A 108,229-nucleotide genomic window follows, 5' to 3' on the forward strand; every position below is an offset into this window, starting at 1 on the left:
TCTAACAACAAATAGACGCTATAACGGTTTTGAGTACGAAAACCAGACCGACAATTACACCCAAACCCATCATCACCTGCACTACAACTATTTTGCAACTGAACGCACGACCTTTAATATGGCTTTGCATTATACGCGCGGTGCCGGATATTACGAAGAGCTCAAAAAAAACCAGTCGTTTAGCGGATATGGCTTTGCACCTATCGAAATCGGCGGCACCACAATTGACCACACTGACCTCGTCCGTCGTCGTTGGCTGGACAACTACTTTTACGGAACGGTATTTTCAGTCACGCATAAGCTCAACGAAAAACATGACTTTATTTTTGGTGGAGGAGCCAATCAGTACCGCGGTGACCACTACGGCGAAGTGATCTGGGCGCAATATACTTCCAACAGCGAGCTGGGCGATAAGTACTACCTTAATGATGCAGAAAAAAACGACATCAATTTCTATAGTAAATGGAACGCCAAATTTGGGGCGATGCGCCTGTATACCGATTTACAATATCGCTTTGTCGACTATACATTCGAAGGATATAACCATAACCTGGAACTGGCAGATGTAAATGTAAAGCATCATTTCTTCAATCCGAAAATAGGGGCTACCTATATATTCTCACCAGCAGCAAATGTGTATGCTTCTTATGCCTTTGGTAACAAAGAACCTGTCCGTGATGACTACGTTGAATCGTCGCCAAATGCACGTCCAAAACCTGAACGCATGCACAATATCGAAGCTGGTTATCGGTTGAGACGGGAATCATTGAATATAGGTGCTAATGTATATGGTATGTTTTATAAAGATCAGCTGATTGCCAGTGGACATATAAACGATGTGGGCGCCGTTATACGGGAAAACGTGCCCGACAGCTACCGCATCGGGGTGGAGCTAGACGCGGCATGGCAAATATCGGAGCAGTTCAAATGGCAGGCAACAGCTGCCCTAAGCGAGAACAAAATCAAAAATTACACGAAATACTTCGATGTCATGGACGAAGACGGAAATTACCTAGATGCACCACAGGTAGAGCAACATTATCACTCCACCAACATCTCTCTTTCACCATCGGTCATCCTATCGAATGCCCTCTCCTATTCGCCGATACACGCATTGGAATTCGCCCTTACCAGCAAATACGTATCCAGACAATATCTGGACAACACGCAGTCGAAGCAACGGAGCGTAGATCCTTTCTTTGTAAACAACCTGCGCATGCGCTACAGCTTCTCTTTACTGGGTATCAGAAACATCGATGCAAACCTCGCCGTCAATAATATTCTCAACGAAAAATATGTGTCGCACGGTTATACATATGGGGGCATTACGCCTACCGGAGAACATATCGACTACAACTTCTACTTTCCACAAGCTGAAACAAATTTCCTATTTGGTTTGAATATCCGATTCTAAGAACGTAGTGGCAAAAGTTTTTTGCCACTATTGTTTTTATTTTTATTTTGCAACATGCGAGCAGTTATACAACGGGTTACACAGGCATCGTGTACGGTAGATAGCGTATGTACAGGAGAGATTAAGCAAGGATTACTGGTGTTGTTAGGTGTGGAAGAAGATGACACAGAAAAAGAAGCGGAATGGTTGGCTCAAAAATTGGTCAATCTTCGTATTTTTTCTGATGACGCCGGTTTGATGAACAAATCTGTTCAAGACATAAGAGGCAATATCCTTCTGATATCTCAATTTACGTTAATCGCGCAGACCAAGAAAGGTAATCGTCCTTCTTTCATCCGCGCAGCAAAACCCAATAAGGCGGAGCCGTTATATCAGGGTATGGCCGAACGTTTATCGACACTATTGGAAAAACAGGTACAGTTGGGCGTTTTTGGAGCCGATATGAAAATCGACCTGCGTAACGACGGTCCGGTAACGATCATCTTGGACACAAAGGAATAAAGGCTCCACGAACAACAATCCCAGAAGGGCTCATCTTTAGATAACCGAGCTCACGACTCATCGACGATAAATAGTTACAAAAAAAGTATGACAATCAAAGAAGCACAAGAAATCGTAGATAAATGGATTAACGACACGGGAGTGCGTTATTTTAACGAGTTAACAAATACCGCCATGCTGATGGAAGAAGTAGGCGAAGTAGCTCGAATTATGGCTCGGCAATATGGCGAACAATCGTTTAAAAAATCGGATAAGGAAGTCAACCTAGCGGATGAGATGGCCGATGTATTATTCGTACTTATCTGTCTTGCTAATCAAACAGGCATAGACCTTACTGATGCATTCCAAAAGAACTTGGAGAAGAAATCCATTCGCGATGCAGACAGGCATAAGAATAACGAGAAATTACTGTAACGTTAACTCGATTTCGGCAAATACAGGTAAATGATCGGAGGCATACATTTCGGAGACTGTTTTATAAGTCTTCCAGTTGAATTTTGTCTGTTTTCCAACCATAATATAATCGATTTCATTTTTTGCCCCGGTATTTGGATGCGTAGGACCATTGGTTGTTGTATTTCGGACAAACTGTGTCTCCAAAATTTTAATAGTCTCGTCAGTAGGCTTCGCATTGAGATCTCCTACAAGAATTAAAGGGTTTTCTATTCTCGCGCCTAAATCTTTTATGTAGTTTGCTTGCACCACTTTATTTTTTGCTTTTAAATCCAAATGCGTGTTGGCAAAAGAAAGCACTTTACCGTTGGGTAATTCTACATCGACAATGGCTAACGATCTATTTTCACTTTTTTCTACCATCGGCAAATCATAACGTTTATTACCAACAATCTTATGTTTCGTGAGGATTAATGTGCCATATTCGCCTTTTTCTAAATCGATACCTTTGGAGAAGAAATAGTGCATTCCTGTTAAATCTGCCAACTCCTTCGCTTGATCTACCATTTGCGAACGTGAGACACGGACATCTACTTCTTGTATACCTACAACATCAGCATCAGCGGTCTTAATAACTTCCGCTATGCGGGGCAAATCAATCTTATTCGGATGTCCCGGCGGATTACCATGATGTATGTTATAAGTTAATATGCGAACGGACTGTGCATGAAGCGCGACGAAAAAAACACAAAATATAATGCTTGAGAAAAATGTTTTCATGGTGTCTAAGTTAGGCAAAAAAACATTTTTAATCTATATTTACTTACGATAAACTGTTTTGTCTCCATGAAGTCACTGTCTGCTATCTTTTTTATCACCTTATTTTTAGTAAGTTCTTATACTAAAGCACAAGAAAAAACTGAAGTAGTTGCTAACCAAGAATTTAGCCATGCAGCAGTAGTCACCGCGCACCCCCGGGCTTCTCAGATTGGCATAGATATACTAAAAAAAGGAGGCAACGCGGTTGATGCTGCAGTTGCCGTACAATTTGCACTCGCTGTGGTTTATCCGAATGCGGGAAATATCGGTGGTGGTGGTTTTATGGTATACCGTGATAAGGATGGCCATGCTACGTCGCTCGACTTCCGTGAAAAAGCACCGGAGAAGGCACATCGTGATATGTACCTAGATGAAAAAGGAATACCCATTACAGATCTCAGCCTTTATGGTCAACTTGCTGCCGGTGTACCGGGTTCGGTAGCGGGTATGGAAGAGGCGCATAAAAAATACGGTAGCATGCCATGGAAAGAGCTTATCCAACCAGCTATTGATCTTGCTGAAAATGGATTTTCTATCACCACCCGACAAGCAGGAGAATTCAACAGTTATCAACAACGATTTAAGGAGTTTAACCCCAATGGTGCCGCCATTATTCGTAACGAAGAATGGGAGCCCGGGGATCTATTTGTACAGACACAGCTTGCAAATACATTAAAGCGAATTGCAGAAAAGGGACGAGATGGCTTTTATAAAGGAGAAACAGCTGATTTCATTATTGCCGAAATGAAACGAGGCAATGGCATTATAACCCATGCTGATTTAGCGAACTATAATGCCGTTTGGAGGGAACCCATTATAGGAGCTTATAAAAATTACAAGATTATTTCCATGCTCCCTCCTTCCAGTGGTGGCATTGCCCTGCTCGCATTATTACAATCGGTAGAACAATACCCCTTACTTGCCTGGGGTTTTCAATCTGATAGCACAGTAAGGGCAATGGTAGAGGCCGAGCGGCGCATATATGCTGATAGAGCATCCTATCTTGGTGATCCTGATTTTTACGATGTACCGGTACGGTACTTAATCGATAAAAAATTTAACCAAGATCGGATGGCAAAAGTAAATCTGGATAAAGCAACACCGAGCTCCGAAATAGGCGCTGCATCCTTTCCCGGCTATGAACCGGAAGAGACCACCCACTTTAGCATTGTTGACAAGGATGGGAATGCTGTTTCATTGACGACCACCATTAACGGGTCTTATGGCGCTTATGTATGGGTAGATGGTGCGGGGTTTCTACTAAATAATGAAATGGATGACTTTTCTGTAAAACCGGGAACGCCTAATTTGTATGGTCTACTGGGAGGTAAAGCAAACGACATAGCACCACAGAAAAGGATGCTGAGCGCCATGACACCTACCATTGTGGAACAGAATGGACAGCTAAAGATGGTTATTGGAACGCCGGGCGGATCGACTATCATTACATCCGTATTCCAGGGCATTCTTAACGTTCTGGAATTTGGCATGAATGCACAGCAATCTGTAAATGCGCCTCGTTTTCATCACCAATGGAGGCCCGACCGCATTGATGTGGAAGAAAAGGCAATCGCTGAATCCATCCGGAAAAGTTTGGAAAGCGACGGTTATACACTCTATCCACGACAATCGATAGGCCGTATGGAGAATATCGTTGTCCTTCCTAACGGGAAATTACAAACGGGCGCGGATCCACGTGGAGATGATGTTGCTGCGGGGTATTGATATGACGTCTCTAATCCAGATATTTTGGATTAATCTGTTTATTTGCTTTTGCGCCAAGCTGCTTTAGATTTTCTACTTTCTTAATCACATTTCCGGTACCAGCTGACAGTTTTCGCATAGCTTCTTGATGTTTTTCGGACGCGCGTTGCAAATGGGTTTCTAATTGTTGCATATCGTTCAAAAACCCTACAAACTTGTCATATAGTAAACCTGCTTCTTTCGCTATTTCTAATACATTGCGGTTTTGGCGCTCCTGTACCCACACACTTGCAATCGTCCGCAGTGTTGCCAACAACGTTGATGGTCCTACAATAACCACCCGTCTATCCCAAGCATTGGAAAAAAGATCCGGTTTTTCCTTAATGGCGACACTCAAAGCAGATTCTATTGGCATAAACAACAAAACAAAATCCGGAGAATGGATACCATAGAGATCCTGATAATTTTTTGCCGATAATTGGCGGATATGCGATTCGATAGACTGTACATGTTGACGTAAGTACTGAACTTGTTCTACTTCGTCTTCCTCATTCACCCACCGTTCGTATGCCGTTAAGGATACTTTAGAATCAATAACCAGATGTTTATCATCCGGCAGTAAGACAATGGCATCTGGAATTTTCCGACTATTATCTTCGTCAAAAATAGCTTGCAATCTATATTCTTGATCTTTTATCAAACCCGAACGCTCCAGTACCCGCTCCAAAATAATTTCGCCCCAATAGCCTTGTTTTTTGCTATCACCTTTCAGTGCCCTGGTCAAATTATTCGCTTCGTTTTTAATCAGCATACTCTGCTGCATAAGCTGTTCCACGACGCCTTTCAATACATTACGTTCCGCGGCTTCTTGCTGGTATGTTCGCTCTACTTTTTCCTCAAACGTTTTGATTTTCTCCTTTAACGGTGTAAGTATCTGATCTAAGTGCTGTTGATTGACTGCCGTAAATTTCTGGGTCTTTTCTTCGAGAATCGCATTCGCCATGTGCTGAAATTCCAAATGAAATTGCTTGCGCAATTGCTGCATTTCCTCCTGTTGGGCCTGGTATTTCTCTTGTTGGGCCTGCAAATATGCATTCGTACTTTCGAGCGTGCGTTCTACAGCTGTTCGTTCGCGTTGCTCGGATGCTAGTGCCTGCTCGATCAACTCTTTTCCTTGCTGTAACATCCGCTCTCTTTCCTGTACTTTGGTTAGTTCTATTATAGCGGTGTTCTTTTCCTTTTCGGCTTGCTGCAACGCATTTCTCGGTACTTTTTGGGTCTGTATCCAAAGTAGCCCTATGATGATACCGATCAAAATTATAATGATGCAAATTGATAATGTATCCATAAATCCGTTCCTACTGCAGTTTTTGATGGGTTCTCCACCAAAGATCAGGCATATCCCCGCCTACCGCTTGCTGATAATCTTCATACCGGCATGGTACCCAGTAATAGCGTTCGTTGACCGACCTCGACCCAAAATATGGCACTTGCATCCACCAACGATCGGACTTCTTACTTTTGACAAAAACCAGTTCATAATCATCGTTTTCTAGTGTAGTACGATAAATAATATAAGACGATTTAGGGATAACCGGCGTATCGTTTTTGCGGCTATAAAATCCGTCAATAAAACACCATATCATCTGCGCTACCAGACTGCCGGTATGCCCCATAGGATCGAAAGTAGGATTATATTCATAAAAGCCGATCGACGAACACTTATCTGACATCCCCGCATAACGTGCCAGTTGACAAGCTTCATCTCCATACAGCCCATTTGGATTTGCATTAGCGTTACCGGGTGCTTCCGAAGCTCGTATGGCACTTATATCAAAACTAACCATATCTGCCGCACGAATCAGTGGTTCTGCTTGATCAAGCTTGCCCGCCATCATTCCAATACGCATGGTACTAAAAAACAACTTATCATACATATTGATGGACTCCTTGCTTACTAAATAGGTTTGATAGGCGAGGTTACTTAAATTAAACAGGTAATCCGGTTGATGCAGTATAATATGATTGAGATACGTATTGGAGTTTAGCGGTGTGTTCTCTACATGATCTTGGTCCAAATCAAATCGAGCATCAATAACAGCCACTTCGACACGTTGCTCCAATCCCTCATAGCCGGTATATTGGGCATAGGTAAGATCCTGCCCGCCTCCTATAATGACGGGCAATATGTCCTGTTTCACCAATTCTTCCACCACCGTTTTCAACGCGATATAAGTATCCTGTATCGTTGCGCCAGCTTGAATATTCCCTAAATCAGCAATACGTACATCATAATCGCCTTGATAGAGATTGTAGAAATATTTTCGTATAGCATTTGGCGACTTCTTCGCGCCCCCGTTGTTAACAGAAGCCCGTTCCTCTTCAACTCCCACTAAGGCTATATGTGGCTTTTTTTCGGGATCTTCTAGATCAGGGAAAGATAACTCATAAGCTTGTATAATTTTTCCAAATTGCGAGTTATAAAAATCGGTTCCAGAACAAAAATCCTGTAATACGATAGGTGTAAAGAAATCAGTTAAAGACATATAAACAAAGTAAAAGGTTAGAAATTAAAAGTCAAAAGTGAAAGTTTCCACAAATTGTGTAAAGAATAAAAAATACCCGTTTCTTATACTTGCAAACCCGTTACCAATAGGTTATCTTTGGGCGAAGCAATTTCAACTACAATTCGGCATAGGTGATATTAGTAACAGGAGGAACAGGTTTTTTGGGATCCACATTGATTAAGTTTCTAATCAACGAAGGGAATGCTGTTCTGGCAATCAAGCGCGAACAATCGGAAATTCCCGAAATATTACGTTCTTCTTCTTTAGTAGAATGGTTGCATGCTGATATCACAGATTATTTTGCTTTGGCAGATGCGTTTAGTGGGATAACACATGTATATCATTGCGCTGCGAAAATATCCTACCAAAAAGAGGACTGGGCAGATATGTTGCATACTAACATCGAAGGCACGAAACACATCGTCAATCTTTGTTTGGAGCATAATGCCCGCTTAATACATGTAAGCTCCATTGCTGCTTTAGGCTCGCCAAAATTTGGCGAATTGATTTCTGAACAGAGCAAATGGGATGATGGTGCAGACCACGCCAAATATGCACGTTCCAAATATGAGAGCGAGATGGAGGTATGGCGTGGTATCATGGAGGGATTGGACGCTGTTATTGTCAATCCATCTGTTATTATGGGTGTAGGGCCCGGCAAAAAAGCTTCTGGCGCTATCTTTAACTTAGTTCATAAAGGAATCAAGGTTTATCCTCCGGGAACGGTAGGAATTGTAGATGTAGAAGATGTTGCTAAAATTATGATATTGTTAATGGATAATGGTGATATCAAAGGCGAACGTTTTGTCCTTAATAGTGAGAATCTTACCAATAAAAACTTATTGGAACGTATTGCTAAGTTATTAGACAAGCCAGCCCCAAGGATTAAGGCCAGACCTTTTATGCTTAGCATCGCATGGAGGGCAGCCAAAATGATCGCCTTTTTCAAAGGAGGTCGCCCGGCATTAACACGTGAAACTGCTAAAGCCTCGGCTTCTTATCTGGCCTATTCGAATAAGAAAGTGACCGACACTACGGGATACCGCTTTAAGCCCGTTGATTTAACTTTGAAAGAAATGAGTATTGATTTTAAAACTTATAAATGAAGAATTATTACATCATCGATTTCGACAGCACGTTCACGCAAGTCGAAGCTTTAGATGAATTAGCAAGAATATCCTTAGAAAACCATCCTGACAGGGACCAAATTTATCAACAGATAGAAGACTATACCAATCTCGCTATGGAAGGAAAGATTTCCTTTCGAGAGAGTTTAACGGGGCGTGTCCAACTTTTGAATGCGAATAAAAGCCATTTGGATAAACTAGTAACCCATCTGAAAAAAAAGGTTTCCCGATCGTTTGGTCGAAATAAAGAATTTTTCAAAAAACATCAAGACACGGCATTGATTGTGTCGGGTGGATTCAAGGAATTCATTACGCCGGTCGTAACACCATACTATATCCAGAAAGAAAACATTTATGCCAATACATTCAAGTTTGATAAAGAGGGCAATATTATTGGATATGATGAAAACAATCCACTTTCGGATGAAGGTGGTAAAGTTAAACTGCTAAACGAACTCAAATTGGACGGCAGGATATTCGGCATTGGGGATGGTTATTCGGATTTCCAGCTAAAGGAATCGGGGCTGATTGAAAAGTTCTTCGCGTTTACAGAAAACATTTCCCGCAAAAGTGTGACGGACAAAGCAGATCACATTACGCCTAGCTTCGATGAGTTCTTATATGTGAACGATCTCCCACGTGCTATTTCTTATCCTAAAAACCGTATTCTGTGTCTTATAGTGGGCGACGTTCCAGAAATTGCTGTCCATATTTTAAAAAGGGACGGCTTCTCTGTTCGGGTAAAAGATACCTTCGAAGACAAATACACCAAAGATATAGGTTTACTTTTGTTAGCTGACGGTATACGTATTGATGACGAACAGCTTTCCCAAGCTGACAAACTAAAAACTATCGGGTATCTGGGTGATATAAAAGGGTATGTAAACAAAAATATCTGCACGGAAAAAGGCATTGTTGTCTTCGACGATAAAAAGTATAAAAAGCGCAATGCAGAGTTTATTCCGAAACGTATGGCCGACTTCATTAACAATGGAGATACCTATATGAGCCGAAACTTTCCGAACTTGATATTGCCTCGGCTTACGCAAGCGCATCGTCTGTTGCATATTCACAAAAATGTGCCGGGTATCATGGCACAGATAAACAATGTATATGCCGAAAATGACATCAATATCATTTCACAATTTCTAATGACAAAAGGAGAAATTGGCTACGCGGTTACGGATATTCACATCGCATATGATAGAAATGTTTTAAAGCAATTAAAACAGATCGACAACACGATAAAATTTAGGATACTGTATAAATAGTGATGGGCGGCAGCCCTCACCTACTAAATGGTATGGCTGAATATGGCGTTATCACCATATCAAGAGGTACATCCAAGGGGTCTACATCATCAATTTTTTCGACGGGTTCAAAGAGCGATACACCGATTTTTTGGCAATCGGATCGACATTTCGCTAAAAAACGATCGTAAAACCCTTTACCGTATCCGATTCTATTTCCTGCTTTGTCTACGACCAATAAAGGTACTAATACAACATCCAATAATGTTTCGGCTACCGTTTCTCCGTCAACCGGTTCTACAATTCCCCAAACGTTTTCTTCTAACACTACATTATCCGCCAGCAGAAAATGTTTCATGGAACGGTCTTTCAGTTCGGAACGACTAACAACAATATGTATATCGGGATAATATATCCGGGTATTTGTTATAAACGACCACATATCAGGCTCGTTTTGCCCCACTATGGGTAAAAACGTATGGACGTAATGATTTCCGTTCCAATCAAATTGTAAAAGCTGATTCAATATACCGGCATTGAACAAACTGATTTGTGCTTCCGATAGAAGGGAACGCTTTCGTTTATAATTTCTCCGTAATTCCGCCTTTGTCATGCTCGATTATAAAAAAACGGCCTTGCGCCTGAGAGGCTAACAAGACCGTATAATCAACCTAAACCTAATATTCTTTATTTTACACGTTCGATATAATCTCCGGTACGTGTATCCACTTTCACCTTATCTCCCTGATTGATAAACAACGGTACACGAATCTCAACCCCTGTTTCCACTGTCGCATTTTTCAAAGCATTTGTTGATGTATCACCTTTTACTGCCGGTTCCGTGTATGTTATCTCTAATTCTACCGATGCCGGTAGGCTTGCCATAATAGGTTCTTCACTTTCAAACGCGACCAACACATTCATGCCCTCTTTCAAAAATCGCGCTGCATCACCGAACAATGATTTTGGAATATTGAATTGATCGTAGGTGTTGTTATCCATAACGACGAAAAAATCCGCGTCATCATACAAATATTGATAATCGTTCGTTTCTACACGGGCAATCTCCACTTCTTCGTCTGTTCTAAAGCGGTATTCTACCAATTTGCCTGTACGCACATTACGCATTCTCGCTTGATAAAATGCACGTAAATTTCCAGGTGTACGGTGGATGTATTCTTCTACAGTAACTAGCTCTCCATTGAAACGAAGTATATTTCCTGATTTTACTTCAGATGCTTTTGACATAACAATCTATTTGAGTTTAGTGTAACAAAAGTACGAATTATCCGCTTCTTATAAAAACGATAATTTCTCCTGCTTATAAGAAACTATATTTATTTGTTCATCACAAAAAGCATATTCTTTCTCCTGGTTTGAAGCTATAACTAATATCCGATCGGCTTTGATGGTACGTTCTATCAATGATAGGTACCAATCCTCTCCAGCGATATCTAGATTACTCATAGGTTCATCAAGCAGTACTATATTACTAGCTGAACAGCAGGCTAATGCCATCTTAACACGTTGTTTCATTCCTGACGAGAAAAAACGAATTTCTTTATCTAGGGCTTTTTTTAAATGCAACGTCTTAACAACTTCTTCGAAATCAAATCCGGACAAGTAGGATTTGAACTTGAAATGAAATGTAATCAGCTCCCGCAGTGTAAACTCTTCAATCAACTCCATGTATGGAGCCGCCATTGTTAATTGTTGATAAACATTTTCCGAAAGGACAGATTGGGCACGTATATTTTCGTAGGTGATTTTTCCTTCACTCGGTGCAAGACTTCCGCAAATTACTTTTAATAACGTCGATTTTCCAGATCCATTTGGGCCTAGTACCGCATATTTTTTGCCGAATGAAAAGGTATAATCTATATGGCGAAAAATCCATTCTCTATTATACCGTCTACCTAAATTTTGTAAAGTTATACTCAATAAGTGCTTTTTTAAAGTGTAGAGATTCTTCCCTGATTAAAACCCTTGATTACACCTCGATTGGAATTACGGACAAAAGAAAGTATTTCGTCCCGCAATTCTGTAGGTGTGAATTCCGCTTCGACTAAATCCAGTGCTTTGGTCAGGTTACGGTGCTGTACAAATAATACACGATAAATATCCTGTATTTCTGTAATTTCTTCTGTGCTAAACCCTCTGCGACGTAGCCCGACGGAATTAATTCCTGCATAAGCAATAGGTTCTCTCGCCGCTTTTATAAATGGTGGCACATCTTTCCTCACCAACGTACCGCCTGTTACAAAGGCATGCGACCCGATTTTACAGAATTGATGTACTGCAACCATCCCTGCAAGGACAACATAGTCTCCAACAGTAATATGTCCCGCCAGTGTACTGGAATTAGAGAAAATACAGTTATCTCCTACTAAGCAATCGTGGGCAATATGGCTGTACGCTTGAATAAGACAATTTTTCCCGATAACCGTTTTGTATCGGTCCTTCGTGCCTCGGTTGATCGTCACACATTCCCGAATCGTTGTATTGTCTCCAATCTCGGCAGTGGTGATCTCACCTTCGAATTTTAAATCCTGTGGCTCGCCCGCGATAACAGATCCTGGAAAAATACGGCAGTTCTTTCCAATGCGGGCTCCACTCATGATGGTAACATTGGACCCAATCCAAGTTCCTTCTCCAATTTCTACATCCCGATGAATGGTGGAGAACGGTTCTACTACCACGTTTTGTGCTATTTTAGCTTCGGGATGTATGTATGATAACGGTTGTATCATGCTAATTACCTTTTACTTTTACAATTTGAGCCATAAGCTCCGCTTCACTCACTACCTTGTCGCCTACCAAGCCTACCCCCTTCATTCTGGCAATTCCGCGACGAATGGGTTCTAGCAACTCACAACTGAAAATAATCGTATCACCGGGAGTCACTTGATTCTTAAAACGAGCATTTTCGATTTTTAGGAACAGTGTAAGCCAATTTTCTGGATCAGGAACTGTATTTAGCACTAAAATACCTCCTGTCTGTGCCATGGCTTCGATCTGCAACACTCCTGGGAATACTGGAGCTTCCGGGAAATGCCCCATAAAAATATCTTCATTCATCGTAACGTTTTTTAACCCCACGACATGTGTTTCGGACAACTCTAAAATTTTATCGACCATCAACATCGGTTGACGATGCGGTAATATCTTCATGATCTGCACCGTATCGTAAACCGGTGTCATATTCGGATCGTAAACCTTTAAGTTCTTACGATTCTTATCTTTCTTGATTTGTGCTTTTATTTTCTTTGCGAAAGCAGCATTAGCAGCATGCCCCGGACGGGCTGCCATAATATGTCCTTTCAATGGACGTCCGACTAACGCAAGGTCACCGATCATATCTAACAATTTATGTCGTGCAGGCTCATTTTGGTAACGCAATTGGATATTATCCAAAATTCCTTCGCTAGCAACTTCTACCGATTTGTTAAATAAACCGGATAATTTATCCAACTCTTCCTTACTTACCTCTTTATCCACAATAACGATAGCGTTGGACAGATCTCCTCCTTTGATTAAATTATGGTTAACCAAACTTTCTAATTCATGCAGAAAGCAGAATGTCCGTGAGCCAGAAATTTCATTCCTAAATTCCGTAATACTACTAATCGAGGCATGTTGGCTCCCTAGTACTGGAGAATTAAAATCAATCATACAAGTTAAGCGATAGCCATCCAGCGGCATCGCGATGATTTCTACTTTCCTATCTTTCTCGACATAAACAATATTATCTCGGATTTCGTAGTAGTCTCTATCCGCTTCCTGATCTATAAAACCCGCTTCTACTATCTTTTCTACAAAAATCCTGGAACTACCATCTAATATGGGAACTTCCGGACCATCTATTTCAATTAGAACGTTATCGACCTGAAGTCCAACCAAAGCGGCCATCAAGTGTTCGATGGTGCTGATCGATGCCCCATTTTGGGAAATGGTTGTGCCACGCGATGTATCAGATACATTATCTGCGTCCACGGCGACGATCGGCTTTCCTTCCAGATCTACTCTTTTAAATTTATACCAATGAAATTCCGGTGCAGGTTTAATCGTTACATTCACAGCTTTACCTGTATGCAATCCTATTCCTGAAATGGATATTTCAGATTGTATCGTCCTCTGTTTTACATTCATATCTAACATTCTATTTAGGAAATTTAACGAGTTTCGCTATCGAGTTCTTTGAGACGGGCTTCCAGTTCAGCAACACGTTGTTCCAGAGCCGGTAATTTGCTATAAATTACATGCGAGCGCAAGTTACTGTTATAGGGCATTGCAGGAGTGCCGCCCCATTTTTTATTTTCCTGGTCGATAGACCTATTAACGCCCGATTGGGCTTGAATCTGTGATCCCGTTGCTACCTGAATGTGGCCTACTACTCCCACTTGTCCGCCTAAGACTACATTGTCCCCAATCTTTGTACTTCCCGAAATACCTGTTTGCGCAGCCGCTACGGTATTGGCACCTATTTCGACATTGTGGGCTATTTGTATGAGGTTATCTAATTTCACTCCTTTTCGAATAGTAGTAGAACCAAGCGTAGCACGATCGATTACCGTATTAGCGCCTATCTCCACATTATCTTCGATAACTACATTCCCAATCTGAGGCACTTTACTATAACTGCCATCCTTTTGCGGAGCAAAACCAAATCCATCACTACCTATTATTACGCCACTGTGAAGTACAACGTTATCGCCAATCTTACTATCGTGATAAATCCTAACGCCTGGATAAACCACGGTATTATCTCCGATAGTAACACCATCTCCAATATACACCTGTGGGTATATTTTCACACGATTGCCAATGACAACATCTCGTCCAATATAGGAAAAAGCACCTAAATATAGATCTTGTCCTATATTTGCCGATTCATGGACATAGGAAGGTTCTTCGATTCCGCTCCGTTCATTACGTAATTGATCGTAAATACGCAAAAGCTCTGAAAAAGCGGAGTAGGCGTCTTTTACGCGAATTAAACTAACACTAACGGGTTTAGTCAACTGCAGGTCCTGATTAACGATAACTGCGGATGCTTTCGTTTCATAAAGGAAATGTTCGTATTTAGGATTGGATAGAAAAGCCAATGCACCTTCTTCACCTTCTTCAATCTTAGCCAATTGATTCACAAGGACATCGGAATCGCCTTCAACGTATCCGTTTAATAATGTTGCTATTTGATTTGCAGTAAATTGCATCTTACAAATGTATACTTTTTCTTATTATTTTTTTTTAGAAATTATTCCCCTCATCCAAAGGATGTCCTATTTCTTTTGGATAGGAGATGGCAAACTTAACCACACGTTTTGCCAATGCTTCTAAATTTGAAACATCAGAGGCTTCCGTAATGTCCTGAACACAACCTCTGTTATTGATAATTTTAATATTATTGTGCTGTATGTCATAGGCGCTGTTTTGAATGACTTGTACATACACGAAATAGTCCACTTCGTTTTCTTCCAAATCAAAATAAGCTTTCACTTTTTCCCGTACTAAATCTATTTCCGTTTTCAGAAACGGCGTATTTCTAAGTTCTGTGCGCGGGAGGTCTCTGTTCGTTAGTTTTCGACAAAGTGTACTCAATATTTCGTCTTCCTCATATACCCACTCTTTCAAAGCCGACATAATATCAGTATCATCTAAACGGGTAAACCAGTCTAAATGGCGAGCATCCTCCAAAAAATTACGGTGATTAATCTTATTTGTTAAAAAATGGCTTAAAGCCGTTGTCGCAAATAAAGTACTATCTTGTGCCGCCAATTCTTTAGCACGATACAAAATCTTAATCAACATCTGTTCCGCGCCGATGACCGTTTTATGTAAATAAACTTGCCAATACATAAGTCGTCGGGCAATCAAGAACTTTTCGACAGAATAGATACCCTTTGCTTCCACGACCAACTGGCCCTGTTCCACATTAAGCATCGTAATGATACGGTCAAAGGAAATAACGCCCTCTGATACACCTGTAAAAAAACTATCTCTGTTGAGGTAATCCATACGGTCCATGTCCAGTTGACTAGAAACTAGCTGATGAAAAAACTTTCTGGGATACTGATCATTGAAAATCGTAATCGCTAAAGACAGCCTGCCATCAAACTCTTCATTCAATTTATCCATTAATAAAGACGAAAGCATTTCATGGGATACGCCCTCAATAAGCGTATGTTCTAATGAATGTGAAAAAGGTCCGTGGCCAATATCGTGCAACAATATCGTAATCAAAACAGCTTCTTCCTCTTGGGCACTGATGGATACATTTTTATTACGAAGCGTGTCAATTGCCAACGACATGAGATGCATAGCACCAATGACGTGTTGGAAACGCGTGTGAAGGGCCCCTGGATACACCAAATGCGTCATGCTTACCTGTTTGATAAAACGCAATCTTTGTAAATACGGGTGTTGAATAAGGTCGAAAATAAAAGCCGACGGAATAGTGACAAATCCGTATACTGGGTCATTAATTATCTTTTTCTTATTCAACTTTACGCTATGATGTTAATTATTATCTTTAAATTTCCTCTATCAAAGTATTTAATGGCAGAGGAGAGCTAGAATAATTCATTTTTAAATGCTTATATAATTATATTGCATATAAAAATGAATTTATCTATGTTTGATACGCAACGAGGATAAGCTCTTTCTACTTCGACATAGCAGTTCATCTCTCTTTCTTTTCCGTTGGTGCTTAAGCGCTTTCGGATGTCTAAATTAAGCGCAAAGATAAGGAGAATGAAGTTAATTAATGTTAAAAATAAATGATACAGAAGATACATATACTGTGGGCTGACGATGAAATTGAATTTTTGAGGCCTCATATTCTATTATTGGAAGAGAAGGGGTATCGGGTTAAAACTGTCAATAACGGTAACGACGCAGTGGATGCTTTTCAAAACGAACCTTTTGATCTAGTTTTTCTCGATGAGAATATGCCCGGTAAAACCGGATTGGAGACACTCGCTATTTTGAAAACTATCAACCCAACTATTCCTACTGTATTGGTAACAAAGAATGAAGAGGAACATTTGATGGAAGATGCAATTGGTTCCAAGATTGATGACTATCTGATAAAACCCGTCAATCCCAAACAAATCCTTTTGACGATAAAAAAGTTCACTGAAAATAAACGTTTGGTCAGTGAAAAAACCTCCATGGCTTATCAGCAAGAGTTCCGGAACCTCGGAATGACCATTAATGACGATTTGGATTATAAGCAGTGGATTGAGGCTTACCGCAAACTGATCTATTGGGAACTTTCATTGCAAAAGTTAGAGGACGCTGGTATGCATGAGATTCTAACGATGCAAAAGGCAGATGCCAACACAATTTTCTCTAAGTTTATCGAAAAGAATTACTTGAATTGGATACAAAACAAGGAAGAAGGGCCGATTCAATCACATCAATTATTTAAGAATAAAGTATTTCCCCAACTAGACAAGGAACGGCCTACTTTTTTTTTCTTGATCGATAACTTACGTTACGACCAGTGGAAAGTAATCAATGAAATCATAACAGATTATTACAGATTGGAGGAGGAAGACGCCTACTATAGTATTTTGCCTACGGCTACCCAGTATGCAAGAAATGCTATCTTCAGTGGGTTAACACCTTTGGAAATGGAAAAAAGATTCCCAGATCTTTGGCAAAATGATGATGATGAGGGTGGAAAAAACGTATACGAAGATAAATTTTTAGCCGATCAGATCAGCCGCATCTATCGTCGGGACTTAAAACATTCGTATCATAAAATAATTACATTAAGCCAAGGTAGAGAGGTTGTTGAATCACTGAACAACCTCATGCAAAACGATCTAAATGTCTTGGTTTACAACTTTGTCGATATGCTTTCGCACGCAAGAACAGATATGGCGATGATCCGGGAATTGGCAAATGATGAACGGGCCTACCGTTCGTTAACGCTATCCTGGTTTGAGCATTCTCCATTATTAGATGCTTTAAAATGGCTTGCACAGCGAAATGTGCGTATTATCATTACAACCGACCACGGCACGATACGGGTAAAGAAACCAAGTAAGATTATTGGTGACAGAAACACAAATACGAACTTACGATACAAACAGGGAAGAAATTTGAATTATAAAAACAAAGAAGTGTTTGTGATTAAAAATCCGCATGATGCACAACTTCCGAAGCTTCATGTAAGCTCTGCGTTTGTGTTTGCCAGGGATGATTATTTCTTCGTTTATCCGAACAACTACAATCAATTTGTCAACTATTACAACGAAACTTTTCAACACGGAGGGATTTCATTGGAAGAGATGATTATTCCGTATGCAGTTTATATACCTAAATAATACTTTTGAATTACTATCATGAACATCACGGTAAACAATCTTCAAGAATTAGATGCTGCTGCAAAGCAAATACTATCTCGTTTTCCAAATGATAGGATTTTTTTGCTTTATGGTGACATGGGTGCGGGGAAGACAACACTGGTTAGCTCGTTGTGTAAGGCTTTGGGTGTATCTGATAGTACCAGTAGTCCCACATTCTCCATTGTTAACGAATATAGTTCTCCCCAGGGTGCCATATATCATTTTGATTTCTATCGTTTAAAGTATGAAGAAGAAGCACTAGATATGGGTTATGAGGAATATTTTTACACAGATGCCTATTGTTTTGTAGAATGGCCGGAAAAGATTCCCAATCTTCTTCCGGAAGAATCCCGGCAAATCACACTTACCGCTTCTTCACCAAACAGCAGAAGCATTGTTGTAAAATAATTTTTCTTCTTCATGCAACCTTTCTACATTTATCGTCGTCTTTTTAACAAAGACTAATCTGAAATTGGATAAGATGAATTTAGATACCTTATGGAATGCCTGTCTAACGGGAAACCGCAAAGCACAATTTCAATTGTATCAAACCTTATCCGGTCGAATGTTTAGTGTGTGTTTACGATATGCACAAAATGAATCAGAAGCAGAGGAAATCCTCCAAGCAGGGTTCATCAAAGTGTTCACAAAAGGACAGTTGTTTGACAACAAGGGCTCATTAGAAGGGTGGATTCGCAAAATCATGGTCAACACAGCGATTGAACTACATCGGAATAAGAGCAGACATTATTTTGAGCCGCTTACGCAGGATTACCCAATGGCAGATAGTCGCTCGGGGAGCGATGAAAACTTGCGGTATAAAGATTTGTTGGCAATGATAACAGCGCTCCCTTTGGGTTATCGAACGGTCTTTAACTTATATGTGATTGAGGGCTACTCACACAAGGAGATTTCAGCTATGCTCTCCATTAGTGAGAGTAATTCCAAATCACAGCTGTCCAGGGCAAGACAGTGGCTTAAAGAGAAATTGATGAAAATTGAAAATATCGGGTTATGAACGATAAAGAACTAGACGAATTATTCAAGGAGCAACTGAGCAATCATACCGCGCGCCCAAGGGAGGATATCTGGCATCAGATAGAAGGGCAACTGGAGCAAGAAAAGGTCATTCCTGTCAAAAAAGTTAGTTGGGTAGGTTATGCTGCAATGGCTATTGGGTGTCTTGGCTTGATCGCATTATTATATATTATTATGCAGTCTACACCTGCAGGTGATATACCAACCATTGCACAAAACGAAGTATCGACAACGCCGACAAATACGGCGCAAGAATCCTCCATACCAGTTCAACCTGTTGATCCTGTAATAAAAGGGCATACGGAGCAACCAGAACAAGAGGTAACGAAGATACAAGCGTCTGTGCAGAGTGCTTCCAGGCTCAAACAAAAAAATCCCGTTAGCAAACCGGAAGAACGCCATCTGGAACTCGTGGAGCTCAAACCTGCCGGTGTTTCACCATCCCTTACAGCCGGTCTTAATATAGATGACAAAGCACCGCAGGAGTATGCTGTCAGTGTGCCACCTATCGCTCCACTAATTGATAGTCCGGAAACAGAAGAAAGTATGCTTGCTTCTAATCGAAAACCGGCCGAAGGTATAGTGCCCGGTATCTTGAACAAAATATCAGATGCGTTAAACCCTACTGATAACACAACCATTCAATTCAGTAAAGATGAAGAAGGGTTTCTTCGTCTCGATATAGTCAATAGTTTAGTGAAAAACCGTAGTAAAAAAAGAAGATAATCTATTATGAAAAAAAACTTATTATTTACAGGATTAGTCGGTATAGCGTTACTTTTCTCCGTACAACATTCTTTTGCCCAAGAAGACGAAAGCGATGATACGCTCACCAGAAAAATCGATCTCGAGCCAACTTTAGGAAAAAAAGATTATGACGACCATGGCAACATAATCAAATATCCTCGTGTATTTGGCGGCCTTACCTTTACCCGGATAGATTGGGGTTTTTCACGTCTTATGGACGACGGTAGCTTTACATTAGGAGAAGAAAATCAATTTTTGAAATACAAGAAAGCATCTAATTTTGGATTTGATATTGCCCAATTCGGTGTTCGCTTCAACGATGCTTTCAAAATGTATGTATCTGCAGGCTTCGAATGGAATTACCTTCGGTTAAAAAATGATATTATTCTAGACACGGAAGCAATCCCATTGGCTTATAGTCTGTCTGATATTACCTATAAAAAGAACATATTTACCTCTACCTATCTTCGCACACCATTAAGTTTTGAATGGCGGGGACCCAGAAATCATCATGGCCACCGACCCAAAATTGCCTTTGGTGCCATGACGGGTATTCTGCTCAAAGGAACACAGCGATTCAAAAGTGAAGAACATGGCAAACAAAAGTTCAAGGATAACTATAATTTGGCAAGCTTTCAATATGGCGCATTCGCAAGGATAGGTTTTGGATCATTGGGTGTTTTCGCTAAATATTATATGAATGATATGTTCGAAAATAGCCCTAATCAAGAGAACTTAAATAATTTGACTTTTGGATTGACGTTAGGGTTTTAATACTTTTGTGCCACACAAGGTTCAAGATTCTCTATGGCGCAACAAACCTCTTCTTGTCAATATATCCCGAATGACCAACAAAAGGTAGGGCTGCCTCTTATTTATGGCGAAAACCTTTCGCACGCTTTTCAGGCGAAGCGGGAAGTTATTGCAGTCAATAAGGTTGATTTTGGTATACGTGAGGGAAAGATTACAGCGATCATCGGAGAATCAGGAAGTGGTAAAAGCACATTATTAAAACTTATCTACGGCCTATTAGAACCTTCATCGGGAGAAGTTCGCTACCGCGGGTGGTTGGTTCCCACACGTAAAGATAAACTTATTCCTGGGCACGATGCTATGAAGTTAGTATCACAGGGGTTTGATGATCTAAATCTGTATGCAAAAGTTTGGGATAATGTCGCTTCTCAATTACCTAACACCAATCTTTCGCTGAAAGAGTCCAAGACACGTGAAACGTTAAATAGGCTAAAGATTCTTCATCTTGACCAACAACGGGTAGCTGATTTGAGTGGTGGGGAAAAGCAACGAGTGGCTATTGCACGTGCTTTAGTAAACGAGCCGGAGGTACTCCTCATGGATGAACCGTTTAACCAAGTAGATGCAGCGTTTCGAGATGCGTTGCAACAAGACATTCGGCAAATCGTAGAAGACACTGGCCTTACGATACTTTTGGTTTCCCATGATCCCACGGAGGTTCTTGCCCTGTCCGACGAACTAATTGTCATGAAAAACGCAAAGATAATTGAGCAGGGTTCTCCTACAAAGCTTTATTACGAACCGACCCACAGTTACACAGCACAGCTGCTTGCAAAAAGTAATATCTTATCTTCGAGCCAAGCTGCTCTCATAGACATTTCATCGAACCATACGATTGGAATCCACCAAGAAGATGTGTCCTTCGAAGAAAATCCGCAAGGGACATTTCATGTGAAAGACATACGTTTTCGTGGGTTTTATAAGGAATTGATATTGAGCAACGGGCAGCTTACTTTGCATGCTATTTTATACCCGTTGTCCAAGATTGCCATTGGCAGTAAAGTAAATATTAGTATTACAAAATATATTACATTCGGTTAAGGCTACCTATTCTGCTTCTAATGTGGTTTCGATGAGTTTAATTAATTCAGAAAACTCTTTTTCTTTGTAACCTACAGATTGGTAAATAATTTTTCCTTCTTTATCAATCAATATATTTCTAGGGATATAAGAATTAGCAAATAAGCTGAAGACGTTCCTTTTTAAATCAGGATATATAGGAAAAGTATAACCTGTCTTTTTAATAAATGGATCCAACTTATCCCAGCCTTCTTCCCTCGCAAGCACCATTACTGCAAAATCATCGCGTGTCTTCCAATTATCCCATATCTCTTTTTGAAGGTGAGGTAACTCTTCCCGACAAGATGGGCACCAAGTAGCAAACAAATTCAACAATACGACCTTGCCCCGGAGGGATTGAATGTCTATGGAATTTCCTTCTCTATCTTGAACAGTAAACGATGGCACTTCGTCATTTAAAGACACTTTCCATTCTTGAGATCGAGCGGTTGAAAGCGTGACCCCCAACAATAACATCAATATAACTTTCTTCATTTCAAATCTTTTAACCACGTAAACATGACTTCTGACCATTTTCTAGCGTCGGTTTTGTTATGTAGGCCAAAACCGTGCCCACCCGTATTGTAAATAAACATATCATTGATTACCCCCGCCCTGTCCAACGCTTCTTTGTAACGTAATGCATTGGCAACAGGTACTGCTTTATCATCTTCGGCATGTACCAAAAAGGTAGGTGGAGTTTTCGTAGATACCTGCTTCTCCAAAGAGAAATATAATAGATCATCCGAATGAGGTTGCTCACCTATCAAGTTTTTCTTCGACCCCTTGTGTGTAATCTCATCATCCATCGAAATAACAGGATAGACCAATACTGAAAAATCAGGTGCTAAATCAATAGCATGCTCATTCTCAATTTTCACGTCATCAAAATGATTTGATAATGATGATGCTAAGTGACCTCCTGCTGAAAACCCTATTACGCCAATCTTATCGAAGTCATAATGCTCTCTAATATATTGCATACCACGTTGCGCATCCTGTAGAGGCCCTATCTTCCGTATTTCCATATACTCATCTTTAGGCAAGCGATAATACAGTACAAAAGCACTATAACCCTCCTGATTAAACGCCTTGGCTATTTCATGCCCTTCGTGATTAATGGCCACATGGGAGTATCCCCCTCCCGGGATCACCAATACAGCCTGTTTGGCGCTAGGCAACTCATATTTATACAAAACGGGGATGTTTTCCTCTCCCAAACCTTCCGCAGATTTCGTCGCATTGGGGATTTCGGTATATAGTGCAACTTTTTCTTGTGCAAGCGTATAATAATTTAATAACACCACAAATAGTATAGAATAAATAAATTTCATTTTTTTATTGATTAGCTACGATAATTAAATCCAGGTCTTTTGATGGCAAGTTAAACTTTTCCGCCATGTCTTTATTCGTTAACATTCCTTGATAAAGATAAATTGCACTACGAATGCATTTATCAGACCATATCATATTGTTCATGCCTCCACATTCTCCGATTTGTAGAAGCAGGGGTGTCATAATATTCGTAAGGGCGTAGGTCGCAGTACGTGCCACACGCGATGCAATATTGGGAACACAATAGTGTATTACATCATATTTTCTGAATACCGGTTTGTCATGCGTAGTCACCTCAGATGTTTCAAAACATCCGCCCTGATCGATACTCACATCGATAAGCACAGAATTCGGTTTCATCTTAGAAACAGTATCTTCCGAGATGATACAAGGAGAACGACCATTCGTTGCTCTCACGGCGCCGATGACGACATCACAAGACCGAACCGCCTTATTTAATACAATGGGTTGTATCACGGAAGTAAAAATACGGCTGCCCACATTATTCTGTAGTCTGCGTAATCGGTATACAGAGCTATCAAAGACTTTAACCTGAGCGCCGAGCGCAATTGCGGCACGGGCCGCGTATTCGCCTACCGTACCCGCTCCAATGATGACCATTTCCGTAGGCGGAACCCCTGTAATACCTCCTAACATCAACCCCTTTCCATCAAAAATATTGCTAAGATATTCTGCTGCGATAAGTACGGAAGTTGCACCTACGATTTCACTCATGGCACGCACAACCGTTAAATGTCCTCCTTCATCTTGTAAATATTCATAAGAAACAGCCGTGATTTGTTTTCGCATTAACGCCTGTAATACGGGCAAATTCATTAACGAAGGCTGATGGGAAGATAGCAAAACCTGTTTATTTTTCATCATGCTCACCTCTTCCAAGGTCGGACTTGCTATTTTGATGACAATATCACATTGAAACACCTCCTGTTTATCGTGGCTAATCCTCGCACCCTGTTCGCTATAATGTGTATCTAAAAAGTTTGAGGCTTCGCCAGCTCCTGACTCCACGATTACCTCATGACCGTATTCAATGAGCAATGCAACGGACAACGGTGTTAGGGGGATCCGCTTTTCCTGAAATGATATTTCTTTCGGCACACCTATTTTTAATGCGTGCCGACTTTTGCCCACACTTGCCATTGCTTCTTTCGGTTGAAATATCGCCTTATGGGCAATTTTTGACATATCGTTCATGCTACAATCATATCTATTTTTAAACTAGTGAATTTAAAGATTATTCTTGATATTTTGGGAATAAGATTCATAAATCCACTTTTTTTCATATTTTTACATCCTATGTAAAAAATTGTTAATGCAAAAGTTTCCTGTTTTTAATCAGATTGGTATTGTTCCTAGATGGACCATTTTTATTTTTGACTTAACCATTGCCGCTATTGCTTTTGTATTCGCTTACGGCTTGTTTCATTCGTTCAATATACAAGCGTATGCGCAACCACGCTTTGCCATCGAATTGATCTATTGTTTGGGAATCACCTCTTTTTCTTTCCTGATTTTCAAACTCTATTCCGGCATTGTACGTTATACCAGCGCCGTTGACTCCATCCGAATTTTATCTACATTACTTTTTAACGTTATTATTCTCTTCGCCGTTAAATTGATTATGATTGCGAGCAACGTTCCGACCCTCATCGCTACAAACGTCATCATTGTATATAGTTTGTTTGCTTTTACGGGTCTAACCACATATAGGACACTTATTAAAATATTTTTTCAATACAATAAAACTAAAGCTTCCGATAAAAAAAATGTTGTTGTGTATGGTGCTGGTGATTTAGGTATAGCGGTCAAGCGTACGTTTGACCATGATCTCAAATCCAATAAATATATCGTTGCTTATCTCGATGACGATGAGACAAAAATCGGCAAATATATTGATGGTATTAAAATTTTCAGCTCAACGGATCTTGGCGGTCTGATCAATAGATTGGCTATCGATGAATTGATTTTTGCTTCCCATAGAATCAGTACAGAAAAAAAGAACCAAGTCATTGATATATGTCTGGAGCAAAAGATAAACGTACTTACCCTCCCTCCTGTGAGTGAAATTATCAACGGTACGGTATCGCCAACGCAGATTACAAAAGTAAAAATCGAAGATTTATTAGAACGCGCTCCAATAAAACTGAAAAACGATTCCCTTCTAGAACAATTGAGGGGAAAACGTATTCTGGTGACAGGTGCAGCAGGCTCTATCGGCAGCGAAATTGCGAAACAACTAGGGCATTTCGAACCGCAACTTATCATCTTATGTGATCAAGCAGAGTCTCCCCTACATAATTTACACCTAGACTTGCAGGATCGATTTAAAGGACAGGCTTATCAAGCTTTCATCGCAGATGTAAAAAACGAAGAACGGATGCGAACATTGTTTGAGACATTTAAGCCTCAATATGTTTATCACGCAGCAGCTTACAAGCACGTACCTATGATGGAAAACCATCCCATCGAAGGAGTGCGAACGAATGTGCTGGGCACGTGTACTTTAGCGAACCTGGCAGTTGAATTTGACGTATTGAAGTTTGTTTTCGTTTCCACAGATAAAGCTGTCAATCCTACTAATGTCATGGGAGCAACCAAACGTATTGCCGAAATGTACGTGCAATCCATGAACAACAATTTAGCAGAAAACCACCCAGATACAACAACCCGATTCATAACAACACGTTTCGGAAATGTCTTAGGATCAAACGGTTCTGTTATCCCCCGCTTCCGAGAGCAAATAGAAAAAGGTGGCCCCCTTACGGTTACTCACCCTGAGATCACACGTTATTTTATGACTATTCCCGAAGCTTGTCAGCTGGTTATCGAAGCGGGATGTATGGGTAATGGAGGAGAGATATTCGTATTTGACATGGGAAAATCAGTCAAAATTGTTGATCTAGCAGAAAAAATGATCAAGCTTTCGGGCTTCATTCCTTATCAGGATATTGACATTAAGTTTACTGGTCTACGTCCGGGAGAAAAATTGTTCGAGGAATTGCTCAACGATCTTGAAAACACGCTACCTACCCATCACCAAAAAATTATGATTGCAAAGGTTAGAGAAAATAATTTTTCTCTAGTCAACGAACAAATCAACCGTCTTTTTGAAAAGGTTAAAACAAACAATAATATAGAGGTTGTTCGCCAGATGAAAACTATCGTACCTGAATTTAAAAGCCAGAACTCCATATATGAGCAATTGGATGGAGGAGTTACGTCCGCTACCAGTGGATAGAAGACAAAAACACCTTACTGAAAGCCATCCTTTAGATATAAAGGTTAGTATTGATGCATACTATTGTCGATAAAAGACAGTAAAATACTACAGAAAACTTGTAATAAAATTTTAAAAGTGTAATTTTGCGTTCCATATTTATTATACGATAATAACAAATGTCAAATAAAAACGTAAATCAAACTGAGCCTAAAAAATCATCAGGTTCTTTTTTTCAAGATAATCAAAAAAGCATCACCTTCATCGTTGGTGGCATTGTCCTTTTGATTTTGCTATATTTAGGCTATCAGCGGCTATACCTCGCCCCTCGTGCAGAGAAAGCAGCCAACCAACTATATAAAGCAGAGGAATATGCTGCGATAGACTCTCTGCAGGCTAAAGCCATTGAAGGTGATGGGTCTTTTTTAGGCTTTAAAGAGATTGCTGAAGAATATTCTAACACGAAATCTGCTAATATTGCAAACGCTTACTTGGGAGGGCTGTACCTTCGTCAAGGAAATTTTCAAGAATCTATAAAATACCTTCAAAAATATTCGGATACTGGAAGCGATATTTTAGACCCCTTGGTTACTGGACTAATTGGGGATGCCTACTCAGAGTCTAAGGATTATAAAAGTGCTGCCAATCACTATAAAAAAGCGGCACAAAAAAGTAAAAACACATATACAACACCTTTATTCCTCAAAAAATTGGGTTTGGTATATGAAGCTTTGGAAGACTTCAAAAATGCGGAACAGACTTATCAATCTATTAAATCCGACTACCCAAATAGTCCTGAAGCGAACATGATAGATGGTCTAATAGCGCGCGTCCAGGCCAAACAACAATAAAAAGGAGCTCGTTAGGATATACAGGCTGCTTATTTTTTGTAAGCAGCCTTTTTTATTTATCTTTGCCCTCATGTCTAGTAGCATGAAGAATTTGTCAGACTTCTCACATATTGAAGTTGGCAACGCGAAGGATTTGAAATTCGCAATCGTTGTTTCCCAATGGAATGCTCAAGTTACAGGAGCCTTATTAGATGGTGCTTTGCATGGTTTACAGAAACATGGTGCTGCGGAAGATGATATCGACATTATCCAAGTTCCCGGCAGTTATGAATTAATCTCTGGAGCTGATATGGCACTTCGCAACTCATCATTTGATGCCATAATCTGTCTGGGCTGCGTCATTCAAGGCGAAACACGACATTTCGATTTTATATGTGACGCCGTTGGCAATGGTCTCGCTAATGTGGCTATCAAACACAATAAACCAGTTATTTTTGGTGTATTAACCACTGATAACCTGGAGCAGGCTTTGGATCGAGCAGGAGGGAAACATGGCAACAAGGGAGAAGAAGCCGCCGTTACAGCAATCCAAATGGCGCTTATCAGTACAAGATATTAGTGATTGTCGCTTCATCTTAAAAATAGGAGTCAACTATGAGAACATTCCTAACAGCAATTGTTATCGGTATCCTTTCCTGTTCTTATTTAACTATATGCGGACAGGAGGAACAGGAAGCAAGTAAAATATTATTAAGAGGAATCGGTGGAAAGGACAAGTGGGATAGCACAAACTATATTCTCTTTACGGCCAACGGGAATGAAACCAAATATTTTCAAAATGGTCGAAAGTTCCTTATCAATATGAAATCGGGACAGGCACGCTTCGAAGGAAAGTCAGATGATGGAAGTAACGTCGTGTCGCTATTCAACTTTAAGACCGGCAAACCATCTAAGTTTTTTATCAATGGTAATGAGATAAAACAGATGGACTCTGAAATAAACGAGCTCTTTACAAAAATTAACGAGCAGTTTAAAAAAGATATTACTTTTCTTTTTCTGCCTGCTTTAATTGAACAGCCCGAAACAAAAACAGGGAAAGTATCTTCCAAGATCTTCAATGCAGAAAAACTGCAGTCACTCCCCTTTCAGTTAAAAGGAGGATTGTCTGGCGAGGTATTGTTTAACAGTGAAACGGGATGGATAAAGCAGTTTGTCGATAAAGAGGGCCAAATCTATCTTGTAAACGGCTATAAAGACATCGGTGGAGGGCTATTTCTTCCTACTACTTTTCGAAATCTTAAAAACGACAAAAGAAGCCTTTTATTCTCTACTGTAGCTGCATTTACGGAAATGGAAGAATCGAGATTTTCTACATTATAGTTACTCTATTCGCTTGATAACAGGCATTCCTTGTCCTGTCCAAAAAATAATCTTCATATCATCAGTACTATTTTTTTAAGCTTTTTTTATTTTTATTTTGTACAATAGATAATCATTTCTATATTTGCACACCGAAACAGAAAAAAGGCCCGTTCGTCTAGGGGTTAGGACGCAAGATTTTCATTCTTGAAACAGGGGTTCGATTCCCCTACGGGCTACTAAACAGGACAGATGAATTTACTTTCGTTTGTCCTGTTCTTTTTTTGCATAAAGGTTGTTTTTTCTTATATTTCCGAATAGTTGAACCCCAAATTAAAAAACGGTGGTGTAAGAAGGCTAAGACGATTGTTCCATTGGGTTTCTAATGATAGAACTATTATGATAAAATTTATCCGTTTCTTTGACCTCCATCGCGGGGAAGACAAGAAAGAAACAGTGTTACAGAGTGTTGTTAACAATATCTCCTTCCGAGGTGCAAATGCTTGGATCCTTGCTTGCGCCATTGTAATTGCGTCGATTGGATTGAATGTAAATTCTACCGCAGTAATCATCGGTGCTATGTTAATTTCGCCATTAATGGGTCCGATAGTAGGCGCAGGATTTGCGTTGGGAACGTTTGACTTTCCACTCTTAAAACAATCAATCAAAAACTTACTTATAGCAACAGCTATTAGTCTTGTTGTGTCTTTTCTTTATTTTACGTTAAGTCCTTTCAAAGAAGCACAGTCAGAACTCTTAGCACGTATCTCTCCGAATATCTACGATGTACTCATCGCATTTTTTGGTGGGCTTGTTGGTGTCATTGCCATTACACGAGTAGACAAAGGAAACCCCATACCAGGGGTAGCTATCGCTACCGCTTTAATGCCACCGCTTTGCACGGCAGGTTATGGTCTGGCTATGGGTAATATTAGTTATTTCGCCGGAGCATTATATCTTTATATTATCAATTGTGTTTTCATCTGTTTAGCCACCTTTGCGATCGTTAAGTACCTCCGTTACCCCAAAGCACATTACGTCGACAAGCAACGGGAGAAACGCATTACCCAAACCATAACAATTATTACGCTCGTTCTAGTTATCCCAAGCTTTTACTTTGCCTATATTATGCTACAGCAGCGGAAATATACCAACAAAGTTGAACTCTTTATTCAGCAGGAACTGACCGAAAAAGGCTATACGGTCATTTATGAACGGCTCGTTCAGAATCGTTCCCCAAAAATATTAGAGTTGGCTTTTCTGGCAAAGAAATTCAGTAATCAGGAAATCGAGATACTGTCACAAGCGATGAAATCCCTTGGTATCGAAAATACCAAACTGGTTATACGTCAAGATAGTTTGGACGTACGAACAAGTATATTAGATGAAATTAATCAACGAAATATATCCGTCAATGAGAAGGATCTCACTATCCGTGCGCTGAATAATAAACTGGCGAAATATGAATTGGACAATCACCAATTCCAAAGCGACCTATCTATTCTCTTTCCTGACATAGAAGATTATAGCATCGGTGTTCAAAGCCGGTACGTCCAAACTGATAGTATATCAAAACATATCGCTTTTATATACGCCCCAAAAGAGACTTTAACTGAAGAACAGATAAATAAATTGAAGCAATGGGTACACAACCAGTTTCCTCGAGACAGTATAGATTTTATACAAAGATAGATAACCCGGGAAAATGATCGGGTCCAGAATAAACTGGAATCACTTGTCAATGCCATCAAGGCTTTGTATTTTTGGTAAAATAGGTGGTACGATAGTCGTGCATCGCTCTCAAATATAAAAGAATCAGATATGAATCAGACCGTTTTGGTATCCACAGACTTCTCGAACAACTCCCTGATCGCCGCACGTTATGGCATAGAATTAGCTCGTGAGATGCAGAAACATGTCCACATTTTCCATGCCTATCGTCCGTTTATCTCTGCTTTCCAAAGTCCTTTGGCCAATGAGGCAGACGAGCAGCGAGCAAAGATCGAGGCTGAAAAGGGACTGTTTGAGTTTATGGATAAGCTGGGGGAATATCCAGATATAAAGATATTTTCAAGCATTGCCAAAAGTGGTCTTATAGAGGGCATTAACCATTGTATAGAGAAAGAAAACGTTAGTTTGGTCGTTATGGGGGCACATGGGGCGTCGGGTACCCGAAAGGATCTGCTGGGCAATAATACCTACGATGTTGCCAAGGACCTGTCCCGTCCTTTATTGATCGTTCCAGAACATACGAACTCTTTTAAATTGGAAAATGCCGTCTTTTTCACTGACTACCAGCAGGGCGATATTAAGACCCTCACGCATTTTAACGCCCTGTTTGGCGATATTAGCCTCTCCTGCACTCTTGTGCATATCCTTGAAGGAAAAAACGCGCCGAAGGATGATGACCTGCGAAGCCTGGAACAGTGGAAAGCGTCCTTGGAAAAACAAACTCCGGTGAAGAATCTGTCTACGGAAATTACACAGGCCCCGGAAAACGTGGAGGCTATTAACGGGATTTTAGATCGTTTTAAAGCAGATATGACCTTAATTACCCTTATCGACTCTCGTAGTTTTTTCAAAAAATTGGTACACAAAAGTTTGGCGAGGGCTATTGTTCTCAATCCCCATACGCCTGTTCTGCTTACTTCTGAAGATACCGAGTAGCTACGACGATGTAAATAAATGTTTCAAGTACGTAGAAAAGAACATCTCATATATGGTCTCCCATCCGCCTTCATTTTTAATGATCTGCTTTTTTGCTTTTTGGCGTATAGGGATCCGGATCCAAAGGTCGGTCTGTAGGATCGTTAGGCATATCATTCAATTGCTCTGCCTGTGGATCTACACCAGCTTCTCCATCGCCATCTTTAGTACGCTCTGTCTTCTCAACGACAGATCCGAGTTCTTGATAAGTGTCTCCCTCCTTCTTTTTCTTTTTTTCGCCCAGACCTATCTTTTCGTTTTCCACTTTTGTAGCCATAGCTATTTTATTTATAAAGTTTTTACTGAATCTCCTTTTATAGAAGGAGACGAGGCGTCAGATTGTAATTTTATTTGAAGTGACTTCGCCTGCTCCAAATGGCTTTTGAGCGAGGGCACCTTTTCCGCAGCCCAATTTCTAAATTCTTGATCATTTAAATTGCTAGCCGCATTTTCAAACAACGCAATAGCATTTTCGTGTGTTTTTATAGCGACATCTTTGAACGCATTATCAAAATCTGTTCCCGAAAGCACAGACAATGATTTCAATATCGAAGCTTGATGTTCGTCCATACCGTCCGGCACAACTAACTTTTTAGTCACTGCAGCTTGCTGCAATTCCTTCAGCACCTTTGTGTGGTCATTTATCAACATCCGACCATATTGCTTAATCTCTTCATTTTCTGATTGCTTTACAGCCTGTGTTCCCAATGCTATTTCGAATTGGTTCGAACTAACTGCTTTCGTTAAAAAATCTTGATCTTTATTAGTTTCCTGTGCAAATATATCAGGCAAAAAAAGAATAACCGCACCCAGCACGGCTGAACAAAATTTGAGATAACCTTTCATACTTTAATTATTTTAATATTAAAATTACGACCGTTCTACTTGAACCAGAACGGCCTTTTGCCTCTAGACCTAATCATGTCCTTGCGTTTTTACAATCTTATTGTAAATACCAAAAAGTAAAAAAGGAGCTACCCATTGTCCGACAAACAAAGCGGCATGCTTATGTCCCATGCATTTTAATGTAGCTGATGCTGCCATCGCCGTGAGGGCAACACATAAATATACCTTTGATGGAACTTGTGCTGTTTTGTTTTCAATTTCCTTGGTCATTTCTCCTTCCTTCGCATTGACGTTTTTCTCTAAATTTTCCATGTTGTTCTTTTTTAATTAAACCATCTATTTTCTTCATTTCTATTCTCTATTGTTGCCCAAGCATTCTTTATTGTGCGAACTTCAAGATTACAAGATATGTCTTTCATAAGTAAAAGGATTATACTTAAAAATAGTTGGCTAAAAGTAAAATTAGGGTATTTCACTCCGCTCTAATACGTATCTCACACTTACATTCGTATTTATTTCGTTTTTAGAGATATATTATAGAAACAATCCCTTCAAACAGATTGTTTCATAAATACTTCAGGTGAAAAACAAAACATGGAACAAAAAATAAATTCGATGAAAACAATTATCATTACAACCGATTTTTCGAAAACGGCATCAAACGCCGCTCGATATGCCACAAAAATGGCGGAAGCAACGGGCGTGAACCACATTATACTTTATCATGCCTATGACAATTTAACTGTCGTCACAGATCTTCCAATGACAGATATAGCCCCTCCCCCGGTGAAGGAACAAAGTTTAGCTAATTTGGAAACGGTAAAGGCAGAACTGGAACAGATTCTTGGAGGAAATAATAGGATAAGCATCCATTTGGTAACAAATAACGTTCCTCTACTGCGTGGAATCGAAGAGATTGCGGAAGAATACCAAGCAGACTTAGTGGTGGCAGGTACAACGGGGAGAAGCAATCTAGAACAAGTGTTAATCGGCAGCAATACGTCTAATCTCGCTTCATCCTTGAAACTCCCGCTATTGATCATTCCAGCAGATGCTAATTACGAACCTATCCACAAGATTGTTTTCGCCTGCGATCTGAGAAAAGTGTCACATAGCACGCCTATAGCTGAAATTAGCCTGTGGTTAGAAAGATTAGGGGCAAAATTATTGGTATTAAATGTTACGTCGGAAGGAAAACATACAACATCCGAAACGGTTACCGAGCTACATAACATGCATTCTTTGTTGGATGGCTTCCATCCAGAGTATCATTATACAACAAGTGATGATATTGCCGAAGAAATAGAAGATTTTGCAGAGGATCATGATGCAGGATTAATTATTACCATCCCAAGATCTCATGACTTCTTCGAACGATTATTTCGCAAAAGTGTAAGTAAGCAACTGATCAAAAAATCGGATATTCCTCTTTTACTTCTTAAAGAAAAAGAGGAATAGAAATCCGATATCTGTAAATGGGTCTTTACACAAAAAGACCAAGGGTATTTATTCTGTTTTTCGGGTATTTATCACTGCAACTATATTAAACAGAAGAGGTTCAATTAGCACATTAGTACAAGAAAATATAATGGAATCGAGCTCTCATCAAAACTTAAAAAAATTAATAAGATGAAAACACAAAACCTTTTTGCTATGAAAGGACGAGGTCCTATAGTAGCTTTCGCATTAGTAGATCCAACATCTGATCCGGCCACTCCAAATCGTGGAGGCGAGGAAAATATACCAGATGAAGAAAATCTCCCAGATGATGGGGAGCGCGTTGAAAATCTACCTCCAGAACAACCGGATGTAGACCCGCTTGAACGAGAGGAACCGGAGTTGGACGAGATAGATGAAAACCAACCTAATGAGCAACCAGATATCGATCCCCTTGAAGCGCCCAATCCTGATATCGACGAGATCAATCCTGATGCAGAACCCGAAATTAATGAGCTTTCAACACCTGAGCCCTATATCGATCGTGATCCCACAGTCGAGCCAGGAACGAACCCGATGGGGAGAAATCATTCACAGTTCATCTAAAAACAAAGAGAAATAAAATGACGGGACAACATCTTCGAGGTTATGACGATCGGCATACCAGAGGATTGATGATTATCTTATCGATAAAATGAATCTCCTTTTGCAAATGCCTTTCGTAGCATAAGGTTAGCACGCTAGTCAGAGTCCTTTTAGCTCGAAGACACTTTGACGCCTCGGGCATCCATATCCTGCTTAAAGGATTCTAAAAATCTGCTCCGAAAGCGTTCAATATAACGAACATGTTGAATGCCTACCTGAATACCGAGCTGATAGTTATCTGCTGTAATGTCTTTTGTATATATTTTAATCGGAATAGATCGGTCTATCTCTTCAAAGCTTGCAAGCTTTATTTTCAATTCTTTCTTGATCTCTTCAACTGGAATAGTAATATCTATCGTCAATTTTAAATTTACACGAATATCCGCCTCTCTAAACGTCCAATTGACTAATCTTCCCGAAAGCAGATCACCATTTGGTATAATTACGCGGGCTCCTTCATCAGTCAGTAATGTACTGGAACGAATCCCGATCTCCCTCACCTGTCCTTTTTTATCCGCTAATTCCACATAGTCTCCAATCTTGAAAGGTTTTTCGAAAACCAGAATAATACCCGACACGAAATTATTGATGACATTCTGTAAACCCAATCCTATTCCAACACTCAACGCACCAATAATGACTGTTAGTTTATCCATTCCAAGTCCCAGTATGCTAATACCGATCAAAAAGCCGATGACAACGATAAGCAATCTGAATAAAGGGAATAATGTCATCTTTCGCACCTGCAATTCGTCTCTAGGCGTTGTATCGTCTAGTAAGTTTTTCAAGCTTTTCTGAAACCAATTTGCTAACCAAATAACCGCGACCGCCAGCAAAAGATTACCATAGGCGAATGTTATGCCTCCAACTCTATGTTCTTTCATGAGTAAACGATCCAGCAACGCACTCGCTTCCCGAACGAGGTGAAAATTGTTCAACAATACTAACACAATCAGCAAGACGGAGCAAAAACGGAATAAACGTTCAAAGCTCGACAACATCTGCTTCACATCAAAACGACGAAACATCGCTTCAGGCTTAGCTCTTTCATATTGCTTTTCAATATCGTGAAGCAACATTTCGCGTACCGCACGTAACGAGATAACTTGCAACAATCCAATGCCCGCCGCCAAACTCCACATACGTGAAAAGCTAACATACCCCATTGCGTTTAGCACAATGGCAAAAAAATGCCCTAATATAATCAGCCAACGAGCATATCGGTGAATATATCCTATCGGGTTATCGACATCTGTCCGGCGTCCGATAGACCAAACTAAAGCAATATTGAAGACGTTAGCCGATATCGCTAAAGCCTTCGTCCACCATAGTGTGGATAAAAAGAGATTTGTAGTTATCAGTATGGTGTAGGAAATGAAAATTAGCCCTAGTACCTTACGTTTAAATGTCGAAAGCTCTTTATATAAGATAATATAAAGAAAAATAAAAACAAGAAAATAGCTACTTTCGAGAATAAGCACCGGTATAGAAAAGGAAGCAAAGGGCAACAAGACTAAAAAGAAAATAGCAGCTTTTAAAAACGGAATCCATAACGGATCGTTCTGATATAAACGAAATTCCTCGTTACCCTGTTCTGTTTTGCGCCCCAATTTATACATCCAATAAAAATAAAGTAAGCTTATTAGAATTAAAAAGAGCCGACTACTCCAGGCAGGATAATCGAAAAAACCCGAAGAGGAACCGTCCTTTCCTAAATTGGCTTGCGCCGTCCGCACCATATGGTATCGGACAGGGCGCATCTGAACGATGCTAGAATCGACATCAGCTCCCGCTATTTCTGCTTGTTGACGTCCAAACCATCTTTCCAAATAAACCACATCGCCAATCAGCCTTTCATAACCCCGAATTAGCTGCGGCAATGTGTCTGTCAAATCTTTCGTTATTTTTTCGACGGAATCCGTTCCAAGCAGTTCTTCCACATTCAAGCTGTCTCCTTTCGCCAAACTGTCTTCTTCGATCTGTGTCTGGGTAGGTGCCGACAACCATGTGGTTCGAGCTGTTTTAATATCATAGATATATTGTGAAATCTGTTTCTTTCTCGTGCCTAGAAAAATCAAAGTGCTATCTATCTTCGTGGAATCGAGCGTACCTCGTCCAAAAAAAAGGCTTTTTTTAATACTATCTATACTAGTTGAAATCGTATCCTGAGCCCGTTTCCAGTGTTGCACTTGAGCTTGTCGCTCTTTCCACGTGACCTGTTGGAAGTAAAAAAGTGAATCTTGGGACTGAACAACAGGGTGAATAGTACTGTACAGCAATAATACCAAAAGCCGTAGTAGCCATGGTAGCAACTTTTTATTGTTCTCTATTGCCGTCATAATCATAGAACACCGTAGGAAGCTCAAACGTTTCGAAGCAAGGTCGCTACTTTATTTTCCAATTCATCCAAATCAAACGGCTTCGCGAGATATGCCTCGGCTCCTGCCTGTTCTGCAAGAGAACTTACATCGTTGTTTGCTGAACAATAAATCACTGGAATATGCTTAAAAGCAGGCTCACTTTTTAATATTTGTGTCGCCTTTACTCCACCAATATTCGGGATCCAATTATCCATAATAATCATGTCTGGATTTACTTCTTTGACTCGTTCCAAAATATTATGAGAGGTTTCAGAAATTTCTACGTGGTATCCCGAAGCTTCGAGGACAATCGTAAAAACGTCCAAAATATTGGTATCATCATCAAATACAAGTATTGTTTTGTTCTTCATAGTGTTATAAAAGTTAATAGTTCGTACTTAACTGATTGATAAAGGAAGCCATTTCCTCCGGTTTTAAAATCGCATCTGCCTGCAAATTTAGTAGAGCATGTTGAGGCATATAGGCTATTTCAGCTGTATCAGGATCCTGGACAAGCACTGTACCCCGTTGTTGGGCTATACAACGGAGACCTTCCAAGCCATCTGTATTAGCACCTGATAGCAACAGGGCAACAGTATGCTCCATAAATGTTAGAGCAGCAGACTGGAAAGTGACATCAATAGAAGGTCTGGAGTAATTGACTTTCTCCGAACAGTCCAAAGATACCATCTGTTTATCCTCAAATAGCAGATGATAATCTGCAGGCACCAAATAAATATAACTTGCTTTCAGCGTCATTTTATCATAGGCTTCTTCCACCGGTAGCCGGCTACGAAATCCTAGTAGTCCCTCTAATATACTTTCGGGATGTGCCTTACGATGAACCACCACCACGATTGGAAAAGAAAGATGATCGTTAAGGTGAGGGAACACTTCCAAAAGAACGCTGATGCTTCCTGCGGAACCACCTATCAATAAAATCTCCGTTTTGTTCCTATTTCCCATGTATGCTAGGATGTTTTTTTCCAAATTCTATCCTCATTCCATTGTTTATATCGATGTTCTACCTCGGAAAACCGCAGTGTTTCTTTGGCTCCCAACGCTAAAAAGCCAAGAGGCTGAAGGCTATCGTCAAAAAGCTTAAACACTTTGTTTTGAAGGTCTTTGTCAAAATAAATGAGAACGTTTCTGCACAAAATAAGCTGAAATTCATTAAACGAAGAATCCGAAACTAAATTATGGGTAGAAAATATCATTTTACTACTCAACTCAGAATGGAATTTTGCGACGTCATACATTGAAACATAATAAGAAGAAAAATCCCTTTTTCCATCAGATAAAATATAGTTTCTGGAATACTGTTTCATATGATTCAACGGAAAGATACCTTTAGACGCCTTTTCGAGTACACTCGGATTAATATCCGTAGCATAAATCAACGTTTTATCAAATAGATTTGTTTCCTTTAACAATATTGCCAACGAATAAGCTTCTTCACCTGTTGAACAACCTGCAACCCAGATACGAATAAACGGATATGTTCCTAAAATGGGTAAAATATGATGTCGTAATGAGGCATAAAAGTGAGGGTCTCGGAACATTTCGGTCACGTTAACCGTTATTTCTTCAATAAAACGTGACAAATAATCCTTATCGTGGATAAGCTTATACCTTAGTTCGGCAAAACTCGCGAACTTATCAAGCATGCAGATTCTATTGAGGCGACGCTTTAACGATGCCTTACTGTATTGCGTAAAGTCGTAACCATATAAATGAGAAATATCCTTTAATAACATTTCCATATCATCGTTTCTCACGATATCCAGCTCAGTCATCTATAACAGTTTCTCAATAACCTTCATTAACCTATCTACATCAATTGGCTTCGCGATATAATCATCCGCCCCAGCCGCTAAGCATTTCTCTTTATCGCCGCTCATCGCATTCGCCGTGACAGCGACAATGGGAACACTTCCATATATATCCGAACTCCGAATTTTTTTTATCGCTTCGTATCCATCCATTTCGGGCATCATCATATCCAACAAAACCAAGCCTATTTCTGGGTTGGACTGCAAAAGTTGCAAACCGTCCATGGCACTTTGAGTGGAGACAAATTTAAATTTTCTGGCTTTTAACGTTAATTGCAAAGCGAAAATGTTCCGATTATCATCATCTATGAGCAAGATTACTTTTTGCGTCTTCATCGTCATATTTATTTCCAATGTCAGTTCTCATACAACCATACTCTTAATAGCGATAATAACTGGTCTTTATCGACCGGTTTGGAAATATAATCCGATGCCCCCGCTTTAATACATTTTTCACGATCGCCCGTCATCGCTTTAGCTGTTACGGCGATGATCGGCAATTTAGAATAATCACGTATCTCCCTAATTTGCCTAATTGTTTCGTAACCATCCATTTCAGGCATCATCATGTCCATTAGGATAACCGATATCTGGGGATGTCTTTCCAATTGTTGCAACGCTTCTTTTCCATCTATCGCCGAAATTACGCGCATCTGATAATGCTCCAACGTCTTCGTTAGCGAAAAAATATTTCGTACATCGTCATCCGCAATCAATACCGTTTTGCCATTTAACACGTCATTAAGAGACCCCAGCTTGCTGGTCTTTCTTTTCTCCGGCTCCAAATTACTCTCTTCTACCAAATGGAGAAATAATCCCACTTCATCCAAAATACGTTGGAAAGAATGCGCTGTTTTTATAACAATCGAATGGGCATACTGTTTTATTTTCAACTCTTCTGCCTGTGATAAATTTTTCCCGGTGAAAATAATGATTGGCAAGTTTTCCAGTCCTTCTTTTCGCTTAATCGCTTCTAAAGTTTCATATCCCGTATCGTCGGGCACCCCCATATCCAAAATGACACAGTTAACATTATCAGACATTAGCGCCCGAATACTGTCTTCCACGTTGTCTTTAATTTCCGATACAATGTTAAAATTGCTGAGGAAATAGGATAATGCTGTCGCGTGTTTTGGATTTTCTTCGACAATCAATACCTTTTTAGGATTCTGGGTAAGCGCATCTTCTATTTTCTGGAACATTTGTCCGATCTGCTCTATAGCAATAGGTTTATTTATAAAGTCGATGGCTCCTTTAGATAAGCTTTCCCGCTTCACTTCCAACGACGACATAATGTGTACAGGAATGTGTCTGGTTTTTGGATTACTCTTGACTTCATCCATCACCTGCCACCCATCTTTCACCGGTAACTGTATATCTAATAAGATCGCCAGCGGATGATATTTCTCTGCTGCCTCTGTTGCCCAATCTCCCCGCACAATGATGATGCCTTTATATCCATTTTGATGTGCATATTTAAGCAGCGCCTTAGCAAAAGCAGTATCATCTTCAACAATAAGGATCACTTTATCCCCTGATTTGATATCATGTCGATCGTCATCAACCTCTTCGGGAATATTCGAGATCGCTAACGAGGACACTTTATCAGAAACTAATGCGGTCATCTCTCCCACCTCGTGAATAATGTTCTCTACAAGGGCGTCAGCTGTAGCTACCAATGGTTCAGACACTTTTACTTTTCGAACAGGAATCGTCAGACAGAACGCGCTGCCCTCGCCTAGCGCACTGCTTACTGTAATTTCGCCCCCTAGTAGTCGCGCGATTTCCCTGCTGATCGAAAGCCCCAATCCTGTTCCTCCAAACTTGCGTCGTGTGGAACCGTCTGCTTGTTGGAAAGCTTCAAATATAATCTTTTGATTTTCGGAACTGATTCCGATTCCTGTATCTTTCACGACAAACTGTATATAATCTGGATTGTCCTGTTGTAAAGATATCGATAACGCCACGTAACCTTTTGGTGTGAATTTAATAGCGTTGGAGAGTAGATTACGGAGTACCTGCTCAATCCGTAGTCGATCTGTTTCCACATAGCTCGGTAGCTCTTCGTCTAGCTCAACCATTAATTCAAGTCCTTTCTCATCCACGATCGGCAAAAACAAATTCAAAAGGTCGTTCCTTAAATCCGTCAATGCCACATGCTCGTATTCGACTTCCATCTTTCCGGCTTCTATTTTTGATAGATCCAGGATTTCGTCGATAAGACTCAATAGACTGGAACCAGAGCTCTGTATAACTTTAGCCGATTCTATTTGGTCTTCTGTTAGGTTGTCATCGGCATTTTCGACCATTAATCGAGATAACAACAAAATAGAATTTAGTGGCGTTCGAAGTTCGTGCGACATATTCGCAAGAAACTCGGATTTATATTTTGTGCTCAGGGCAAGCTCTTCCGCTTTCTTTTGGATCTCTAAATTTCGTTCGGCAATAAGCTGGTTCTTTTCCTCCAATAACTTCGAACGTTCTTCCAGTTCTTGATTGGATTGCATCAGCTCTTCCTGCTGGACACGCAACTCTTCCTCAGAAGCTTGTAATTTCTGCGTCTGGGCCTCCAACTCCGTATTAAGGTTTTCTAACTCCGCGTGTTGCGTTTGCAGTTCCTCTGCCTGCGCCTGCGTTTCTTCCAATAACGTCTGAACCTGCTTTCTTCCTTTAGCCGCCAATATTTCTAATGTAATATTGCGACAAGCTTCTTGATAAAACTCCGTATCAAGTTTTTCAAAGGGTAGTGCGCTCCCCAGCTCGATTACTCCAAAACACTGCCCCTTCACTATCAAAGGCAGCCAAAGTAGATGATTTACTTTTATTTTGCCTGACGAAAAACTAACAACGTAGTCTTTTTCATCCACATTTTCCAGGACTTTCATTCGTTTATCTTTGAATACCTGCCCCACAGTTCCTTCGCCGGGATGGTACTCTTTTTTCATATGGTCTTCTAAACCATAAGAACCTGATAGCGACAACAATCCCTTATCCCATATATAAACAGCCCCATTTAAGCATTCCGTATAAGATACCAACAGCTCCAATGCATCGTTGGCAACTGTTTCTTCCGTCTTATTACCCGTCAAAATGTCGTTTATCCTAGCTAACCCACTTTGTCTCCATTCATTATCATTGAGCTTTCCAAACGATTCTTCTAGTGCAGCCGCCATACCATTGAGAGAAGACGCAATATAACCTAGCGTATCCTTTTGAGCGTCATCTAGCCTAACGGAATAATCCCCACCTGAAATTTGTTGTGCCATATGGTGGATAATATCCAAACGGTGTGTCGTATCTGCATCTTTCTCACGAAGCAATTCTTGCATTTTTTCTCTTCTCCGAAATTCATTTCTAATTTGCAGATAAAACAATATCGTAATGATGAGGGAAGCGAAAGCTGCAAAAATGATAAAAAAAGAAGTCAATCCTGAATTTCTTTGCATTCTAGCGCTCTGGGAATCGAGCTTACCAGCTTCTTCCAACACAAAGCGGCTAATAATATTTCTGCAGCTATCCATATACAATCTACCGCGTTCCAATTGCTCAACTGTAATAGACCCGCCCCCTTTTTTTAACTCAACAAGTTCATCTAAGAGATCCAGCCTCGTCGTTACCAAGGTTTCTATACTGTCTATACGTCGTGCTTGTTCTGGTATATCTTTAGCCAATTGACGGGTTGCAGATAACGATGATGGCAAAGAATTCCGGCTTTCATAATAAGGCTCTAAAAACTTTACTTCTCCTGTTAAAAGATATCCGCGTTGCCCCGTTTCCACATTCTGTAAATTAATCAAAATCTGATTAACCGAGTCGATCGTCCGCTGTGTTTTGATAACCTTGCTGCGGTTGTTCATCTGCGTTTTTATACTGATGTAGGAAGCAGATGAACTCAGCAACAACACAAACAACGAAAATCCAAATCCAACTTGTAATTTCCGGATGAGTTTCTTGGGCATATTGATTTAATTAAATGGTATAGTAAAATAAAAGGTGGTTCCTTGGCTTGACGAATTCTCTATCCCATACGTCCCATTATGTTGCTTAATAATTTCCGCACAGATATACAAACCAATTCCCAGCCCTTGAAATTTTACAGATGATTCTTCCACGCGATAGAATTTCGTAAAGATATTATTTTTTTTATGTTCTGGGATACCAATACCAAAATCTTGGACGGCTATATAGAGCTGATCCCCGTCAGCAGCAGTATGTACAACTACCTTATCACTATCGGGAGAGTATTTTATGGCATTCGTCAGGAAATTAATAAGCACTTGTTCAATACGAAAAGCGTCACCATTCACTTCTTCTGTAATTGTCTCTCCTCTTCGTTCGATTTCAACTTGCACATGGCTATGTGTATAATAAATGGTTTCAATAGCGTTTTCTATCAATTTCTCCATATCAAACGGTTTTTTATTCACCTTTAGTTTCCCGTTTTCAATTTTGGAAATATCCAATAGATCAGCGATAAGACTGTCTAATTTGTTGATCTGATTTTGTGTCCTGCCTATATAGGTTGCAAATTTGCTCTCCTTTTGAACGTCCGGCATACGTTCTAACAACTGGATGTAAGCCTTAATACTCGTCAACGGAGTTTTGAGTTCGTGGCTTGCAATACTCAGAAATTCATCTTTTTTTCTTTCTTCTTCCTTTTGTTCGTGTATATCCGTAAATGTTCCCACCCAACTTCGTACACCTGTTTTATCTTTAACAGGAATAATACGTAAAAGATGAAAACAAAAGAGTTTCGATTTCAGTTCTTTGATACGCACTTCTAGTTCCAATGGCTGGCTCCGTTCAATACAGCGCTGCCATACTTTTTTTATACAAGTGTCGTCTGGGTGCACTTCAGGAAATGTCTCGGGACAACGAGAAAATTTGTACCATCTTTTGTTAACGAAAGTAATCCGTCCTCTCCGGTCAGCCGTGAAAGCAATTTGCGGCAGGCTTTCAAGCGTAGTATGGAGGTGCTCCACCTTATCCTTCAGCTCTTGTTGTGCCTTCTTTCTCGTTTCTATCTCGGATTCCAATATTTTTTGAGCCTCATTTAGTGCTAACGTCTGTTCATATAATCGATAGAACGTTTTTACTTTCAACATTAAAATATCGGGATCCACCGGTTTGGTAATGTAATCTATCCCGCCTGAAGCATAACCTTTGGCAATAAATTTCTTGTCTGTATTGACAGCGGACAAAAATATAATAGGTACTTCTTTGGTCTTACTATAGCCAGATAATGTTTCTGCTACTTCGAAACCATCGATGCCGGGCATTTGCACATCCAGAATGACCAGCGCGTAGTCATTTTTTAAGACTTTTTTTAGAGCCTCTTCGCCCGAAAGAGCGGAGTCAACCTCGAAACCCTTAGATTTTAAGAGTTTTTCTAATGAATATATGTTTTCTATCTGGTCGTCAACTATTAAAATCATGCATTCCTTTTTAAGGGTATACGAATTAAATATTATGCGAATGAGACAAAAATCAATCCAAAAAACGAATTGACTGCCTTCTCCAAAAGGAGAAAACAGATAAGAATTTGCATAGATTGTTCTCCCAAATAAAAGATCGAAGAATAACGCATCTACATCACATTCCGTAAAACAAAATACGCAAAAATAATAGCTGCTAAAACTTTAATGGCATATTCACCAAATAGGATTTTTCGCCATTTCAATAAATGTTCATTTGGGTCTTTCACAAACCGGTAGCCAAAGCCGAAAGTAAGATAGGGAATAAAAGGCAAAAGCAAAGCATTGTGGTGTAGTGCTTCCCGAAAATCCCCATGTAATATTGCATGAACTGCGCGTTGGGAGCCACACCCTGGGCAGTCGAATCCTGTTAATGCCTTAAACGGGCATTGCGGAAACCAGCTATGTGCAACAGGGTCATAAGTATAATAAACATAGGTTGCTACCCCCATCACTACCACACCGGTTCCTAAAAGCACCCAACGATACTTTCTCCAAATCATGTTAAAAATCTCCGGACATCATTGCCCCAAACATTGCGAAACCAAAGATAATGAAATAAAGCACCCATAGACCAATACAAACGCCGACATTAATCCACATCCATTTTTTTGCATTCGCAGAATCTTCTTCAGCACCCGATACATCTCCAGCGTAGAATTTCTTTTCGACACGTGATGCATAAATAATCGACGGGATTCCTAACGGCCAACAACAAAAAATGGTCGTAAGAATCGTTTCCAACAAATAGGTTTTTGGCGGCTGTTCCATACGCTGGTTGTAAGGTGAAGCGGGTGTATTCGGAAATTGAGGAGGAGTTTGTGATGATCCTGTGAAGTAAGGCTGCGAACCTGTTGACAGAATGCTGCTCAACTCCGGAACACTCTTAGCAAGCACCCAATTAGGCATTCCTTCTGCCCATACATAGGTATCGGCAGTAATACCTTTGGTTTTTAGTTCTTCTATTGAGAAGGGACCGAATGTATTCGTTCCGTCCGTATAATGATATTTTTGCATAATTTTTTGATTATAAATGATAAACCTAAATAAAATGCTTTGCATTCACGAATACCAAAATAAAAAATTATCATGAGTAATTTATTTTTATATGCAATATAATCGCGTCGTATATATAAAAAGGCTTCAGAAAATTTTCCGAAGCCTTTTATTTCTATTATGGAATAGGAAGTTTCCTATTTTACATCATGCCCGGCATACCGCCGCCCATTGGAGGAGCACCAGCACCTGCTGCTGCATTTTCTTCAGGCTCATCAGCCAATACACATTCTGTCGTTAATAGCATAGATGCAACAGAAGCCGCATTTTCCAAAGCTACACGAGAAACTTTAGTCGGATCGATAACACCCGCACCGATTAAGTTTTCGTACACATCTGTACGTGCATTATAACCGAAGTCAGCTGTACCTTCTTTTACTTTTTGAACAACTACTGCACCTTCGATACCTGCGTTGTTACAGATTTGGCGAAGAGGTTCTTCAATAGCGCGTTTAATGATATCGATACCGATTGTTTCATCTTCGTTAGCACCTTTAAGATCCGCCAATGCCTCTGTAGCACGGATGAAAGCCACTCCACCACCAGCAACGATACCTTCTTCTACCGCTGCACGAGTAGCGTGCAATGCATCATCTACACGATCTTTCTTCTCTTTCATCTCTACTTCTGTGGTTGCTCCGACATAAAGTACCGCTACGCCACCAGACAATTTCGCTAGACGCTCTTGTAATTTCTCACGATCGTAGTCAGAAGTTGTTGTTTCGATTTGTGAACGGATTTGCGCAACACGAGCTTTGATATCATCTGCATTTCCTGAACCGTTAATCACAGTTGTATTATCCTTGTCAACAACTACTTTTTCTGCTTGACCTAGGTAAGAAAGTTCTGCATTCTCTAATTTGTAGCCTCTTTCTTCAGAGATAACCGTACCACCAGTTAAGATAGCGATATCTTCCAACATCGCTTTACGACGGTCACCAAAACCTGGCGCTTTAACCGCTGCCACTTTCAGTGAACCACGGATTTTGTTTACGACCAATGTCGCTAATGCTTCGCCGTCTAAGTCTTCCGCAATAATTAACAATGGTTTGCCTGTCTGTACCTGTTTTTCCAAGATAGGCAACAATTCTTTCATATTGCTGATTTTCTTATCGTAAATCAAGATATACGGACTTTCCAACTCTGCTTCCATTTTGTCAGAGTTAGTGACGAAATATGGAGACAAATAACCACGATCGAATTGCATACCTTCTACTGTTTTTACCTCAGTTTCTGTACCTTTTGCTTCTTCTACTGTGATAACACCGTCGTTTCCAACCTTCTCCATAGCCTCAGCAATCAAAGCACCAATTACTTCGTCATTGTTTGCAGAAATTGTAGCAACTTGTTTAATTTTATTATTATCAGCTCCAACCTCTTTTGATTGCGATTGCAAGTTAGCTACAACAGCAGCAACCGCTTTATCGATACCACGTTTCAAATCCATTGGGTTAGCACCCGCTGCTACGGATTTCAAACCTGGAGCAACAATAGCTTGTGCAAGTACAGTTGCCGTCGTCGTACCATCACCAGCCTGATCTGCAGTTTTAGAGGCAACCTCTTTCACCATTTGTGCACCCATGTTTTCCAAAGCATCTTTCAATTCGATTTCTTTGGCTACTGTTACACCATCTTTAGTAATTGCAGGAGAACCAAATTTTTTCTCGATAATTACATTACGTCCCTTGGGGCCCAAAGTTACTTTTACTGCATTTGCCAAGGTGTCCACACCTTTTTTCAGTGCGTCGCGCGCTTCTACGTTATATCTTACTTGTTTTGCCATTTTTTAATTACTCTTTAGTAGTTAGTACAAAGTATTTAGATTTTTCTAACTCCTTTTTTTTAATATTGATTTTACCTTTGACTTATAAAACCGCGTAAATGTCAGATTCACGCATGATTAAATACTCTTTACCTTCGTAAGTGATCTCCGTACCTGCATATTTGCCATATAAAACTTTATCGCCCACTTTAACAGTTAACGGCTCTTCTGGTTTACCCGTTCCTACCGCAACGATAGTACCTTGAGAAGGCTTCTCTTTTGCTGTGTCTGGAATGTAGATCCCTGATGCTGTTTTTTCTTCTGCGGGAGCTGCCTCTACGACAACTCTGTCTCCGATAGGTTTAATACTTAATGCCATAGTAATCTAGTTTATTTTTTATTTGATGTTTGATGTTAAATTCTCTCTTCTTCCCTATCACCAACTATGCCAAACGAAGAAACGAGGAAATTGTTGCCATTTTTTCTCTTACCCGTGTCATCCTGTCATATTAAACGAGACAGTATTTCAAAAAAAGACCTTGCAGGCAATCTGCAAGGTCTTCCAATATCTATGAACCTAGTCTTAGTTTGCGCTATCAGCAGGTGCTGTAGATGCAGGTGTTTCCGTCACAGGTTTTGTTTCCTGTTGTGTTGGATTCGGATTAAGGTTTAAAGGAGAAGTCTGTGCCGGAGCATCAATCTGATCCCCCAAACCACCTGCTCTTCCTCCAGTTGATGGCCCTAAAATATTCATAGCTAAACAGAATACCATCAACGCTATTGCCAAGCCCCATGTTCCTTTTTCCAAGAAATCACCTGTACGTTGTACGCCCATCAGATTAGAGCTACCTGCGAATCCTGATGCCAAGCCCCCCCCTTTAGGGTTTTGAATCAATACGATAAATCCCAATAAAGCACTTGCCAATATGATCAGGACAATTAAGAATGTTTGCATTATTTTATTTCGTTAATATAGTTTTTCTTCCAATTCCTTAATTCGGGTCGCAAAATACGATTTTTTTTCTGGAAATCTCAAAATTAATTTTTTATAGACCTCTATCGCCTTCACGTACATCGCTTGATCCGCGTATATACTAGCGAGCGTTTCTGTCACTAAGTCAAATTGTTCCTCCGAGCTCTTTCTTGCTTTATTTTCTACATTTAGATTTTCCGGTTGCGGAGGCTGTATCTGCGGTTCTTCTCGAATAAAGCGTTCGATTACTTCTGTTACCTTACTTGGTCCATTGGAGGCCGATTTGCGCTGTTTCACCTCATCGCTAAGCTTATCTTCCGGGTTCTGCAAATGGATAATATGCTCCCGAATTTGCTGATCTAGGATAACGCGATCCAATTCCGCAGGGTCAAACGATGATTTATTTACTACTGGAAGCTTCGGACTTGCAAATGGCTGATACGTGTCGGCATGCTCCAATCGGGTCTTATGTAACCACCAACGGAAGCTGTAAGGCATTAGCTCATCATTATATAGGCTAATGTTTTCTTCTTTTCTTGCATCTTCAGCTCGATCTCCTTCTTCAGCAACTTGCTCTTCTAGTTGCTCAAAATGTATATCCTTAGCATGAACAGCAAAATAATCTCCTCCACCTATGCCCTCTTGAACCAATGTTTCTAAGACATCTTTATCTTCGTCTTCATTGGCGATGGTTTGTGCATCGTCTTGCAGCTCATCCGATCGTTTGTTCCTTTCTTCCCTTAAGCTCTCTTCTATAGGATATTTTTCCATTTCTTCCGACGATGCCGCTATATCTTCAAAGGGCACATAATCATCATCCTCCACCTCTACGACGGGAATTTCTTCGACCGGCAATAGAACATATTCCGCTAGCCAATTGGCATTATTTGCTAACATAATTGCCCGTTTTGACAAATGCCCTGTTTGTTCCCCTTTCAAAAATCCACGTCTTTCAAAGGCAAAATGCAACGGTTGTGAATAGGGATATCGAGCTAGCAATTGCTCAAAATCAGTCAAGGGAATATCCTTTGGATTGACCAAAGCTTGGTGATATAAATGTGTAAATGACGATCCTTGATTTCCCATAATATTCTACCAGTTAGCAAACGCTCTATTGTAAATATCTTCCGTCAGTAAATTAATAATTTCTTTCGTCAAGTTTTCTTCTTGGTTTTGTATCAAACCAGAAAATTCTCTAAATTGTGAAAAAGATTGTTCAAAATTGCTCTCTCCCGTGTCATCTAAACGATTTGTGTATTTTACCTTAACCGTAATTGTTAATCGGTTCAAGGCAGCACGGTCTGTATTTGCTTCTACCGCTGCGGGAGCAATATCGTACCCTGTAATAACACCTTCAAACATGGCATCAGCTTCCCCGTTAACTTGGCTTAATCTCGATTGATTTCGAATACGCTCTTTTAGTCCTTCGGTAAAGTTCTGTCCTAGCGTTTGGTAAACCATCGGCGCAATATTCTCAAAATAGGCCACATGTACTGTTTTCATATTTTCCGGAATAGATCCTCCAGTAAAACCGTATTTCACCCCACAACCGTTAATTAGGAGACATACCGCAATTGCTAATGAAGGAAATATAAACACATTCCGCTTTCTCATAGTATTCATCAATCTAAATTTAAATCCTTGATTTTTCTATACAATGTACGTTCGGAAATCCCCAATTCACGAGCCGCTGCCTTACGTTTACCTTTATGCTTCTTCAACGCCTTCTTAATCAAATCTGATTCTTTCTCGACCAAAGAAAGAGACTCCTCTATTTCCTCTGCTTCTTGGTCATCATACGACATGTATTCATTACCTTTTGAGCCTTGATTAGGATTGTGAATGGTTAGAGTCGGATGTATTCCCTCTTCTCCTAAATAGCCGGCAGAAGGCTTTACTTCATTATATAACTGATTAATATAAGGTGAATTTTGTTCATAGGTATGCGGATTTACGCCTTCTTTAAGGAGCTCTACCACTAATTTTTTCAAATCTACCATATCCTTTTTCATATCGAAAAGAACCTTATATAATAAATCTCGCTCTGAAAAATCTTCTTTTCCGGCATCTTTTACAAAGACAGGCAACGATGATACGGGCTGCTCTATGGGTAAGTATTTAGATAGTATAGGAGAATCGACAACACGTTCCTTTTCCAACACAGCAATTTGCTCGGCAATATTTTTTAACTGTCGCACATTTCCTGGCCAGCTATAATTCATAAGCGTTTCCTGCGCATCCGGTGTTAATTGAACCCCAGGGGATCTGTATTTATCAGAAAAATCAACGATGAATTTTCGAAAGAGCAGATTGATATCCTCTTTACGTTCCCGCAGAGAAGGAATTCGCAAAGGAACAGTATTCAAACGATAATACAAGTCTTCTCTAAATTTACCCTTCTTTACAGCTTCATACACATCGACGTTCGTCGCGGCAACCACCCTTACATTGGTTTTTTGAACTTTTGAAGAACCTACACGAATGTACTCGCCGGTCTCCAATACCCGTAGCAACCTGGCTTGTGTACCTAAAGGAAGCTCCCCTACTTCGTCCAAAAAAATAGTCCCACCATCCACGACTTCAAAATATCCTTTTCGTGCCTCGTGTGCGCCGGTAAACGAACCCTTTTCGTGACCAAATAATTCAGAGTCTATCGTTCCTTCCGGAATTGCACCACAGTTTACAGCGATAAAAGGCCCGTGTTTTCTAGCACTTAATTGGTGGATAATATGCGAAAAAACCTCTTTACCAGATCCACTTTCGCCCTGTATTAAAACCGATATATCTGTCGGTGCCACCTGCCAAGCGACATCAATTGCTCGATTTAACAATGGCGAATTACCAATAATTCCAAATCTATTTTTAATATCTTGAATATCCATTTTTGTTCGTGAATCGTAATGTGTAGTACCCGATGTGTTTATATTCTTAGTCCACAATTTTGCCGATCAACGTTGCTGACGTACAACGTTCAGCCAACACATGGACATATTCCCCTGGTTTGAAGCGCTTATCAACAGGAAAAACAACCATCGTATTTTGGTCGTTCCGCCCGCAATAATCATGATCTGAACGTTTTGAAAACCCTTCGATAAGTACTTTTTGCACGTTACCTACAAAACTTTGCAAACGGTAGAGACTATGCTCTTGTTGCTTATTCACTACTTCAGTTAAACGTCTTTTCTTCACCTCTTCTAGTACATCATCTTCATAACGTTTTGCAGCCAATGTACCTGGTCGCTCCGAATATGCAAACATATAGGCAAAATCGTACTTTACGTAATCCATCATAGAAAGCGTTTCTTGATGTTCTTCTTCTGTTTCGGTACAGAATCCCGTAATCACATCAGTAGATATACCACAAGTTGGAATAATACGACGGATAGCATTAACCCTATCCATATACCATTCCCGGTCGTATGTTCGGTTCATCAATTCTAATACCCGTGAGCTTCCCGATTGCACTGGCAGGTGTATGTATTTACAAATGTTTTCGTACCGAGACATGGTATACAATACCTCATCGGTAATGTCTTTCGGATGAGAAGTGGAAAAACGCACACGAAGTTCCGGACTTACTTCGGCAACCATCGCCAATAGCTGTGCAAAGTTTACCATCTGTCCCTCCGTTTCGCCTTCTGCTACGGGTTTTGTATATTTATACGAATCGACATTCTGTCCCAACAAAGTGACTTCCCGATAGCCTGAATTAAACAAATCTTGTGCTTCTTTCACAATAGAATGACAGTCACGACTACGTTCACGCCCGCGTGTAAAAGGAACAACACAAAATGAACACATATTGTCGCATCCCCGCATGATAGAAATAAACGCAGAAATTCCATTGGAGTTCAAGCGTACGGGACTAATATCGGCATAGGTTTCCTCTCTTGAAAGCAGCACATTGACCGCCTTGTTTCCGTCGTCAACCTTATCTATCAAGTTTGGCAAATCACGGTAAGCGTCTGGACCCACGACGACATCAACTAGTTTCTCCTCTTCTAGAAATTTCGACTTCAATCGCTCAGCCATACAACCAAGAACACCTACTACCAGGCCTGGATTTTTCGCTTTCGCAGATTCGAATTCTTTCAGCCTATTCCGCACACGCTGTTCTGCGTTTTCCCGGATGGAGCAGGTGTTGATAAACACAACATCAGCTTCCTTATAATCTTTGGTTGTTTCAAAACCGTTATCCAATAGAATAGAAGCAACAATTTCGCTATCAGAAAAATTCATTTGACAGCCGTAGCTTTCGATATATAGTTTTCTTCCTGTCGATTTTCCTGTAGGAAGCATATCCAAAGCCTCACCTTGACGAGACTCGTCGTGTGTTTTTGTCGTGTGTTGTAATTCTATCATAGCATCAACTAAAAGACTACAAAGTTAAGAATAAAAACTTAAATCGATGACAGTTTGGCAGATCTCGTAAAAAAAAGCGCTATTCACATTGAACAGCGCTTTTCATTATATGTTATAAAGTACTAAGCTTAATTTTTTGCTTCGGCTTGTGCTTCTTTAATCATGTCGTCACCAGCTACAATAACAATTTCCACACGACGGTTTTCAGCACGTCCGGCGTCCGTATCGTTGGAAGCAATCGGTTCCGAATAGTTTTTACCTTCGGTTTTTATCCGTGAACTGCTCAAACCTTGTGAAACAGCATAAGATCTTACGGAAGCAGCACGCGATTCCGAAACCTTTTGGTTTGCTGCCAGTGTACCAATGTTGTCGGTATGACCAATCACTAAAATATTCGTACCTGGTTCTTTATTTAACGTCTCTACCAATTTGGAAATGTTTGTCTTTGCAGCAGATTTTAAGGTCGAGCTATTGAAGTCGAACAAAATACCTTCGTCAAATTTTACGATGATCCCCTCATCGGCTTTGATAACTTCGGCACCGGCTACGGTGTTTTCTATTTCCTTAGCCTGTCTATCCATCTTCTTACCGATCAAACCACCTGCGACACCGCCAATAGCAGCACCCGCAATAGCACCTACGGCTGTGTTACCAGCTTTACCTCCAATTAATGCCCCCAAACCAGCTCCTGCAGCCGTTCCGATAGCGGCCCCTTTTGTTGTGTTACTGGTATTCTGTATCGCGGCACAACTAGCAAACAACATTACTGATGTGGCTACTGACAAGCCATATACAGCCATTTTTTTATTGATTTTCATAATTAATTATTTTCTATGTTCACTTAATTACTTTGAGATAAACAAAGTAAATGCCAAAATAAGGTAATCGCCGTATAAACCGAATGAAAATAAGAAGAATTATCGTTCTTGTGGAGGAATGTCGAGTTTTGGCAAACGTTCGGAACGAGGACGCCCATTTTTATCCCAAGCTTCAAAAGAGCGTTTTACATAATGCATGAAGTCATATTGCCCCCAATTTCTAACTGTGCTATAGGAAGGGCGATACATATCCATAAATGACTGGAGCTCATCTCCCTCCAAATCAATCACTGAACGCACGGTAGTTTTGTTGAAAACTCGATCCACTTGGTTTTCTTCCAATTCTCTATCCATTAAGTTTGCGAACCGCTTTGCATTTTTTGCATCACGTCCGAACAAGTTATATAATGCTGTTGCAGGGCTACCTAAATAGGTACCAACTGTATTTTTGCCGCCGTTGTAGACTCCTTTCTTGCGATAATCGTCCAACATATCCCGCATCTCTGCTTCTTTACTCATCCGACTCACTACAACGGTCTCGATGGTCAAGCCCGCCTGCATCTCTATAAGGATATCTTCCGTGGTTTGCAAAACTGTTTTTATGGGACCATAACCTGTTTTCGTCAAAGAAAGGCTATCTCCAACAGACGCCTCTATAATAAATACACCAAACGTATTTGTTTGCGTACGTTTTTTTGTACGCAGGTTAACTACATTGACATCAGATAAGCGCCCACTTCCGCCTTTTTCTACCACAATACCTGAAACCCCAATAGATTGCTGTGCATATATGTTCGGTGCTCCTGCGAGTACGAGCATTGCACAACTCACGAGTAACCAAATATATTTCTTATTTATATACATTCATATAAATTTAGTAAATGTTTAGACTAACCAATGTTAAAAAGTTTTAAATCTGCTTTAATGCTTGTCTATAGTTCTATCCTAGTCACCAAAATTATTTGTACGGATAAAAGACAAAGTTTGCCCCCTCCGGTACGATAACAAAGAGACACATATATTCGTTGGTATTTTTGAAATGTTTCGTAAAATAATCTTTCCGGTCGTCCTTGACAAGTCCACGATCGACAAACTCTTCCAATGAGCTTACATTAATCGTCCATTGTGTGTTTAGTTCATCTTTACTCAACAATAGCTCTCCTATACTTACCTCGTGTTGATGGGCGATAAAAATAGGATATAGCGTGTATCCTTCTGCTATCATTTCAGTAGCCACTTCTTTTATGGAATCACTGTAAAAATCCAAATCAACTTTCAAGCTCTTAAGTGGGCTGTTTGCAGTTTGGTCGTCCGCAGGCCCTATTCTTCCCATTAAATCTTCGATGTCCATATTGATGCTTTAAGTTCGTGAGTATCTTCGAAAAGTCTGCTAGCTATCGGGATATATACTCTTTATTTTCAAATAGTTACGGATTACGAGTTTTCAAAACCAACGAAACCACATTTTCTACGTGTTGCGTATGCGGAAACATGTCCACCGGTTTAATACGTTCCACATCGTATTTCTCTTGTAATAAAGCCAGATCACGAGCTTGAGTTGCAGCATTGCAACTTACATATACTACTCTTTTAGCTTCCATTTCCAAAATGCGGTTCACAACCTCTGCATGCATACCTGCGCGTGGCGGATCGGTAATGACGACATCCGGCTTACCATGTTTCTGCACAAAATCTGCTGTCAACACATCTTTCATATCTCCTGCATAGAACTTTGTATTGCCAATCCCATTTATCTGGGAATTGATCTTTGCATCTTCTATGGCAGACGGCACATACTCTACACCCACAACTTCCCGCGCCATACGTGCCACGAAATTGGCAATTGTTCCTGCTCCAGTATACAAATCATATACCAATTCATCTCCTTTTAAACCAGCAAATTCTCGTGTTATCTTGTACAACTCATACGCTTGTGCAGAGTTAGTTTGATAAAAAGATTTCGGCCCGACTTTAAACTTCAACCCGTCCATCTCTTCATATATAAAATCACGGCCATTAAAGGTATGGATATCTTGATCAAAGATGGTATCGTTACGTTTTTGATTAATAATGTACAGTAATGACGTAAGCGTTGGAAACTGCTCGTTGACATAGTTCATTAATGCGTCGACCTGCCCCTCTTCCGGATACGCAAAAACGACAATTACCATCACTTCTCCTGTGGACGATGTACGGATAATCAGATTACGCAAAGCGCCTTCATGTGCACGCAGATCATAAAAAGAGATTCCATGCATTATGGCAAAATAGCGTACCGCATTTCGAATCAAGTTGGATGGATCTTGTTGCAGAAAGCAATGATCGATATCTAAAATCTTATCGAATCTCCCCGGCACGTGAAACCCAAGAGCGTTTAGATCGTCTGGTTTTACTTCTTCGTCCACCGACGTCAACCACCGCTTATTGGAAAACGTAAACTCCAGTTTATTCCTATAATATGCTGTTTCGGCTGAGGCAAGAATTGGCTCTATGGGAGAAATATCTACTTTACCCAAGCGCTTTAGGGCATTCTCGACGTATTGCTGTTTAAACAACAACTGCGCGGGATATTCCATATGTTGCCACTTGCAGCCTCCACATACGCCAAAATGTGGGCAAAAAGGATCTGTACGGTATTTCGAAGCTTCTTTTAATGCCACTAAACGTCCCTCCGCAAAATTTTTCTTCTTGCGGATCAGCTCTACATCGGCGACATCACCAGGCACAGCCTGCTCGATAAACAGTACTAATTCGTCGCGTTTGGCAACTCCTTTGCCTTCTTCCGCAATGTCAATAATATGAACATCGGATACAAACCGCTTGTCTTGTGGAATTCGTCTACCCATAATGGGTGCAAAAGTACGGTTTTTTTTATGTTCTTTTTTTCCGCAAAAAAGAACCAAAAAGCTCGTCGCTTCGAATGTTTTACATTTGGGGTAGTACTAAGGATGAGTTTGTACAGTTGTAAAACTTTCGGATGCGACATTTTAATGCTAAGGGAGGGGATAGTGCATGGCGTATCTAAAAGCGATCAATAACGCTTCGCGCCCATGCGGGTTAAATCGACATCGCATTGTTCCGTGGCCAGCTTTACGTAGGCTATTCCGTTAAAAACAAAATAATGTTTGAGCGTAGCGAGTTGTATTTTGTTTAGGAATAGACAAGTAAAGGTAGCGGAACCATGCAAGTCTTGACTTTTTTTGCTTCGTTTTTTGTGTCAAGACAAAAACCACGAAGTGCTCATCCATTCCATAAAAATGAGTATTAATGGATAAATGAAGAAGAAAAACTACGACTCCAGCAATGTTGCCTGTACCAGATAAGGGAGGATTTCCTTCTGGAAAGAAATAAAATTTTTGCGTACATCGGCATCTGTTACTGAGGTAAAAGCAAATGAAAAGACAATATTTTTACTGGATTTGATAAGGAAGGTTAATCTTTCTTCGGGTACGGTTAGTGCAATGGTTTCGTTTTGTATAAAAGAACTAAGCAGTAGAAATTCTAAATCATCGGAAAGTATTTTCAAGTACTCTTGTGCATTGGCCGATTCCCGGATAAACTCCCACCCTACAAACTCATTACAGACGGTATACGTTACACGACTTACACGAAGAATCGTATTCGCCAGAAAAGTAGAAAGATCTTTTTCCCGGATATTTTTATTCAGGATATCTTCTACATTTTCTCGGATATAATCCATCAGTACTGCATGCAGAATAAGCTCTTTACTGGCGAAATGCTTATAAAATGTCGCTTTTGCAATACGCGCCTGTTTCGCCAGTTCATTTACACTAGTTTTGTTATATCCGTATCGTCGAAAAAGTTCACGTGCGGATTTCTTAATTGATAATATGACCTGGTCAGGCTCCATATATTAATTTGGGAGGTTACACAAGTTCTGTCTCAAACTGGGATAAGAAACGGACATCGTTCTCAGAGAACAATCGCAAATCCCGAATTTCGTATTTCAAATTTGTTATCCGTTCGATACCCATACCAAAAGCAAAACCGGAATATTTCTTACTATCGATCCCGCAGTTCTCTAACACATTTGGATCTACCATACCGCATCCTAATATCTCCACCCATCCAGAATATTTACAGAGCTGGCATCCTTCTCCTTTACAGATTGTACAAGAAATATCCATCTCAGCAGATGGTTCGGTGAATGGAAAATAAGAAGGACGGAAACGTACTTTTGTGCCTTCACCGTATAGTTCCTGCACGAAATGAAACAATGTTTGTTTCAAATCTGCAAAAGAAACATTTTCGTCTACATACAACCCTTCTACTTGATGGAAAAAGCAATGCGCCCGAGCGGATATCGCTTCATTTCTATATACACGACCCGGCATGATAGCACGGAAAGGCGGTTTTCCCATTTCCATTAAGCGAACCTGAACAGAAGAGGTGTGTGTACGTAGCGCGATGTCATTGCCTTCTTTCTTTTCCACGAAAAAGGTATCTTGCATATCACGAGCGGGGTGTTCGGGAGGAAAATTGAGTGCAGAGAAGTTATGCCAATCGTCTTCAATCTCCGGTCCTTCAGCTACGATAAAACCCAATTTCTTAAAGATTTCCACAATTTCTTTTCGCACTAACGATAGTGGATGCCGAGATCCCAGCTGGAAGCCTTCTCCAGGGAGTGTTAAGTCTCCCTCCTCACGTTGCAGCGTCTTTTCCGTATGCGCAAACTGCGCCTGAGCGTCACTATATGTTTTTTCAGCCAGTTGTTTAAATTCGTTTAAAACTTTACCCAGCGTACGTTTTTCCTCAGCTGATACCGTTTTAAATTCCTCAAATAACGCTTTAACGATACCTTTGGCGACTAAAAATTTTAAACGAAAATTTTCCACATCAGCTGCCGACGCGGGAGTAAATTCCTTTATTTCTTTTGTAAACTGCTTAATTTTGTCCTGCAACATATTGCCAAAGATACGGCAAAATATTAAAATATTCTTATGGCATTCTAAAAAGGCAAGCCGTCTGTATCGTCGTTGTTTTCCGTAAAATCGACCTCTTCCTCTTTTTCACCATCACTTTTTTCCTCTTCCTGCGATGTGAATTTTCCCGTTTGTCCAAAATCAGAAGGCCGTCCCAAGAGTTTAAAACTTTCACCGACAATCTCCGTAACATATCGACGCGTTCCCTCTTTATCTTCATAATTTCGGGTTCGTAGCCGACCCTCTATATAAGCCAATTTCCCCTTTTGAAGATATTTAACCGCCATCTCTGCTAGGTTACGCCACATGACGATATTATGCCATTCAGTATGTTTAATCCGTACACCGTCTTTCGTGTACGTTTCAGAAGTCGCAAAAGGAAAACTGCAAACGGAGACATTGTTATCTAAATAACGTACTTCGGGATCTTTTCCCAAATGTCCAACTAAAATCACTTTATTAACACTTGCCATAATTTATAATTTAGGAATTGAAAACCTTTCATAAACAATATGCTCTGTGGTTAGAAAGAACATCTATGATTTCACTACGGTTGTTTAGCTGAGATGAGATGAACATTTTTTTCCAGAAAAGAGAATATAAGTTTATGTTTAGCTAATTTATCTATTTTTTCACAATAATGGTAATTCCAGCCCTTTTTTTTCTTTTTCAAAGTTCTGGAATCCCCGACTACATAAAAGCGTGCGTAAATATTCTGATGGCTCAGTACATGCTTTACCTGCTTGCCAACAGCTTCCAAAACAGTGCTCTCTTCAAAGTATTGGACAAAATCCGCATATGTCATCAAGTCTGGCATCAGCATATCTTCAATTGTCTCTATCATCGGAAACTCATAAAGGTTTGTCCACACATCTCTTTCTCCTCGCTTTGACATCAAAATTCTATCGTCCTCCCTTACAATAAAGTAATGAAAATATCTATTCCGGCTTACTTTCCCTTTTAACTTCACCGGTAACACATCAACTAAACCTTTTTGAAACGCAAAACATTCCATACGAAAAATACAATCCTCACATAGTGGGTTCTTAGGCTTGCATTGCAGGGCTCCAAAATCCATGATGGCCTGGTTATATATGCCCGGGCTATCCTTATCAAGCATCTCTTGCGCGACCTCTGCAAACATTTTTTTTCCTTGCACAGAATTAATGGGTTCCTTTATCCCAAAGTAGCGTGCTAACACCCGATATACATTTCCGTCGACTACCGCCCTCGGCTCATTCACCGAAAACGATGCAATAGCTGCCGCTGTATATTCTCCAACGCCCGGTAGGCGAATAGCTTTCTCATAGGCACTAGGGAATACCCCTTGAAACTCTTCTACCACCATTTTGGCTGCTTTATGCATATTCCGGGCACGCGAGTAATATCCCAAACCTTGCCACAACCGCAAGATATCTTCTTCGTCTGCTTCCGCAAATTTTGTTACAATTGGAAACGCTTCTACAAAACGATGGAAATAGGGTGTCCCCTGCTCCACTCTCGTCTGTTGCAAAATAATCTCCGACAGCCATATAATATAGGCGTCATGCGTGGTTCTCCAAGGTAAATCACGACCCTTCTCTCGGTACCAGTTCATCAGTTTTTCAGCGAACGACATGCACAAAGTTGCTTATTTTTTCATTAAGTTAATTGTTTTTTTATGGCAATGAAGCTTGCATGAGCTTGTTACATTTATTTTTTTCTAAATGGCAGCTCATGCAGGTTCTACAATAAAAAGAGCCCTAAAAAATGTTAAAATTTGTAAAATATTGACTACAAACAGCTTGATACATTACCTTTGTGCTTTCGTATCATAAAAGTTTTTATTGTTGAGGCTCATGCTAAAGAAAAAAACCGCCGTGCTTTTCGTCGAACCGGATGGTACATCTACCAAGAGAATGCAGGTACCCACGTTCGTCGTCACCCACTGGAAAAAGGTTCTATGTTCCTTCATCACCCTTACCGCTATAACGGTATTATCTGTGGTGTATGTGGTTAAACAAAGGACATCTGAAAAATATATAGAGGTTTATGACCAAAAAATAGATAAGTTGAAAGCTGAAAACCGTTTATTGGAATTAGACGAGTTTAACAATCAGCTTACGACCGAGGAAATAAAGAAATCGTTCAACTCTATCGACAGCGCCATTGACCGCATCAATCAGAAGATGAAAAAGCGGGGACTGAAGGAAATTAAGATGAATCCGAATATGGGAGGTCCCGTTGAAAAGGGTGAAGACGATTTGGTGGAGCTTTCCGTTTTCTACAAAAAGCAATTAGAAGACTTGGAATCCAAATTAGATGGTTTACCGCTCGGCCGGCCACATCACGGACGGGTCACATCGTCCTATGGATATCGTCGGAATCCTTTTACAAACCGAGGTCGCGAAATGCATTCCGGTGTGGATTTGAAAGGAAGAACAGGAGACCCTGTTAAAGCGACGGCAAAAGGTAAGGTTACTTTTGCGGGATGGAAAGGGGCTTATGGATACGTGGTTATGGTAAAACATAAAAACGGATACGAAACTCGCTATGCACACCTGACCCGTACACGTGTAAAAAAAGGACAGGCAGTGGAAGCAGGGGATATCGTTGGCTTACTCGGCAGCACAGGTCGGAGCACGGGTCCTCATCTACATTATGAAGTTCTCTTACATAACAGAAAACTCAACCCATCAAAATATTTTTCGTTATAATAGATTATTCTTAATGGCAATAAAACCTGCATGAATTAATATATAAGGTTATAATTCATGCAGGTTTCGTTATTGGTTTACCAATGTAGCACACTAACCACAGGAAAATGATCCGAAGGAAATTTGCCCATATATGTATCTGTTAAGATACCATATTTACGTACGTTAAACGGTTTTGTAATAAAAATATGATCGATACGCTGCTTGGGCTTAAGCCCTTTTCCCCACGCGTTAAATGAGGAGTTAGGTTCATACACGATGTTCGCCAGTTCATGTACATCTCGTACAATCCCACTTTTTGCGAGTGTAAAGTATGCTTCGTTGGTTTCATCTACATTGAAATCACCGGTTAAGATAATGGGTAAATCCCCTGCTAATTCCTTTGCTTTTTCTAAAATAAGCTTTGCACTTTCACGACGTGCCTCAATACCTACATGATCAAAATGCGTATTCATGAAGATGAACCGCTTGCCATTTTGGTTGTCTTCAAACACACCCCATGTACAAATTCTTGGCAAGGCGGCATCCCACCCTTTATTGGGTTTCTTCGTATCTGTACCAGAAAGCCAAAACGTTCCATCTTTTATCACTTTGAAGCGTTGCTTGTTGAAGAAGACAGCCGAATGTTCTCCTTTCTGTGCACCATCATCACGGCCCACGCCAATGTATTCAAAACCGGGCAACTGGTTCTTCATATCCTGCACCTGTTCGTAAAATCCTTCCTGGATACCGAAGATATCAAATTCATGAAATTGGATAAGATTGGTTACCGCCTGCTTCCTATCATCCCATAAGTTCCCAACATCCGATGTCGTTTTCAGACGTATATTAAAAGAAGCTACCGTCAGCTCTTGTGCCGACAAAATGTAGAAAAAACCTAAAAGGAATAATATCGATAAAGAGATCCTTTTCATAGCATAAATGTATTGTTATTTGACATAGATAATATTGGCAACGGCGCGTTCTCCCTCATGGTCGAACAGTTTATTATCAGAAGGATGGTTTACGACACCATTTTCGGTAGCTCCTTTTATATACAATGTAGAACTGCCTCCACCGTCAAGATTCATTGCCTCTTTAGCTCCCAACCACCGTAATATGCTAGAGAGTTCATGAAGATTCATACCATGCGCGGATTTATTTCTTCCATCGACGACAAATAGAAGCAATTTACCGCCACGTGTCAAAGCAATCGCTGTGCGCGGATGCCTGTTGTCGTTAAAGGCATTTTTGGTTAACGGGCAAGGGCTGCTATCCGCTATAAGTAACGGACCCGAAAGCATGACGTTTGGATAGCGTCCCGCCTCATACAGCGTGTCGGTTGCCGCTTTGATCTTTACCTCTTTTTTCGAAACCAAAAGCAACGCATTACCTCGATCTGATTTTTTTCTAGTATGGTTGACGACTTTATTATCTACTTGAATAAAATCAGTTGCACCGCCATTTTTCATGTCAAAGAAACCGCCGTTTACTGCCACCAATGCGTGGTGTTCCAATGCCAATTGTGACGTTGGTTTCAACTCGGAAGACTCTGCAGCGAAATAAAGTTTCTTCAAATTCTTTTTAAGGTCGATTTCCACATAGTTAATCTCCTGTTCGCTGTCAAAGAGATTATTAAAATGTCCTTGTTTCCATATAACCCCTTTTTTCACTTCCGTTTTTTTCCAATCTTTGGTAACGACTGCTATGGAATCCTGGTTTTCCTGTGCAAACGTGGCCGTAACAAAAAGGACAATACTGACAAGAATACTTATTCTTAAACGATACATCGAATATTATTTTTTTAGAATGCTATTGAGTAATTCCGGCTCGTCCGTCGTGATGTAGTCAATCTTCTGATCGATAAAATGATGCATATCATCCTCCCGGTTCACCGTCCATACATTGGTTTTAAGTCCTAATTTCTTTGCCTCTCCGATCCACCCGGGGTGTTTCTTATAAACCGACAAATGATAGTCCAGCCCGCTCAAGCCTGCGGCTTTTATTTCCTGCGGGGATTTATCGCCATTGAGGTAGTGAACTTTTGCTTTCTTATCCAACTCTTTAAGTTTCAAACAGGCATCGTAACTGAACGCGATATATTCCACTTGTTTTCCAGCTTTCAACTTCTTTACTAAAGCCACCGATAGCTCTGCTGCTTTTAACGTTCTTTCTGTACCGAGCTTATTTGTCTTAAGCTCATAAATCAACTTGGTTTTTTTCTGCTTCAGCCCCTCTTTTAGATATTCCTCAGCAGTGGGAATGCTTTCTCCGTTGGGATGTTTTTTAGCAAGCAATTCTTCGTAGGTTGAGGTGGCTATATCTATTCCATAAAAGTCTTGGTCGTGGGTTACAACCAATATATCATCTTTTGTTAGATGTACATCAAACTCTGTACCCCAAGCTTTTTGTTCGACTGCTTTATTTAAGGACGCGATTGAGTTTTGCGGCACCTCAGTATTTTTCCAAGACCCGCGATGCGCGATCATTTCTGTTTGCGCTGTAGCTCCCATGTGCATAACCGTTAATAAGGTGAAGATTACTAGTGTTGCTTTCATATCATACATGAATAAGGTATACTTTTGATTGATCTATTATTTAATTTCTACGAATATATCCAATTCCCGTTAAGATAGTGTTAAATCACCTTTCTCCGTTCCATTCCCCATAAAATTGTTGCAAAAAGGATTCCATAAAATAATGGCGATGCTTGGCAATCTGCTTTGCTGTATCGGTGTTCATCTTGTCTTGCAACAGCAATAGTTTTTCGTAAAAATGGTTGACGGTGGGTGCCGTCGTATTTTTATAAGCTTCCTTACTCAGTTGTTTTTGAGGTGGAATATTAGGGTTATATATTTCTCTATTTTTAAATCCTCCGTAATGAAAAGCGCGCGCAATACCAATTGCTCCAATGGCATCCAAACGATCCGCATCTTGCACAATCTCTAGTTCCTTGGAATGGAAATCAATTTGTCCTAAAGAGGCTTTGTACGACATATTGAATATAATCTGCTGTACATGTTCTATCCGACCATCATCTAAGCCCAAGCTATATAGGAACTCGCCCGCAATACGTGGCCCTACCTGCTCATCGCCATGATGAAACTTGCTGTCGGCAATGTCATGCAGCAACGCAGTCAATTCACAAACCAATATATCAGCGTTCTCCGTTTCCAAGATCAACTTTGTATTGTTCCATACACGCTGAATATGCCACCAATCATGCCCCGCTTCGGCGTTTCTCAGCTTTTCCTGTACAAATGCCGCTGTTCGTTGGATAATCGTCTTGTCATCCATCATTTTTTATCCTGTACCCGGATGAGTTTATGTATCTTGCTTCCCGTTGGAATTTCGTCTGCACCTTTGCTTGTTTTTGATTCAGACAATTTATCTTTCGAACCTTCATACAATTCGTATTGCAGTAACCTACAATCTAGTTTACCGCTAAAAAACTCGAACCTCCGGGAAGCTTGCAAGCCGATCTTTTTTGCCAAATCAAGATTTCCAGTAAATATATAACCTCGATATCCCTTGCACGCCTGCTTCAGAAAGTCGCCGATCCGCTTATAAGTTGCTTCCAGCTTCGTATGTACGCCTAGACGCTCGCCATATTCGGGGTTAAACATAATGACGCCCTGTTCTTCTGGTATAGTCGTCTTCGCAAAATCACATATTTCAAATGTGATCAAATGTTCCACACCTGCCGTCTTCGCATTCGATTTCGCAATTTCGATAGCCTCATTTGATATATCCGAAGCGATAATATTCGGGAGGTTTTTTTTGTTTGTCAATTCCTTCAATCGGCGGCGTTCCTCAAAAAACACTTCCTCATCATAACCTATAAAATGCATGAAAGCATAATTCATCCGTTGCAAACCGGGCATACGTTTTTGTGCCATGAGGGCTGCTTCAATGGCTAGCGTTCCCGAACCGCACATCGGGTTTATGAACGGTGATTGACCATCCCACTGGGTAGCCATAATAGTTGCGGTAGCAAGTGCTTCCAGCATGGGCGCTTTGCCGGGATGTTTCCGATAGCCATGCTTGGCGAGTGTCTCGCCGGACGTATCTAAAAAAATCTCTGCCCTATCATCTATCCAGTGCAGATGGATAACCGCCCGGTTTAGTTCCGGCCCGGTATTAGGACGTACGCCTTTTTTATCCTTGATACGGTCTACAATCGCATCTTTTACCTTGACATTCGCAAAGAGCGGCGTCGTAATCGTCTCATTGTGTACATTCGATGTAACGGAGAAATATCCATCAAACGGCAGCAACTCTTCCCATGCAATAGTTACGAGTGCTTTATAAAGTTCATCGGCATTCCTGGCACGAAATGACTTCACTTCATAAAGGACTTGGCTCGCTATACGTAGATTCAGATTCAACCGAATACATTCATTTATCGAGGCATTGACCTCTATGCCTGTATTAAAGGCACGGACAATATCAAAGCCCAGCGCTTCCACTTCTTGCGCCAAATAAGACGACAAGCGTCTGTTGCAGGTAATAATAACTTTATTGGGGGTGTTGAAAACTTCCATCATCTTTTTGCAAAGTTACTTATTCTGCTTAGCAAAAAATGCTTAATTTTACAGTTTAATACGTTTTTGATATGGAAATAAGAGGAAAAGTTCATGAAATAGGCGCTACGCAACAAGTTACTGAATCTTTCAAAAAAAGAGATTTAATTGTTGCTTACGCAGAAAACCCACAATTTGTAGAATACATTCGCTTTGAGGCAACGCAAGACCGCGTTAATATATTTGACAACTTGGCTGTCGGCGATGATATAGAGGTTTCTTTTAACCTACGCGGTCGTCCATGGACAAATAAAGAAGGGGTTACCACGTACTTCAATTCCTTAGTTGCATGGCGAGTAACAAAACTGGCCAATACAGCACAACAGGCGCAAGCGCCGGGCCAAATGGACATGCCTCCTGTTGATATATCGTCTTCGGGAGCTGATGATGACGACTTACCTTTTTAATAAGATTATAACTAAAGCAACAAACGCTCCAAGTTCTTTTAGCTCTTGGAGCGTTTGTTGTTATATAGTTTTAATATTTTGTCTATATTAAAAAAAGTCCGTAACTTTCTATTGTTAAAATGGTTATCATTTTTGTTGGACGAATAATATAGAAAGATTATGGTTTCGAAAGTTATTGGCTTCATAGCGCTATTGTTTATATTTCCTTCTGTGGAAAAAGACAGCCGATTCGATCAAATCGATAAGTTTTTCAACGGAAAATGGGTTGTTGAGAAAACCACTGATTCCCCATTGGAAAGTATGGATTTTTTGGGTGCAAACTGTATTACGTTCACTTTCCGAGGTGTTCCGTATCCCCAAAACATTCTTAAAAAATATGAATATGCCAACCTTGATAGTTATCCTCAAAATATCTTGTTGAATGTATATACAAAGGATTTAGTATCGGAAAAGAAACTAAATGAAAGCTCTCTTCATATTGAAATCGTGGATAAAAATACCATCAAGGTGAAAAATAAAATCGGTCAAGTGAATACCCTAAAAAGAAAACCAAGAAACGCAAACGATATACGTTTCAGGTAGTTAATAGCACCATCCCTCTTTAACCTTTTGTGTCGCATCCGGATGTTTGGGACCTGTAGAAGCTTATTCTTCGTACTATTCCACCCTCTCAAATATCCGAAACGAGGTTTATGGATTCGTGTTCATTTTAGTATCCATGAGCTCGCTTTGCTCTGTCTTGTTTCTTTTTCGCGAAGAAAAAGAAAACTAAAAATCACTCCGGAAACACTATCTCAATATATCCTTCTTTTCCTTCCCACTTCGGGCCTTTCTGTAAAACCTGTATGATCTCTTCATAGATTGGCTGATTCGTGGCTACCTGTGGCTGTATATCATAAGGAAGCCCATCTTGTCCCACTTTGAAGCGAACCTTTAACCGCTTTTCCGTATTTACGCCAGAATAATGCGTCGATACAAATGCGGAAAATGCTTCCCAGCCATCTACCGGCTGCGCATCACCGATAGGCAATGAATGCACAACCGTCTGCGTAAGGGCATCATCCATCAGTTCCACCTCCGTTACATTGGTGTTCTGTCCATTAGGCAGATGACGGATCAATAAGAGTGTACAGACCGCGATAAACATCACCGCTCCTACCATACCAATTGCTAAACGCTGCCAGCTAAAATAGAATCTATTCTTACGTTGGGCGTGCTCTGCTATGCGCCGCTCAAGCCGTTGCTGCAATAAGCTCAACGATTTTACATCAACTCCCTGCTGCATCTTATAGCCATCAATCGCATCTTGTAAGAATGGATCGTCCAACGCTTCCCGCTCCAATGCATGCATTTCCTCCCGACTCATTAAGCCGTGTATATAGTTATGTATTCTTGACAGTTGATAGTTATTTTCCATTTTTCCCACTCTCCATACAAATTTTCAAGTTTCTTTTCCCATTCTGGATATAGCTCTTCACTTTATTCAAATCGTATCCCGTTTCCTCCGCGATATCTTTATAGCATTTTTGCTCTAGATAGAACAGACGTACACAAGCTGCCTGATCATGGGAAAGAGATTCCAAACATTCGTGTACCTTGTCGAAATCGTCCTCTGTCCATTTCCCCTCATCGTCCGTTACAAGCTTCTGTTCGCTTTCAGACATATTATCTTCGATATCCACATGCATTTTGCCTTTCTGCTTTCGGAGTTCCATCAAGCAATAATTTCGGGCAAACACATATAACCAGCTCTTGAAACTATCCACATCGTGTATACGAAGCTTATGTACCAGCTGCTCAAAGATCTGCATAACCGCATCTTGACTTGCTGCCTGTTCCTGAAAGTATTTAAAACATACACCGTATAGCAATGACATATAGGGAGCATATAGTTGTCCCAATACCTGCAGATCGCCCGTCTGCTTATAATATACGAGTTGTTCTTTTTCGTCCATGCGCAATTATCCAATAAGAGGATGCTGAAAGATAGCAAATTCCATAATTTTTTAGATAATATAATGCGAAATCTTGTTTTCTAACAAAAAAAAGCAAAAATGACTCTTTATATGTGGTAAAATCGTGCCAAGGGATTTTTGGAAGTACTCATTTTGGCAGGATTTTATCATATATCGTCCTAAAACAATGATTTACAACCCTGATTTTAACTGAAAAGAACATATGTTAATCGAGTAAAACATTGAAAAGCAATAAAATACGTAATAAATAACGCATCGTCCTCTTACTCAAAATTCACAAACTCCTGGTTCTGATAACCAACACGATAACAGTAGCGCGGATCCAGTGTCGTAGGGTGTCATATCTGCAAAACTTTGATCATAGCTCGACAACTTGAGTATAATCCTTCGCTACTCCCAACCCTCTAACGTACCTATCCCCAATCCGACGGATAGCATATGAATACCCGTTTTCGACAGCCCTTTTATACCAACTCATTGCTTTTGTATAGTCTTTCGATCTGTATTTATAAATATTCCTTCTTCATTATGTCCACAAAATTGGCGTAATAAGCGATGGCTTGCTCCGGTTTGTTGTGCTCGATTAGCAGAATCGAGCGCAACACAAGTTGATCGTAAATAAAATCCAAAATTTCATGCTTATTGTCTGCCTGATAAATATTTTTCAGCATAGCCGGCGCAATAAGCTCATATTCCGAGATCAGCTTGTTATATTCTGGGGTCGGCTTCATTACGGTTTCCCTCAATTGCCTTAACATCTGCAATTCATAGCAATCATCAGCAAGTCCTTTATGGAAGACGCAGGCAGACGTCAGAAAGCAATCCGAATAATCAGAATCAGTGCTTGTTTCGGTGTTCGCCGTATCAGTCTCATTAGCGCGTGTTTCAGCGTCTAACTCTATAACAGGACTACCGGACGCATCAAATAGATAAACAACACCATCTGAAACGCCTTTAGAACCATCTATGTCTTCATGGAACCCAAACCTAATGATATTTTCACCATTTTTATGTTCGATCGCACCGTAGTTGTTGTTTAGATTATCACCACCCCTCGCCTCGTATATATGAAAAAAATACCTTGAATTATCCAACTCCACGTCCTCGGAAGTGCGCTTAAAAATCTGGAACTTCGTAGATTTAATATCGCCATTTAGACCGATACATAGCCCCACCTCCTCTCTCTGAAAGTCCGCCATAAATGCCGCAACACTGATAGTATTGTATAGGTGAAGATGAACCGTCAACTCGTTTCCAGGGCGGTCTTTTAAAGTAAATAAACCTTTAAAGTTAAGTGAATTGACCCTTTTATCACGACTTTTTACAAGTTTAGGCAGCGAAATCATGAGCGGCAGAGCCGCAACAGCTGTTATGAATTTTCTTCTTTCCATTTTTTGTATTTATTATGTAGCTATTACGACCGTCCTAAGTAAAAACCAGATTGAAGACCGCGATAATATGACCTTGAGGATACCCCTGTTCTAAGGTACACGAGGTTTTCTATAGCTGGGATCTCTTTAACAAACATTTTTAACAGGTACTTTCCCGGTCGGATAGCCCCCGTGAGTTGATCCTCTCCTTGTAGCACATTATAGCTTTCTCCTATAGTTTTTATAGAAAGAAAAGACTTACAGATGCCAACTTTGGTATTGTTACTTTCGTAAATCATCCAGGAAAAATCCTTACTGCTCTTAGGTATATGTTTGAAAAACCAAAAGATTTCGGAGGAGCCTATAGCTGCGTTTACAACAAAGGGAAGTGTAGTCTCAAATTGTTCCATTTCATTATTAAACGTGTATTTAAGTTTTGAAAGATCGACTTTATTCAACTCAAACAAAAACATCGTGTCTGGCAGTACGGTAGTGAAGAAGTCCAAAGAGGGGTTGTTGTAGTCAATTTCTTTTACGCTTTGCGCGAGCGTATCACTGTAAACATAAAATATTGTTAACAGGCTGAATAGTAGAACGAGCTTTTTCATTGCTTTGTAGTTTAAATTATCATATATGCCATTTACGCTTCCTAGCCTTACTTTCGCTAACGTAATATCTCACAAATAAAACGAATAGCCCCTTACTTGTAAATACCCATTATGAGGTATTTTTATTTTATTATTAGAGGTGTTTTGAAAAAATTTTGATTATTTTTAGAACACTAATTAACAGACTATTGACACAGTACAATCATAAGGCGAAGAGGTAGATGTAGATGCGGAAAAAGAACAAAGTGTAAGAATATGGAAAAGCACAAACCACGTCATCTACTTGCAGACCTTTGGGAAAGTTATCCCGAGGCCGTCAGCAATACCTATACCGTTTCTCAGTCAACTCCTATCGGGAAGTATATTGCTGATATCCTTGCATTAGGCCCGTTCTATCACTATGTAATCAACATTCCAGATTATAGTTTAAGCCATATTTCGGAGCGCACACTTGATATTCATGGTTTAGCCGACTATCCCACCACGCTACAAAACATTATGGATCTCATTCATCCCGATGATTTAGGTTTTGTTGTAGACGCTGAGCGAGCAACACTGGAAAAATTGAAAGAAATTGGATTTCGGTATCAATTAAGCCTCAAGACATCTTATTGCTTCCGCATGCGTATTGCCGATGGCAGCTACCACCTCTTTCATCACCAAGCCATACATCTAAGTAAAGATGCACAGGGTCGGATGGCTACTACGCTGAATATTCACACCGACATTCAACATATTACGCAAGTCAATAACCGGATTGTATTGATATCGGGGGTTGGTGAGCGAACGGACTACTGCCAGATTAATCTGTCACGGCAGCATTCCAGAATCCCGACAATCCCGTTATCCAAACGAGAGCGGGAAATTTTGAAATTACTCTCTCAGGGACTGTCCAATCAACAAATCAGCGAGCAGCTTTTTATATCCGACCACACCGTGCGGACACATCGTAGAAATCTCCTTAAAAAAACAGCAACCAACAATTCCCGTAATTTGATTCGGGAATGCCTCGAACAGGGATTATTTTAACGTCAGAAAAGAGCAATAAACATATGGAGGAAAGCGAACATACACTGCTGCCAATATGGGAAAAATATCCCGCTATTTTCTCTTCGGAAGAAGCAACAGAGAACAACGAATCTGTTACAGCGCTACTTTCGGACATATTTGTGGGAGGTGATTTCTATTATTATCTTATTGACATCCGTCAACAAACGTTGAGCCATCAGCATCCGAACCTATGTAAAATACACGGTCTTACATCACAGCCCAAGCACCTGCAGCATATCATCAACCTTATTCACCCAGAAGATATCCCTTTCGTGCTCCGGGCAGAGGAATATTGCTATGGAAAAGTAGCGGAAATCGGAGTGCAGCATGTCAGAAACCTGAAATCCTGCTATTGCTTTCGTATGCGGATTGCTGATGGCAGCTATCATCTCTTTCATCACCAAGCCATCATCGCTGTAGTCGACGACAATGGTCGAATGTCTCGCAGCCTCAACATCCATACCGACATTCAGGATCTCAGCCGGCAAAATAGTTATATCGCGACACTGATGGGTATTAACGGTTGCACGGATTTCTATCAAGCAGACCTTTCCTGTGAATTTGGCCTACATAAGACTTGCAATCCGTTTAGCAAACGTGAGCGCGAGATCCTCCGCTTCATTGCTGACGGATTTTCCAGCGAAATCATAGCTCAGCAATTGGGTATATCCGTACAGACAGTCAATGTCCATCGCAAAAACATGCTAAAAAAAACAAATACTCACAATAGCAGGGCTCTACTAAAAATGTGTATCGAGATGGGGTTATTATAGCCGAATCTATCTAAACAATAACAATGCAATCAACAGTGTAACCACAATATTGAATCCCTGTGCGATCAGAAACGCATAAAGTGGCTTCTTGTTATTATGCACAAATAGCTCTTTAAAATTCGTTTCCAAACCTATCGATGTAAAAGCTAATGCAAACCATAAGCTTTGAATACTTTTCAGTTCTGCTTTTACATTGCCGATCTGTTCAGGACTAATGACAAACGAAAACAAGAGGGAAGCAAAAACGAAACCTATTACAAATTTTGGAAAACGCTCCCAAATGATTTTTAAGGTTGGTTTCTCGGCCTGCTCTGCACTTTTGGAATGCGAATATGTCCAATAAATACTGATAGCAAACGCGGCTATGCCGAGCAGGACATTTTGAGAAAATTTCACGATGGTACTAATTTTTAACGCTTCCTCGCCTACCAACGAGCCGGATGCTACAACCGCCCCGGTCGTATCAATACTCCCACCGAGCCAAGCTCCGGTAACCTCCTGCGATAAGCCCATCCAGTCTGCAAGATAGGGCATAAAAATCATCATCGGAATAGCGGTAATCAAAACCAAAGAGACGACATAGGATAGCTTTTTAGCATCTCCTTTAATGGCTCCTGACGTAGCAATAGCGGCCGACACACCACAAATCGAAACAGCCGACGAAAGCATCATCGCCATCTCCTGATCTATTTTTAATTTCTTACAAAGCCAAAACGCAAAATACCAGACCGACAATACAACAACCAAAGCCTGAATCAGCCCTAAAGCTCCAGCTTTCAATATCTCGCTAAAGATAACCGTTGTTCCTAGCAGCACCAAACCTATTTTTACATACAGTTCGGTAGAAAGTGCTTCTTTAAACCAAGACGGTAATTTAAAAAAATTGCTGATCAGCAAACCGATACCTAAGCTAAATATAACGGCTTCCAGGTTATACTCCTGTACAGTACTATTGCCTGCTAAAACCAATGCAAATATGGTTAATACAAAAATGAAAGGAAAAACGACCAAAATTGGCTTTAACGGTTTTCCCAACAACAAGGCTCCCACCAGAGCAGTAGCGAACACCAATAAAAATTGTGCGCCAATAACCAATAGGTTATCGGGGGATAAGACTTTTGCAAAAAGTATCGCTGACGTATCCCACGAAAAACTTGGTTTAGGTACGACGATACCAAACAGGGCTAAAAAAATGATAGCTAATCCGAGGATCACGACCACCCAGTCCTCGCTAATCATTATACTTGATTTAGAAGATGACATTATATACAGTTAAGGTTTTTTGTAAATGATGGACAATATAAGTATTATTATTTCACTAGATCGGTCAATGCACATTTAATCTCTCCAAAGTCAAAATCAAATCCATCTTCTACAGTGTATTTGGTTGTCCCCGGAACAGAATGAAGTAGAATACTCGAATCGACGCCTTTTAAAAACGAACCGATATGCGCCATGATCAGGGGAAGAGGCAGCCCAAAAGAAACTCCCACGCTTTCTCTGAGTACTTTCATAAATGCAACATTAGTGACTGGATTAGGGCTACAGGCATGATAAACCCGCCGTGGTTGCATCCGCTCGATTATCCACTGTACCAATTTCACAAAATCTCGCTCATGAATCCAACTAACGCATTGACGTCCATCAGAAACTTTCCCTCCCAGGCCCCATTTCGCTAGTGGAAGTAGTTCCGCTAACATCCCTTGTTGTTTTGACAACACCGGACTGACGCGAAGTATCACCTTTAACGTATCCGGAAGATCAAATGCTGAAAAAGCAGCTTCCCATCTTCGGGTCAGTTGAGCTAGATAATCGTCGCCGATTGCCATGCTTGTCTCATCCTGCAATTCGTTTAATCCAGAAAAAATAGATATACCAGAAAAGTTTATCCAGAGTCGTGGAGGTTTATTACAAGTGGCTATTGCTCTTCCCAAGGCATTAGTTGGTAAAAGGCGAGAATCTTCAAGAAGCGCTTTATTTTTTGGTGTAAAGCGACATTGTATACTTTTACCACTCAAGTTGATCACGGTATCTGCACCATTCAGCACATTGCCCCAAGCCCCTACATGCTCACCGTCCCAAAACACATAAGTAACCCCTTCTTCTTTTCTATTCCGCTGCCGAGACAAAATCACTACCTCCCATCCCGAATCCAGAAAAGCCCTCTTTAACAACGTGCCTAGATGACCGGATCCTCCGGCAAGTACAATCTTTCTCATAACATTACATCTATATTAAAATGATCCTTTAAAACGAACCGGGCAGCATGAAATCCGCACATCCCGTGTACGCCCCCTCCCGGAGGTGTAGAGGAAGAAGCTATGTAAACATTTTTATTCGACGTACGATACGGCGTAAGAGATAAAGTGGGTCGGGTATACAACTGGAAGATATCCATTACTCCACCATTAATGTCTCCACCAATATAGTTTGGATTATAGGCTTCCATCTGTGTGGGATTAAAGGTATGTCGTGCCAAAATAGTGTCTTTAAAACCAGGAGCAAAACGTTCAATCTGATTCTCAATATGTGTCGTAAAGTCAACAATAGAGCCATTGGGAACATGGCAATAGGCCCATCCTATATGTTTACCTTCAGGAGTCCGGCTTTTATCAAATTGACTAGGCTGGGCAAACAAAACAAACGGCTTCTCTACCACCTGACCGCTATGGGAATGAAGTTCATTCCGTATTATTTCATCATAGGTATTACCGAGGTGCACCGTTGCTGCTTGTTGACTGTAAGCGTCTTTAAAAGGTGTGGCATCAGAAAGTGCCCAATCAACCTTAAATACGCCCATGCCATAACGGTACTTTCTCAACTGTTTCCGATAGGAATCGTGCAACTGCAATCCCTCCACTCTCAGTACTTGCTTGGGCGTTAAATCCAATATCAATATCTTATGTTGGGGGAGCTCCCGCGTATCTTTTACCCAGCATCCTGTTTGTATTTCGCCACCGAGCGAAATATAATATGCTGCCAGCGCATCGGCGATAGACTGTGAACCATTTTTGGGGATAGGCCAACCGTAACGGTGTCCTACTGCCATCAGTACCAAGCCAATAGCGGATGTTGCCCAGTTCGATAGCGGTTGTATGCCATGTGCTGCCATTCCTGCCCATAATGCTTTTGCTTTTTTTGTCTTAAACGACGATGCTGTCCACGTCGCCGGTTTTAAAGCGTTTAGCCCAAAACTTGCCAAATCCAGCGGATGACGAGGGAAACGCAACGGCCCCATGGTATCTAGGGCCAAGCTTTCCCATCGGTTAATGATCGGTAGAATCAATCTTGTGTAGGTCTGCGCATCAACTCCTAAATGTTGTGCGGTTTCTTCTAAGCTATGGTATAGCACGCCTGCATCACCGCTATCTAAAGGATGTGCCGCGGCATAAGTTGCCTGTGTAAATTCCAATCCGTATTCTTTTAGGGGTATGGAGCGCATAAAAGGGGAAGCCATCGCCATGGGATGTATTGCTGAACAAACATCATGCTTGAAGCCCGGCAAGGTTAATTCTTTTGTACGCATACCTCCTCCTGTAGTATTCGCACCTTCCACGATCAACGTAGAAAGTCCCTGTTGCTGCAACGTAATCGCGGCAGCAAATCCATTCGGACCGGAACCTATGATGATGGCATCGTATTTTTTCATTCTCTCACTAAGTTACTTACTTTCAGCTAACATCAAAAACGATAGGATAACGCAGTCAAAAACGACCTTCCCTCCCTCGGATAGCCTAAAGCCAAATAATAATCTTTGTCTAATAAATTTCGCACTCTTAAATCCAACGAAACACCACGATAAACCGGAACAGAGAACTTCGCATGTAATAAGGCAAAATCTGGTGCTTCATCCCCTGTACTTGTCATATATCGCTGCCCATAATACTCGATGCTTGCTAGAAAAGCCGATTTAATCTTTGGAATATCAATTTTAGTATACCCTATAGCTTTGTGATTTGGTACATCTATAAATTTCTCATCATTTCCGGTTTTGTCCTTTAATGCAATAAAACTATAATTAGCACCCACACTTAAAAATGATAAAGGGTCGTATTCAAAAGCGAGTTCATATCCTTGAAACACTGCTTTTCCGATATTGACATTTTGATTAATTGGATTGCCATTGTCCAGTTCACCGACTGTCCGAACTAAGATAGCATCATGGATGTCATTCACAAAACCAGATACCTCGTAATGAAATAAGGATCCTATTTCCCCGGAATAGGTCAGGTCAAATACCCACGCATACTCCGATTTTAGTCCGGGATTAGGCACTTGGCTCCCGAATCGACTTGAATATCGTTCTTTTTGCGAAGCAAAACGGGTTCTTTTTGAAGCAGATAACGTGATTTTATGGTTATCAACAGGTTCGACAACCAAACCTCCCTTGTAGTCAAACGTCTGATTTGAACCTGTCGGAAAATCAAATAGCACGTCGCGCTCACCTGTATTATAATGTGTGCCGTATTCCTGTGCTTTGGTATTCCTTCTGGTATTGTAAGACAACCCCAAAATACCTTTTACAGATGAATTTAGCACGATAACATCTTCCACCCCTACAAAAAAAGTATGATCATTATATTCCTGAACGGGTTCTCCCGCCTTAAAATTCTGCTCAATCTCCAAACGCTCTGCAATTTCGCGATTATGCTCCCGGTGCACATCAAATTTTTGATTTAAGGAAAACGTAATAAGGTTATTTTTAATAGCCTCCGAAGTAAGATTTATTATTCCTCCAAATGTATAATCATCATATACACTCGAGAAAGAAGAGTTTTTATTTTGCAATAGATATTCGTTATCGTCATACTGCCTCATCTCATTAAAATAGGTATCATAATATCCTGTCACATGTAAAAAAGTCTTTTCCGCAAGCAACGTTTTTGTTTTGAAATAAGCGCTCTTTTTATCATAAACAGGATAATCTCTCCAATTGCTATTTCCGGTCAGCAGTACATTTGGAGAAATAGCTTTATTTGCATTTTGATAAATAAAACTCAGGGAATATTCATCTGTTTCGTTTGGTGTATAGCCAACTTTTCCGCTCAATTTGATATCTTGAGAAGAAGCGTGGTTTCTTTTTCCTGCGTCCTGTAAACTGCTGTTCGTTGGTTCAAATTTATTAGATAGCACAAAATCTTTTCTGTCCAAAATAGAAACAGAACCGAGTGCGTAATACGTGTTTTGTCTAGTCCCCACATTAAAAGAAGAAAAATATCCATTTGCGGCATCGCCTTTTGCCGATATTAAGCCAGATTGCCCGTTGATATCTAGTTTTTTTATCGGTTTTTTGGAAATGATATTGACGGCACCGCCCATGGTATTTGGTCCGTATTGCACCGATACCAAACCTTTATCTACGGAAATGCCTTCTATATCAAATGTATTAAATCTACTCAAATCAAAAGTCCCGTCGTAAGGGGTATAAATGGGAATGCCATCATAAAAAACAGGCGTCCGCAGGGAATTAAAACCTCTTACCATAATACTGCCCTCATTCCTAGCTCCAAGCTGCGTAATGCTAACACCAGGCAATAAATTGACGGCTTCAACCACATTGTGCTTGTTAAAGTTCTGTATCTGCGTTGCCGAAACGCGGTTGATCAGTCCTTTGTCAGATCCTTTCCCAAAAATGATAATTTCCTGAATAGCATAATAGAGGCTTGTACTATCATCCGGTTCAACCTGTCCAAAAGTATCTTGTACAAATAAACAAATCAGAGAAGCCGTCAGTATCTCAAAAACTCTTTTCATATTACATTACTATATGTTTAGATATCCTTGATATCTGCCAAGTACACTTCACCACTTTTCTCAATATCCCACCCCACAACAGGATTAAAATGGTAGCCGCCCTTCGATTCTCTTGCTTTTACAAGCTGATTATATGTCGGTTGCTCATAACCCGTCTCATCAATCGCTTTACTGAGGACACGCGTAGGCTTTCCGTCCCAGTTCCACATGAATTTAAATGCGGTATGTGCTTTTTCTAACACGGGCCCTTGTAAATGTGCTTCTTGCCAGGTTTTGCCGTTATCTACACTGACCAATACTTTTGCTACCTTGCCCCTTCCGCTCCATGCGATGCCCCGTAGTTCTTGCCAGCCTTTTTCAATCTTTTTTGGATACGCGGGATAGGTAATAATCGAACGGGCATCCATCACTAGGCTAAACATCCGGATATTCCCGTCTTTGACTTTCTCTGTATATTTCGAAGTTTCCTCCCGGGTCATCACGGGCTCGTCTGTCACTTCGATACGCCGCAACCATTTGATCTGTGTATTGCCTTCGAAACCGGGAATGACCAATCGCATCGGATAACCCTGCTGCGGGCGGATAGCCTCCCCGTTCTGACCATAGGCGATGATGGCCTCTGTTAACGCCTCCTTCAGCGGCACACTACGTGCCATCAGCGCACCGTCAGCACCCTCTGCCAACAACCATTTGGCCTCCGGTTTGACACCGAGATCACGTAAAACGGTAGACAATAACACACCCGTCCACTCACTTTGGCTAGTTAACCCACATACTTCTCCCGGTGTCATTTCCCTTTTACCATAACGAAAATTACCCGAACATTCAATAAAACAAATTCGTGACACCGAAGGATATTTTTTGATATCTGAAAGCTTCAGACGTATAGGCTTTTCGACCAAACCGTGAATAAGTAATTCGTGTCGTTCAGGATCTATCTCTGGTATACCGGCATGATGTCTTTCAAAATGCAGATCCGACGGCGTAATCGTACCTTGCAGATCTTCCAAAGGCGTTCGTGAAGCCGTCGCGTAAGTGGCTATACGCTTGGGGCTATCGAATTTAGAACGATAACCCACTTCGGATGATGGGGCTCCTTGGACCTTGCTCGGATCAACAACAATCTTTGAGTCAAATTTTGGTTCTATAACCTGATCGGATGTATGTTGATACACCACAAAAACTACCGTCACAATTAAAAACACGACAACGGTGACCGTCAACCAACGGACAAGCTTCTGTATTTGCTGAAAATGTTCTTTTTCTACTGACATAGTATTTTATCTTATCTCTGGACCTCCACGCCGATCATCCAATACGTATCTTTTCTTTGCTGGCATCTCTACCTGTGGCAAGGTCTTTTCCGTAATAACAAACTCTTCTTCTATGATACCATTCAAATACAGCAAATAGGCGGTGATATCATAAACCTCTTGATCGGTCAATGAGCCGGGGGCCTCAAACGGCATGGCGCGACGGACGTAATCAAAGATAGTCGTCGCGTAAGGCCAGTAATTGCCGATGGTATTTCTTCCGGTCGAGTCGGTGACCAGTTTATCTTCGGGTCCTTCATATCCATTGACGCCATGACAACTGGCACATTTATTTTGGTACACTGCGGCGCCATTTTTCGCCCTGCCTTCGCCTTTCGGTAATCCTTTTCCGTCTGGTCGAACATCGATATCCCATTTAGCAATAAAACTTTTATCGGCTGATTTCCCTATCCCAAATTTATCCGGCCACGTTGCTTCGTACGCCTCAAGTCCGTCTGACCAATCTGCTTCATGCAGTTGCACTTGAACGACAGAAGGATTTTTATCAATAGGATTGCAACGCACAAGCAATGCTACGGCACATCCAAGCAACATATATATGCTCGCATTTTTAATCATATTGTCCGGCTACCAATTTACCTGGGGCAAGCTTATGATCTTTTATAACCCTATCCAAGACGACATAGAGCGAATCACGGTTTTCATCTATCCCTACCAATATGACTTTATTGCCCTTATCATATACGGTATAATTGACCACAAAACGCTGCCTCACTTCTTTCTTCGCCAATTCATCTGCTTTAGCAAACTCGCGGATACGGCGCGTCGTCCTGGCTTTGGGATGTACATCATTCACCTCATCAGCAAACTTACTTTTTACGGAATCGGGCAACCATTCTTCTAAAGAAATCGACGGGGCATCATCATATGCTTTTTGATCTTTCAGATAGTTTCGAACACCTCCATCGCCACCTTCACCAGCTGTCACATTACGTGGATCGGGGATAAGCTTATATTTGTCTTCCAGATACAATTTTTTATTGTCGGTGTCCGCATAATAATGAAATGCACGTTGTCCTCCTGCAACCCCAGATAATTCAAATGTGCGGTTCACATCTCGTTTTGGATCGCCACCACCATTTGACAAATCTAATCGCAACGGTCTATTGACACGGAAAGTTAATGTGGACCAATTCTCAAACGTTGCAGACTGCCAGCGGATAGTGTCGTATGGATTAAAGGGCCTTGTTTCTCCGTTTAATTTAAATTCCGTCACATTATAATGACCCCGCAATTCCTTTACACCTGCAGAGGAGGGCTGTTTGTAAGGGTCATATCGATAGTCAAGATATTGTAAATAGAAGAAAACACCTACAAAAATGAATATAATAACGGTTTTGAAGCCAACTCTAAAATAGTTAAACGTAGGTTTAAATTTGGGGAGATAAAGTTCGACTTTCGTGACTATTTCTTTGACAAACAAATTATAGAACGGTCTGTAATAGGGCACCAGCAAAAATAAACTCAACAATACGAAGTATGAACTGTAAACATGCACGCCCCCGTTGTAAGCAAAATTCACCACAACAATGGCTCCCAATGCGCCAACAAGTAAAGCCGCTCCGATAGGAACTGTTTTTCTGAAAAACAGCAAGGTACCTGCTCCCACTTCCAATATTCCGGCAAACACCTGATACCAAGGCACGATTCCAAACGAAAGCCAAAAAATCTTTTGTGCGGTTAAATCGCCATAGTCGGTATCCAGAATCCCAAAAGAAGGATAAGGCATCTGCACCGGAAAAAGTTTTGTAAAACCAAACCCGATAATGCCCAAACCTGCTCTATAGCGCACGATAACATTAAGCCAATAAAACAATTTATTGTATTCTGATCGCTCTCTTTTGAACAGCTTTAGAATAAACGTCCAAATGAAACCTGCTATGATCGAAAAAAATAGGGTGTTCACCCAAATACTATATCCCTCCAGACGATATCCAAAGGTGGTCCGACCAAACCAATTCACACCTGATCCAAATCGACAAATATCATACAGATCCCTGTAATCCAGATTAAGCCAATCTATAGCAAACACATGCTTATACCACAAGGGGTTATTGGGTATAGATACGATGATAAAGAAAACAAAGCTGATACGAAACGCGATGAGTTGAAAGGTAGTCCATTTACGCTTACCTTGCGACAGATTATTCACTGACATCTTCAAATGATTTTAAATATTTACAACTTATATCCCAGTCCACGACGTCCAATCTTTTTAACCTCATACAAAAGATACTTTTTATCGACCTTGTTAAGCTCAATCTGAAGCGTATCTCCCCGTACGTTAAAACCAGACAAATTTATACGCAGACTATCCGGTCGTTCCACTTTGAATAGGTAGGTGTCGTCATGATAGTTTCTATTTGGGTTTTTAAGTGCTATACTGTCATTGGTAATCGTATAACGATAGTATAGACGATCTCCCACCTGGGTATATTCATAATCTCTGCTATCTTCTTCGCGTTGAAAAAAAGCCGTAGGGGGTTCGTCCTTGAAAACCGTGTTTACTTTTCGCACACTTAACGTATTCCATTTTTCGAATACAACATCTTTCCATCTTACGCTATCTGTCGGCGAAAAAGCCAATGTATCGCCATTCAATACAAAAATATCCACCAGATATTTTCCTTCAATATCGGGTAGACCTGCCTCATTTGGATAATGTAACGATTGGTTTGGATCTTGGTAGATAGAATAAGACCTGACAGCTACCAGTACAATAAACACGAAGACGAAAACTGCTTTAAGTGATAATCGCCATTTTGACCAGCTTACTTTTTGCCAATCCAATTTCCAGCTGGCGGGTAATGTTTCTTTAAAATCGACAATCAATGATCCTAAACGTTGAACATCGTACACAAAAATGGGCAATGTCAATAACACAATATAAGTAGAGACAAAATAACTGGGGCCTTGATACGCCAAATCCGCCAAAAATGCATTCCCATAAAATGGTACAACAAAAATAACGGCTAGAAAAGCTGTTTTCCGAAAAAGCAATAGGATCGCAGCAATAAGCTCAACGATGCCCAAAAACACCAAATAGGCCGGAGCTGCGGATAAACTTAACAGCAGATGTTTCCAATCTGCAAAATAACCATACGCTGTATTTAAGTGGCTCAAAGATAGTTCTGGAGCAAAAATGGGGAATAACTTGAGAAAGCCGGTTACAAACAATATGGCCGCCAGTTTAAACCGTACAAATATCCGCAAATAATAATAGTATAGTTGTTCTCTATCCGTATTTCCGGGTTTTTCCTTTTTCAGCCAGACAGCTGCTCCAATCAATGCAATGATCAAAAGCAATACCCAATCCAATAGACCAGTCTGTTCGCCAAAATAATGTGGCAAGAAGGTAGCTAAGTAGAATACGTCCGCAATAAAATATTGCCAACTGATCGTAAACAACGTTTTATAAAAATCTGGTTGCAAAGGCAAACTAAGCAACCCGATAAAAAGTATGCTTACACGAAGAATATACTTCTTCCATACGGGATTTTGAAGATATGATGCCATCTTATATCGATACTTTATGATGAATAATCTGGGTTTTGTTTCAGTGCCGGATCGGCTAGTATCTGGCTGTATGGAATCGGCAATAATAATCGGAATGATTCGGTTATTCCCAATACCTGCTGCGCCCTACCTGTTCGCACCAAATCGAACCAACGATGTGCTTCAAACGCAAATTCGAGACGGCGCTCATCCTCAATCCACAGCAAAAGATCAGCTTGATTTGTCGTGTACAATTTATCTGCAAGCAACGCTCTTTCTCTAACTTTGTTTAGATCATCTACCGCCAAGTTGTATTCTTCCAATTCAGCATAGGCCTCAGCACGGATAAGATAGAGTTCAGCGATACGAATGACGTAAGTCGGATCGGCTCCTGTGCTTCTGTAATATAAGTCACCGTACCAGCGATTTTGGTTGTCCTGCGCTATCAATGCACTCCGTGCGCCGGCTGTATTCGCGTTTGTTAATAAGGCTATCAACTCGTCACTGGGCGCCCATTGTCTGGTTCCACCATTCGTTTGCGGTTGCCATTGCGCTCTATGCGGATTGGATTCGTTAGCACTGTAAAACAGTTCGAACACCGACTCCCTAGTTCCTGTCACATTATTCTTAAAAAAAGAATAATATGGCGCTAATAATTCGTAATTTGATTGGTCATTAATTAATAAGCTTGCGTAGTCTCTCGCTTCTTCCCAATTCTTTTGATATAAATGATATCGCGCTTTTAATGCCCAGATTGTCTTTTTTGTAAAGACGAATCGGTCTGTTGTCGAAGGGAGTAGGTCTTCCGCTAGATTCAGGTCATCAACTACTTGTTGATACGTCTGCTCAACTGTACTTCTTGCAATACCCGCATTGTCTCCTACTTTTTCTGTCGGTTCTGTGATTAAAGGAACTCCACCCCATACGCGCACCAAATCAAAATAGGCCAAACCTCGAATAGCGTATGCTTGCCCTAACACGTTGTCTTTTACAGTTGTCGGTATCCCATCTCCTTGGTGATTTACGAGTGCGTTGATTACGTTATTTGCGCGATTTATCGTTCTATAAATTCCGATCCATGTAGATGCTATAGTGGAGTTCTCTGGATTGACTTTATTGTTAATAAACTCTTGCACTTGTGATTGCGATCCTGTCCATTGGACATTATCACCCGATAAATAGGCAATGGACTGATAATTCACACTATAATAATCGCGTAATGCATCGTAAACGCCATTAATAGCCGCGTTGGCGGATGTTTCATCATTGATTACATCTTCACCGGAAATAGACGTTTTAGGATCTACCTCTAAAAATGAAGAGCAACTCGTTGTTAATGCGATATAAAATAAATATAGATATTTTTTCATAGTCTTTTAAAAAGTCAAATTAATCCCCAACTGAAAACTTCTAGGCTGTGGCGGCGTGCCCAAATCGATCCCTTGTTGATTTGCAGCGCTACTTGACGCTGATTCGGGATCAAGTCCTGTATACTTCGTAATCGTAAATAAGTTAGTCGCCTGCGCATATACTCTCAACTTGGAGAGCGGTAATTTCCCTAAGGACTTGGCCGTGAAATTGTACCCCAGACTTAATGTTCTAAATCTTAAATAGGATCCATCTTCCAGCCATCTACCGCCTCCGTCCTTATAGTTATTATTATTCACCCCATCTGAGCGTGGCACATCCGTAATGTCACCTGGTTGCTGCCAACGATCCAGATTAGATTTAAAAATAATTCGTGCCGCATCCCGAGCACCTCCGGCTTCTCCAAAAAAGCGATTATGATTATATATTTTGTTACCAACGGAGAATGTAAAAAATGTGTTTAAATCAAAGTTTTTATAGGAAAAGTCGTTACTTATCCCGCCAAAATAGTCTGGCCATATACTGCCCAGAATTTGTCTGTCATCGGTTGTTATACGACCATCACCATCCACGTCTTCATACACGGCATCCCCGGTTTGTGGATCCACATATAACTGGTTGTACACCCAGAACGAATACATCGGGTGTCCCTCTTTAAACTGAATAAGGTTTCTACTTCCATAATTTTGAGGCGTTTCTAATTTCTCGATGTTGTTGATATTGCGGGCAATATTAAGTGAAGTGTTCCAGGAGAAAACATCGCTATTGATATTCACTGAGCTAATACTTAACTCAAATCCTTTATTGCTAATCTCTACAGCATTGTTCGTAAAATCGCTGAAACCTGTTGTTCCGGGCAATACCACAGTCAATAGACCGTCTTTGGTATATTTATAGTAATAGTTCAATGACGTCGTTAACCTATTGTTTAATAACGCGGCATCCAAGCCTACATTAAACTGCGATGTAGTCTCCCAGCTAAGCTCCTGATTGGCTAATTGTTCAGGTGCAATCCCCGCAACGCCGCGATATGAAGACCCCACGCCCGACCACAATTGCCTGGAAGCAAAAGGATTTATTCCGTTCTGATTACCGGTCAAACCATAACTTGTTTTCAGTTTTAGATCGTCTAAGAAACTAACATCCTGTAAGAAGTTTTCTTTACTTAAGCGCCAAGCGACACCGACTGCCGGAAAATACCCCCACTGGTAACCTTTATTGAATTTTGAAGAACCATCAGCCCGTAATGAAAAATCCAACAGGTATTTATCGTCAAACGCGTAGTCCAACCGTCCAAAAAAAGAGGCTAATTTGTATTGATTCCAGTCTTGATTACTTGTTGTGGTTGCAGCTGCACTGATCAGTGTAAAGTCGTTCGTTGCAAAACCTCGACCTTCTGCCGATGTTAGGGAAAAATAGCTTCCCTGCAATGTGTTCCCTAATAATGCCCCTATAGTATGTCGAGAATCCAACTTTTTCCGGTATGTCAGCGTCTGTTCATTAATCCACGTCGTCGATTGAGAAATGGCAGAAGTTGCTAGACCGTTTGGACTTCCTTCTATCAAGAGATTATTCCAGTATTCATGCTCGTTATAATTATTATGATCAACGCTAAATGTCGAGCGGAATTTCAAGGTTGGTGAAATTTGATATTCTCCGTACACATTTCCGATGTAGCGCAGGCTGGTCGAGCCAATATCATAGTTATCAAGTAGCAACGTAAGATTGTCAAAACCTGCTCTACCGACTAAAACACCTTGGTCATTATATGGCGACAGGTAGGTAGGTGTATGCAACGCCGTTTGTAAAAGTCCACCTCTAGGACCGTCGCCCGCTCTCGCTTGATTACGCCCTGTTCGTGATATACTATTACTTGAGCCTATTTTAAGGTTATTGTTCACCTTTTGATCTAAATTAAACCGAAAGCTGGCTCGGTCAAAGGATATCGGTTTCAATATCGACTCTTGCTTATTATACCCTGCACTTAAATAATAAGCTGTATTCTCACTACCTCCATATACCGATAAATCTGCATTATGAACTCCTGCCGTCCGGAATGCCTCCGACAATCTGTCGTATGTTTGCTGTTCAGAAGGCAGCCCTCTCCCCCCGTCGGCAACGGGTCTAAATGGCTCAGCCTGACCAATATTTCTAAAATACTCGTTCACCAATTCAGCGTGTTCAGGTCCGGTAGTTAATTCCCACAATTTGGCGGCTTTTCCTCTTCCAGAATAAAGGTTGACATCAATTTTTGCAGATTGCGAATTTTTCCCTCGCTTCGTTGTAATCAAAATAACCCCGTTTGCTCCTCTTGAGCCGTATAAGGCTGTTGCTTCAGCGTCTTTCAAAACTTCTACATATTCGATGTCTGAAGGGCTCAAATCAGCTATGGGAGATGTCGCTTTACCTCCTGTATTGATGGTTTGAAGGCTTTCTGAATTCAGAAAAACACCGTCAATAACATATAAAGGATTATTATCTGCATTAATAGAGGTCGCTCCTCGCAGACGGACGTGTAATGCTTCGCCGGGAATCCCCGTGCTAGCCGCAACTTGCATACCTGCCACCTTACCTTGAAGCTGTGCATCAAAACTTCCTGTGGGTATATCTTTAACTGCTTGTTGAGATACCCGATCTACAGCACCGATGAGATTCTTTTTCGCTATAGTAGTATACCCAACGACAACCACTTCATCCAAATCTTCCGTAGATCGATGTAACTCGATGACGACCGGCGACTTTTCAATGACGAGGTTCTGTGTTGCGTAGCCAACCGAAGTAACCGTAAGCTTAAAAGGCAATTTCTGACCTGTTACAAAGGAAAACCTCCCATTGCGATCGGTTTTCACGCTATGTGTTACGGCCTCCAGCTGCACGGTAGCTCCCTCGATAGGATCTTTTGTTGTTGCATCAACCACCGTTCCGACAAGGGAAGCATTAATAATCGGTTTTGTTTCTTGTGCCCACACTGTTATAACAGAGGCCCAGATTAAAAAAATAGAAAGCGAGTATCGGAATACTCTACAATATTTCATAGTTTTAAGTGTTTGATAGTGAATACTAACAAGTGCCAACGCCAATTGAACTTGTAACATTATTAATTATAAGGCAGAAACTATAGGGAAACAATTCCCCTATATACTTCCTCAAATAAAGAGAATAAGCTAATACTAAACGTAAATTATCTAAGATTATATCGCAAAGTCACGCCATAGGTCTGTGGGTCACCGACCACCCCCGCATATTGACCGAAATTACCTGGAGCAGCGAGTAACTGCTCATAATAATCTTTATTCGTCAAATTCCTGCTCCATACAATGACAGACAGGCCACTTGCTGCCCGGAATCCTACACGCGCATTGAGTAGCGTATAAGCATCTATATTTAAGTATTGCGACGGTGACGGGCTAGACGAAAATTTAGACCGATAAAAAAGGTCTGTTCCCAAAAAGTAATTTCCTGCGAGTCCTAACAAGCGCCCCTTTACCGTCAGTTCGGCAGCAAATGACCAAGACCATTTTGAAATCCCGGGAAGTTCACCTCCAGAAACATCTTTAAAGGCTTCGGGACCTCCAACTTCTTCCAATGGAACGGGTGCGTTGGTGAACGAAACGTATTTGCCGTCCGTGTATGCTAATGCTCCGTTCAATCTCAGAAATTCCCAAGGTCTCACGCTCCCATCCAGTTCGATTCCTTGTACGCGCACTTTCTCCGCATTGGCTAAGTAACCCCTATTCACACCCGGATCCGGCGTTTGCACTTGTGTTTGATAATCTTTAATATTGGTCTGATAGACGGTTATGTTCAAGAAAGAATTCCAGCTTGGACTAGTCTTTACTCCAAATTCTACATGGTTTACCGACTCCGGCTTTACCTCTGCTAGGTCAGTTGCTACTTCTCCATCAATAACGGGCAATCCGCCTACGTTGATGCCTATCGGTTTGTAACTTTTAGAATAGGTCGCGTAAGCATTGTAAAGAGAGTTAAACCTATATTGGAGTGACAATTGACCAGACAAGTTTCCAGCGTCAGCATTTACATCAAATGTTTGATCAGAATAGATACTATTTACAGCTGCAAATTGTTCCGGCGTGTAGTCTATCGTATTATCGATGTATTTTTTACGGTCGTAATCGGCTACTTTTTTATCGTAGTTATACCGTAAACCCGGCAATAGATGTAACTTGGGAGTAATAGCCCAGTCAAATTGGGAGAAAACGGCCAAACTTGTACTTTTAATGCCATATTTGGTGCGAATACCCACTTTATCGATCAGACCTGGAGCCCATTGTGTGGCCGACTCGTTGTTTTGCTGAAAGCGCCACAATGCGTCACCAGCTTCTTCCGTGTGTACTGGATCTGTTCTCAAATCCTGCCACAAACCGAAAACCCCGACAACAGCACTTACTTTTTCACTAATATTACCGGAATACCGAAATTCCTGCGACCATTGATCATGCACAGAATTTCCGGCCGAGATAGTATAAGCAGGAACACCCAAATAGTCTCTATCATTCAACGGCACCCAATTCCAATAGCGCCATGCAGATGTAGATGTCAACGTACCATTTCCAACTTTATAATCCACGTTAAGAGAAACACCCCCTAATTCATTGTCGGCCTTAGAACGAGTATCCAAATCAACTTTTCGTTCAAAAGCACTTTTGTAGGGAATTTCATAACCCAAGTCTTCAATAATTTTATTGAACTGTCGGTAGGCTGATCGCTGGTTTTCAACAACTCCCGCGATACCCCAGCCGTATCCATCCGGACGTTGCTTCGTCACATCACCGGCCAATGATATGTTTAAATTCTCATTCGGCGTAAATAACAATTGCCCTCTAACCCCTAGATTATTAATATCATTGATCTGACGATCTGAATAAACATTATACAAAGTCCCATCCCGCTGGGTTCCTGAAAAAGAGACACGGGCAGCTAACTTATTTTTAACCAAAGGTCCTGTTAAAGAGGTTTTTGCCTGTATATAACCATAGTTACCATAACTCAATTCAAAGTTGGCACTGGGTATGAATTCTGGCTGACGGGAAGTGATATTAAAAGCCCCCGACGTTGTATTTTTACCAAATAGTGTCCCCTGTGGCCCTCTTAATACTTCAATTTGTTCAATGTCAATAAAATCTAAGGCTGTCGCAGCTGGACGTGCCATATAGACGCCGTCCAAATAAAATCCCACACCCGGATCGATACCATCATTGGTAAGACCATATGTAGACCCCAAGCCCCTGATATTTAGAGTCGTATTACGTGGATTGGAGGAATAAAGCTGTACTGTAGGGACGATTTCCTTAATTCTGGCGACATTAAACGCTCCTGCATCTTCTATGGTACTTGCTCTCACTGTAGAAACCGGAATGGGTACATCCTGAAGTTGTTCTCGTCTTCTTCGCGATGTCACCACGACCTGATCTAATGTTTCCTGTTTAGGCGATAATGCTATTCTAGCCGGTGAGGTATTCGCGACAATTCTTTTTTGCTCATATCCTACAACAGTGACAATCAATGTGAGTGGTAATTTCTGACCAGTAACAAACACAAACTTTCCATTTCGATCGGTACGCACACTGTGGGTAACGGCTTCCAGTTGAATTGTAGCGCCTTCTATTGGTTCTTTGGAAATGGAATCAACAACAACGCCTTCTAAAGTTGCGTTAATGATCGGTTGAGGTTGAACTTGTGCAAATAGGTCTTGTTTAAGTAGAAAAATAAACAATAAAGTCGCTGAGTATCGTAATACTCTGTAATTTTTCATATTTTCGAATGTTTAATAGTAAATATTAACAAGTGCCAACGCCAATTGAACTTGTGGTTTGTTATTGAACGCAGGAGGGAAGTAAGCACTTCCCTCTTCTGTGTACTATTGTAGAGGGAAGAATTTAAATCTGCACATTCGCATACGAAGCGAAAGACAATAAAGATTGATAAAATCTCGGTTCATTTGAACCTCACCGTTTTGAATTTGGTTACTTTTCATTTTTTTGTTTAATCTTTTTTTATACTATCGTTGCCAACGCCAATCGAAACGAACAGGACAAATATAAAAACATTTTATATAAAGTCTACCAATTAAGTATACTTTATTTATAAAAAAAGATATTTTTATATTAAATCATTATAAATCAGAACTATAATTTTACTTCAACGGCATATGACAAGTAAATATTTAGTACCCCAACTAGAAAGCACTTTGTCTCGATATCCCTATACACACTAGATTTCAGCGTGTTGGAAAACGAATTGTACGATATATTACTTACAACCACAGAGCGGCTAACATACCCCATCCTGATGAAATAACGACTAATACGCCCACCAAAATTAAAAGCAGACGCTGATTGATCCGTGATGCGATATATGCTCCTAAAGGTGCCGCAATAACGCCACCGATGATCAGACCCAAAACAATCTCTAAATGCTGAACACCCAACACGAAAATAAATACGGCTGTCGCAAAGTAAGTCACGAAAAACTCAGCAGTATTGACTGTTCCGATGGTATGTCGCGGACTGTTGCCACGGCTCAATAGGTTAGAGGTTACGATTGGTCCCCAACCTCCGCCACCAATAGCATCCAATAGTCCACCGGCAAATGCTAGCAAGGGTGTATGTTTCATTTTCTTTGGCTTATCTTGCCTCTTTTTAAACGCCTTGTATAATAGATATACACCCAATAAAAGCAAATAAAAAGATATAAAAGGTTTTACTAAATCGCCGTCAAAGAGATCAGAGATGAAATAAGCACCGACGACCGCACCGATGCTTCCTGTAACGACAATCTGAAAAAATAATCTTTTGTCAATATTATCAAAGCGAATATGGGATAGCCCGGAAACACCTGTAGTGAATATCTCCGACGTGTGCACACTGGCCGAAGCAAACTTTGGTGGAATACCCAACCAAAGCAATAAGCTTGTACAACTCACACCGTAGGCCATCCCTAATGCTCCATCAATCAATTGTGCTACGAACCCTGCTAAAATAAACCAAAGAAAACGCTCTCCAAACTCAAACGCATTCGTACGAAACCCTTCTACCAAAAGATAAATAAAATATCCTGCAATAGCCAGTTTGAACGCTAAAATAGCCCACCCTACATGCTTTAACGTAATTTTCTTACTTACCTTGGTTAGTCCCAAAACCGCTATTGCCTTGTCCATTTATTCCTATTATTTATTTTTTTATCAAAAAGATTCTACACCCATATTTATGATGCCCCCGCAAATATAGAAACATTCTCACAAAGTCTACTAAATATATAGATTTTATTTAAAAAAATAAAAAAGCCTGCCACTTATACCGTGACAGGCTAAATCAACCAAAAACAAAATATATCAAAAACAATAATTATTCTCTTCGATCATTTTCTTCGCAATACGCTGGCGCGCTTCTTTTGTGTTAAACGGTTCAGCTTTTGTAAACCGACGTAGACCAACCAGCATCATCTTTAGTTCATCTCCTTCCGCAAAGGCGTAAAGCGCTTCTTTCCCTGCCGTAGCTACTTTATCCAACGTCGTATATAAATACACCCTCGCCATATCTAACGGGAAAGTAGCAGCATCCTCTCCTTGGGCGTGGTAAATCTTCTCTGCCCGCAACAATATCGATTCCGCTACATAAACATAACCAATGATATCCGCAATATTCATCAATATCTCCTCTTCCTTCGATAAGCTCATCATTAATTTTTGTACGGCAGCACCCGCTACCATCAAACCGACCTTTTTTAAATTTGCTATTATTTTCTTTTCCGGAGCAAAAACAGCTGTATCTTCTTCTCCGAAATCAGGAATAGCCATCAGGTCGTTTGCAACCGCCGTTGCAGGCCCCATTAAATCCAGCTCTCCCTTCATGGCACGTTTCAATAACATATCCACGACCAATAAGCGGTTCACTTCGTTTGTACCCTCAAAAATCCGATTAATACGGGAATCCCGGTAAGCTCTCTCCATCGGCGCTTCAGCGGAATACCCCATACCTCCGTAAATCTGTACCCCCTCGTCAACAACATAATCCAACATCTCAGAACACCATACTTTTATAATCGCACATTCTATTGCAAACTGCTCCGTGGATTTTAACTTCGCTTTAGCTTCATCCATTCCGCCGGCTACAAGCGCAGCATAAGCATCATCAATATTCTGTCCTGCTCTATAAGCAGCAGATTCATTAGCGTACAAACGAATAGCCATTTCAGCCAATTTGTGACGAATTGCCCCAAACTTGGATATGGGCAAATTAAATTGCACGCGCTCATTGGCGTATTTTACGGCTTGCGTAACGACAGAACGTGCAGAACCAATGGTAGCAGCACCTAATTTGATTCGTCCAATATTTAGAATATTAACGGCAATCTTAAAGCCGTTTTCCCGTTCAGATAATAGATTCTCTACCGGAACCGGACAATCATTAAAAAATATTTGTCTTGTCGATGAGCCCTTGATACCCATTTTATGTTCTTCGGGATTCATGGTAATACCGCCAAAATCCCTTTCTACGATAAAAGCACTGAGATTCTTGTCATTATCAATTTTTGCAAATACAATGAATACATCCGCAAATCCACCGTTTGTAATCCACATTTTCTGCCCATTGAGCAGATAATGCGTTCCTTCTGCATTTAATTTTGCGGAGGAACGTCCCGAATTCGCATCTGATCCTGCGTTAGGCTCGGTCAGACAATAGGCTGCTTTCCATTCCCCTGATGTTAGTTTAGGAATGTATTTTTCTTTTTGGGCATCGTTTCCGTAATATAAGATGGGTAATGTACCAATACCGGTGTGTGCAGAAAGAGCGACCGCAAACGAATAACCGCCACCTACCGCCTCGCCAACTAACATAGATGTATTGAAGTTTTTACCAAATCCTCCATATTGCTCGGGGATGGACACGCCTAACAGGCCCAATTCTCCAGCTTTATCCAAAAGGCTTTGCATCAACCCCTCTTCCTGCGCGTCAATCCTATCTAGCTTATCCAACACTTCCGCATCAAGAAAATCCAAACAAGTCTGGCGAATCATTTTCGCTTCTTCATCAAACTCTTCCGGAATAAAAACTTCCGTATAAGGGGTTTCGCGAATCACAAACTCCCCGCCTTTAATAGCTTTTGTTTCCATTGTTTATAAAATCCTTAATCTAACATCTCAAATATCCCGGCTGCTCCCTGACCCGTTCCCACACACATCGTGACCATACCGTATTTTTTCCCACGGCGTTTTAACTCGTTCAGGACCTGTACGGTCAATTTAGCTCCTGTACAGCCTAGGGGATGCCCTAAAGCTATCGCTCCGCCATTTACGTTCACTTTTTCTTCATCCAGTCCTAATTCGCGTATAACCGCCAAGGATTGTGATGCAAAAGCTTCATTCAATTCGATCAGGTCGATGTCTTCTTTTTGCAATCCTGCCATTTCCAGCGCTTTGGGAATGGCGAACACAGGACCTATTCCCATAATACGCGGAGGCACTCCTGCCACGGCATAACTCACCAATCGTGCTATCGGCTTAACATTCAATTCTTTTAGCATCTTTTCTGAAACCACCATCACAAAGGCCGCACCGTCGGATGTTTGTGAAGAGTTCCCAGCGGTAATACACCCGCCTGCCGCGAATACTGGTTTTAGCTTTGCTAACGCCTCCGCCGAAGAATCCGCTCTTGGTCCTTCATCTGTATCGACAATATATTCACGTGAGGCAATTTTGTTGTCCTTTAGATGATTTTCAGTAACCTTAATAGGTACAATACCGTCTTTCAAATGCCCGTTTTTTATAGCTGCGATTGCTTTTTGGTGCGACCGAAGTGCGAAAGCATCCTGATCTTCACGCGAGACATCAAATTCTTTCGCTACGGCTTCCGCTGTCAGTCCCATCCCCCAGTACCAATCGGGATGGTCTTTCGCCACCACCGGATTTGGCACAATTTTCCAACCGCCAAACGGCATGCCCGACATAACTTCCACACCACCGGCAATAATACAATCGGCCATACCGGATTTAATCTTCGCTGCAGCTGTCGCAATGGTTTCCAACCCTGATGCACAATAACGATTTACTGTGACGCCGGGAACTTTGTCGGTATCCAGCCCCATCAACGAAATCAAACGCCCAACATTTAGTCCCTGTTCCGCCTCTGGCATGGCATTGCCTACAATGACATCGTCAATTTTGGTAACGTCCAATTGCGGCATGGTTGCCACCATATGTTTAATAATTTGAGCCGCTAAATCATCTGCACGCATGAAACGAAAGCCACCTCTCGGCGCCTTTCCTACTGCTGTACGGTATCCTGCTATAATGTATGCTTCCATGTTTTCACTAATTTCTAAGAGGTTTCCCTTTCGTCAACATATGTTGTATTCGTTCCAATGTTTTACGCTCCGCGCATAATTCCAAAAACGCCTTTCGTTCCATATCGAGTAGGTATTGCTCAGAGACTTCGGTAGGTTCTGACAGGTTACCACCACACATCACCCATCCTAATTTTTCGGAAATCTTCTTGTCATGTTCGGAGATATAATTCCCTTCCCGCATAGAAGAAGCTCCTACGTAAACTATTCCTAATCCTTGTTTTCCAAGCACTTTAATATCCGTTCGTGGAGCCGGCTGTATATATCCTGCATTCGCAAGCTCCAAAGCTTTTGCTTTAGCATCTGCTAACAACCGCTTACGATTCATCGTGATGGCATATTTGCCTTCTTGCAAATAACCAAGCTCTGCAGCTTCTACAGCAGAAGTCGACACCTTCGCCTGCCCTATCGTTAAGAAGCGATCCTTTAACGTGTTCTGTACAATTTGATCGGGTTTATATTCATCCGAGGCACGAAGGGCAAATTCTTTAGAGCCACCTCCCCCGGGAATAACGCCGACTCCAAATTCTACTAGGCCCATATATGTCTCCGCATGCAATTGTACAAAATCGGCATGCATTGAAAACTCACATCCGCCACCTAAAGTCAGTTGGAATGGTGCAACAACAACGGGAATAGACGAATAGCGAATCCGCATGGCGGTATTTTGGAACATACGCACCGCCGTATTCAGCTCATCATAATCCTGTTCAACCGCCATCATGAAAATCATCCCAATATTAGCGCCTGCTGAGAAGTTTTTACCATCGTTCGTAATAACAAGACCTCGGTACTCTTTTTCTGCCAAATCAATCGCCTTATTAATTCCCTGGATAACGTCTCCACCGATCGTGTTCATCTTGGTATGAAACTCACAATTGATAATACCGTCACCCAAATCCGCAATGGTTACCCCAGAATTTTTCCAAATGGCTTTTGTATCCCGAATATGATCTAAAATAATTAAATCTTCGGTTCCTGGAATCGGTTTGTAGGATTTCGAGGCTATATCGTAATAATGCCTTACACCATCTTGCACTTTATAGAAAGAGTCGTGTCCGGCTTCCAGCATCTCATATACCCACTGCGCCACTTCACCTCGCTGTCCCGGTAACCTTTTCTCTTCTGTCCGAATCTTATCAATCGTTTCCCGTACCCCCAGTGCATCCCAAACCTCAAACGGCCCCAGTTCCCAACCGAAGCCAGCACGCATGGCATCATCTATCCGATAAAAATCATCCGTAATTTCGGGAACACGGTGGGAGACATATTCAAATAACGGATAATGCATCGCACGGAACAATGTACCGGCCTTATCGGTACCTTGCTCATAAACTTTCATCCGTTTACGGATATCCTCTACAGGCTTAGTTGCCTCTAGAGTGTCCGATTTAACTTTCTCTTGTTCTTTATATTCGAGTGTCTTTAAGTCGAGCGCAAGAATGACCGAATCACCTTTATCGTCTTTTACTTTTTTATAAAAACCTTGTTTCGATTTTTCGCCCAACCATTTATTTTCCACCATTTTGGTGATATAGGATGGTAACTGGAAAACCTCTTTGGCCTCGTCGTCAGGAACATTTTGTGTCAGTCCCTGCGCAACATTGACTAACGTATCTAAACCCACGACATCTGCGGTACGAAACGTAGCTGATTTAGGATGCCCCATCGCTGGCCCTGTATATTTATCAACCTCTTCTACGGACAAGTCGATCTGTTCCACGAGATGTGTCAACGCTAACATGGAGTAAACACCAACACGGTTTCCTATAAAAGCCGGGGTATCCTTACATAATACGACGGTTTTGCCTAACATTTTATCTCCAAAATGCAATAGGAAGTCGACAACTTCCGGTTTGGTATCCGCAGTGGGAATAATCTCTAATAGCTCCAGATAACGCGGAGGGTTGAAAAAGTGTGTTCCGCAAAAATGTGCTTTAAAATCATCCGATCTCCCTTCGGTCATCAAATGGATTGGGATACCAGAAGTATTCGATGTGATCAACGTTCCTGCCTTCCGGTATTGTTCTACCTGCTCAAAAACAGATTTTTTAATCTCCAATCGTTCGACCACCACCTCAATTACCCAATCGCACGTTGCAATAGCGGGCATATCGTCTTCAAAATTCCCGGTATATATACGCTTTACGTAATGTTTGCTATAAATGGGGGATGGATTGGTTTTTAATGCCGTATCCAAAGAATTGTTCACTATACGATTTCGAACAACCGGGCTTTCCAATGTTAACCCCTTAGCCTCTTCCTGTGGTAAAAGTTCCCGCGGCACAATGTCCAACAGGAGCACCTCTATACCCACGTTTGCAAAGTGACAAGCTATCCTCGAACCCATCACCCCCGAACCTAAAACAGCTACTTTCTTAATACGTCTATTCATTTTATTACTTTTTTTAGTAAAAATGTCTCCCGTCTATTTTCCAATATCTACCTTCTTTGATCCTTCAGCCTTCTTCTCTACACCTCCTTCTTGCTCTAGCTGATAACTTGCCGTCAATGCGTTGATCTTCTTTAACGACTGAATCAACTGCACACGCTCCTCTTCCGGAATCCGCGACTCCAAAAACTCATTAAAGCTCCGAACGACGTCTTTCGCCAGCTTTCGCTTTTCCACACCTAACGGTGTCAAATACACCTTTACCGAGCGTTTATCAGATGCATTTACCTCTCTATAAATAAACCCTAACGTTTCTAAATTGTTTAATACCCGAGACAACGATGTCGTTTTCACGCCCGTAGCATTTGCAATTTGTGAAACCGAGGTACCTTCTTTATGTATATTGATCAAAATATATCCTGCTGCTTGAGTGAACCCGAATTGCGAAGCAATAATGTTGTACTTGTTAGCGACCGTCTGCCAACAGGTTTTTAAAAAATAATCTATGGTATTGTCTTGAGACATAATTTGATTTATATTTTACTATGCAAGCATAACAAATATAATAAGTCTCTTGGATAAAACAAATTTTTTTAGTTTTATATTTTTGCGGCTTTTATCTTTCCGCTAATTTCCTATATTTCCTCTGATAAACAAATTTTTGTTTAAATTTGCACAAAAATTTATCAACATGGCAACAAATAGAACTTTTACGATGATTAAGCCAGATGCTGTAGCAAATGGTCACATTGGTGCTATCTTAAATGATATTATCGCGGCCGGTTTCAAAATCGTCGCTATGAAATACATCCAGCTTACGAAAGAAACTGCGGGTAACTTTTATGCCGTGCATAAAGAAAGACCTTTTTACGGTGATTTAGTTAACTTTATGACTTCGGGACCAATCGTAGCCGCTATTTTGGAGAAAAACAATGCCGTAGAAGACTTTCGCAAATTAATCGGTGCTACAAATCCTGCTGAAGCAGCGGAAGGAACGATTCGCAACAAATACGCAAAATCTATCGATGCCAATGCTGTTCACGGATCGGATTCGGATGAAAATGCAGAAATTGAAGGTAATTTCTTTTTCTCTCAATTCGAAAGATTTTAAGGCTTTAAGTCTTAACTTAAAAAAAAGGGAAATCGTTTGATTTCCCTTTTCTGTTTATATGCTTCTTTAGAAAGCTCGTTTGCTTAAATATTCGTTCTCTTTGGCCGTCATCAGCTCTTTATCTTCCTTTTTCTTATCCACGTATCCGCATAGGTGCAATACGCCATGAATAATCACCCGATGCAGTTCATCACGTTCTGATACACCAAACTTCAACGCATTCTCTGCTGTCCTTTCTACAGATATAAAAATATCACCCGCAATGACATGGTCTTCTTCCGAAGAATCAAAGGTTACAATATCCGTATATGTATCGTGATCCAGATATTGTTTGTTAATTTCTAACAAATAGACATCTGAACAGAGAATAAAATTTAATTCACCGATTCGGTCAAAGCCCTCTGCGGTAACCGTGGCACCAATCCATTGCCGTATTTTCTGTTTGTCTTTGATTTTATAATCAATGTCCTCGTTAAAAAACGAAATATCTCTTAATGCCATCGTGTTAAAATGCTTTGGAATCCATATAAGTTTGTAGAATAATGGTTGCCGATACCGTATCAACCAAACCCTTCTCCTGTCGTTTTTGCTTTTTCATACCGCTTTGAGCAATAACGCTGGAAGCCATTTTAGAGGTAAAGCGTTCATCAATTTCGACGACAGGGATAGCTGGATAGGTCTTTTTTAGCTTTCGGATGAAACCGACAATATGCTGTGCTGACTGCGACGCTGTTCCATCCATTTGTAAGGGTTTACCCACGACAAATGTTTCTACTTCTTCTTTTTGGAGGTAATCCGCCAAAAATGTCCAAATCTCTTCCGGATGGATAGTCGTCAGAGACGTCGCAATAAGCTGCATCGGGTCAGTAACCGCCATGCCTATCCGCTTTGTCCCATAATCAAAAGCCATAATGCGCATATCTGTCTATTTGCACAAAAATACGAATCCTTATCGAGCTTTTTATTGTTTATCCCACCATACGGGTTTCAACCAATCATCTTTTTCACCCAGGCGGCTTATGGCTTCCTTGACATTTGTTGCATTCTGAATCAACTCAGACTGTGGATAAAAGAAGCGTTTCGGAATGATACCCCCTGTTTCACTCGGATTTGATGCTGTTCCTTCGAAAGGTATAATGACTGAAGGATATCCGGTACGTCTGTAGTTGGCGTATGCTTCTGCACCGTTGAGAAAAAAGTTTACCCACATCTGCCCATGTATAGCGTCCATCGCCTCTGCGAAATCCGATGGAAACGGGCTATAACTTGATTTCAAAGCTTCGATTTTATCAGTATCGATCGCGGGTGCCCCCGGATAGTGTGCCATCATTTCACAACTCGCCTCTATTCCATTATTAAAATGCCCAAGGGCATTACCATGAGCTAATCCACCCCATCCCCGTAATGCAGCTTCGGCTTTTAGAAACTCTACTTCCGCATACGTTAAATGGAAGAAAGGTGCGTCCAGCGCAGAGACGTATATACTGGGCTGCACAAATTTGAAGGAATGCCCTACCCAACGAGAGATGCCATCTCCGTCAACTATGCTACCATAATCTTCCCAATAGTCCCAACCCATTGCTCCCGGCCTTACGCCTATGGGCTCAATATAATCGGTAATATCCTGAATACTTTGCGAGACTCCAACAATACCGTCTCCCAGATATGTTCCTCCATATATTTTTAACCTCGGGTCTTGGCGATCGTGCATATAGTTCACCAAAGTTGTTGTCAGCTTAAAACCGGAAGAAATAGCCTCGTTCTTAAACACTTGAGAACGCCCGTTTCCCCTGTATTCATTTTCGCGATAACTGAGGTTCATATGCTTAGTCATAGCGATATCACCGTTACTTTCCAATACACCCCCTGCCAAAGCTGCCTCGACCTGATTACGAGCTTCCTGTTCATTCACCTTTGTTAATCGGAAACCCAAACGCAAACGAAGGGAGTTACCCAGCTTCTTCCATTGTGCTACATTACCATTGTAAAACAAGTCGCCATCAAACGGACCTTTATCGGTGTTCAATTGAGCAACAGCCTCATCCAATTCTTTAAAGAAATCCGCATAAATATCCTCTTGCTTATCATATTTTGGCAATAGAATACCAGCTGTATATCCCTTAATAGCTTCTGAATAGGGTATGTCTCCATATAAATCCGTCATTTTTGCATAAATCATAACACGCAGGATGCGCGCGGCTGCATGAATATTCACCTGCTCGGGATCATCGGCTGTTTTGTAGACGATATCTTCTATATTCTTCAGCTCACGAGGATAGGTTTTCTCCCAGTGGCTTGCCCAATACGTGAGATCAAACACCTGGTACATACCGCCGGCCTGTATACCCCACGCTCCACCAAGGTGTTGAACCATCGGAGAGGCTAGCAACAAATCATAGCGCCAGACATCTTCCCGATCGCCAGACATACCTGCCTGCACCGCCGTAAATTGATAGGCTGGATCCAGCTCGCTATATCCTGCCGGATTTTCATTAAGTGACGTCAAATCTTTTGTACATCCATGCAAAAGAACGACAAGTACAAATAATGATATATATTTTATCGTTTTCATAAAAATTCCTCCTTGTTAATACAATCGTTAAAACCGTACATTTAAATTGAATCCTATACTTCTTCTACCTGGTAATGATCCATACTCAAACCCTTGTCCGTTACCATTATTATAGTTAGACTCCGGGTCAATATTCGGAACGTTCTTCCGCATAATCCAAAGGTTACGTCCAATAACGCCGATGGAAACAGATTGAATTGGCATTCTTTTCACCATCGACTGTGGAAGTGTATAGCTTATCCCGACATCACGAAGCTTGATATATCCTCCGTCGTATACGAAAGAGGCAGGAACATGCTCCGAGACGTGACGCCAGTATTCAGCGGGGCTAATGGCGACATCATTGGGCTCACCGTTTTCATTCACACCAACACCGATAAACCCTCTACCATTTCGATCGACAGCATCCGGGTCCGAACCGGCATCCTCTGCCGCTCGTCTCTCCTGATAGTATTCGTTCCACGAATCACGACCTTCCAATGTCGCCAGGTGAGAGCCGTTGTCATACATCATCATATTCGTCATGGAGAACAAGCTTCCGCCTTTCCGGATATCAACTGTCGCGCGGAACTCTACACCTTTATATGAAAAACTATTTGTCAAACCGCCCGTCCAGTTTGGCAAGCTATTTCCAATCGCTAGCGGACCGTCTGTATAAAGTGGTTTACCATCGCTCCCATGGATGATATTTCCTGCATCATCTTTTTGAAAATCCCGACCTAAGATGGTGCCGAAAGGTTTTCCCTTTTCCGCGATAATAGTCGCTCCTGCCCAACGGGCTTCCGCCACCGTATACGCTTCGAGGTTATCGGAAAGGTCGACTACCGTATTGTAGTTTTTCGCGAAATTGAAAGACAAATCCCATTTGAAACTGTTTTCCAGAGAAACCGGAGTCGTCTTCAATAGCATCTCCACTCCTTTATTTTTCAGCTTAGCGGCATTCAATGACGCGCGAGCATAGCCTGTCGGCGATGGAACAGGTACATCCAGTAATACATCATTCGTCACCTCATTATAATAGGTGACATCCAAATGGATACGATTTTTCAAGAAACTTAAATCAGCCCCTACTTCAAATGAGTTTTTGCGTTGTGGTTTCAAGTTCGCGTTTGGAATAACGTCGCCCAAAATTTCTCCCATAGGAAACCCGTTCATCGACTGACCAGTCAGGTTATATAAGAAATCTGTTTTATATGGATCGGCATCGCTACCTACTTGTCCATAAGATGTCCTTAACTTTGCATAGTTCAACACGCTCGATGGTATATCAAAAGCATCAGACAGAACAAAGCTCAAGTCAGCCGCCGGATAGAAATAGGCGTTATTTCCTTTGGGTAGTGTAGACGACCAGTCGTTACGCCCTTGCAAGTTTAAAAATAAATAGTTATTGTATCCGAGTTCTACATTTCCAAATACAGATTGGATCTCTTTGCGTGGATGCAGGGGTTGAATCAGTAATTCCCGAAAATTGGTAATCAGCATTTTACCGGGCGAAATAATTTCATTACCCATTGTAATGGTCTGCTCGCGATTAAATTTCATAATATTTCCGCCAAGCATCGCCCCAATGGTAAAAGCGGAGTTGATCTCCTTATTGAAATTCACCATCGCTTGGAAGTTATCTTCCCGCACTTTCAGATCATTAAGTTGTAATTGTCCACCGGTTCTTGTAGGCGTATGCAAATCATAAAAGTTCGTAAACTCAAAGTTATAGAAATCTGTTCCGGCACTCGCCATAGCGGACCAATTATCATCAATTTGGTAAATTAAGTTTGCTGACCCACCCGTTCTAACCTTTTTGCTATCATTGCGTGTCCGGTTTATCGTCCAATACGGGTTAGCACGGTATTGGTTTCCCGTATAGTTTATATATGTTCCATCTTCATTCTCAAAATGCTGTAACCAAGCTTGGTCAAAGTTACCGGCCAAACCGATTAACCCATTCCCGATATTATTTACGTCATCTGTTAGCGCCGGTCTGTTCCGTACTTTCTCATTCATTAAGGAGCCTTTCACTTCCAACGTAAGCCTTTCCGTTATTTTGGATTCTCCTCTAAAAGAGAAATTATTTCTATCATACCCACTTGTTGGAATAATATCTTTATTAGCCACATTCGAATAGGAGAATCTCAAGTTGTGGTTTTCATTGCCTCCCGTTAACGACACGGTATTCATCGCCGTCACTCCCGTTCTAAAGAAATTTTGTACGTTATTTTCTAGATAGTTGTACGGACGCTCTCGTCCATCCCGTTGGATAATGGTATTAAAATCACTGTACCGAGGCCCCCAGTTGGCTGTAATATTCCCTGCCTGCGTCGCGTCTTTTGGCAATAAGCCGTTCGTTCCTTGGCCATACACTTTCTGCCGTTCGTCTAAGCGGGTAGAGATATGGTCGGTAGTCAGAGAACTATTGTATTCAATCCCCAGACCTTTTTTTCCTTTACCGCTTTTCGTCGTAATCAATATCACCCCATTCAATGCACGAGAGCCGTATAACACCGCGGCTGAAGCACCTTTCAATACCGATACCGACTCAATATCGTTCGGGTTGAGGTCTGCCAGACCATCCCCTAGGTCAAATCCGCCGTTTTGATCAGCACTTCCGATGTTTCCGTTAACAGCCGGAATACCGTCAATTACATATAACGGTTGGTTACTTCCTTGTAGTTCCCTTATCCCCCGGATTACCACACGACTAGAACCAGTAGCGCCAGCAGTGGTATTGGAAATATTGACACCGGCTACTTTACCTTGCATAGCAGAAATCGCGTTAGGTTCTCCAAAACCGGTCACTTCATCGCCAGAAATATCCGACACTGCGTAGCCCAAGGAGCGCTTCTGACGTTGGATACCCAATGCCGTTACAACAACATTATCCATTATCTCTTCCCGCTCAACCAATACTACATCTATCGTGCTACGATTGCCCACCGAAACTTCTTGAATTCCATAACCTAAGAAAGAAAAGCTCAACACATTGTTTTCGCCCGTTAATTCCAGCGTATATTGTCCACGTTCGTTTGTAACTGCTGATTTAGAAGTGCCTTTAAGTCGCACGCTTACGCCAGGCAAAGTCATACCATCAGCATTCCGAACGTAACCACTCACGATACGCATCTGTTTAATTACGGCCGTGTTATCTTTATTTTTGACGATTACCGTATTGCTTGTCAACGAATAGGTAAAAGGTTGATTTCTAAAGCATAGCTCTAATGCTTCCTCGAGCGTCACGTTCTTGACATTGATCGTTACTTTTTTTGCATTTTTCAACATTGTCGCACTATAGAGAAAATCATGATTACTTTGTTCGCTGATTTTCTTAAGTGCGGATTCCAACGTACCGTTAGTCGTCGACAACGTGATGTGTTGAGCAAAGCTGGTAGCACTTGCTTTCACAAAGGCACATATCAAGAGGATTGTGGTCAGTTTCATAACAAGTAAAATCCTGTAAAAGGAAAGAATTCTCTCCCTACCCAAATTAAATTTCATATTTTTGAAAGTTAGAGTTTATGTAATTGATAATATTTTGTTAGTACATTTTATTATAACGAAACTCAACACGTTTAAGATGCTGGAGCGGGGCAACGCTTCAGCATTTTTTCGTTGTTGATTATGAAAGTAAATTTATGGCATAACAACAACCCTCCTTCCTTCTATTTCAAACTTAACTGTCCCTATTTGTTCTAACATATTTAAGATTTCAGTGATATCACTTCTACGAAGTATTCGCCCTGAGTATAGTATATCTTTCATACTTCCCTGATAGATCACTTGACAATCATACCATCTGGAAAGCTGATTCATGACACTTTTTATATTTTCATTGTTAAACATAAAATAGCCTTTGGTCCATGCCGTCTCTACTGTTAAATCAGCTTTTTTGGTATGCATAACACCACTCGCTTTATTCAGTATGGCAGATTGTCCTGGCTTCAGCAACGCTTCCTTGTTCTCCGCCTTAACCTTTACTGACCCCTCTACTAGAGTTGTCGTAATATCCTCTTCATCTTGATAGCCCTTCACATTAAACGTCGTGCCCAGCACTTCGATTTCCATAGTAGGCATCGATACTATAAAAGGTTTATCCGCATTTTTGGCAACTTCAAAATAGGCTTCCCCTTGTAGTACGACTTTACGTTCATCACCTTCAAATGAAGTGGGAAAAGACAATGTACTCTCACTATTTAAGGAAACCTTACTACCGTCTGGCAGATGTATGATATACTGTCCTCCTTTTGGGGTTATTAGTTCATTATAGGCCAACGCGATCGTACCATCTGTTTCTGGGCTAAAAAGCAATTCACCATTTTTATCCGTGAAAGTTCCCTGATTTGCGATACCAAATGTCGCTAACGAGTCTCCCAAGCTAACGGTCTGCCCATTGGCAAGCTTTAGTACAGCTTTACTACCTCCTGGTTTGATCTCATCATCTATTAACGCTATGTTTTCTTTACCTACATTTTTTCTTGTATCTAGTAAAAAAAAGGTCGACAAACCGATAACCAGCAGTGTTACTGCCGCTATAGAAATTAATTTCCACGGAAAAATTCGTCTAATGGAAGATGTATCATTCGTTGTTAAACCGGTTGATTGCTTTATTTCTGATAGGATATGCGTTATACGCTGTTCAAAAATAGCTTCTTCTTCTGGCCAAATTGTCTCATCGTGTTGTACAGAACGATACCAGTCCAATAACTCCTCTCGCTCTTGATCTGTAGCTGTACCGGTAATGTATTTATCAATAAGTTCAGGAATACGTTGTTCGTCCATAGCTACATATTTTTGGCTTAACTATAAGGACGTCACATAAGGATGGGGGTTACCCTTACGCTGTACGCAATTTTTTTAAAAATATTTTATGAATGTATTTATTAAGATGGTGGATATGCCTAAACCTTCTAATCCTTTACGTACATTCTTGATTGCTTTGGTGAGGTGCGCCTCAACTGTTTTCTCCGCAATATTCAGCTCCTTTGAAATTTCTTTATTGGTCATGTGTAGATTACGACTGTAATGAAATACCAGTCGACATTTTTCAGGCAACTCTTCGGTAATTCCATTTACGTACTCTTCAAGAAATTTGGCATATATCCGCTCATCGTCATGCACCACTTCTTCTTTCGTATAATGTTCCTGCGCAATGGCTTCCTGACGTCGCTTCCGCTGTATAATCCGGAAAACAGAAAACTTAATAGCCGTTGCTAAATAAGCACTTAATGTACTTATTTTTACTTGTTGCCGTTTTTCCCATAACTGTATAAAAACCTCTTGAACAATTTCTTCGGCTAATGTACTGTCTTTAGCATAATTATAGCCCATTGCCATCAACTTGCGACTATATCGGTTATAGATTTCGGTAAAAGCTATCTCATCTCCCTGTGTCAGCAGGACAGTCAATTCTGTATCCGAAGACAATGCATATCGGTTCATATATTAACTTGGTGCTTTCCAAAGATAACATAAAATTAATAGTTAGAAAAACAGGGATATCTTTCTTAGCGTTCTACTATCTTTACTTCGTAAAGCTTATTCCATTGTTTACCGGTAACGAATAACCGCTTTCCTACGTTATCATAAGCAATCCCGTTCATTTCCTCATCTACGGCGCCCCGTTTAGGATTTTTATATAGACCAACAAAATTTATTTGCCCTTCAACGGCGCCTGTTTCAGGATTGATGATAACAATAATATCTTTTCCATATATATTGGCATATACTTTCCCATCGATAAACTCCAACTCATTGATGTAATCAACTGCCCCATTATGGTCGTATACAGGAATAAAACCTATTTCTTGATAGGAATTCGGATCTAGAAAATATAATTTATTAGAACTATCCGTCTTTATAAGCCTTTTCCCATCGTAACATAATCCCCACCCCTGCTTGCTTTGTTGATAGTTAAAAGTACCAACCTGCTCAAACGTATTTTTATTAAACACATAACCTAGATTATTGCGCCAGGTCAGCATGACAATCTTATCTCCCACGATAGTCATTCCTTCACCAAAATAAGGCTCACCAGATGCATCGCTCCCTGTAATTTCTTTCTTTTGCACAACCTTTCCAGTAGCAAGCTCCACTTTTCTTAACGAGGTTATCAAATCATTGCCAGCCCCAGTGGATTCATACAAAAAACCATCTTCAAACTCTAAACCTTGCGTGAATGCCGTTATATCATGCGGATATTCATTGACCACCTCAAATGTATATTGACTGGGTGATTCTGGCAAAATGGTCACGTTACTAAATGCGACATCCTCTTTTCCTTCTCTATAGAGCTTAGCGACCAGATTACGTGCGCCAAGGCCAATAGACTCCGTATCCAACAGTAGTTCCGTGGTGTCCTGCTTCCTTTCAATAACCCGCCCATCTACCGAATAAACAACCGAATCAATTGCACTATCGGGAAAGTTCATACGTATAGCAACTTTTTGGCCTAGTATAATTGTCTCACCAGATTTCGGTGACAAAAAATCAAACTTTTTTTGCGATTTACATCCTGCCATCAACACGATAGCAAACCCTACAAAAACTAGAATATTATTTATCTTCATTGTTCTCCCGTATTTGCGATGCCAATTTACAGAAATAAAATGACAACCTCGACCTGTCGATTATTTCACCACAATATTTCCCAAAAAATCACCTAGTACCTTTTCCGCCTCTTTCAGCTTCTGATATTTGGCTAATAGGATTTCTATATCTTCTCTGGTAGCTGTCAGTTTAAGCTCCTCTCTGATTTTAACCATTTCCTTTTCCACCTTTCGCTTTTTTATGCGATAAATAGCCTGCATAGTGAGCTCTCGAAGTTGTTCCCGTTCTTGTCGAACATAAATTTTTCGTTTCTCATCGTTCCAATTGGGGCTGAGCTCATACGGCGTAGCCACGCAGGTGATCGCTAAATCTTGGACCTCCTTGTCTTCGTGTGAAAAGAAATATTTTGTATCCGGAATTTCAAAGTGTTCCGCTCTCAGTTTAAAGATATCAACGATAAACGAACTTGCTCGATCTTCAAAAGTAATATCATCCAAAGCGTTCAAGAGTAAAGGGGCTATAGGAACATCTCCATCACCTTCCCATACGGCAAGTTCCTCGCCATAATTCAATAGAATACGTACGATTTCCCTTTCCTGTAAAGTATCTGGTGTAATAGTTTGGGGAGCTCCTCCTACTGAAGTATCCTCTTGATCCCGCTCTGCATCGGTCAAAAATAGATCGGCGGGAGGCATACTCTCCGCAGGAAAGTCATTTGAAATTTTAGACGCCTGTTGTACCTTTTTATCTTGCGCCTTTGCTTTCTGTATCCGTATTTTATTCAGCTCCGTCAGCAAGACACGCTCTTCGATATCTAACAAATGGGAACATTGCTGAATAAAGACGGAAACCTTTATCTCGTCCGGTATCAACGCGATACTTTCTACCACTTCCCGAATAACCTCCGCACGTTTAATCGGATCGCCAGCTGTATCTTTTAATAAGATATTTGTCTTGTAAAAAATAAAATCTTCCTGATGCTTAGCGATATATTCTTTAAATGCCGTAGAGCCGTACTTCTGTACATAAGAATCAGGGTCGTTACCATCTGGGAACAACAATACTTTCACGTTGAGCCCCTCTTCCAGCAACATATCCGTTCCACGTAAAGATGCCTTAATACCAGCAGCATCTCCATCATATAAAATAACAACGTTATTCGTGAAGCGGGAAATAAGACGGATCTGACCGGAGGTTAACGAAGTTCCAGAAGAAGACACTACATTTTCTATTCCAGCTTGATGCATGGACAAAACGTCGGCGTAGCCCTCTACCAAATAACATACATCATTATCTTTTATCGCTTTCTTTGCAAAATGAAGCCCGTAGAGAACATCTGATTTGTGGTATATATCGCTTTCAGGTGAATTGACATACTTAGGGACCGTTTTCTCGGTTTTTAATGTGCGACCACCGAAACCGATAACACGGCCTGTGAGATTATGGATAGGAAAAATAACACGGCCTCTAAAGCGATCGTAAATACTCCCATCATCTCGCTCTATAGCAAGACCAATTTCTTTTAAATAATCCTTATGAAAACCATTTTCAACAGCGGTATCTGCAAGAGCTGTCCATTGCTCAGGCGAGTAACCTAAATCAAATTTCTGTATGATGTCCTCCCGATAACCGCGCTCTTTAAAATAAGATAATGCTATACTTTGGCCCGGTTCGGTATCCCAAAGTTGTTCTTTAAAATATTTACTTGCCCAGGTGCTCAGTACATATAGGCTCTCTCGTTTGTCTTGAGCAGCAAGCTGTGCGGGAGAACGTTCTACCTCCTCTACTGGAATACTATATTTATCTGCTAGATAACGTATCGCTTCCGGATAAGAATACTTCTCCAGTTCCATAACAAACTTAAGTGCGTCTCCTCCTGCACCACAACCAAAGCATTTATAAATGCCCTTGGCCACTGATACATGGAAAGACGGAGTTTTTTCATTATGAAAAGGGCAATTACCAATGAGAGAGGTTCCACGCTTCTTTAAATCCACGAAGTCCCCCACAACTTCTTCTATCCGAGCTGCATCTAAAACTTTCTCAATGGTTTCTTTTTTTATCATAAATCATCTGCAAAATGAAAAAGTGATTTTACACAAAGGTAATAATTTAGTAGTAGTTAGCTGAGTTGAG

General features: G+C 40.8%; 99 protein-coding genes and 1 tRNA gene (1 of these 100 only partly in view). 27 read left to right on the forward strand and 73 right to left on the reverse strand.

Features of this window, described 5'->3' with window-relative positions:
* The 3 genes from G5B43_RS12875 to G5B43_RS12885 all read left to right on the forward strand — a co-directional run.
* Positions 1–1,414 carry the 3' portion of a TonB-dependent receptor gene (locus tag G5B43_RS12875; RefSeq protein ID WP_165295188.1) on the forward strand. Its footprint begins 968 nt before the window's first position, so only the last 1,414 of its 2,382 coding nucleotides appear in the window; its start codon lies off the left edge, out of view; the stop codon is at positions 1,412–1,414.
* 54 nt (positions 1,415–1,468) lie between these two features.
* Positions 1,469–1,915, forward strand: coding sequence for a D-aminoacyl-tRNA deacylase (dtd, locus tag G5B43_RS12880; RefSeq protein ID WP_165295189.1), 447 nt, complete (start codon positions 1,469–1,471; stop codon positions 1,913–1,915).
* A gap of 87 nt (positions 1,916–2,002) precedes the next feature.
* Positions 2,003–2,329: a nucleotide pyrophosphohydrolase gene (locus G5B43_RS12885; RefSeq protein WP_165295191.1), complete on the forward strand. Its 327-nt coding sequence runs from the start codon at positions 2,003–2,005 to the stop codon at positions 2,327–2,329.
* Here G5B43_RS12885 and G5B43_RS12890 read toward each other — a convergent pair.
* Positions 2,321–3,088 (reverse strand): endonuclease/exonuclease/phosphatase family protein, encoded by a 768-nt coding sequence (locus G5B43_RS12890; RefSeq protein WP_165295192.1) that lies wholly within the window; start codon positions 3,086–3,088, stop codon positions 2,321–2,323. The genes G5B43_RS12885 and G5B43_RS12890 overlap by 9 nt on opposite strands.
* A 66-nt stretch (positions 3,089–3,154) precedes the next feature.
* On the opposite strand from G5B43_RS12890, the gene ggt reads away from it, so the two are divergent.
* The gene (ggt, locus tag G5B43_RS12895) at positions 3,155–4,852 is read left to right on the forward strand and encodes a gamma-glutamyltransferase (RefSeq protein ID WP_165295194.1); all 1,698 of its coding nucleotides are present in this window, start codon (positions 3,155–3,157) and stop codon (positions 4,850–4,852) included.
* Positions 4,853–4,862: 10 nt separating this feature from the next.
* Here ggt and rmuC read toward each other — a convergent pair whose 3' ends face one another.
* Positions 4,863–6,179, reverse strand: a complete 1,317-nt coding sequence (gene rmuC / locus G5B43_RS12900; RefSeq protein WP_165295196.1) for a DNA recombination protein RmuC — start codon at positions 6,177–6,179, stop codon at positions 4,863–4,865.
* 10 nt (positions 6,180–6,189) lie between these two features.
* The gene (locus G5B43_RS12905) at positions 6,190–7,377 is read right to left on the reverse strand and encodes a formimidoylglutamase (RefSeq protein ID WP_165295197.1); all 1,188 of its coding nucleotides are present in this window, start codon (positions 7,375–7,377) and stop codon (positions 6,190–6,192) included.
* 152 nt (positions 7,378–7,529) lie between these two features.
* Here G5B43_RS12905 and G5B43_RS12910 point away from each other — a divergent pair, with 152 nt between their 5' ends.
* Positions 7,530–8,504 (forward strand): SDR family NAD(P)-dependent oxidoreductase, encoded by a 975-nt coding sequence (locus G5B43_RS12910; protein ID WP_165295199.1) that lies wholly within the window; start codon positions 7,530–7,532, stop codon positions 8,502–8,504.
* The gene (locus G5B43_RS12915; protein WP_165295201.1) at positions 8,501–9,796 is read left to right on the forward strand and encodes an HAD-IB family phosphatase; all 1,296 of its coding nucleotides are present in this window, start codon (positions 8,501–8,503) and stop codon (positions 9,794–9,796) included. The genes G5B43_RS12910 and G5B43_RS12915 overlap by 4 nt, the downstream gene beginning before the upstream one ends.
* A 16-nt stretch (positions 9,797–9,812) precedes the next feature.
* Here G5B43_RS12915 and G5B43_RS12920 read toward each other — a convergent pair whose 3' ends face one another.
* The 7 genes from G5B43_RS12920 to G5B43_RS12950 all read right to left on the reverse strand — a co-directional run bounded on the left by G5B43_RS12920 (position 9,813) and on the right by G5B43_RS12950 (position 16,279).
* Complete coding sequence (locus G5B43_RS12920) at positions 9,813–10,388, reverse strand: 5-formyltetrahydrofolate cyclo-ligase (RefSeq protein WP_165295202.1); 576 nt, start codon at positions 10,386–10,388, stop codon at positions 9,813–9,815.
* Positions 10,389–10,462: 74 nt separating this feature from the next.
* Positions 10,463–11,023 (reverse strand): elongation factor P, encoded by a 561-nt coding sequence (gene efp, locus G5B43_RS12925; protein ID WP_165295204.1) that lies wholly within the window; start codon positions 11,021–11,023, stop codon positions 10,463–10,465.
* A gap of 48 nt (positions 11,024–11,071) precedes the next feature.
* Entirely contained in the window at positions 11,072–11,716 is a 645-nt protein-coding gene (locus G5B43_RS12930; protein ID WP_165295206.1) for an ATP-binding cassette domain-containing protein, read from the reverse strand.
* Positions 11,717–11,727: 11 nt separating this feature from the next.
* The gene (gene lpxA / locus G5B43_RS12935) at positions 11,728–12,525 is read right to left on the reverse strand and encodes an acyl-ACP--UDP-N-acetylglucosamine O-acyltransferase (protein WP_165295208.1); all 798 of its coding nucleotides are present in this window, start codon (positions 12,523–12,525) and stop codon (positions 11,728–11,730) included.
* A 1-nt stretch (position 12,526) separates the two neighbouring features.
* Positions 12,527–13,924 carry a bifunctional UDP-3-O-[3-hydroxymyristoyl] N-acetylglucosamine deacetylase/3-hydroxyacyl-ACP dehydratase gene (locus G5B43_RS12940; protein WP_206367349.1) on the reverse strand — a complete coding sequence of 466 codons (1,398 nt, stop codon included), beginning with the start codon at positions 13,922–13,924 and terminating at the stop codon, positions 12,527–12,529.
* A gap of 23 nt (positions 13,925–13,947) precedes the next feature.
* Complete coding sequence (gene lpxD / locus G5B43_RS12945) at positions 13,948–14,991, reverse strand: UDP-3-O-(3-hydroxymyristoyl)glucosamine N-acyltransferase (protein WP_165295212.1); 1,044 nt, start codon at positions 14,989–14,991, stop codon at positions 13,948–13,950.
* Positions 14,992–15,025: 34 nt separating this feature from the next.
* Positions 15,026–16,279: an HD domain-containing protein gene (locus G5B43_RS12950; RefSeq protein WP_165295214.1), complete on the reverse strand. Its 1,254-nt coding sequence runs from the start codon at positions 16,277–16,279 to the stop codon at positions 15,026–15,028.
* A gap of 278 nt (positions 16,280–16,557) precedes the next feature.
* Here G5B43_RS12950 and G5B43_RS12955 point away from each other — a divergent pair, with 278 nt between their 5' ends.
* From G5B43_RS12955 to G5B43_RS12980, 6 genes are all read left to right on the forward strand, one after another.
* On the forward strand, positions 16,558–18,111 hold the full coding sequence (locus G5B43_RS12955; RefSeq protein WP_165295305.1) for a PglZ domain-containing protein: 1,554 nt from the start codon (positions 16,558–16,560) through the stop codon (positions 18,109–18,111).
* Between the two features lie 18 nt (positions 18,112–18,129).
* Positions 18,130–18,540, forward strand: a complete 411-nt coding sequence (gene tsaE / locus G5B43_RS12960) for a tRNA (adenosine(37)-N6)-threonylcarbamoyltransferase complex ATPase subunit type 1 TsaE (protein ID WP_165295216.1) — start codon at positions 18,130–18,132, stop codon at positions 18,538–18,540.
* Positions 18,541–18,613: 73 nt separating this feature from the next.
* A complete protein-coding gene (locus G5B43_RS12965; protein ID WP_206367351.1) occupies positions 18,614–19,150 on the forward strand; it encodes an RNA polymerase sigma factor in 537 nt (178 codons plus the stop codon).
* Positions 19,147–19,896, forward strand: coding sequence for a hypothetical protein (locus G5B43_RS12970; RefSeq protein WP_165295218.1), 750 nt, complete (start codon positions 19,147–19,149; stop codon positions 19,894–19,896). Before G5B43_RS12965 ends, G5B43_RS12970 begins: the two co-directional genes overlap by 4 nt.
* Before the next feature lie 6 nt (positions 19,897–19,902).
* Positions 19,903–20,691 (forward strand): outer membrane beta-barrel protein, encoded by a 789-nt coding sequence (locus G5B43_RS12975; RefSeq protein ID WP_165295219.1) that lies wholly within the window; start codon positions 19,903–19,905, stop codon positions 20,689–20,691.
* Positions 20,692–20,724: 33 nt separating this feature from the next.
* On the forward strand, positions 20,725–21,771 hold the full coding sequence (locus G5B43_RS12980; RefSeq protein WP_165295220.1) for an ABC transporter ATP-binding protein: 1,047 nt from the start codon (positions 20,725–20,727) through the stop codon (positions 21,769–21,771).
* Between the two features lie 6 nt (positions 21,772–21,777).
* Here G5B43_RS12980 and G5B43_RS12985 read toward each other — a convergent pair whose 3' ends face one another.
* Genes G5B43_RS12985 through G5B43_RS12995 form a run of 3 tightly spaced genes read right to left on the reverse strand, consistent with a single transcriptional unit; the run spans position 21,778 to position 24,339 of the window.
* On the reverse strand, positions 21,778–22,284 hold the full coding sequence (locus G5B43_RS12985) for a TlpA family protein disulfide reductase (RefSeq protein WP_165295221.1): 507 nt from the start codon (positions 22,282–22,284) through the stop codon (positions 21,778–21,780).
* Positions 22,281–23,123: an alpha/beta hydrolase gene (locus G5B43_RS12990; protein WP_165295222.1), complete on the reverse strand. Its 843-nt coding sequence runs from the start codon at positions 23,121–23,123 to the stop codon at positions 22,281–22,283. Before G5B43_RS12990 ends, G5B43_RS12985 begins: the two co-directional genes overlap by 4 nt.
* A gap of 4 nt (positions 23,124–23,127) precedes the next feature.
* Positions 23,128–24,339, reverse strand: a complete 1,212-nt coding sequence (locus tag G5B43_RS12995) for an alanine dehydrogenase (RefSeq protein WP_165295223.1) — start codon at positions 24,337–24,339, stop codon at positions 23,128–23,130.
* Between the two features lie 118 nt (positions 24,340–24,457).
* Here G5B43_RS12995 and G5B43_RS13000 point away from each other — a divergent pair, with 118 nt between their 5' ends.
* The 7 genes from G5B43_RS13000 to G5B43_RS13030 all read left to right on the forward strand — a co-directional run bounded on the left by G5B43_RS13000 (position 24,458) and on the right by G5B43_RS13030 (position 31,179).
* Complete coding sequence (locus G5B43_RS13000; RefSeq protein WP_165295224.1) at positions 24,458–26,383, forward strand: polysaccharide biosynthesis protein; 1,926 nt, start codon at positions 24,458–24,460, stop codon at positions 26,381–26,383.
* Positions 26,384–26,541: 158 nt separating this feature from the next.
* Positions 26,542–27,213 (forward strand): tetratricopeptide repeat protein, encoded by a 672-nt coding sequence (locus G5B43_RS13005; protein WP_165295225.1) that lies wholly within the window; start codon positions 26,542–26,544, stop codon positions 27,211–27,213.
* A gap of 70 nt (positions 27,214–27,283) precedes the next feature.
* On the forward strand, positions 27,284–27,772 hold the full coding sequence (gene ribH / locus G5B43_RS13010; protein WP_165295226.1) for a 6,7-dimethyl-8-ribityllumazine synthase: 489 nt from the start codon (positions 27,284–27,286) through the stop codon (positions 27,770–27,772).
* Between the two features lie 35 nt (positions 27,773–27,807).
* The gene (locus tag G5B43_RS13015) at positions 27,808–28,533 is read left to right on the forward strand and encodes a hypothetical protein (RefSeq protein WP_165295227.1); all 726 of its coding nucleotides are present in this window, start codon (positions 27,808–27,810) and stop codon (positions 28,531–28,533) included.
* 146 nt (positions 28,534–28,679) lie between these two features.
* Positions 28,680–28,751, forward strand: a tRNA-Glu gene (locus G5B43_RS13020).
* A gap of 160 nt (positions 28,752–28,911) precedes the next feature.
* On the forward strand, positions 28,912–30,204 hold the full coding sequence (locus G5B43_RS13025) for a DUF389 domain-containing protein (RefSeq protein WP_165295228.1): 1,293 nt from the start codon (positions 28,912–28,914) through the stop codon (positions 30,202–30,204).
* Between the two features lie 129 nt (positions 30,205–30,333).
* The gene (locus tag G5B43_RS13030; protein WP_165295229.1) at positions 30,334–31,179 is read left to right on the forward strand and encodes a universal stress protein; all 846 of its coding nucleotides are present in this window, start codon (positions 30,334–30,336) and stop codon (positions 31,177–31,179) included.
* 76 nt (positions 31,180–31,255) lie between these two features.
* Here G5B43_RS13030 and G5B43_RS13035 read toward each other — a convergent pair whose 3' ends face one another.
* The 3 genes from G5B43_RS13035 to G5B43_RS13045 form a co-directional block, all read right to left on the reverse strand.
* Positions 31,256–31,495, reverse strand: coding sequence for a hypothetical protein (locus G5B43_RS13035; protein WP_165295230.1), 240 nt, complete (start codon positions 31,493–31,495; stop codon positions 31,256–31,258).
* Positions 31,496–31,506: 11 nt separating this feature from the next.
* Complete coding sequence (locus G5B43_RS13040; RefSeq protein WP_165295231.1) at positions 31,507–32,064, reverse strand: DUF4142 domain-containing protein; 558 nt, start codon at positions 32,062–32,064, stop codon at positions 31,507–31,509.
* 69 nt (positions 32,065–32,133) lie between these two features.
* The gene (locus G5B43_RS13045) at positions 32,134–32,376 is read right to left on the reverse strand and encodes a hypothetical protein (protein ID WP_165295232.1); all 243 of its coding nucleotides are present in this window, start codon (positions 32,374–32,376) and stop codon (positions 32,134–32,136) included.
* 303 nt (positions 32,377–32,679) lie between these two features.
* On the opposite strand from G5B43_RS13045, the gene G5B43_RS13050 reads away from it, so the two are divergent.
* The gene (locus G5B43_RS13050; RefSeq protein ID WP_165295233.1) at positions 32,680–33,522 is read left to right on the forward strand and encodes a universal stress protein; all 843 of its coding nucleotides are present in this window, start codon (positions 32,680–32,682) and stop codon (positions 33,520–33,522) included.
* A 171-nt stretch (positions 33,523–33,693) separates the two neighbouring features.
* Complete coding sequence (locus G5B43_RS13055; protein ID WP_165295234.1) at positions 33,694–34,107, forward strand: hypothetical protein; 414 nt, start codon at positions 33,694–33,696, stop codon at positions 34,105–34,107.
* A 149-nt stretch (positions 34,108–34,256) separates the two neighbouring features.
* Here G5B43_RS13055 and G5B43_RS13060 read toward each other — a convergent pair whose 3' ends face one another.
* The 24 genes from G5B43_RS13060 to mutY all read right to left on the reverse strand — a co-directional run bounded on the left by G5B43_RS13060 (position 34,257) and on the right by mutY (position 59,344).
* Positions 34,257–36,485: a mechanosensitive ion channel family protein gene (locus G5B43_RS13060; RefSeq protein ID WP_165295235.1), complete on the reverse strand. Its 2,229-nt coding sequence runs from the start codon at positions 36,483–36,485 to the stop codon at positions 34,257–34,259.
* A gap of 23 nt (positions 36,486–36,508) precedes the next feature.
* On the reverse strand, positions 36,509–36,877 hold the full coding sequence (locus tag G5B43_RS13065; RefSeq protein WP_165295236.1) for a response regulator: 369 nt from the start codon (positions 36,875–36,877) through the stop codon (positions 36,509–36,511).
* Positions 36,878–36,890: 13 nt separating this feature from the next.
* Positions 36,891–37,472: a chemotaxis protein CheB gene (locus tag G5B43_RS13070; protein WP_165295237.1), complete on the reverse strand. Its 582-nt coding sequence runs from the start codon at positions 37,470–37,472 to the stop codon at positions 36,891–36,893.
* A 5-nt stretch (positions 37,473–37,477) separates the two neighbouring features.
* A complete protein-coding gene (locus tag G5B43_RS13075; RefSeq protein WP_165295238.1) occupies positions 37,478–38,302 on the reverse strand; it encodes a CheR family methyltransferase in 825 nt (274 codons plus the stop codon).
* Positions 38,303–38,674, reverse strand: coding sequence for a response regulator (locus G5B43_RS13080; RefSeq protein WP_165295239.1), 372 nt, complete (start codon positions 38,672–38,674; stop codon positions 38,303–38,305).
* Positions 38,675–38,694: 20 nt separating this feature from the next.
* Positions 38,695–42,297, reverse strand: a complete 3,603-nt coding sequence (locus G5B43_RS13085; protein ID WP_165295240.1) for a response regulator — start codon at positions 42,295–42,297, stop codon at positions 38,695–38,697.
* A 6-nt stretch (positions 42,298–42,303) separates the two neighbouring features.
* A complete protein-coding gene (locus tag G5B43_RS13090) occupies positions 42,304–43,773 on the reverse strand; it encodes an ATP-binding protein (RefSeq protein ID WP_165295241.1) in 1,470 nt (489 codons plus the stop codon).
* Between the two features lie 152 nt (positions 43,774–43,925).
* Positions 43,926–44,315: a DUF2752 domain-containing protein gene (locus G5B43_RS13095; RefSeq protein WP_165295242.1), complete on the reverse strand. Its 390-nt coding sequence runs from the start codon at positions 44,313–44,315 to the stop codon at positions 43,926–43,928.
* Position 44,316: 1 nt separating this feature from the next.
* Positions 44,317–44,829 carry a CD225/dispanin family protein gene (locus tag G5B43_RS13100; protein WP_165295243.1) on the reverse strand — a complete coding sequence of 171 codons (513 nt, stop codon included), beginning with the start codon at positions 44,827–44,829 and terminating at the stop codon, positions 44,317–44,319.
* Between the two features lie 181 nt (positions 44,830–45,010).
* Positions 45,011–46,651 carry a chaperonin GroEL gene (gene groL / locus G5B43_RS13105; RefSeq protein ID WP_165295244.1) on the reverse strand — a complete coding sequence of 547 codons (1,641 nt, stop codon included), beginning with the start codon at positions 46,649–46,651 and terminating at the stop codon, positions 45,011–45,013.
* Positions 46,652–46,733: 82 nt separating this feature from the next.
* A complete protein-coding gene (gene groES / locus G5B43_RS13110) occupies positions 46,734–47,009 on the reverse strand; it encodes a co-chaperone GroES (protein WP_093364408.1) in 276 nt (91 codons plus the stop codon).
* A 204-nt stretch (positions 47,010–47,213) separates the two neighbouring features.
* Positions 47,214–47,585, reverse strand: a complete 372-nt coding sequence (secG, locus tag G5B43_RS13115; protein ID WP_165295245.1) for a preprotein translocase subunit SecG — start codon at positions 47,583–47,585, stop codon at positions 47,214–47,216.
* Between the two features lie 12 nt (positions 47,586–47,597).
* A complete protein-coding gene (locus G5B43_RS13120) occupies positions 47,598–48,689 on the reverse strand; it encodes a hypothetical protein (protein ID WP_165295246.1) in 1,092 nt (363 codons plus the stop codon).
* Between the two features lie 6 nt (positions 48,690–48,695).
* The gene (locus tag G5B43_RS13125; RefSeq protein WP_317167517.1) at positions 48,696–49,226 is read right to left on the reverse strand and encodes an LptE family protein; all 531 of its coding nucleotides are present in this window, start codon (positions 49,224–49,226) and stop codon (positions 48,696–48,698) included.
* Positions 49,226–50,485 carry a sigma-54 interaction domain-containing protein gene (locus G5B43_RS13130; RefSeq protein WP_165295247.1) on the reverse strand — a complete coding sequence of 420 codons (1,260 nt, stop codon included), beginning with the start codon at positions 50,483–50,485 and terminating at the stop codon, positions 49,226–49,228. The genes G5B43_RS13125 and G5B43_RS13130 overlap by 1 nt, the downstream gene beginning before the upstream one ends.
* 46 nt (positions 50,486–50,531) lie before the next feature.
* Positions 50,532–51,965, reverse strand: a complete 1,434-nt coding sequence (gene miaB, locus G5B43_RS13135) for a tRNA (N6-isopentenyl adenosine(37)-C2)-methylthiotransferase MiaB (protein WP_165295248.1) — start codon at positions 51,963–51,965, stop codon at positions 50,532–50,534.
* A 128-nt stretch (positions 51,966–52,093) separates the two neighbouring features.
* On the reverse strand, positions 52,094–52,783 hold the full coding sequence (locus G5B43_RS13140) for an OmpA family protein (RefSeq protein WP_165295249.1): 690 nt from the start codon (positions 52,781–52,783) through the stop codon (positions 52,094–52,096).
* A 99-nt stretch (positions 52,784–52,882) separates the two neighbouring features.
* Entirely contained in the window at positions 52,883–53,647 is a 765-nt protein-coding gene (locus G5B43_RS13145) for a hypothetical protein (protein ID WP_165295250.1), read from the reverse strand.
* A 94-nt stretch (positions 53,648–53,741) separates the two neighbouring features.
* Positions 53,742–54,134: a hypothetical protein gene (locus tag G5B43_RS13150; RefSeq protein ID WP_165295251.1), complete on the reverse strand. Its 393-nt coding sequence runs from the start codon at positions 54,132–54,134 to the stop codon at positions 53,742–53,744.
* A 76-nt stretch (positions 54,135–54,210) separates the two neighbouring features.
* Positions 54,211–55,629, reverse strand: a complete 1,419-nt coding sequence (rlmD, locus tag G5B43_RS13155; RefSeq protein WP_165295252.1) for a 23S rRNA (uracil(1939)-C(5))-methyltransferase RlmD — start codon at positions 55,627–55,629, stop codon at positions 54,211–54,213.
* 443 nt (positions 55,630–56,072) lie between these two features.
* On the reverse strand, positions 56,073–56,654 hold the full coding sequence (locus G5B43_RS13160) for a TetR/AcrR family transcriptional regulator (RefSeq protein ID WP_165295253.1): 582 nt from the start codon (positions 56,652–56,654) through the stop codon (positions 56,073–56,075).
* A 16-nt stretch (positions 56,655–56,670) separates the two neighbouring features.
* Positions 56,671–57,708, reverse strand: coding sequence for a phenylalanine--tRNA ligase subunit alpha (pheS, locus tag G5B43_RS13165; RefSeq protein ID WP_165295254.1), 1,038 nt, complete (start codon positions 57,706–57,708; stop codon positions 56,671–56,673).
* Positions 57,709–57,752: 44 nt separating this feature from the next.
* Positions 57,753–58,199 carry a single-stranded DNA-binding protein gene (locus tag G5B43_RS13170; RefSeq protein WP_165295255.1) on the reverse strand — a complete coding sequence of 149 codons (447 nt, stop codon included), beginning with the start codon at positions 58,197–58,199 and terminating at the stop codon, positions 57,753–57,755.
* 74 nt (positions 58,200–58,273) lie between these two features.
* Entirely contained in the window at positions 58,274–59,344 is a 1,071-nt protein-coding gene (mutY, locus tag G5B43_RS13175; protein WP_165295256.1) for an A/G-specific adenine glycosylase, read from the reverse strand.
* Between the two features lie 220 nt (positions 59,345–59,564).
* Between mutY and G5B43_RS13180 the strand changes: the two genes are divergently transcribed.
* Entirely contained in the window at positions 59,565–60,422 is an 858-nt protein-coding gene (locus tag G5B43_RS13180; RefSeq protein WP_165295257.1) for a M23 family metallopeptidase, read from the forward strand.
* 77 nt (positions 60,423–60,499) lie between these two features.
* Here G5B43_RS13180 and G5B43_RS13185 read toward each other — a convergent pair whose 3' ends face one another.
* The 5 genes from G5B43_RS13185 to G5B43_RS13205 form a co-directional block, all read right to left on the reverse strand.
* Positions 60,500–61,336 carry an endonuclease/exonuclease/phosphatase family protein gene (locus G5B43_RS13185; protein WP_165295258.1) on the reverse strand — a complete coding sequence of 279 codons (837 nt, stop codon included), beginning with the start codon at positions 61,334–61,336 and terminating at the stop codon, positions 60,500–60,502.
* 15 nt (positions 61,337–61,351) lie between these two features.
* Positions 61,352–62,191, reverse strand: a complete 840-nt coding sequence (locus tag G5B43_RS13190; protein WP_165295259.1) for a phosphodiester glycosidase family protein — start codon at positions 62,189–62,191, stop codon at positions 61,352–61,354.
* A 6-nt stretch (positions 62,192–62,197) separates the two neighbouring features.
* Positions 62,198–62,959 carry a glycerophosphodiester phosphodiesterase family protein gene (locus tag G5B43_RS13195; protein ID WP_165295260.1) on the reverse strand — a complete coding sequence of 254 codons (762 nt, stop codon included), beginning with the start codon at positions 62,957–62,959 and terminating at the stop codon, positions 62,198–62,200.
* 85 nt (positions 62,960–63,044) lie between these two features.
* A complete protein-coding gene (locus G5B43_RS13200) occupies positions 63,045–63,698 on the reverse strand; it encodes an HD domain-containing protein (protein ID WP_165295307.1) in 654 nt (217 codons plus the stop codon).
* Positions 63,698–64,945 carry a class I SAM-dependent RNA methyltransferase gene (locus G5B43_RS13205; RefSeq protein WP_165295308.1) on the reverse strand — a complete coding sequence of 416 codons (1,248 nt, stop codon included), beginning with the start codon at positions 64,943–64,945 and terminating at the stop codon, positions 63,698–63,700. Before G5B43_RS13205 ends, G5B43_RS13200 begins: the two co-directional genes overlap by 1 nt.
* A 71-nt stretch (positions 64,946–65,016) precedes the next feature.
* Between G5B43_RS13205 and G5B43_RS13210 the strand changes: the two genes are divergently transcribed.
* A complete protein-coding gene (locus tag G5B43_RS13210) occupies positions 65,017–65,391 on the forward strand; it encodes a DUF3127 domain-containing protein (protein ID WP_165295261.1) in 375 nt (124 codons plus the stop codon).
* Between the two features lie 159 nt (positions 65,392–65,550).
* Positions 65,551–65,973, forward strand: coding sequence for a hypothetical protein (locus tag G5B43_RS13215; protein ID WP_165295262.1), 423 nt, complete (start codon positions 65,551–65,553; stop codon positions 65,971–65,973).
* 193 nt (positions 65,974–66,166) lie between these two features.
* Here the strand turns inward: G5B43_RS13215 and G5B43_RS13220 are convergent, their stop codons facing one another.
* From G5B43_RS13220 to G5B43_RS13235, 4 genes are all read right to left on the reverse strand, one after another.
* Complete coding sequence (locus G5B43_RS13220) at positions 66,167–66,808, reverse strand: hypothetical protein (protein ID WP_165295263.1); 642 nt, start codon at positions 66,806–66,808, stop codon at positions 66,167–66,169.
* On the reverse strand, positions 66,798–67,346 hold the full coding sequence (locus G5B43_RS13225; protein WP_165295264.1) for an RNA polymerase sigma factor: 549 nt from the start codon (positions 67,344–67,346) through the stop codon (positions 66,798–66,800). Before G5B43_RS13225 ends, G5B43_RS13220 begins: the two co-directional genes overlap by 11 nt.
* Positions 67,347–67,873: 527 nt before the next feature.
* Positions 67,874–68,758, reverse strand: coding sequence for a hypothetical protein (locus G5B43_RS13230; RefSeq protein WP_165295265.1), 885 nt, complete (start codon positions 68,756–68,758; stop codon positions 67,874–67,876).
* A gap of 23 nt (positions 68,759–68,781) precedes the next feature.
* Positions 68,782–69,345, reverse strand: a complete 564-nt coding sequence (locus tag G5B43_RS13235; protein ID WP_165295266.1) for a hypothetical protein — start codon at positions 69,343–69,345, stop codon at positions 68,782–68,784.
* Between the two features lie 255 nt (positions 69,346–69,600).
* Between G5B43_RS13235 and G5B43_RS19620 the strand changes: the two genes are divergently transcribed.
* The gene (locus tag G5B43_RS19620; RefSeq protein WP_165295267.1) at positions 69,601–70,374 is read left to right on the forward strand and encodes a helix-turn-helix transcriptional regulator; all 774 of its coding nucleotides are present in this window, start codon (positions 69,601–69,603) and stop codon (positions 70,372–70,374) included.
* A gap of 23 nt (positions 70,375–70,397) precedes the next feature.
* On the forward strand, positions 70,398–71,168 hold the full coding sequence (locus G5B43_RS19625) for a LuxR C-terminal-related transcriptional regulator (protein WP_165295268.1): 771 nt from the start codon (positions 70,398–70,400) through the stop codon (positions 71,166–71,168).
* Positions 71,169–71,174: 6 nt separating this feature from the next.
* Here the strand turns inward: G5B43_RS19625 and G5B43_RS13250 are convergent, their stop codons facing one another.
* The 16 genes from G5B43_RS13250 to G5B43_RS13325 form a co-directional block, all read right to left on the reverse strand.
* Positions 71,175–72,431 (reverse strand): YeiH family protein, encoded by a 1,257-nt coding sequence (locus tag G5B43_RS13250; protein ID WP_165295269.1) that lies wholly within the window; start codon positions 72,429–72,431, stop codon positions 71,175–71,177.
* 47 nt (positions 72,432–72,478) lie between these two features.
* A complete protein-coding gene (locus G5B43_RS13255) occupies positions 72,479–73,387 on the reverse strand; it encodes an epimerase (RefSeq protein ID WP_165295270.1) in 909 nt (302 codons plus the stop codon).
* Positions 73,384–74,817: a phytoene desaturase family protein gene (locus G5B43_RS13260; RefSeq protein ID WP_165295271.1), complete on the reverse strand. Its 1,434-nt coding sequence runs from the start codon at positions 74,815–74,817 to the stop codon at positions 73,384–73,386. The genes G5B43_RS13255 and G5B43_RS13260 overlap by 4 nt, the downstream gene beginning before the upstream one ends.
* 32 nt (positions 74,818–74,849) lie before the next feature.
* A complete protein-coding gene (locus tag G5B43_RS13265; protein WP_165295272.1) occupies positions 74,850–76,922 on the reverse strand; it encodes a TonB-dependent receptor plug domain-containing protein in 2,073 nt (690 codons plus the stop codon).
* Between the two features lie 17 nt (positions 76,923–76,939).
* Positions 76,940–78,196, reverse strand: a complete 1,257-nt coding sequence (gene soxC, locus G5B43_RS13270; protein ID WP_165295273.1) for a sulfite dehydrogenase — start codon at positions 78,194–78,196, stop codon at positions 76,940–76,942.
* Positions 78,197–78,202: 6 nt separating this feature from the next.
* Positions 78,203–78,814: a c-type cytochrome gene (locus G5B43_RS13275; RefSeq protein ID WP_240904863.1), complete on the reverse strand. Its 612-nt coding sequence runs from the start codon at positions 78,812–78,814 to the stop codon at positions 78,203–78,205.
* Positions 78,807–80,414 carry a hypothetical protein gene (locus G5B43_RS13280; RefSeq protein WP_165295274.1) on the reverse strand — a complete coding sequence of 536 codons (1,608 nt, stop codon included), beginning with the start codon at positions 80,412–80,414 and terminating at the stop codon, positions 78,807–78,809. Before G5B43_RS13280 ends, G5B43_RS13275 begins: the two co-directional genes overlap by 8 nt.
* 20 nt (positions 80,415–80,434) lie before the next feature.
* Positions 80,435–81,772: a DoxX family protein gene (locus G5B43_RS13285; RefSeq protein ID WP_165295275.1), complete on the reverse strand. Its 1,338-nt coding sequence runs from the start codon at positions 81,770–81,772 to the stop codon at positions 80,435–80,437.
* Between the two features lie 14 nt (positions 81,773–81,786).
* Complete coding sequence (locus G5B43_RS13290; protein WP_165295276.1) at positions 81,787–83,121, reverse strand: RagB/SusD family nutrient uptake outer membrane protein; 1,335 nt, start codon at positions 83,119–83,121, stop codon at positions 81,787–81,789.
* Between the two features lie 6 nt (positions 83,122–83,127).
* On the reverse strand, positions 83,128–86,154 hold the full coding sequence (locus G5B43_RS13295; protein WP_165295277.1) for a SusC/RagA family TonB-linked outer membrane protein: 3,027 nt from the start codon (positions 86,152–86,154) through the stop codon (positions 83,128–83,130).
* A gap of 146 nt (positions 86,155–86,300) precedes the next feature.
* Positions 86,301–88,892, reverse strand: a complete 2,592-nt coding sequence (locus G5B43_RS13300) for a TonB-dependent receptor (RefSeq protein WP_165295278.1) — start codon at positions 88,890–88,892, stop codon at positions 86,301–86,303.
* A gap of 501 nt (positions 88,893–89,393) precedes the next feature.
* Positions 89,394–90,296 carry a sulfite exporter TauE/SafE family protein gene (locus tag G5B43_RS13305; protein WP_165295279.1) on the reverse strand — a complete coding sequence of 301 codons (903 nt, stop codon included), beginning with the start codon at positions 90,294–90,296 and terminating at the stop codon, positions 89,394–89,396.
* Between the two features lie 174 nt (positions 90,297–90,470).
* The gene (locus tag G5B43_RS13310) at positions 90,471–92,252 is read right to left on the reverse strand and encodes an acyl-CoA dehydrogenase family protein (protein WP_165295280.1); all 1,782 of its coding nucleotides are present in this window, start codon (positions 92,250–92,252) and stop codon (positions 90,471–90,473) included.
* A 14-nt stretch (positions 92,253–92,266) separates the two neighbouring features.
* Positions 92,267–93,442, reverse strand: a complete 1,176-nt coding sequence (locus G5B43_RS13315) for an acetyl-CoA C-acyltransferase (protein WP_165295281.1) — start codon at positions 93,440–93,442, stop codon at positions 92,267–92,269.
* Between the two features lie 7 nt (positions 93,443–93,449).
* Complete coding sequence (locus G5B43_RS13320; protein WP_165295282.1) at positions 93,450–95,876, reverse strand: 3-hydroxyacyl-CoA dehydrogenase/enoyl-CoA hydratase family protein; 2,427 nt, start codon at positions 95,874–95,876, stop codon at positions 93,450–93,452.
* 33 nt (positions 95,877–95,909) lie between these two features.
* Positions 95,910–96,398, reverse strand: a complete 489-nt coding sequence (locus G5B43_RS13325; RefSeq protein ID WP_165295283.1) for a MarR family winged helix-turn-helix transcriptional regulator — start codon at positions 96,396–96,398, stop codon at positions 95,910–95,912.
* Between the two features lie 166 nt (positions 96,399–96,564).
* Between G5B43_RS13325 and G5B43_RS13330 the strand changes: the two genes are divergently transcribed.
* Complete coding sequence (locus tag G5B43_RS13330) at positions 96,565–96,984, forward strand: nucleoside-diphosphate kinase (RefSeq protein WP_165295284.1); 420 nt, start codon at positions 96,565–96,567, stop codon at positions 96,982–96,984.
* Positions 96,985–97,050: 66 nt separating this feature from the next.
* On the opposite strand, the gene ybeY is transcribed toward G5B43_RS13330, so the two are convergent.
* The 8 genes from ybeY to dnaG form a co-directional block, all read right to left on the reverse strand.
* On the reverse strand, positions 97,051–97,485 hold the full coding sequence (gene ybeY / locus G5B43_RS13335) for an rRNA maturation RNase YbeY (RefSeq protein WP_165295285.1): 435 nt from the start codon (positions 97,483–97,485) through the stop codon (positions 97,051–97,053).
* A 4-nt stretch (positions 97,486–97,489) separates the two neighbouring features.
* A complete protein-coding gene (gene ruvX / locus G5B43_RS13340; RefSeq protein ID WP_165295286.1) occupies positions 97,490–97,903 on the reverse strand; it encodes a Holliday junction resolvase RuvX in 414 nt (137 codons plus the stop codon).
* 42 nt (positions 97,904–97,945) lie between these two features.
* Positions 97,946–99,556: a SusD/RagB family nutrient-binding outer membrane lipoprotein gene (locus G5B43_RS13345; RefSeq protein WP_165295287.1), complete on the reverse strand. Its 1,611-nt coding sequence runs from the start codon at positions 99,554–99,556 to the stop codon at positions 97,946–97,948.
* A gap of 27 nt (positions 99,557–99,583) precedes the next feature.
* Positions 99,584–102,988 (reverse strand): SusC/RagA family TonB-linked outer membrane protein, encoded by a 3,405-nt coding sequence (locus tag G5B43_RS13350; RefSeq protein WP_165295288.1) that lies wholly within the window; start codon positions 102,986–102,988, stop codon positions 99,584–99,586.
* A 192-nt stretch (positions 102,989–103,180) separates the two neighbouring features.
* The gene (locus G5B43_RS13355) at positions 103,181–104,326 is read right to left on the reverse strand and encodes a FecR family protein (RefSeq protein WP_165295289.1); all 1,146 of its coding nucleotides are present in this window, start codon (positions 104,324–104,326) and stop codon (positions 103,181–103,183) included.
* A gap of 75 nt (positions 104,327–104,401) precedes the next feature.
* Positions 104,402–104,986 carry an RNA polymerase sigma-70 factor gene (locus G5B43_RS13360; RefSeq protein WP_165295290.1) on the reverse strand — a complete coding sequence of 195 codons (585 nt, stop codon included), beginning with the start codon at positions 104,984–104,986 and terminating at the stop codon, positions 104,402–104,404.
* Positions 104,987–105,051: 65 nt separating this feature from the next.
* Positions 105,052–106,113 carry a glutaminyl-peptide cyclotransferase gene (locus tag G5B43_RS13365; protein WP_165295291.1) on the reverse strand — a complete coding sequence of 354 codons (1,062 nt, stop codon included), beginning with the start codon at positions 106,111–106,113 and terminating at the stop codon, positions 105,052–105,054.
* Between the two features lie 60 nt (positions 106,114–106,173).
* On the reverse strand, positions 106,174–108,159 hold the full coding sequence (gene dnaG / locus G5B43_RS13370; protein WP_165295292.1) for a DNA primase: 1,986 nt from the start codon (positions 108,157–108,159) through the stop codon (positions 106,174–106,176).
* Positions 108,160–108,229 lie beyond the last annotated feature (70 nt).

Source organism: Sphingobacterium sp. SGR-19, from assembly GCF_011043555.1.
In the GTDB taxonomy this organism is placed as follows: Bacteria; Bacteroidota; Bacteroidia; order Sphingobacteriales; family Sphingobacteriaceae; genus Sphingobacterium.

Coding starts and splice junctions, on each gene's coding strand:
- dtd (WP_165295189.1), top strand. CDS start 1,469: ATGCGAGCAGTTATACAACGGGTTACACAGGCATCGTGTACGGTAGAT.
- G5B43_RS12885 (WP_165295191.1), top strand. CDS start 2,003: ATGACAATCAAAGAAGCACAAGAAATCGTAGATAAATGGATTAACGAC.
- G5B43_RS12890 (WP_165295192.1), bottom strand. CDS start 3,088: ATGAAAACATTTTTCTCAAGCATTATATTTTGTGTTTTTTTCGTCGCG.
- ggt (WP_165295194.1), top strand. CDS start 3,155: ATGAAGTCACTGTCTGCTATCTTTTTTATCACCTTATTTTTAGTAAGT.
- rmuC (WP_165295196.1), bottom strand. CDS start 6,179: ATGGATACATTATCAATTTGCATCATTATAATTTTGATCGGTATCATC.
- G5B43_RS12905 (WP_165295197.1), bottom strand. CDS start 7,377: ATGTCTTTAACTGATTTCTTTACACCTATCGTATTACAGGATTTTTGT.
- G5B43_RS12915 (WP_165295201.1), top strand. CDS start 8,501: ATGAAGAATTATTACATCATCGATTTCGACAGCACGTTCACGCAAGTC.
- G5B43_RS12920 (WP_165295202.1), bottom strand. CDS start 10,388: ATGACAAAGGCGGAATTACGGAGAAATTATAAACGAAAGCGTTCCCTT.
- efp (WP_165295204.1), bottom strand. CDS start 11,023: ATGTCAAAAGCATCTGAAGTAAAATCAGGAAATATACTTCGTTTCAAT.
- lpxA (WP_165295208.1), bottom strand. CDS start 12,525: ATGATACAACCGTTATCATACATACATCCCGAAGCTAAAATAGCACAA.
- G5B43_RS12940 (WP_206367349.1), bottom strand. CDS start 13,924: ATGAATGTAAAACAGAGGACGATACAATCTGAAATATCCATTTCAGGA.
- lpxD (WP_165295212.1), bottom strand. CDS start 14,991: ATGCAATTTACTGCAAATCAAATAGCAACATTATTAAACGGATACGTT.
- tsaE (WP_165295216.1), top strand. CDS start 18,130: ATGAACATCACGGTAAACAATCTTCAAGAATTAGATGCTGCTGCAAAG.
- G5B43_RS12965 (WP_206367351.1), top strand. CDS start 18,614: ATGAATTTAGATACCTTATGGAATGCCTGTCTAACGGGAAACCGCAAA.
- G5B43_RS12970 (WP_165295218.1), top strand. CDS start 19,147: ATGAACGATAAAGAACTAGACGAATTATTCAAGGAGCAACTGAGCAAT.
- G5B43_RS12975 (WP_165295219.1), top strand. CDS start 19,903: ATGAAAAAAAACTTATTATTTACAGGATTAGTCGGTATAGCGTTACTT.
- G5B43_RS12980 (WP_165295220.1), top strand. CDS start 20,725: ATGGCGCAACAAACCTCTTCTTGTCAATATATCCCGAATGACCAACAA.
- G5B43_RS12985 (WP_165295221.1), bottom strand. CDS start 22,284: ATGAAGAAAGTTATATTGATGTTATTGTTGGGGGTCACGCTTTCAACC.
- G5B43_RS12990 (WP_165295222.1), bottom strand. CDS start 23,123: ATGAAATTTATTTATTCTATACTATTTGTGGTGTTATTAAATTATTAT.
- G5B43_RS12995 (WP_165295223.1), bottom strand. CDS start 24,339: ATGAACGATATGTCAAAAATTGCCCATAAGGCGATATTTCAACCGAAA.
- G5B43_RS13000 (WP_165295224.1), top strand. CDS start 24,458: ATGCAAAAGTTTCCTGTTTTTAATCAGATTGGTATTGTTCCTAGATGG.
- G5B43_RS13005 (WP_165295225.1), top strand. CDS start 26,542: ATGTCAAATAAAAACGTAAATCAAACTGAGCCTAAAAAATCATCAGGT.
- ribH (WP_165295226.1), top strand. CDS start 27,284: ATGTCTAGTAGCATGAAGAATTTGTCAGACTTCTCACATATTGAAGTT.
- G5B43_RS13015 (WP_165295227.1), top strand. CDS start 27,808: ATGAGAACATTCCTAACAGCAATTGTTATCGGTATCCTTTCCTGTTCT.
- G5B43_RS13025 (WP_165295228.1), top strand. CDS start 28,912: ATGATAAAATTTATCCGTTTCTTTGACCTCCATCGCGGGGAAGACAAG.
- G5B43_RS13030 (WP_165295229.1), top strand. CDS start 30,334: ATGAATCAGACCGTTTTGGTATCCACAGACTTCTCGAACAACTCCCTG.
- G5B43_RS13035 (WP_165295230.1), bottom strand. CDS start 31,495: ATGGCTACAAAAGTGGAAAACGAAAAGATAGGTCTGGGCGAAAAAAAG.
- G5B43_RS13040 (WP_165295231.1), bottom strand. CDS start 32,064: ATGAAAGGTTATCTCAAATTTTGTTCAGCCGTGCTGGGTGCGGTTATT.
- G5B43_RS13045 (WP_165295232.1), bottom strand. CDS start 32,376: ATGGAAAATTTAGAGAAAAACGTCAATGCGAAGGAAGGAGAAATGACC.
- G5B43_RS13050 (WP_165295233.1), top strand. CDS start 32,680: ATGAAAACAATTATCATTACAACCGATTTTTCGAAAACGGCATCAAAC.
- G5B43_RS13055 (WP_165295234.1), top strand. CDS start 33,694: ATGAAAACACAAAACCTTTTTGCTATGAAAGGACGAGGTCCTATAGTA.
- G5B43_RS13060 (WP_165295235.1), bottom strand. CDS start 36,485: ATGACGGCAATAGAGAACAATAAAAAGTTGCTACCATGGCTACTACGG.
- G5B43_RS13065 (WP_165295236.1), bottom strand. CDS start 36,877: ATGAAGAACAAAACAATACTTGTATTTGATGATGATACCAATATTTTG.
- G5B43_RS13070 (WP_165295237.1), bottom strand. CDS start 37,472: ATGGGAAATAGGAACAAAACGGAGATTTTATTGATAGGTGGTTCCGCA.
- G5B43_RS13075 (WP_165295238.1), bottom strand. CDS start 38,302: ATGACTGAGCTGGATATCGTGAGAAACGATGATATGGAAATGTTATTA.
- G5B43_RS13080 (WP_165295239.1), bottom strand. CDS start 38,674: ATGAAGACGCAAAAAGTAATCTTGCTCATAGATGATGATAATCGGAAC.
- G5B43_RS13085 (WP_165295240.1), bottom strand. CDS start 42,297: ATGCCCAAGAAACTCATCCGGAAATTACAAGTTGGATTTGGATTTTCG.
- G5B43_RS13090 (WP_165295241.1), bottom strand. CDS start 43,773: ATGATTTTAATAGTTGACGACCAGATAGAAAACATATATTCATTAGAA.
- G5B43_RS13095 (WP_165295242.1), bottom strand. CDS start 44,315: ATGATTTGGAGAAAGTATCGTTGGGTGCTTTTAGGAACCGGTGTGGTA.
- G5B43_RS13100 (WP_165295243.1), bottom strand. CDS start 44,829: ATGCAAAAATATCATTATACGGACGGAACGAATACATTCGGTCCCTTC.
- groL (WP_165295244.1), bottom strand. CDS start 46,651: ATGGCAAAACAAGTAAGATATAACGTAGAAGCGCGCGACGCACTGAAA.
- groES (WP_093364408.1), bottom strand. CDS start 47,009: ATGGCATTAAGTATTAAACCTATCGGAGACAGAGTTGTCGTAGAGGCA.
- secG (WP_165295245.1), bottom strand. CDS start 47,585: ATGCAAACATTCTTAATTGTCCTGATCATATTGGCAAGTGCTTTATTG.
- G5B43_RS13120 (WP_165295246.1), bottom strand. CDS start 48,689: ATGGGAAATCAAGGATCGTCATTTACACATTTATATCACCAAGCTTTG.
- G5B43_RS13125 (WP_317167517.1), bottom strand. CDS start 49,226: ATGAATACTATGAGAAAGCGGAATGTGTTTATATTTCCTTCATTAGCA.
- G5B43_RS13130 (WP_165295247.1), bottom strand. CDS start 50,485: ATGGATATTCAAGATATTAAAAATAGATTTGGAATTATTGGTAATTCG.
- miaB (WP_165295248.1), bottom strand. CDS start 51,965: ATGATAGAATTACAACACACGACAAAAACACACGACGAGTCTCGTCAA.
- G5B43_RS13140 (WP_165295249.1), bottom strand. CDS start 52,783: ATGAAAATCAATAAAAAAATGGCTGTATATGGCTTGTCAGTAGCCACA.
- G5B43_RS13145 (WP_165295250.1), bottom strand. CDS start 53,647: ATGTATATAAATAAGAAATATATTTGGTTACTCGTGAGTTGTGCAATG.
- G5B43_RS13150 (WP_165295251.1), bottom strand. CDS start 54,134: ATGGACATCGAAGATTTAATGGGAAGAATAGGGCCTGCGGACGACCAA.
- rlmD (WP_165295252.1), bottom strand. CDS start 55,629: ATGGGTAGACGAATTCCACAAGACAAGCGGTTTGTATCCGATGTTCAT.
- G5B43_RS13160 (WP_165295253.1), bottom strand. CDS start 56,654: ATGGAGCCTGACCAGGTCATATTATCAATTAAGAAATCCGCACGTGAA.
- pheS (WP_165295254.1), bottom strand. CDS start 57,708: ATGTTGCAGGACAAAATTAAGCAGTTTACAAAAGAAATAAAGGAATTT.
- G5B43_RS13170 (WP_165295255.1), bottom strand. CDS start 58,199: ATGGCAAGTGTTAATAAAGTGATTTTAGTTGGACATTTGGGAAAAGAT.
- mutY (WP_165295256.1), bottom strand. CDS start 59,344: ATGTCGTTCGCTGAAAAACTGATGAACTGGTACCGAGAGAAGGGTCGT.
- G5B43_RS13180 (WP_165295257.1), top strand. CDS start 59,565: ATGCTAAAGAAAAAAACCGCCGTGCTTTTCGTCGAACCGGATGGTACA.
- G5B43_RS13185 (WP_165295258.1), bottom strand. CDS start 61,336: ATGAAAAGGATCTCTTTATCGATATTATTCCTTTTAGGTTTTTTCTAC.
- G5B43_RS13190 (WP_165295259.1), bottom strand. CDS start 62,191: ATGTATCGTTTAAGAATAAGTATTCTTGTCAGTATTGTCCTTTTTGTT.
- G5B43_RS13195 (WP_165295260.1), bottom strand. CDS start 62,959: ATGAAAGCAACACTAGTAATCTTCACCTTATTAACGGTTATGCACATG.
- G5B43_RS13200 (WP_165295307.1), bottom strand. CDS start 63,698: ATGGATGACAAGACGATTATCCAACGAACAGCGGCATTTGTACAGGAA.
- G5B43_RS13205 (WP_165295308.1), bottom strand. CDS start 64,945: ATGGAAGTTTTCAACACCCCCAATAAAGTTATTATTACCTGCAACAGA.
- G5B43_RS13210 (WP_165295261.1), top strand. CDS start 65,017: ATGGAAATAAGAGGAAAAGTTCATGAAATAGGCGCTACGCAACAAGTT.
- G5B43_RS13215 (WP_165295262.1), top strand. CDS start 65,551: ATGGTTTCGAAAGTTATTGGCTTCATAGCGCTATTGTTTATATTTCCT.
- G5B43_RS13220 (WP_165295263.1), bottom strand. CDS start 66,808: ATGGAAAATAACTATCAACTGTCAAGAATACATAACTATATACACGGC.
- G5B43_RS13225 (WP_165295264.1), bottom strand. CDS start 67,346: ATGGACGAAAAAGAACAACTCGTATATTATAAGCAGACGGGCGATCTG.
- G5B43_RS13230 (WP_165295265.1), bottom strand. CDS start 68,758: ATGGAAAGAAGAAAATTCATAACAGCTGTTGCGGCTCTGCCGCTCATG.
- G5B43_RS13235 (WP_165295266.1), bottom strand. CDS start 69,345: ATGAAAAAGCTCGTTCTACTATTCAGCCTGTTAACAATATTTTATGTT.
- G5B43_RS19620 (WP_165295267.1), top strand. CDS start 69,601: ATGGAAAAGCACAAACCACGTCATCTACTTGCAGACCTTTGGGAAAGT.
- G5B43_RS19625 (WP_165295268.1), top strand. CDS start 70,398: ATGGAGGAAAGCGAACATACACTGCTGCCAATATGGGAAAAATATCCC.
- G5B43_RS13250 (WP_165295269.1), bottom strand. CDS start 72,431: ATGTCATCTTCTAAATCAAGTATAATGATTAGCGAGGACTGGGTGGTC.
- G5B43_RS13255 (WP_165295270.1), bottom strand. CDS start 73,387: ATGAGAAAGATTGTACTTGCCGGAGGATCCGGTCATCTAGGCACGTTG.
- G5B43_RS13260 (WP_165295271.1), bottom strand. CDS start 74,817: ATGAAAAAATACGATGCCATCATCATAGGTTCCGGTCCGAATGGATTT.
- G5B43_RS13265 (WP_165295272.1), bottom strand. CDS start 76,922: ATGAAAAGAGTTTTTGAGATACTGACGGCTTCTCTGATTTGTTTATTT.
- soxC (WP_165295273.1), bottom strand. CDS start 78,196: ATGTCAGTAGAAAAAGAACATTTTCAGCAAATACAGAAGCTTGTCCGT.
- G5B43_RS13275 (WP_240904863.1), bottom strand. CDS start 78,814: ATGATTAAAAATGCGAGCATATATATGTTGCTTGGATGTGCCGTAGCA.
- G5B43_RS13280 (WP_165295274.1), bottom strand. CDS start 80,414: ATGTCAGTGAATAATCTGTCGCAAGGTAAGCGTAAATGGACTACCTTT.
- G5B43_RS13285 (WP_165295275.1), bottom strand. CDS start 81,772: ATGGCATCATATCTTCAAAATCCCGTATGGAAGAAGTATATTCTTCGT.
- G5B43_RS13290 (WP_165295276.1), bottom strand. CDS start 83,121: ATGAAAAAATATCTATATTTATTTTATATCGCATTAACAACGAGTTGC.
- G5B43_RS13295 (WP_165295277.1), bottom strand. CDS start 86,154: ATGAAATATTGTAGAGTATTCCGATACTCGCTTTCTATTTTTTTAATC.
- G5B43_RS13300 (WP_165295278.1), bottom strand. CDS start 88,892: ATGAAAAATTACAGAGTATTACGATACTCAGCGACTTTATTGTTTATT.
- G5B43_RS13305 (WP_165295279.1), bottom strand. CDS start 90,296: ATGGACAAGGCAATAGCGGTTTTGGGACTAACCAAGGTAAGTAAGAAA.
- G5B43_RS13310 (WP_165295280.1), bottom strand. CDS start 92,252: ATGGAAACAAAAGCTATTAAAGGCGGGGAGTTTGTGATTCGCGAAACC.
- G5B43_RS13315 (WP_165295281.1), bottom strand. CDS start 93,442: ATGGAAGCATACATTATAGCAGGATACCGTACAGCAGTAGGAAAGGCG.
- G5B43_RS13320 (WP_165295282.1), bottom strand. CDS start 95,876: ATGAATAGACGTATTAAGAAAGTAGCTGTTTTAGGTTCGGGGGTGATG.
- G5B43_RS13325 (WP_165295283.1), bottom strand. CDS start 96,398: ATGTCTCAAGACAATACCATAGATTATTTTTTAAAAACCTGTTGGCAG.
- G5B43_RS13330 (WP_165295284.1), top strand. CDS start 96,565: ATGGCAACAAATAGAACTTTTACGATGATTAAGCCAGATGCTGTAGCA.
- ybeY (WP_165295285.1), bottom strand. CDS start 97,485: ATGGCATTAAGAGATATTTCGTTTTTTAACGAGGACATTGATTATAAA.
- ruvX (WP_165295286.1), bottom strand. CDS start 97,903: ATGCGCATTATGGCTTTTGATTATGGGACAAAGCGGATAGGCATGGCG.
- G5B43_RS13345 (WP_165295287.1), bottom strand. CDS start 99,556: ATGAAAACGATAAAATATATATCATTATTTGTACTTGTCGTTCTTTTG.
- G5B43_RS13350 (WP_165295288.1), bottom strand. CDS start 102,988: ATGAAACTGACCACAATCCTCTTGATATGTGCCTTTGTGAAAGCAAGT.
- G5B43_RS13355 (WP_165295289.1), bottom strand. CDS start 104,326: ATGGACGAACAACGTATTCCTGAACTTATTGATAAATACATTACCGGT.
- G5B43_RS13360 (WP_165295290.1), bottom strand. CDS start 104,986: ATGAACCGATATGCATTGTCTTCGGATACAGAATTGACTGTCCTGCTG.
- G5B43_RS13365 (WP_165295291.1), bottom strand. CDS start 106,113: ATGAAGATAAATAATATTCTAGTTTTTGTAGGGTTTGCTATCGTGTTG.
- dnaG (WP_165295292.1), bottom strand. CDS start 108,159: ATGATAAAAAAAGAAACCATTGAGAAAGTTTTAGATGCAGCTCGGATA.